Raw genomic sequence first — 112,213 nt, 5'->3', positions numbered from 1 at the left:
ATATTCGCTGGAAAGCGTTTCGGGAAACCGACGACGCCCGCTACATCGGCCTGGTCATGCCGCGCGTGCTGGGTCGTCTGCCGTATGGTCCGGACACCGTGCCGGTGCGCAGCTTCAACTATGTCGAGCAGGTGAAGGGGCCGGACCACGAAAAGTATCTCTGGACCAGCGCGGCGTTCTCTTTCGCCTCCAATATGGTGAAGAGCTTTGTCAATAACGGCTGGTGCGTGCAGATCCGCGGCCCGCAGGCCGGCGGCGCGGTGAAAGATCTGCCCATCCATCTGTACGATCTGGGCACCGGCAATCAGGTGAAGATCCCTTCCGAGGTGATGATCCCGGAAACACGGGAGTTTGAATTCGCCAGCCTGGGCTTCATTCCACTGTCGTACTACAAAAATCGCGATTACGCCTGCTTCTTCTCGGCCAACTCCGCGCAAAAACCGGCGCTGTACGATACCGCCGACGCTACCGCCAACAGCCGCATTAACGCGCGTCTGCCTTATATCTTCCTGCTGTCGCGCATCGCGCACTACCTGAAGATGATCCAGCGCGAGAATATCGGCACCACCAAGGACCGGCGCCTGCTGGAGCTGGAGCTGAACACCTGGGTGCGGAGCCTGGTCACTGAAATGACCGATCCGGGCGACGAGCTGCAGGCCTCCCATCCGCTGCGCGATGCCAGCGTGGTGGTGGAAGATATCGAGGACAACCCGGGCTTCTTCCGCGTGAAGCTGTACGCCGTGCCGCACTTCCAGGTCGAGGGGCTGGACGTCAATCTGTCGCTGGTATCTCAGATGCCCAAAGCAAAAGCATAAGGCAGGACGGGATGAAAATTTATCGTCCACTGTGGAACGAGGGGGCTTTACTATCCCCTCAACAGTTCCAGCAACAGGCTGAATGGGAGTCTTTTCGCAGCGCCGGTGCATCAGCGCTGGCGTCCCCATTCCCCTGGGGCGTGGAAATGATTGAGTTTAATGACAGTCTTCTTTCGTCCGGTCTGATTCAGATTACGCAGTTACGTCTCTGGCTGGAAGACGGTTCATTAATTGATGCGCAAAGGAGCGATCTGCCTCCAGCGCCGCGTGAGTTAGATGCCAGCCAGCTGGCAGGTCGTGATGCGGTAACTGTCGTCATTGCATTGCCGCACATGCAGCCAGGTATGAGCAACGTTGAACAGGAGGGAGTCAGTTCAGAACGGCCGCTTCGCTATCGTGAAGAGTGGGTAACATTGCAGGATGCTTTTGGCTCTGAAGAAGAATCTATAGCAGTTGCCCGGTTTAATTTCATCATCCGGTTTGCCCATGAAAGCAATGATTCCTGGAAAGTGTGTCCGGTCGCAAGACTGATTCGGGATGGACATAATGCGTGGCGACAGGATCCATCTTTTATTCCTCCAGTGGCGTCATTTGGAGCAAGCCCGGTCCTTCACGAACGTCTGGTGCTGCTTAATCGCCAGTTACGCTCCCGACGCCAGCGTCTGATGACGATGCGCCGAGAAAGCAACGAAAGGCTCGCCGATTTTGCCGTCGCCGATGTTTCCCTTTTCTGGTTGCTGAATGCACTGAATTCTCACGCCACAGTGCTGACAGAATACGAACGTTTTCCTTCCCGTCCGCCTGAACAGGTGTGGGCTGAGCTCGCTCGTCTGGCTGGTAGCATGCTGACCTTTTCCCTTGACCATGATCTGGACGCCATACCGGGTTATGACCACGAGGAGCCAGCTAAGGCGTTTCCTCCGCTGTTTGACCTGATAACGGGTTTGCTGGAGGCAAGTCTGCCATCCCGGGTCATTGCTCTGGAAATGACCCGCCCGGACGGACAGACCTGGAAGGCCAACCTCCACGATATCCGACTGCGTGAAGAGGCCGATCTCTATCTCTCTGTACGCTCGGATATCCCGGCCTGGCAGGTTGCCGAGAAATTTCCGGCACTCTGTCAGGCAGGTTCACCTGATGATGTCCGCGAGATCTATGGTGCTGCGCTCAAGGGGATCCCGTTGATACCGGTGAGCAGGGTACCGGCAGCGTTGCCTGTACGCATGGAAAACCAGTACTTCGCACTTGATATAGAAAGCCCCGCTGCGCATGAAATGCTGGAGCAGGGGGTGTGTATGTTCTATGTGCCTGAGTTACTTGGCGATTTGGAACTTGAACTGTTTGCGGTATTGCGCTCATGAGACAGGATATCGATATCGACCAGCTAATGACGGAGACCTGGCTTACCGTCACCATGCTTAAGAAAGGCGCCATCACGCTTAATGGATCTGCGCTTTACAACAGATGCGTTAAACAGGTTGAAAGTGTGCGGGAAGCGCTGGAGCGTGCCGGTTATGACGACGCCAGTGTGGATCATATTTCCTACGCACAATGCGCCCTGCTGGACGAAACGGTGATGAGCCGTAAGCCCGGAGAAAACGAAGGAGGAGAGGAGCCGAAAGTAGACGAAGGCCAGATGGTCTGGCGTAAAGCGCCACTTCAGGCCCGTTTTTTTGGCTCGCTTCGGGCTGGTGAAGCACTATGGGATCGCATTGCAGAGGTTCTGCGTCAGCCCTCACCGAACCCGGCCGTTTTAACCTGCTATCACCGGGTGATAGCGCTGGGCTTTCAGGGGTTATACAGCCTGAAGACGGTCAGCCAGTCACAGCGGGATGAGGTAGTGAAAGCCCTTTCTGAACGGGTTTCTCCGCCTGATGCAGGCCTGTCTCTGGTTGTTCACCGGAGGGGGACACATCGCTGGAGTCTGATGCGCTCAGTCTGGTTCTGGATAGTGCTGGCCGTCATTCTTACCGGCGTTATCTGGTGGGGGGGGCACCTCTGGCTCCAGTCTCTTTTGTCAGCACAAATACCGGAGCTGCATGGCTAATGCGTAGAACAGTCATCATTTCGGTAGCCCTACACACCTTAGCAGCCGTAGCCGCGCTACTGTGGTTGCTGTGGTATTTCATTCCGACAGGCAACGTTTTCAACGGTCTGTCCACTCTGCTGATCCTCGTTCTGGCAGGCTGGTATGTGTTTAAAAACTGTTGGAGCGAAGTGCCCACATTCGACGTTACCCTCCCGGCCGCTGAACTGCCTTTAACCGACGCCCAGGGCCCCGTTGTACTGGTGTGTGGTGACATGCTGGAAGCGTTATTTCAGGGCGGTCCTCTGCGTAAAACAGCCCAGGGATGGTGGCTGCGGGCTGGTGACGTCAACCGGTTAACTGACGTTGTCCGCAGTATCCAGACGCAGTTCCCGCGCCAGGTTGGTCAGCTCTCGGTGATGTACCGCTGTCTGCCAGATCATCATCAGGATGAAGCCGTTCTTCGTTCCACACTGAAAACGCTCCGCCAGCAGTGTAAGCAGATTAAATCCCTGACGGGTTTCACTCTGCCTGTTGTGTTGAGTGCAGAATTTTCCGGGCCTGAAACGCCGTGGATAATCGTTCGGGGTGATAAACCGATTGTCTGTCCGGTTAATGATTCGCCGCAGGATCTCATCGACTGGCAGCAGGCGGAAGACAATCTCCTGGCGCTGCCAGCCGTCAGTGAGGCATTTTCCTTTATCCGTAATACGCTGGCTGATGAGCTGGAAAAGCCTGATCGGTTAACGCCTCCTGAACGAGCATTCTCCGTGGCAATGCGCCTCGGTACCGTCCTTCCCGGGACAGAGTCAGTCTGGGCCGACTGGCTATATACCCGCACCTGTTTACATTTTTTCCGAAAAACAGGGCAGACAGCACCGGCAAGTTTGTTTCCGGATGCGGTTCTGCCGCTGCTGGCACCTTTTGCTTCAACGGTGCAGGGGGGCCAGCGTACCCGTCGCCTGATCCTGCTGATGTGGCTGTGTGCCCTGACCGCATTGGGTATGTCTGCGCTCAATAATCGTGACCTCATCCGTCAGGTGAGTACCGATTTACAGCGCTGGAATGCAATCCCGATGAACCACTATCGCCCTAAGGCAGAGTCACTGGCCGCCCTGAAGCAGGATGCGCTCCTGCTTGAACGCTGGCAGCGCCAGGGTGAGCCTTTGTGTTACAGCCTGGGCTATTACCCGGGCCGACGTCTGTGGCTGGCCTTGCAGCAGGCTATCGATACCTGGACGCCGCCACCCGCCCCTGAACCAAAACCGGTACCGAAAATTGTACGACTTGACAGCATGTCTCTGTTTGACTCCGGCAAATCGGTACTCAAAGACGGCTCCACCAAAATACTCGTCAACGCACTGGTAGGGATTAAAGCCAGACCGGGCTGGCTGATCGTGGTCAGCGGTCATACAGACAATACCGGCAGCGTTCAGCTAAATCAGACCCTGTCTTTGCAAAGAGCTGAGGCCGTCCGTAACTGGATGCGTGATACCGGGGACGTACCGGAAAGTTGCTTTGCCGTGCAGGGTTACGGCGACAGTCGACCAATTGCATCAAACGACACGCCTGATGGCCGTTCGCATAACCGGCGTGTCGAGATTAGTCTGGTACCGCAGGCTGACGCCTGTCGTCTGCCTGGCGCAAAACACGCGTCACAGGATGTACGTGACGTTTCTACTCGAGAAATGGAGAAGTAAGCATGGCAATCCCGGTTTATCTGTGGCTGAAAGACGACGGTGGCGCGGACATTAAAGGTTCCGTGGACGTGAAGGACCGTGAGGGCAGCATTGAGGTGGTGGCGCAGGAGCATAACCTGTACATCCCGACCGATAATAACACCGGCAAGCTGACCGGAACCCGTATCCACACGCCGTTCCTGTTCACCAAAGAAATCGACGCTTCCAGCCCGTACCTGTACAAGGCGGTGACCACCGGCCAGACCCTGAAATCTGCTGAATTCAAGTGGTACAAAATCAACGACGCGGGTCAGGAAGTAGAGTACTTCAACACGAAGCTGGAAAACGTCAAACTGGTGAAAGTTGCACCGAAAATGCACGACATCAAGGATCCTTCTTTCGAGAAACATAACCACCTTGAGCAGATCGAACTGCGCTACGAAAAAATCACCTGGACCTACAAAGACGGCAACATCATTCATTCCGATTCCTGGAACGAACGCACCACAGCATAAGATTCTGGCGGGCAGATCCCTTCTGTCCGCCTTTTTGTTTTGCTCCGCACCGCGCCTGCCAGACAGACGCTTTGCAGAGCAGGCTCACAATTTATCGGCATGAACCTTATGGGCATCGGTTGACGGCCAGGGGCGGTAGCGTGCCTGAACAAGAGGGAACGACATGGAACATCATTCAGCAGTCCTGCTACGACGACTTAACCCTTATTGCGCCAGAGCACAGGAGGGGGCGGCTTCTTTATGTCAGACCCGTGCGCATGCAGAAATCACGCCTGAGCACTGGCTGCTGAAACTGCTGGAGCAGGGGGAAGGTGACCTGACCGTTCTTACCCGGCGCTATACGGAATTACTGAGTCTTGAGCACAACCTGTCAAAACGCGTTGTTGGTCAGCACGCGGCGCTGAGCGCCATTGCCCAGGGCCTGAGGGCGTCAAAAACCGGCCTGACGCCGGAAAACGGACCGCAGGGGGGCTTTTTACTGGTGGGTCCAGGCGGAGTGGGCAAAACAGAAACGGCGCTGGCACTTGCTGACGTTATGTATGGTGGTGAGAAATCGCTCATTACCATCAACCTGTCTGAATACCATGAGCCGCATACGGTCTCGCAGTTGAAAGGCTCCCCTCCCGGGTATGTCGGATATGGTCAGGGCGGCATTCTCACCAAGGCAGTCCGTAAGCGTCCGTACAGCGTGGTGCTGCTCGATGAAGTGGAGAAGGCCCATCGGGATGTGATGAACCTGTTTTATCAGGTCTTTGACCGGGGCTTTATGCGGGACGGGGAAGGACGTGAAATTGATTTTCGCAATACCGTGATCCTGATGACGTCCAACCTGGGCAGTGACCCGCTGATGCAGTTACTGGAAGAGCAACCAGAAGCTACTGAGAGCGATCTTCATGAGTTGTTACGCCCGATCCTGCGCGATCATTTCCATCCAGCGCTGCTGGCCCGCTTCCAGACGGTGATATACCGCCCGCTGGCAATAGATGCCATGCGAACCATCGTCGGCATGAAGCTGGCGCAGGTGAGTACGCGCCTGCAACGCCACTACGGCATTTCCACTCACACTGGTGAAAGCCTCATCGACACCCTGACGACATCCTGTCTGTTGCCGGATACCGGTGCCCGTAACGTCGACAGCCTGCTTAACCAGCAGATCCTGCCGGTTCTGAGTCAGCAGTTATTGAGCCATATGGCGGCAAAACAAAAGCCGTCCTCGCTACAGCTGACCTGGGATCATGAACAGGGCATTGTGCTGGAATTTGATGAACAGGCAGAAGGAGAGGCGTCATGAGCGGAACACTTATCAGGAAGGCCACCGACGCGGTGCAACAGCTGTCAGGGCAGTCACGTTATCGGGTTGATGTACATGAATGCAGTGATTTCCTTGATGTTCTTCGTTACAGCGCGGTGGAATCACTTAGCCAGCCATGGCGTTATGACGTGGCGGTTACCTGCTCCTCTAAAGATATTGTCTGTGAGTCGTTATTGCTGAAACCGGCGTCATTTACTTTCCAGACCCCGATGTTTGACGGGACACCAGCTCTGCCGGTACGGACGGTTTTTGGCGTAGTGGAGTCCTTTCGCCGTGTGTCCACCTCGAATGATGAGACCCGTTATGCACTGACGATCGCTCCCCGTATTGCCCTTCTGGACTATACGAAAGGGAGCGCGATCTACCTCAACCAGTCGGTCACTGAAGTGGTTGAACAGGTGCTGCGTAAACACGGGCTGGAAGGGCCTGATTTCGAGTTCCGGCTCTCCCGGGAATACCCATCCCGGGAGCTCATCACCCAGTGGCGGGAAACCGATCTTGAGTTTATCCAGCGCCTGCTGGCGGAAGTGGGCATTTACTGGCGCTATGAAATGGATGGCCGTCTTGAACAGGACGTGGTGATTTTCCAGGACAGCCAGGAGCAGTATGAGTTTGGCATCACGCTGCCGTTACGCAACCAGGCCGGGATGAGTGACAGCGGGCAGGAGAGCATCTGGGATATTCAGACTGCATACAATGTCGTGAGTGGAAGTGTGGCCACCCGGGACTACAACTACCGTGAAGCGCTACAACCTCAGGACAGTGCCGAGTGCATTTTCATCAAGGAAGGGATCACCGCCGGAGAAACGTACCATTATGCGGAACCCTTCCTGACAGCAGGTGACGCTGATAGCCCGGAGACCGGGGCATACTTCGCCCGCCTGCGTCACGAACGTATGCTGAATGCGCAATATCAGGTCACCGGGCACTCCTCCAGCCCTCATCTGGCTCCGGGTCAGGTACTGGAAACGGACGGAACGCTTCCCGATGCCGTCAGGGAAGGCATCGTCATCACCACGGTGCGCACCAGCGGTTCGCGCAAAAGTAGCTTTACGCTGACGTTTGAGGGTATCCCCTACAGTGAAACCGTCTGTTATCGTCCGGCACTGCTCAATCGCCCGGTGATATCCGGCTCGCTGCCTGCCCGGGTGGAAAGCACACAGAGAGGCGACACCTGTTCCTGGCTCGATCCGGAAGGACGCTACCGGGTAAAACTGGACTTTGACCGCAACAGTTCTGAACAGGGCTATGCCTGTGTGTGGCTGCGGCTGGCGAAACCGTATGCCGGTGATACGTACGGATTCCACTCCCCGCTTATCGACGGAACGGAAGTGGCCGTCGTATTTGACGGCGGAGATCCGGATCGTCCCTACATCGCCTATGCCCTGCATGATTCAGAACATCCGGACCCTGTCACCAGTGACAATCATACGCGGAACGTCTGGCGTACCCCGGCGAACAATAAGCTGCGGATGGAAGACAAGCGGGGCGAGGAGCATATCAAGCTCGCGACGGAGTACGGCAAAACGCAGCTGAACCTGGGACACCTGGTCAACAGCCAGCGTGAAAAACGCGGGGCCGGTTTTGAACTGCGAACGGATGAGCATGGCGCGGTTCGTGCGGCAAAAGGGCTGTTCCTGACGGCCGATGCCCAGGCCAAAGCCCGGGGCCCGGTGCTGGAAATGGCCCCTGCCATCAACCAGATTCACCAGGCCAACAGCCAGATGCAGGCGCTGAACAGCGCAGCTGAAGCCGCCGGAGCCCTGGTCTGCGACATCAATACCCAGATTAGTTTTGTGACCGACAAAATCAAAGACCTCCAGTCTTCGGTCCTGCTGGGTAGTGCTCCGCAGGGAGTGGCACTGACCTCAGGTGAACATCTTCAGCTCAGCAGCACCCGCAATACCATGATCAATGCCGGTCAACATCTTGATATCGGTGCGATGAAGCAGCTGTCTGTGACGGTGGAAAAAGCGTTAGGACTGTTTGTCCATAAAGACGGGGCGAAGCTGGTTGCCAACCAGGGAGATATCGAGATTCAGGCTCAGCACAACACGATGGCCCTGTTTTCTGAAAAGCAACTGACGGTGACCAGCAGTGAAGACGAAATTATTATCAGCACCCCGGAAACCCTGACACTGAACGGTGGCGGGTCTTACCTGAGACTGAGTAAGAACGGCATTGAGCATGGTTCATCTGGTGAGTTTATCATGAAGACGTCTGACTATCTGGTACCAGGATCGGGCGCAAATCTCCCCAACGAAACACCCAATTTCAGGCTGACGGTTATCACTCAGGAAAGCAAAATCAGCAGCAAATCTTTCAATGACTAAGGGCTGATGATGGATCCATTAATTCCTCATATGCGTAATGTGTTTTTATTTGCATTTTTGCTTTGTTTATCAAATTTTACACAGGCATCCGGGCAAACAAGCCCAGAAAGCATCGTGTACAATTTTTATAAATCATATTTGAAATAAGAATCATCGGACAACAGTCGATTTCTCAGCCAATATGTTTCTGATGAATTAATGAAAAGCATTAATGACTCAATGATGTGTAATTATGATTCTGATGATTCAGTGTCGGCAGAAGAACGCGAAGGGAAATGTTCACAAAATCGCGAATGCAAGCAGTTTAAAGGGCGCTATATTTGTAACTGGCATGGTGCTTGGGTTGATACTGATGTTGATTATTTTACAAAATCACAAGATGTTTATCCTTCATGGAAAGTAAGTATAAGTACCTTTGATGTATATCAGAAAAAGAATGACTCTTCAGTTAACGTTATTTTAGGAGCAGATTCCGAGCCTAAAGTTAAATTTAAGGTTGTGCTGGAAAGAATTGATGGGGAGTGGAAAATCACCAGCGTAACGGAACAATAAGAATGTAGTCATTTTCTAAATTTCTCACCTCGACTACTTATACAAATACCAACATATCTACGGAGAGACGTTCATGTTGAAGAAGATTATTTTTGCTTGCTGTTTATTCTGCGTGGCCAATATAGCCTCAGCTTCAGCGAACGATAGTTCAATGCCTCGGGAAATTGTTGCAAATTTTTATCATGATTACCTCGTCGCATCTGAAATGCCTGATATGGAATCAGCTGATAAACTAACTCAAAAAGCTATTTTTGAATATACAACTGAGCATCTCAGAAGTCTGCGGGATAATGATGAATCAGGTGCTGATTATTTTGTCGATGCTCAGGATATTTGTGAAGAATGGAAAGACAGCATTAATGTGGAAACTGTTTCAGAGAATGACCAGGTCGCACAAGTGAAGCTAATATTAGGATATGGTAAGGGCGTATCCCTGTATGCCGTTAACCTGGTTAAAGAAAAAGGGAACTGGTTAATGGATTCTGTTAAGCCCATATCTCATAGTAGTATTTATTGCCCTCGGCAAGCAGAGGGGGAAGAATAAATGCTGGACAAGAAAGTAGCAGTTAGTGTTTTAAACACTCAGGCCCAAGCCAGAGCGAAAATTAACGCTGAAAATTTTAAAAATGGCATAGATAAAAAACTTAAATATGGCGAGTCAAAATGTGCCCGCTATGTTAAAAAAGCATTAATAGCTGGAGGGGTATCTGCAAAAAATTCAGGAATTGAATCAGCTAAAAATTATGGCCCATGGTTGCTTGAAAATAACTTTAAAATTGTGGATAGCGCTACAACAGTGCGTACTGGCGGTGTATTCACAATTTCTGGTCAGCAAGCGGGGGATGTTGTCGTAATCCAGGCAGCACCACATCATGTGCATGGTCATATGGCGATGTTTAATGGTACACACTGGGTATCTGATTTTGTCCAGGAAAGGGGGTTCTATCCTGCCCAGATATATCGTGATCAAAACATACGCTATACACTTTATCGTTATGACGATAATACCACATCAGAGCAGAACGCCACGGCTACCCAAAAAGGAAAAATTAAGATTGTCTGGCCGATCCCTTCTAATAACCGGGGAAGTGAGTTCAATAATCAGGAAGAGATCCTCTCTCATGTCGGGGGGGAATCCACCGGGCAGTATATGATTGGCCGAAGTGGGATGTGGCATGGCGGGATCCATATCACGGAAGCAACGACCCCGTGGTGTGCTCTGAGTGGCAAGTCTCGTCTTGAAGCACTGGATTTCCCGGTCCTCTTTAAAGGCGAGCAGGCTGTGCGATGCATGGCTGACGGCGTAGTGGTTGCTTATCGTGTCTGCAAGGATTATCTGACGCTTGCATGGGAATCCGGCCCACTGAGCTTTTCCGGTTCGTTTGTTCTGGTTAAACACTTTATTCAACTAGGGGAGAAAGAATCCAGCGGGCTGCATTTCTATACCCTGTATATGCACCTTGCCCCCTATTCAGCCTATAGTGTCAATCCGGCGGAAACAAAGTGGACAGTCCAGGATACGCTTACTGCCTACGATCCAGAATGGGTCATGACCGCCAGTACCAACAATAAAAGTACCAGTGAAAGCTATCGCAAGGGCACGATCCCAAAAGGATCTATTGTTGAGTGGGATAAAACAGACAGCGGCCTCCATACTGTTGCATTTAATAAGCGAGAGTATGGCCTTGTTACCTTTGTTAGCCTCTCAGAACAGGCGTTGAAAAAGGGCAAGAAAACATCCCTGAAGCCAGGGCAGCAATACTGGATGCTTGTGGACAAAAACAACCTGTCTCCTGGCACTGATGGGGTGGTACAGCCTTCCTGGTGGCAGAAACTCATGCCGCCAGCAAAAGAAGCGATGAAATTTGACGAGGTAGTATGCCCGACTCCCTTTGCTATCAGTGCAGGTGATCCTGTTGGTCATATGGGATATTATCAGGCACCTAAGGATGGCGGATATGAAGCGCGATACCAGGTTCATATCGAATGCACGAGTATGGATGATAATCTGGAAACGTTCCTGACCAACCCTGAGCAGGTGGGAAAAAAAAAAATCCAATCTGGCTGAAGTACTCTCCGGGCCTTGCGTTGTACAAAAAAGATGTTGCAACAGGAACATTCACAAAGGATACAAGGGTAACAACCAGAGCGGGGACCCTTCCACTGAGTCAGGTGCAAACGGAAGTCGATAAGTCGACCAAACAGGAATACTGGCAGCTGCGACCAGAAAATGCTTACGCCCCCAAAGGCCAGACGGAACCTCAACTTTTGTCGCAGTATGATCTGGCAAAACTGGGCTTCAGAACTGAAACCGCAGAACCTGCCAGCTTTGATTACCTGGATGGAAAAAACCAGCCCACTGGATTCTTCCGCAGCCTAATCAACTCGCTCTATGAGGCTGCGACCGGTGATACACGAACCAGTCATGCTCTCGTGAAGCATAATTATCAGCGCCTGCTGGATAAAATTGATAGCGGAAGTGACCGATATTCGCCAATGGAGTACTGGAGAGCACTTCATAATCCCGACTATCGTGACACCATCCAGAAAACAATCGTAAAACATCCCAGCGATTGGTACTTCAAAAAAGGTGACGCTATTTGGCAACCTTTCCTCAATGCGCTGAAAAAAGAAGCCCCAGAATGGAAGAAATACAGTGAAGATTTTATCGATAAAATGGCATGGATGCAGGATGTTACATCCGAAAAACTAGGACCTTCACTGTGGCACATGCATCCGATTATGTTCTTAGGCTTTATGAAAAAATCATCAGGAACATGGCCGCTTGGGAAAACTTCAGAGCGATATGAATCTGGAGGAAGGGGGCCTGGGGTAATTTCATCTGGAAAAGGAGATCATGGTGGTGTGTCATATGGAATGTATCAATTATCTTCTAAAATGGGAACGGTTAATAAATATATTGCTGTGTCAAAATACCAAGATTTATTCGAAGGTAAAGAACCCGCCACACCTGAATTCAATAAAGTATGGAAAAAAATTGCGGTCGATCACAAAGAAGAATTTGCACAGGATCAGCATCTTTTCATTGAAAAAACACACTATCAAGTACAAATAGACTTGTTAGCATCTAAAGGGCTAAATTTTTCACATTCTCGTGCCGCAATCAATGATATGATTTGGTCGACTTCCGTTCAATATGGCCCTACAACTGGTTTAATTTCGAGAGCGTTGAAAGGAAAGGATTTTGAAACATTAACAGATGCAGATGTGATAACTATTGTTCAGGACTATAAAATAAATCATGTTGAAGATCTTTTCCCATCATCCCCGACTTGGTGGGACGATCTAAAAACACGAGCTCTGACAGAGAAGAAAGATTTATTAAAGTTAAATGAGTTAAATCTGGAGTTAAAAAATGAAGATTAAATTACTTGCATTACTTGTTTTTTTGCCTGTTATTTCTTTTGCAAAGGAACCACAAACTTGCAATTCCTCGATGCAATCTCATCCGGATATGATCGACTGCATACAAACCAGCACAAAAAAAACAGAGGACTCCATTAAAGAGATTATTACCAAATCTGGTAAGGAGTATTCAATTGATATGGCGTTTTATAATAGTCAACGGAAGTCTATTTCTGAACGATGCAGCTTATATAACTCGATGGAAGGTCAACGAACAGATTTGATAGAAAACCAATGCGAATATGATGGTGTAGAGCAACTAAATGATTTTATTAAAACCTATATGAAGACAGTTGATAATTATTAAAATGAACATAAAACTCTCTTTGGCTATGTTAATTTTAATGGCATCGGCAACATATGCTCAATGTTCTCAAACCAAAGATGTTGATATGCTGGTAACGGCAAGTAAGGTGAAAAACTCTGGTTTTGTCGATGGGCAAACAGGTCGCGTTACTACTGACTTAAATGGTGACGGTAAAAAAGATATCATCGAGTATACATTTCTGAGTTCAACACCACCAGGTACTTGCGATCAATCGAACTGTATGTCTAACCTCGACAATTCTCCTACTTTAACATTCAAAATCACAATACATGATGGAAAATCAATAGATGCAGCATATATGTGTACATCCATTGGCATATCCAAAAAATCACACAAAGGGCTAAAAGATATTTTTTGCGGACCCAAATATATCTTGAGATGGAAAGGTGACGAGTATGATACAGAATAAACATTCAAAAGCATTTACATGCCATTGAATCAAGAATGGGTCTTTTTAATTGTAGAACCAGGCACTTATAGGTAAGTTAAATTACTAATGCCGCTACTGGATTTTTCAAATACAATGAAGATTAAGAACAAAGCGCTGACTTTACTTCTAATACTCCCTTGCATTTCACATGCTGTACTAACCGACTATTCCAAGATCGAAACTGATTGTCGCAAACTGAATCAAGATATAAATAACTCTGTTGTAATGGGTTGTGCCGACCAGGCATCAGACGCCGCAAAGAAAGATATGAATATTGTTTACCAGAAAATATACAAAATCATTAAAGCGCGTGAAATATCTGACATTACAAGTAAATTCGAGACGGCGCAAAAAAACTGGATTGCATCACGTGAAAATTGGTGTGATGTTCAAGGGTTTATAATCGGTTCGCCGATGTACAGCGTATGCCGTATGGACATGAATATTTCAAGAGTGAATGAGTTAAATGACTTACTGAAACAGATTCAGGATTAATATATCTGGAGGCTAGTTACTTTAAACTAATGATAATTATTAACTCACAGAGGTCCTTATTAATGCTCCAGATTATCCGCAAAGGCGATAAAACTACCCACGGTGGTTCAGTACTGACCGCCTCAGAAACGATGAAATTCGGCGGTATTGGCGTTGCCCGTAAAGGCGACAAAGTGTCCTGCCCGGTTCAGGGACATGGCCCTACTACTATCGTAGAAGGCAACCCTGATTACCTTGATCATGGTATTCCGGTTGCCTTTCACGGTCACAAATGTGCCTGTGGTTGCACATTGATCAGTTCATTTGCCGCAGCAAAGGTTGCCTGATTATGCCCGTCTGGCTGGATGCCATCCCTGAAAAGGCTCCTAAGGTAGCACGTCCCGGCACCGGTCGTTGGCTGCTATTCCTCGCGTTTGTCATGCTGGGGGGCATAGCGCTCACGCTATGGTGCTGGACGTCAGAGCGAACCGGATTTGTCTTCTGGTTAACCGCTCTGGGTCTTCCATTTTGCACCTGGGGGCTTATTTTCGGCTTACGCCGATTTGCCTATAAAGCAGAACAGGTCGGTGCGGAATCACGCAATGCCGAGCGGGAAGCACTCATCGACAGTGAAATTCTGCGCGGTCAGCGCTGCGCCTGGATCCTCGGTACTTATATTCAGAGTCCGGCCGGAAACAAAGCCGATGACCTGCTGAAGGCAATGAAAGTCGCAGCTCCTGTTATCGAATTCTCTCGCCCAAGAGGATGTGACAAACCGGTCAGATACGCGGCATTACCAGAATATCAGACTGATTTAACGAAGGCCCTGAAAGCAGCGGTTAATAAACTGACCACACGTGTAGAGGGGATAGTTAAGCCGCTTCCGCCCGAGCTGCCATGCTGGCTGGTGCTGGATTGTGATAACGATCTTTATCCCCTGTTTGAAGAGCAGCTTAAAGCCAAGCTCTCACTCAAGACGGGCAGGATTTTTCGCCTGATGGCCGGAAAAGGGCTGGGGGCGTTTGATGCCTGGCTGGACAAGCGATGGGATACTCCGGGCATTTTGGTTGCCATCACGCTGTCGTTACCGGCGTCTCCCCGGGAAGAAGATGCTGATGCTGTCTCAATGGTGGTATTGAGCAACCGCAAAGCCCATGCCTGGGCGGATGCGCTTCGCCTTCATCGCCCCGAAAGGGGAACAGAAACAACGCTCACAAAGACACTTACCCGGGCGCTGATCTGGTCGAAGACCCTGCCCAATGAACTCAAAGGAGGCTGGATCTCCGGTCCCACATTGACGTCGGGCAGCGGCTGGAATAATGCCTGCGAAGAGAGCGGAGTGGAATTTAGCCTTTCAGAAGACAATTCCAGTATCGATCCCGTGCTGGGATATACCGGCCATGCTGCGCCATGGCTGGCCATCACGCTTGCCGATGCGGCTTTTGAACAACGAGGCCCCCAGGTTATCGCCGCCCAACCCGTCGCTGACAAGGACGACATCTGGGTCGCCGTCATCACCAAAGAAGAAGTTCGCAAGGAATCGCCTAAGAATGTCTAAGGTAAAAGTAAAAACTCTCATCGGCTCCGTTGTGACTGTCGCCTTTTTCCTGACAGCCATCGTGGCATTTTTGTTTTATGCCTTTCCGGAAAATGTGGCCTCAGCCACCGGCTTCGGACCGTATAACGGTCAACGAATACTCACATTCTGCGCCATTATGGTTGCTGCGATGTTTTTACTCGGCTGGCTGACAGAGAAGGCTTTCGACTTCGCCGGTAAATCCGGGTTGTATTTCCAGTGGGGGCAGAAAAAGGCTGAGAGTATCACTCCGGTGGCAAACACCATTCTCAGTGAAGAAGATGACGATGAGCTGGTCTTCAGCGAAGACGCCGTGTCTGAACACCTGCGCTTTCGCTATGGACGCCGCTGGCAGCGTAAAGTGCGACTCCTGCTGGTGATGGGCAACCCGGACGACGTCCATAAAGCAGCCCCGGGTCTGTGTCATGACCTCTGGCAGGAAGGCGACGGCAACGTACTGATTTATGGCGGTGATGCGCAGTCACTTCCGGATGAGAACTTCCTTTCAAAACTGAAGCGTCTGCGATCTCGCCAGTCGGTTGATGGCATTATTCAGGTGATGAGTACTTCAGCCCTCCCGACAGATAGCGAACGGGATGCTTTCTTGCGTTGCCGCCAAAAAGCCGATCATCAGCTGGGCTGGCAGGCGCCTGTCTGGCTGTGGCTGACTGACAAAGCCAAAGTTGCTCAGCAGGACGCGGACACGGCTGCGACAGGGGTGATATTCGGACCGGAAGGCACTGTAAAAGAGGCGGATAAGGCATTGACTACGCTGTCTCAGCGCCTGCAAAAAGTCGGTATGGCACAGATACTGAATAATCCGGCTCATAACGGCCTGCTCCAGTTATCTTTCCGCCTGCAACACGAACTGAAAGCCAGTCTGACCGTTTTGCTCAGCGGGTTGATGCAGGGATCTGCGGCCTGGCGATTACGCGGAGTCATGTTCAGCCCTGAGATGGCCGTTGCCGGAACGGTGCCGAACACGCGCCTCGACACGCCGACATGGAAAGCCGTGATTGATGACTGTGATGCCGTCAGCGGCAGGAAGCTGGGCTTCGACTGGCTGAAGATGCTGCGGTTAATTCTGCTTTCCCTGATTGTCCTGTGGGGGACCGGTACCTTGCTGTCCCTGATCGTTAACCGTACCCAGATTTATGAGGCACAGGAAACAGCGAGGCAGGCAGCGGATACCGCAAAACCACTGGCTGAACGCCTGCACAACCAGCTTGTACTACAGCAAGCCATTGCCCGTCGGCAACATCGTGAGGCGACCGGCGCCCCATGGTACACGCGCTTTGGTCTTAATCAGGACAGTGAAACGCTGGCTGCTCTCTGGCCGCTGTATGAGATAAACAACGCACAGCTGATGAGGGATGCCACCGCAGATTATCTCAGGCAGTTGCTGAATGCTTTTGTGCAACTGCCTCCTGCCAGTGATGCCCGTACGCAGGGAACACAGCACACCTATGGCGTGCTCAAAAGTTATCTGATGCTGGCCCGTCCTGACAAAGCAGACGCAGACTGGCTGGCAAAAAACGTACTGGTAGTCTGGCCGAAGCGTCAGAATGTGGCGGATGGCACATGGCAGGACCTGGCACCGAAACTGCTGGGTTTCTACGCACAGAACCTCCCGGCTCATCCGGAATGGAAAATTAAGCCTGACGCGGAATTAATCAGCACGGTCCGTCAGATCCTGCTCAAGCAGATTGGCCAGCGGAACGCTGAGTCCGGGTTATATCAGGACATGCTGAAGCGCGTGGCCAGCAACTGGCCTGATTTAACGCTTGCAGATATGACCGGCGACACTGATGCCTCAACGGTATTCAGCACTGACGAAGTCGTCCCGGGAATGTTTACGCGTCAGGCCTGGGAAGAGCAGGTTCAGGATGCGATTAACGAGGTCGTCAAGACACGCCGCGATGAAATTGACTGGGTACTGACGGATAAGACGCACCAGACAAGGAGCGATATCTCCCCGGAGGCGCTAAAGGCCCGCCTGACTGAACGCTATTTTACCGATTTTGGTAACGCCTGGCTGAACATGTTCAACAGCATTCAGTGGCAGGAAGCTACGTCACTTTCCGAAGCGATTGCCCAGCTCAATCTGATAGGCGATGTCCGCCAGTCACCGCTGGTTGCCCTAATGAACACGCTGGCCTGGCAGGGGAAAACGGGGGGGAAGGGAGAACGACTTGCCGACTCGATAGTGGACTCAGCGAAAAAACTGATCGGTCAGAAAAAAAATGCCAGACAGTTTATTGAACAGGCACAGGGCCCTAAAGGTCCGCTCGATGGCGTGTTTGGACCGCTGATGGGGCTGATGGAAGGTAAAGATGGCACAGGTGCCAACGGTAACCTCAGTTTCCAGTCCTGGCTGGCTCGCGTAACCCAGGTGCGGCTCAAGCTTCAGCAGGTCACCAGCGCCCCGGATCCGCAGGCTATGTCGCAGATGCTGGCCCAGACAGTATTCCAGGGCAAAGCCATCGATCTGACCGATACCCGCGATTACGGCAGTCTGGTTGCGGCGAGTCTGGGTCAGGAGTGGAATGGATTTGGTCAGTCGTTATTTGTGCAACCGCTGGATCTGGCCTGGCGGCAGGTACTTGCCCCGGCTGCAGGTAGCCTCAATGCCCGCTGGCAGACAACTATTGTCGAACAGTGGAATAAGGCCTTTGCGGGACGATACCCCTTTAAAGCCACCGGCAGCGATGCCTCGCTGCCGTTACTGGCTCAGTTCCTGCGTAGCGACTCGGGTCGAATCACTACTTTCCTGAAAACTAATCTTGGCGGGATCATCCACCTGGAGGGGAATCGCTGGATCGTTAACCCTTCCACAAGTCAGGGGATGGTTGTCAGTCCGGATTTCCTCCGGGCGATTAATCAGCTGGCGGAACTGTCAGATATCGTGTTCTCTCAGGGCGATGCGGGTGTTCACTTCGAACTGATGGCGCGACCTACACGGGATGTTGCCAGAGTGCAGTTAATCCTCGATGAGCAGAATCTGGACTTTTTCAACCAGATGGAAAGCTGGCAGAAATTCACCTGGCCGGGGAATACTTACTACCCCGGCGTATCGCTCAGCTGGCGAAGCGTCAACAGCGGTATGCAGCTCTATGCAAACAACCAGGGTAACTGGGGTTTCATTCGCCTGCTGGACAAAGCCCTAATCACGCCTCTTGATGCGAGCCGCATGCAGCTGATGTGGATCACGCCCGATGGGAATCCACTGAAGTTTGTGATGCGCAGCGAGCTGGGCGACGGTCCTCTGGCGTTACTGAAGCTTCAGGGTTTCACGCTGCCTGAAACCATATTTACGGTTGCAGCCAGCGCTGAAGAGGTCGAATAAAGATGAGACAAGGAAAAACATGAGTTCACCCCAGGCACTGTTATCGGCATGTACCACAAATCAGGAAGAGCAGCAGCATCTTATCGGAAAAGCCTCCAGCGCCCTATCATTATGGGATAACTGGCTGCACCCGTTCACCCCGGGGTCTGAAACCGGGGACGATCCCGCATACGATGATAATTTTCTGCTGATGCGTGAAGAAATCAATAAGATATCGGGTACCGATTCAGCGCGGTTGTGCGAGCTGGCCCGAAAGTGTCTTTACGAATGCGCAAAAGACATTCGTGTGGTGACCTGGTATGTGCAGGCCCGACTCAGCCGCGACGGTGAAAAAGGGTTGGCTGAAGGTTTATTGCTGCTTGTCGCAATGCTGACTCGCTACGGGCAGGCATGTCATCCCCAGCGTCCCGCAGCACGTAAAGCTGCGCTGCAGTGGCTGAACAGTGCAAAAGTGATTGATTCACTGCAGTTATGGCCTGAGGTAGACCGCAATGATGCCGGTCTTACGGCGGGCGCCATAAGCCTGCTTGAATCCACAGTGGCGGACTGGCCGGAAGCCGAGAAACCGTCTTTTGCAGGGCTTTGTACCACTCTTGAAAACCGCCTGGCACGTTCGGGGGGGATGGAAGCACTGGTCCCCCAGAACAGCAGTACTCAGGAGCACGGACGCGAACCGGCCCACTCGGATTCACCACAACTGTCAGCGGTAAAATCGGGCCGCGATTTACTCGACCAGGCAAAGTTACTTTCTCGCTGGCTGAGTGAGCAGCCGCAGGGCTGGCTGGCCTCTTACCGGCTGATAAAGACCGTGCGTTGGGACACGGTCGATCAGATCCCTCCGCTGGACAGTAGCGGGCGCACCCGCCTGTTACCGCCGAAGGTCGAGTATCGGGCTCAACTAAAGCGGCTCTGGCTTCAAAAAAACTGGACTGAACTGGTTGAGCAGGCCAGTCAGATGTTTTGCGAGGGCGTGAATCATTTCTGGCTCGATCTTCAATGGTATCTCTGGCAGGGGCTCAGTCATGCCGGTCACCCGTGGGATGCCTGGACAGATTCCGTTCTTCTTGATCTGCGACTGCTACTTCAGCGCCTTCCGGGACTTGAAGGCCTGGCATGGAATGACGGTACTCCCTTCGCTGATGAAGTCACCTCCGCCTGGATCGCTGGAAAAGTGAATGAAGAAGGCCTGCTGTATGGCGATGAACCCGCAACCGTCGTTAATGGCCAGGCTGATGATGTGCTGCTTCTTGAATCCGAAGCTATGGCAAAAGGCGACGCGGAAGGACCCGAGGCGGCGCTTGCCTGGCTCCAGTCCCGACCAGGAATGGACACACCACGCCATCGCTGGCTGATACGCCTGCTGATGGCCCGGGTGGCAGAGCAGTATGGTCGAAACGATATGGCGCTTCACCTGCTTGGCGAACTGACCACCAGTGCACCACAGCTGACGCTGGAAGACTGGGAACCCGCACTGTTGTTTGAAGTCCAGGCTCGTCGCCTGAAGCTGCTGCGCCTGAAAGCCGGTCGCAGCGAATCTGATAAATCCCGTCTGATGCCTGAGATGGATACGCTATTGGCGCGTCTGATCGCCATCGACCCGGCCCGTGCCATGGCGCTCTGTGGCTAATGTACTCTTTAATAATTTTCAGGAATGCCGTTCATGGATGATTTAACCCTGCGCTATTACGAAGCAGAGATGCGCTACCTGCGAGAAGCCGGTAAAGAGTTTGCCCGGGCTCATCCGGACCGAGCAGCAATGCTTAATCTGGATAAACCTGGCGCCCGCGATCCCTATGTGGAACGTCTGTTTGAAGGCTTTGCCTTCCTGATGGGCCGTTTGCGTGAAAAGCTGGATGATGATCTGCCAGAGCTCACCGAAGGGCTGGTGAGTCTGCTGTGGCCGCACTATATGCGCACCATCCCGTCGCTGGCCATCGTTGAGTTCTCCCCTGACTGGCGTAGTCTGCGTCAGGCCGAAATGCTGGCGGAAGGCTTCTCCGTTCTGTCACGTCCTGTCGGGCCGCATAAAACAGCCTGTCAGTACCGGACAACCCGCGATGTGCCGCTACAACCGCTGCACCTTGCTGACGCCCGCCTGCATACGGAAACCGATGGCCGCTCTGCTATCCGTCTGCGCTTCGAATGCCCTGAAAAAGTGGACTGGCGTAAAGCCGGGATCGACAAGGTCGCCATATTCCTCAACGCAGAGAGTCCGGTTAGCTCTGCGCTGCATCTGGCAATGACCCGTCGAGTCCACGCCATGTATGCCCGCCACGCAGGGACATACGCCGAACGTCATCAGTTTGATGGCTGGTGCAAACCCATGGGCTTTGATGACAATGACGGCCTGTGGAAGAAAGCCGATACTGCCTTCAGCGGTTACCAGCTACTGCTGGAGTATTTCAGCTTCCGTCCGAAGTTTATGTTTGTGGAAATGCGCGGCCTCGAGGCCATCGGGCTCACTGCGGCCAGCACCTGGTTTGAAATCGACATCGTGCTCAGTGAAGCCTGGTCATCCGATCTGCCTTTTGAAACGGAAAACTTCCGGCTGCACTGTGCGCCGGTCATCAATCTCTTCACCCTGGAAGCCGACCCGCTGACGCTTAACCCGCTGGAGAACGAATACCTGCTCAGGCCGCTGCGTCTTCAGGATGGTCACACCGAGATTTACAGCGTCGATAACATCCATGGCGCGGTGAAGAATGGCAAACATCCTTATGTGCCGTTCACCAGCTTTCGGCACCGGGGCGGTATGATGCGCCACGATGCTCCTGAGCGTTATTTCCACACTCGCGTGAAACGCGGCCCCTCTGGTCTGTACGACACCTGGTTAATTCTCGGGGGGCGCTCGTTCGAGCTGGAGCAGCTGTCCGATAAACCAGAATCCCTTTCGATGCGAATAACCGGTACCAACGGCCAGCTTCCGCGTAAGGCACTGGAAAGCACTCTGCTGGACAGGGTGGTCAAAACCGGCAAAGTGCCCGTCAGTGTACTGAACGTCACAGCACCGACAATGCCGTTATATCCCCCGGCAAACGATCGTTTTCACTGGCGGGTGATGAGTCACCTCGGATCAAACTTCCTCAGCATGATGGACAATCCGGAAGTGCTGCGGGGCACGCTGGCGCTCTATGACTGGACCGACGATGAAATGAATCGCCGTCGGCTTGAAGCCATCGTCGCTGTGAAGCACACCCTGATCCGCCGTTTTGAGAAGGGCTTTATGCTCAGGGGCGTTGACATTGAGGTCACGCTGAATACGGATAATTTTGCAGGCGAGGGCGATGTAAATCTCTTTGGCGAGATGCTGCACCGATTCTTCGCGCGCTATGCCGATATTCACCTCTTTAACCAGCTCACGCTGGTGCTGCAACCGACAGGGAAACGACTGAGATGGCGCGAGAATCACAGCCAGCACGTACCGGGCTGACGCTGGCCCTTAACAAAGATATCTGGCGGGCCAATTTTTATCGTTTCTGCCAGCTGTTGGAACAGGAAAATCCGGACGCGCCGAAACTGGGCACTACCAGCCATCCGGGCGACGACCCGGTACGATTCAGGCCCTGGCCAGGTATGGGGTTCCCGGTCAGTACCCTGAAAGCGGTGGAGACCGACGAAGACCATCCGACATTGCCCCCAACGGTCCGTACGACATTTCTTGGTGTGTATGGGGTGGACTCCCCTCTGCCGACGTCCTGGCTGGACGATATCGCGCAGCGCCGTGAAGGACACGAGGCGGTCACTTCATTCCTGGACATTTTCAGCCACCGGATCACTACGCAGTATTACCGGATCTGGCGAAAATACGCGTATCCGGCAACCTTCGAGGCCGGTGGGCGAGATGCCACATCACAGTGTCTGCTGGGGCTGGTGGGACTCGGTATACCGGGTACGTCTGAGCAGGTGGCAACGCCGGTGTCCCGCTTTCTGGCCCTGCTGGGCACCATGCGTTTGCCCACGCGTAACGCCGAAGGCATCCGGGCTGTGGTGAGCCTGCTGGCGCCAAATACCCGGGCAATAATCACCGAACCGGATCCGGTTAAGGTTCGTATCGATAACCGCAGTGGGCTGGGGGGCGGAAACCGTATCCGTCTTTCGCAGCGGGCCACGCTGGGTAAAACGGCCAGGGAAGCATGCAGCCGGGTACTGGTGACGCTGGAGACAGCGGATCCGGACGAGGCGGAAGGCTGGTTACCCGGTGGTGTCCTCCATACCGATTTGCTGGTCCTGCTGCGCGTCTATCTCGGCTACCGCAGTGACGCCCGACTGCGTCTCACCGTACCTGTACGATTGCTGCCTGAGCCCCGCCTTGGCAAAGGCAGGCTTATCCAGCTGGGCCGCACCGGCTTGCTGGGCCTGAAAGCTGGCAAGCTCAGCAATAGTCGGGAGAGTCTGACCGTCAGTCTGGGCTGCTATGAAGGGTTGCAATGTTCTGCGTTACCGTCCGCTGAAGACGGGCACTACCGCTTCGAATAATCACGTACTCCCACTCTCAATAAAGGAACTTTTGAATGGCAACAATAACCCGCTGGTGGGCGCTGACGCTTATTGCCTGTAGCCTGCTCGCTGGCTGCGGTCTGACGCAGACCGTCACGGACGGTACGGTCAGCATCACGAAATCCATCTTCTACAGGAAAATTAAAACGCTGCATCTGGATTTTACCCCGCGTACGGCCATTAACGCCGATGGCGCACAGACGCCGCTGGCGACCATGGTGAGAGTCTATCAGCTCAGGGATCGTAAAGCGGTTGATGCCGCCGATTACCAGACGCTACTGCGCAAGGCCGATACGGTACTTAAGGACGATATGCTGGCGTCAAAAGCGCTGCTGGTGATGCCCAACGGCAGCGTGACGCTCAATATGCCCATGGATGAAGATGCTCAGTTCGTGGCGGTGGTGGGACTGTTTAACCGCCCGGATCAGAAGGATAACCGCTGGCGCATGGTGCTGACCCGTGACGACCTCGACCCGGACAAACCCCGCACGATTGAGCTGGCTGATGGCTGGCTCAGCCTTGTGCCGGTGAAGGAGTGACGTGATGGATAACTGGTCAGCGCTTTTTGACGGACAGACCCGCTATGTTCTGGATATTAATGACAGTTCAGTGAAGCCGGATGTTCTGCGTTTTTACGGCAGGGAAGCACTGAGCGAACCATTCAGATGGGACATCGAGTTCACCACGCTGCAGGCGAACATCCCCCCGGAAGAGGTGCTGATGAAATATGCCTCCTTCCGCATGCGTGGCGGCAAAAATATCCACGGCATGGTGACCCGCCTGGAATGGCTGTCCACATCAAAGGATCAATCTCACTACCGGCTTACGCTCAGTTCCCGCCTGGCGCTTCTGGGATACACCCGACAGTGCGCGGTATATCAGAATCAGTCCGTTCCTGAGGTGGTTGAGCAGGTGCTGCGTAAACACGGGCTGGAGGGACCTGATTTTGAATTCAGACTGGAGCGCACCTACCCATCACGTGAAATTATCACCCAGTGGCAGGAAACGGATTTGCAGTTTATCCGGCGCATTCTGTCCGAGGTGGGGATTTACTGGCGCACGATGATGGACGACGTGCGCGGTCTGGATACGTACATTTTTGTCGACAGCCAGCTTAACTACCAGTTTGATGTGCGCCTGCCGTACAGCGAGCCATCGGGGTTGTTCGACGGCGCGGCAGAATCGGTCTGGGATGTGCGGACCTGGCACAATATCGCCACCGGCACCGTCGTCACGCGGGATTACAACTACCGGACAGCCACCACGCCGATGGATACGACGGTCAGCGTGCGGAATGATGCGGTGACCACCGGGGAGCATTACCGCTACGCGGCGCCTTATCGTGAAGCGGGCGATGACGCCAGCCCGGAGCCGGAGACCGAATCCGGCGCGTTCTGGGCCCGGCTTCACCACGAGCGGGAGCTCAACAGCTCGGCACGCATTCACCTGTTCAGCAATGCTTCGCACCTCTCCCCCGGGCAGGTGCTGGAGCCGCAGGGGAATGTCATTACGGCCCTGCAAGAAGGCGTGCTCCTCACGCTGGTGACCTTTCGTGGCGCCCGTGATTCCCGTCTGCATGTGTCGGTATGGGGCATGCCATACACCGAACGTTACTGTTTCCGCCCGGCGGAAATCCCGCGTCCGGAAATCCACGGCACACTTCCGGCCCGGATTGAGAGCCGGGAAAAGAATGATATCTACGCGCACCTGGACGAACAGGGGCGCTACCGGGTGAAGCCGGACTTCGACCGGGAGGGGACGGAACCCGGTTACGGTTACCTGTGGCTGCGGATGGCGAAGCCTTATGCCGGTGAAACGCTGGGCTGGCATACGCCGCTCATCGATGGCACCGAAGTGGCGATTGCGTACAGTAATGGTGATATCGACCTGCCGTACATCGCGTATGCGCTGCACGACTCGGAGCACCCGGACCTTGTGAACCGGGACAATCACACCCGAAACATCCTCCGGACGCCTGCCAACTCAAAATTACGCATGGAAGACAAGCGCGGTCAGGAGCACATTAAACTCGCCACGGAATACGGCAGGACGCAGCTCAACAGCGGGCACCTGGTGGATGCACAGGGGCAACGTCGCGGCACGGGCACCGAGCTGCGCACCGATGAGTGGGGCACGATACGTGCCGGTAAAGGGTTGTTTGTCAGCACGGATGCGCAGGCGAAAGCGCAGGGTGACGCACTGGATATGAGCGCTGCGCTGAAGGAAATCGACAGGCTCAATCAGCAACTGCAGCAGCTGGAAATGGCCGCGGAGCAGGCGCAGGCGCTGAAAGCGGACGTGGACAGCCAGATAGAGATGTTTGAGCAGCGGCTGAAACCGCTCAATGAAGCCGTGCTTTTCTCGGCGCCGGAAGGCATGGCCCTGACCAGCGGGGAAGATATGCAGCTGGCCGCCAGCAAAAACGTCGCCATTAATGCTGGCGGAGATATCAGCACAGGTGCGATGGGCAACCTGACGCTACTTACCGGAGAAAAGCTCGGCCTGTTTGCCCGCACCGGTCAGCTGAGCCTGAAATCCGGCGAAGGGCCAATCGATGTTCAGGCGCAAAACGCCAGCATGCGGTTGTTCGCGGAGAAGAAGCTGACGCTGAGCTCAGCGAGTGATATCTCCCTGGCCGGAAAAAAGCGTATCACCCTAATTGGTGGTGGCAGTTACCTGAAGCTTGAGCCCGGAAAGGTCGAGTATGGCACGACTGCGTCGTATATGCGCAAAGTGAAGCGGACAATGGCTGCGGGAAGTAGTGCCCTGGAACAGGGACCGGCTGAAATGCCCGCCCCATTACCAGATTTGTCATGTGGTCCAAATACCGCGTGTTTCAGGGTCCTGGATTCCTTAACCGGATCTGAAGATATGGAGTTTGCATATCAAGTACAGACATCTACCGGTACAGTGGTAGGAAGAACTGATTCAGCCCTGACGCATGCAGTAAATTCAGATACCGAAGAAAACGTAAACCTGGACTATGTTTTTCAGATCAGAGCGGGGACAAGGTAATGGCAGTTTCATCAACAACCACCACAAAAGAGCAAGAGCAGCAGGAAAAGAAGGTCAGTGTTGATTTCTTCCACATTGACATGATTCCGGATGCCATGGAGAAAATGAAATGGCCTGTGGCTGCAAAGTTAATGAGGCATTGGTTTGATACCAAACCTTCATTTTCATATACGGCGCAATCAAAAAAAAGTGCTCAAGATGCTGACCCGACAACATTACCCGAATCACAAATTAATTGTGACATAATTAAAATGTCTTGGGCAATTCAGTATGAACAGGTTAAAAATGGAATAAACGAACTCTCCCGTATATGGAAAAGTGAAAAAGGCATTAAGCGGTTGAAGTTTCAATTAGGTAAGAAAGGCTCACTTGATAAAGAGGATATTGCGCTGGGTTATTCTGAAAATATCCAAGAGCTTGATGCGAATGCCCAGGTAAACATCTTAGTAATTGGTAGCAAGTTCGATACTGTGAATGAATGGTATGGTGCTATGGGTAACTCTACTCTGAAAGTATGCATTCGTGGAAAAACAAGTAAAAGTGGAAGTGAGAATATATTTACCGTCGATAAATTAGGGTTTTACCTCAAAGACACATATGATTTTGTTGACGAAGGCAAGACTCCAGAACCACTTGGCATTTGGAGTAAAAACAGAATATTAGATAAAACAGAATCCGCATTATATATGTCAACTTATTTATCTGGCGTTTGGGGCGTATTGGCAAGAGATTTTACTGGTTTTGTTCCGGTTTTCAACGCGGACTTTAGAAAATGGCAGACTAAGCATAACACTGGAGGTGATTTTATTGTGCTTTCAGATGTTTTATGGCTGGAGCCCTTACCAAAGGATAAGGTGATTGTTTTATGATGAAGCGAGTTTCTAGTGCGTTATTTATCGTGGTATTAATGGTTGCATGGATCATTCTACCATCAACAATTATTCCCTCTTCATATTCAAAAGCATTTGAGATTAATAGCCCTGACAATGAATATAAAGTAATTGTTTACCATGGAGGAATAATATCCCCTATGTCACTTTATAAGTACTTAAAGGATGAGGATTATTTTTTCATTATTTACAATGCGTCTGGTGAGGTGGTTTTTAAACCATCAGCGTATTATGGCACTTCCAACATGGGAGCATATGACGGTATAGAATTCCAGTACGGTGATAGCCATTCTTTACTTTACCCAGGACCAGAAGGCTATGATTCATACGAATTCACTAAGTGAAAAAAATCCGTAAACATGGAGATAATTAGGGACATTACATGAATTTTTCAATATTAGTTTAAAATAGTAATCAATCATTCCGACTCGTTTCCTGAGGTCAAAATGCCCGATAGAAAATCACCTTCTTTATATGAAATTCTTACTGGCAACTTTACAGGGGATCTTCCCCTTGAAGTTGTTAGCGAAGAAGACCAGGTCATTTTATCCGTACTGGATAACATCCAGCGTATTTTGAACGCCCGGCCGGGACCCTATCCCATCTCCCTGATTATGGTTTGCCGGATATGACCAAAATTCTTCAAGGTATGCCCGCGACAGCCCACGAGCTGTACGATACGCTGGCAGGTGTTCTGCTCAAGTATGGACCCCGTTTGCAGTCCCTCAATGTAACCTTACTCGAACAGCAAGTGCCCGGGAGTTGCGCTACGCCATCGATGCGGAACTAAGAGGTATCGGGCTTGTACGGTATGGGACCGAGTTTATGCCAGAGGGTAAAGTGATGATCAGGCACCTGAAACAACAGCAGCATCTGGAAAACCATCAGTTTATCTAATCCACTCATATCCTCATACGATACGGATTTCACAATGTCCCACACAACTGAATGCCACCTTAAGACCGGGAGTGATCCCCTCACAATGCCCGATTATCGCCTGTAGCCTGCTCGCTGGCTGCGGTCTGACTCAGACCGTTACGGACGGTACGGTCAGCATCACGAAATCTATCTTCTACAGGAAAATTAAAACGCTGCATCTGGATTTTACCCCGCGTACGGCCATTAACGCCGATGGCGCACAGACACCACTGGTGACGATGGTAAGAGTTTACCAGCTCAGGGATCGTAAAGCGGTTGATGCCGCCGATTACCAGAGGCTGCTGTGCAAGGCAGATACGGTACTTAAGGACGACGTACAGGCGTCAAAATCGCTGCTGGTGATGCCCAAAGGCAGCGTGACGACCTCGACCCGGACAAACCCTGCACAATTGTGTAAGCACACCCGTTTTAGTTCCACGCACTTTTTGAGATTCCCGGTTTTTTCTGCCATCAGCCGGTACTCTTCCGGCGTCAGGTTGTTCAGGGATTCATGAGGCCGCTGGTTGTTATATTCCATCAGCCAGCGCTCTGTCATTTTCCGTGCTTCATTCAGTGTTCTGAACAGGTAAAAATCCAGAACTTCCGTCCGGTATGTCCGTTTGAACCGTTAGATGAACGCATTCTGTGTTGGTTTACCCGGCTTGATAAATTCGAGCTATACGCTATGTTCTTCGCCCCATTGTGCCAGCGTAAATGAGACCAGTTCTTGCCCGTTGTCCATCCGCATCTTCAGCGGGTAGCTGCGGTTTATCACGATCCTGTCCAGCACCCGGACGACTCGCTGAGCCGGGATATTAAGGTTGATTTCTATCGCCCGTGCCTCACGGTTAAAAATTATCCACCACATTGAAGGTCCGAAAGCGTCTACCGCACACCAGCGCGTCGTGCATAAAATCGATGGACCAGCTCTGTTTTAACGCTTGCGGCGTCGTCAATGGTGCTGGATTACGTACTGGCAGCCGTTGCTTTCCCTTACGGCGAAAATTCAGTTTCAGCAGGCAGTAAATCCGGTGAACACGTTTATGGTTCCAGGTATGGCCCTGCCTGCGCATCAGCTGGAACAGCTTCTTAGCGTTCAGCCAGTACATGGATCACCGGCTCATCACGCCGGGTATCGGGCTGATAAAAATACACTGTCCTGCTCAGCGATAACGTCCTGCAGGCCTGGCGTAAACTCATGGCAAATAGCGCCGTCAGATAGCTGACGAGTTCACGCTTTATCGCTGGTTTTAAAGCTTTTTTCGATGACGTTTTTTAACGCACGATTTTCCAGACTCAGATCGGCGAACAGTTGTTTGAGACGGCGATTTTCTTCCTCCAGGTTTTTCATCTTTTTGATATCTGAGGCTTCCATACCGCCGTACTTCGCCTTCCAGTTGTAATAGCTGGCTTCAGAAATACTGGCTTCGCGGCAGACATCCCTGACGGTACGTCAGGCTTCAACGGACTTGAGAACGGCGATGATCTGGTGTTCGGTGAATCGTGCTTTACGCGTGGCGAGCTCCTCAAAGGACATCATCAATACGACGGAAGATTTCTAAAAGTGAATGGTTTGGTTCACAGGGATGCTTACAAACGATAGGGAAGGGAGAGTGTAGGTTTATGTTTTCGCACGCAATGGTGATGTAACGCAATGGGGGTTGAGGGAGAAGACTATTGCGCCTGGTTATGGTGTCCCCTGCAGGAATCGAACCTGCAACTAGCCCTTAGGAGGGGCTCGTTATATCCATTTAACTAAGGGGACAAGGCGGCACGAGTATAGCGTTTTTCGCCCGCCTGAGTAAGAGCTATACCGTCTGACTGCTTAAACCCTCGCCATTCTGAGCGCTTTTTTATGCCCGGTCGGCATTTTTGGCTTTTGCAGCGGCCTGCGCGCGGGCTTCCGCTTTTCGCTTGTTGCTCATGTCGTTACGGATCTGCGCATGGCTCAGCAGTGCGAAGATGAAGGTCCCGCCGCAGATATTACCCGCCAGCGTCGGCAGGGCGAAAGGCCAGATGAAGTCGCTCCAGGGCAGGCTTCCATTAAACACCAGATAAAGGATCTCCACCGAGCCCACCACGATATGGGTAGTATCCGCCAGGGCGATAAGCCAGGTCATCAGAATGATCACCACGATCTTGGCGGCGCCGGCGAGGGGAAACATCCAGACCATGGTGGCGACCAGCCAGCCGGAAATAATCGCATTGGCGAACATCTCCGTCGGGCTGTTTTTCATCACATCTTCGGCGATGCTGACGAAGGCCTGGCGGGTCGGCTCATCAAAAACAGGCATATAATTGAAGGCCCATGCGGCCACCGCGGTGCCGATGAGATTGCCCGCCAGCACCACCGACCATAGCCGCATGAGTAAACCGACGTTTCCGGGGGTGGGATTGTGCATCACCGGCAGTACGGCGGTGACCGTATTTTCCGTGAACAGCTGCTGGCGGGCCATAATCACGATAATAAAGCCGAAGGTATACCCGAGGTTCTCGAGTAAAAACCCTCCCGGGATCCCCTCCAGCTTGACGTGAAAAATCCCTTTCGCCAGCAACGAGGCGCCCATCGACAGACCGGCCGCAATCGCAGACCACAGCAGGGCCAGCGCATCGCGCTCCATCTCTTTTTCCCCTTCCTGACGAATATGTTCATGGATCGCCATCGCCCGCGAGGGAAGACGGTCTTCATCCACTTCTATCTCCTCCCCGCGCTGCTTTTCTTCACTTTCGACCTCACGTTCGTCGTCCGCTGGCTTTAATTTGTTATCATCAAGTTCATCCATTTCGTGGCCCTCGCTATCACTCTGTATAGTAATAGCGTAGCGGCTTTACCTGGCGTCTGGCTGGGCATACTCTGAAATCGCAAAAATGGTAACGTCAGATTTTTGTCGCTCCGCTAGAATAGGAGCCCCGCGATCTCGTTATTCCCAGGCTATGATCAAATCAACAACTCGGGTGATATAGACATCGTTCAACGTGCTGTTACAATCGCTCACATCTGTACGGGCGGAAACGTTGTCTTTCCGTCATGGATGGCAACTCGCGATAGCCATAAAAACCAGGGAGACATCTATGAATTATCGCCTGTCGGCGCTTGCGCTTGGCGCCACATTGCTGGTGGGATGTGCCAGTTCCAGCTCTGGCGATCGGCCGCAGGGGCGCTCAGACCCGTTAGAAGGGTTTAACCGCACGATGTTTGACTTCAACTTTAACGTGGTTGATCCTTACGTGCTTCGTCCCGTCGCGGTGGCATGGCGTGACTATGTTCCGCAGCCGGCGCGCAATGGCTTAAGCAACTTCACCAGCAACCTGGAAGAGCCGGCGGTGATGGTGAACTCCTTCCTGCAGGGCGACCCGTATAAAGGTATGGTCCACTTTACCCGCTTCTTCCTGAACACCATCCTCGGGATGGGGGGGCTGATCGATGTCGCCGGGATGGCTAATCCGCAGCTGCAGCGCGTTGAACCGCATCGTTTCGGCAGCACGCTCGGCCACTATGGCGTCGGCTATGGCCCGTATGTGCAACTGCCATTCTACGGCAGCTTTACCCTGCGTGACGAAGGCGGCGATATGGCCGATGGCCTCTATCCGGTGCTCTCCTGGCTGACCTGGCCGATGTCGATCGGCAAATGGGCAGTAGAAGGGATTGAGACACGCGCTCAGCTGCTGGATTCCGACGGCCTGCTGCGTCAGTCTTCCGATCCTTACATTCTGGTGCGTGAGGCTTACTTCCAGCGTCATGACTTTATCGCCAACGGCGGTAAGCTGACCCCGGCGGACAATCCGAACGCCCAGGCCATTCAGGATGAACTGAAAGATATCGATTCACAGTAATCTGCGAATAAAAAAAGGGTGAACATGATGTTCACCCTTTTTTGTTGCGCGCTGCTTATCAGAAGCGGTAGTTGAAGTTGGCGCCGTACAGCCAGGCGGTCCCTTCGGAGCGGAAGGTATACGGGCCTTCCTTGATTTCCACATGCTGCCCGTGCATATAGGAAATCCCGACGTCAACCGACGCATCCTTGTTGAACGCGTAGGTGGTACCCGCGCTCAGCCACAGGCGATCCTGGTCCGGAATGGAAATGGAGCGATTGTTGGCCGGTACCGGGCTGTCGTCGAAGGCGATACCGGTGCGGAAGGTCCAGTTATCGTCGTAATAATAGGTCGTCCCCAGCGCTACGCGGTAGGCGTCCTTAAAGCCTTCCTCTTTATAGAACAGCGTCTGGCCGTTGCTGCCGGTGGCTTTCAGCTCCTGGAACTGGCTCCAGCTGGTGTAGGTCAGACTATAGTGGACCGCCCACTGCGGCGCCACGCGGTTATAGCCCGACAGTTCCCACATTTCCGGCAGGTTAAGGGTCAGTGAACCGCCGGTGGTCTGGCCGTTAGTACCCGCCGGCAGACCGAAGTTGCCAAGGATCTGGTTATAGGCCGCTGGCAGACTGCTGCGATAGTTACCGTCGAAATCGATCTTGACCTCGGAACGGTAGGTTAAACCGTAGCGGTTGTTCTTATCCAGCTCATAGAGGATACCGGCGTTCCAGCCAAAGCCCCACGCATTGCCGTTAAGATGGGCGATCTGCGTGTCGGCTGGGATCTTCGCCACCTGGCCTGCCAGCGCCGGCGGCAGCGCGCCAGAGCCAGCGACAATCTGGCCCAGATCGCCAGCATAGCGCTCGATCTTCGCTTTAGCGTAGACCGCATCGAAACCTAAGCCAAAGCTCCAGTTGCTGTCGAGGCGATAGGCGCCGCTCAGGTTGAAGTTAGCCGTAGTCAGGTCGGTTTTACCGCCCATGCTGCCGGCCGCATAATCATCGTTATACTCTGTTGCCAGGCCGTAGTTGGAGGTGATGGACGCCCCCCAACCGAACTGATCGTTAATCGGCGCGACAAAGTGGAAGTTGGGTACCCACGCCGTCGGGGCGATATTGTCCGCATTCAGGCTTTTGCCGGTGGGGGAAGTGCCGGAGACATTGACGCCTGGGTCGACAAAAACGGCGCCCGCCGACATAGTCGGACGGTCAAACATCATAATTAATGCCGGGTTACGACTGGCATTGCCTGCATCGTCTGCGATAGCCCCTTCACCGGAATAGGCCCGACCCAGCCCTGATGAAGAGAATTCGTTGAGCTGGAAGCCTGCTGACCAGGCCTGGGTGGAAACAAGTGCGACAGCCACTGCAAGGGCAGATTGGGTAAAGCGGGTTTTCTGGCTCATGCCCATAACCTCATTGAGTTATTTTTTTTTAAACTATGTTACATGCCGTAACAGAAGCGCGGAAGTGTAGGGTCTGCGGTACAACAGAGAAATCAGACCAGTGCGCTGAGTATAGGTCTGACCAGATGAGTTGTTGCAAGTTTGTTTATGAAGTTTTTCAATTGTGATAACAGAAACGCGATCCAGCTGGCAAAATTGTCGGGGGGAAGGCGACGGAGAAAAGGTGATTTTTGTTTTAGATCATTTTTAAGTGTGATTTCTGTCACTTAACGCCGTGATAGCGATTCTCGGCTGGAGGCAAACCGGAGGGCGGGCGTAAAATAGGCACATTAATTGTCTGGCACCGCAGGTGCATATCCAGAGGAAATCTACGATGAGTAAATGTAGCGCTGATGAAACCCCGGTTTGCTGCTGTATGGATGTTGGGACCATTGTCGACAACACCGACTGCACCGCCTCATACAGCCGCGTATTCGCCAACCGCGCGGAAGCAGAGCAAATGCTCGCCGCGCTGAGCGAAAAAGCCCGCAGTGTGGAATCTGAACCGTGCAAAATTAATCCCGTCTTCGCCGACGTTGACGGCGGCGTAAAGCTGGATATCGATTTTGTGTTTAGCTGTGAAGCCGAATCCCTCATCTTCCAGCTGGGTCTGCGTTAATCCCTCCGCTTAGCGCCCCGTGAACGGGGCGTTATCTTTTCTGTTCAATGTGTTTTGGCTCGCAATTTTTCGCTTCCCCGATTGGCTTAATGTAAAAAATTAGTTAACAATGCTATCAGGTCAGACCACTTGGTTGTCTTGGTTAACAGGGGAGAGTTATGAGTCAGGCATTACCGCTTATCACCCGTCAGGGCGATCGCATTGCCATTGTCACAGGGTTACGCACGCCGTTTGCGCGTCAGGCGACGGCATTTCATGGCGTTCCTGCCGTTGATTTAGGAAAAATGGTGGTTGGCGAAATGCTGGCGCGCAGCGACATTCCTGTGGAAGCCATTGAACAGCTGGTCTTCGGTCAGGTCGTGCAGATGCCGGAGGCGCCGAATATCGCCCGGGAAATTGTGCTCGGTACCGGAATGAGCGTGCACACCGACGCCTACAGCGTCAGTCGCGCCTGCGCCACCAGCTTCCAGGCCGTGGCGAATGTCGCTGAAAGCCTGATGGCCGGCACCATCCGCGCCGGTATCGCCGGCGGTGCCGATTCCTCCTCTGTGCTGCCTGTCGGCGTCAGCAAAACGCTGGCCCGCGCGCTGGTCGATGCGAACAAAGCCCGCACGCTGAGCCAGAAACTGAAGCTGTTTTCCCGCCTGCGGCCGCGCGACCTGCTACCGGTCCCCCCGGCGGTGGCGGAATATTCAACTGGCTTACGGATGGGCGATACCGCCGAACAGATGGCGAAAAGCTGGGGGATCAGCCGGGAACAACAGGATGCGCTGGCGCATCGTTCACACCAGCTGGCGGCTAAAGCCTGGGAAGAGGGAAAGTTGTCCGCGGAGGTGATGACCGCCTATGCGCCCCCCTTTCGCGAGCCGCTGGAGCAGGACAACAACATCCGTAAAAATTCAACCCTCGCAGATTACCAAAAGTTACGCCCGGCCTTCGACCGTAAACATGGCACCGTTACCGCCGCCAACAGCACGCCGCTGACGGATGGCGCGGCGGCGGTGATCCTGATGACCGAGTCGCGGGCCAAAGAGCTGGGTCTGACGCCGCTGGGTTATCTGCGCAGCTATGCCTTTACCGCCATCGACGTCTGGCAGGATATGCTGCTGGGGCCCGCATGGTCCACGCCGCTGGCGCTGGAGCGCGCTGGCCTGACGCTGGCGGATCTCACGCTTATCGATATGCATGAAGCTTTCGCCGCGCAGACGCTGGCCAATCTTCAGTGTCTGGCAAGCGACCGCTTTGCCCGCGAGGTGCTGGGGCGTGCGCAAGCCACCGGTGAGGTGGATGAGAGTAAATTTAACGTCCTCGGCGGCTCTATCGCCTACGGTCATCCCTTTGCCGCCACCGGCGCGCGGATGATCACCCAGACGCTGCATGAGCTGCGGCGACGGGGAGGGGGATTTGGTCTGGTGACGGCCTGCGCGGCAGGCGGTCTGGGCGCGGCGATGATTGTGGAGGCTGAATAATGGATACGGTTTCCGCTTTTAAGCTTGAGGTCCGTGCGGACAACATCGCGGTGATTACCATCGATGCCCCGGGTGAAAAAATGAATACCCTGAAGGCTGAGTTCGGCAATCAGGTGCGGGGACTGATACGCCAGATACGCGACGATAAGTCGGTGCGCGGCGTGGTATTTATCTCCGCCAAAGCCGATAACTTTATCGCCGGCGCAGATATCAACATGATTGCCCGCTGCCGCAGCGCGCAGGAGGCGGAAGCGCTGGCGCGCCAGGGGCAGCAGATTATGGCCGAGATCCATGGCTTGTCGATTCCGGTCATTGCCGCCATCCATGGCGCTTGTCTGGGCGGCGGACTGGAGCTGGCGCTGGCCTGCCATGGCCGCATTTGTAGCGATGACGAAAAAACCCGACTCGGGTTGCCGGAGGTACAGCTTGGCCTGCTGCCGGGTTCCGGCGGGACGCAGCGTTTACCGCGGCTGATCGGCGTCAGCACGGCGCTGGATATGATGCTCACCGGCAGGCAGTTACGGCCGCGCCAGGCGCTGAAGGCCGGTCTGGTGGACGAGGTGGTGCCGCAGACAATTTTACTGCAGGCGGCGGTGGAGCTGGCGCTGAAGGGGCGCCCGGCCAGCCGCGAGGTGCCTGTTCGCGAACGCGTGCTGGCGGGCCCCCTGGGTCGCCATCTGTTATTCCAGTACGTCGGCAAGCAAACGCAGCGCAAGACCCAGGGCAACTACCCGGCGGTGAAGCGAATTTTGCAGGTCGTCGAGAATGGTCTGGCCCATGGCTGCAGCAGCGGTTACGCCGAAGAGGCCCGCGCGTTTGGCGAACTGGCGATGACCCCGCAGTCGCAGGCGCTGCGATCGATCTTCTTTGCCAGTACCGATCTGAAAAAAGACCGTGGCGCCGAGGCGGAACCCGCTCCGCTGAGAAGCGTTGCCGTCCTGGGCGGCGGCCTGATGGGCGGGGGGATCGCCTATGTGACTGCCTGTAAAGGCGGACTACCGGTGCGAATCAAAGATATTCAGCCGGGCGGGATCAACCACGCCTTAAAGTACAGCTGGGATCTGCTGAACAAACAGGTTCGCCAGCGTCGACTGCGCCCCAGCGAGCGCGATCGTCAACTGGCGCTGATCACAGGCACAACCGACTATCAGGGCTTTACCCATCGCGACGTGGTGATTGAGGCGGTATTCGAGGACCTGGCGCTGAAACAGCGGATGGTCAGTGAAGTGGAGCAAAACGGCGGGCCGCAGACTATCTTTGCCTCGAATACCTCGTCGTTACCGATAAGCGATATAGCCGCCCATGCCAGCCACCCTGAGCGGGTGATCGGCCTGCACTTTTTCAGTCCGGTGGAGAAAATGCCGCTGGTTGAGGTGATCCCGCATAAAGGAACCGATCCGCAGACCATCGCCACGGTGGTGCAACTGGCTAAACGTCAGGGGAAAACGCCGATCGTGGTGGCGGACAAAGCGGGCTTCTATGTAAACCGCATCCTCGAGCCGTATATAAATGAAGCGATGCGCCTGCTGGTGGAGGGAGAACCGGTTGAGGTGATTGATAAGGCGCTGGTGAAATTCGGTTTCCCGGTGGGACCGGTTCAACTGCTGGATGAAGTTGGTATTGATACCGGCACCAAAATTATTCCCGTGCTGGAGAATGCCTTTGGAGAGCGTTTCAGCCCGCCTGCAAACATCATTGACGCGATTTTGAAGGACGATCGCAAAGGTAGAAAAAATAATCGTGGTTTCTATCTTTATGAGACAAAAGGGCGTAAAAGCAAAAAACGGCCCGACCCGGCAGTCTATCCGCTGCTGGGCATCGACCGCCCCCAGTCGCGGTTGTCCGCGCAGCAGGTGGCGGAGCGCTGTGTGATGATGATGCTTAACGAGGCGGCGCGCTGCTTTGATGAGCAGATTATCCGTAGCGCGCGCGATGGTGATATCGGCGCCGTATTTGGTATAGGGTTTCCGCCATTTCTTGGCGGCCCGTTCCGGTATATGGATACTATCGGCGCGGGTGAAGTTGCCGCGATCCTGCAGCGCCTGGCCGCCCAGTACGGCCCACGTTTTACACCCTGTGACACTTTATTACGCATGGCCGAACAGGGGACCACCTTTTGGCCAGCGGATGAACGGATGACCTAAGTTATGGTCAAAGAAGGTAAATCCGGCTGCGGATGACGCTGTTGATTGGCTGTTTTGTAAACAATCATTGACTATACTTACGCCATTGAGGTAAAAAACAGCGTTTCATTCGTTGAATGGATCAGGCACAATGCCCGGCCACCGGGTCACCTGCGTATTGTCTTCGCAGGCCAAACTACGGTGCTTCTGGTTAACAAAAGCGGTGCAATATGCAAGTTTTTATTATGCGTCACGGCGACGCTGCCCTCGATGCAGCCAGCGACTCGGTTCGTCCATTAACCGTATGCGGTTGTGATGAGTCTCGTCAGATGGCAACCTGGCTGAAAGGTCAAAAAGTGGATATTGAGCGCGTTCTTGTCAGTCCCTATCTGCGTGCGGAACAGACGCTGGATATTGTTGGGGAGTGCATGAACCTGCCGAAACATGTCGACGTGATGCCGGAACTCACGCCGTGCGGCGATGTGGGAATGGTGAGCGCCTATCTGCAGGCGCTGGCAAATGAAGGCGTGGCGACGGCGCTGGTCGTCTCCCACCTGCCGCTGGTGGGGTACCTGGTCTCAGAGCTGTGCCCGTGGGAAACGCCCCCGATGTTCACCACCTCGGCTATCGCCTGCGTTAATCTGGACGCCGACGGCAAGGGTGAATACCTCTGGCAGAAAAGCCCCTGCAATCTCAAGATGGCCAACGCCATCTGACGACCCCGGAGCTCGCCGTCAAGGCAGCTCCGGCGGTTGCCACTCCTCGACCTCAATCAGAATCAGCAGTGCGGCGTCACCGCCGTACTCTTTTGGCGCCTGATGAAAAGCCATGATGTGCGGATGCTGCGCCAGCCACAGCGGGGTTTGCTGTTTGAGAATGTGCTTCCCGTGCCCGTGCATCACGCAGGCGCAAAACACATGCTCGCGGCGGCAGGCGGCAATCAGCGCGCCCAGTTCCTGTTTGGCCTGCTGCTGGGTGAGCCCATGCAGATCGAGAAACAGTTCCGGGGAATAATCCCCACGGCGCAGCTTTTTCAGCTCAAAATGGCTGACGTCGGCGCGGACATATTTTGTCGAGCCTTCGGTATTCAGTAACGGCTGAAACTCATCGGAAAAATAGTGGCTGTTGTCGGCCTGCTCCTGCAGCAGACGCTTAGGGGCAACCTCGGTGATTTTCTTGCGCTGCGGGCGGTGAACGATGGTGTCCTGTTTGATCTTCCGCGTGCCGGTCATCAGCTGACGGAACAGCGCCTGATCCTCCTCGCTAAGCGATGTCTTCTTTTTCATTGTCCGCTCTCATTAATACTTTGCGCTAGTTTACCCGACTCAATATCCCTTCGGGCAAGGAAAACCTGTTTTTTCCCCCGCCACCCCACGCAAGAATGCTGATTTATCGCCGTCTTCATGGCACACTAGCCGCCGAATTTATAGCAGAGTGTGCCCTGGAGGATGTCGTGGATAAAATTTTTGTTGATGAGGCAGTCAATGAGCTGCATACCATTCAGGACATGCTGCGCTGGGCGGTAAGCCGTTTCAGCGCTGCTAATATCTGGTACGGTCACGGGACTGACAACCCATGGGACGAGGCGGTACAGCTGGTGCTGCCTTCGCTGTATCTGCCGCTGGATATTCCGGAAGATATGCGCACTGCGCGCCTGACCTCCAGCGAGAAACACCGCATTGTAGAGCGGGTGATTCGCCGCGTGAACGAGCGTATTCCCGTCGCCTATCTGACCAACAAAGCGTGGTTCTGCGGCCATGAGTTTTACGTCGATGAGCGAGTGCTGGTGCCGCGCTCCCCGATCGGCGAACTGATCAATAACCAGTTTGCCGGGCTGATTACCCATAAGCCGCAGCATATCCTTGATATGTGCACCGGCAGCGGCTGCATCGCCATTGCCTGCGCCTATGCCTTCCCGGAAGCCGAAGTCGACGCCGTGGATATCTCCCCGGACGCGCTGGCCGTCGCCGAGCACAATGTGGAATCCCATGGCCTGATCCATCACGTGACGCCGATCCGTTCCGACCTGTTCCGCGACCTGCCGAAGCTACAATACGATCTGATCGTCACTAATCCGCCGTATGTCGATGAAGAGGACATGGCCGATCTGCCGGAAGAGTATGAGCATGAGCCGGTTCTGGGTCTGGCCTCCGGAAGCGATGGCCTGAAGCTGACGCGCCGCATCCTCGGCAATGCGCCGGATTATCTCAGCGACGACGGGATTCTGATTTGTGAAGTCGGTAACAGCATGGTACATCTGATGGAGCAGTATCCGGACGTGCCGTTTACCTGGCTTGAGTTTGATAACGGCGGCGACGGCGTCTTTATGCTGACCAAACAGCAGCTGATTGACGCTCGCGCGCACTTCGGTATTTATAAAGACTAAAAAAAACAACACGCCAACATAACGACAAAGAATGGAGCCGTGATGGCAGGAAATACAATTGGACAACTCTTTCGCGTCACCACTTTCGGCGAGTCGCACGGCCTGGCGCTGGGCTGCATCGTTGACGGCGTGCCGCCGGGCATTCCGCTGACCGAAGCCGATCTGCAGCACGACCTCGATCGTCGTCGCCCGGGTACCTCGCGTTACACCACGCAGCGTCGCGAGCCGGATCAGGTCAAAATCCTCTCCGGCGTCTTCGAAGGCGTCACCACCGGGACCAGTATCGGGCTGCTGATTGAGAACACCGATCAGCGCTCGCAGGATTACGGCGCGATCAAAGATCTGTTCCGTCCTGGCCATGCGGATTACACCTACGAACAAAAGTATGGTCTGCGCGACTATCGCGGCGGCGGTCGCTCCTCCGCCCGCGAAACCGCGATGCGCGTGGCGGCCGGGGCGATTGCCAAAAAATTCCTCGCCGCGAAGTTCGGCATCGTCATTCGCGGCTGCCTGACGCAGATGGGCGACATTCCGCTGGCTATTAAAGACTGGGATCAGGTTGAACAGAATCCTTTCTTCTGCCCGGACCCGGAGAAAATCGACGCTCTCGATGAACTGATGCGCGGTCTGAAAAAAGAGGGCGACTCCATTGGCGCCAAAGTGACCGTCGTCGCCGACGGCGTACCGCCGGGCCTTGGCGAGCCGGTCTTTGACCGCCTTGATGCCGATATTGCCCACGCGCTGATGAGCATCAACGCCGTGAAAGGCGTGGAGATTGGCGACGGTTTCGACGTGGTGAAGCTGCGCGGCAGCGAAAACCGCGATGAGATCACCAAAGCCGGATTCCAGAGCAACCACGCCGGCGGCATTCTTGGCGGCATCAGCAGCGGTCAGCAGATCGTTGCCAACATCGCGCTGAAGCCGACCTCCAGTATTACCGTTCCCGGTCATACCATTAACCGCTTTGGCGAAGAGGTGGAGATGATCACCAAAGGGCGTCACGATCCGTGCGTCGGCATACGCGCCGTACCGATCGCTGAGGCGATGCTGGCGATTGTCTTAATGGATCACTTTATGCGTCAGCGCGCGCAGAATGGCGACGTGACGACGACAATTCCACGCTGGTAACCATGAAAAACACCGTTATCGCCCTGCTGGCGCTGCTGGCCAGCGCCGGCAGCCTGGCCGCCACGCCATGGCAGAAGATATCTCAGCCAATCGGCGGCAGCGCGCAGTCGATTGGCGCGTTCTCCAATGGCTGTATCGTTGGCGCTGAGGCGCTGCCGCTGAACGCCGCCGGCTATCAGGTAATGCGTACCGATCAGCGTCGCTACTTCGGTCATCCGGATCTGGTTCAGTTTATTCAGCGCCTGAGCAATCAGGTGCACAATAAAGGCATGGGGACCGTGCTGATTGGCGACATGGGGATGCCGGCAGGCGGCCGCTTTAACGGCGGCCACGCCAGCCATCAGACGGGCCTCGATGTCGATATCTTCCTCCAGCTGCCGCAGACGCGCTGGACTTCGTCCCAGTTGCTGAAGCCGCAGGCCCTGGATCTGGTCGCCAGCGATGGCAAACGCGTGGTGCCGTCGCTGTGGAGTCCGCAAATCAGCCAGCTGATCAAGCTGGCGGCGGAAGATAGCGAAGTGACCCGCATCTTCGTCAACCCGGCGATTAAACAGCAGCTGTGTCTGGATGCGGGCAACGACCGCCAGTGGCTGCGCAAAGTTCGTCCCTGGTTCCAGCATCGCGCCCATATGCACGTCCGTCTGCGCTGCCCGGCGGGCAGCCTGGAGTGCGAAGATCAGGCGCCGCCGCCGGCCGGCGATGGCTGCGGTGCGGAGCTGCAGAGCTGGTTCGAACCACCTAAACCCGGGTCTACCCCACCTGTGAAGAAGACGCCGCCGCCGTTGCCGCCTTCCTGTCAGGCGCTACTGGATGAGCATGTGCTGTAATGGATAGTTTTATCGAGTTGTTTTCCGTATCGCCGCTGGTGCTGGTGGTGCTTTTCTTTGTCGCCATCCTGGCCGGTTTTATTGACTCACTGGCCGGGGGCGGGGGCTTACTGACCGTGCCGGCGCTAATGGCCGCCGGTATGCCGCCGGCCCAGGCGCTGGCGACCAATAAGCTGCAGGCCTGCGGCGGATCGCTGTCGGCGACCCTCTATTTTGTCCGCCGCAAGGTGGTCAATCTCGCCGATCAGAAGCTGAATATTCTGATGACTTTTATCGGTTCAACCGCCGGCGCGCTGCTGGTCCAGCACGTGCAGTCCGATATTCTTAAGCAGATCCTGCCGTTGCTGGTGATCGGCATCGGTCTCTATTTTCTGCTGATGCCGAAACTGGGCGAAGCGGACCGACAGCGTCGGCTCTACGGCCTGCCGTTTGCGCTGGTCGCCGGCGGCAGCGTCGGGTTTTACGATGGCTTTTTCGGCCCCGGCGCCGGTTCGTTTTATGCGCTGGCGTTTGTCACCCTGGCCGGGTTTAACCTGGCGAAGTCGACGGCCCACGCCAAACTGCTCAACGCCACCTCGAACGTCGGCGGCCTGCTGCTGTTTATTATCGGCGGAAAGGTTATCTGGGCTACCGGCTTTGTGATGATGGCCGGCCAGTTTATTGGCGCCCGCGCCGGCTCCCGGCTGGTGCTGAGCAAAGGGCAATCGCTGATCCGACCGATGATCGTTATCGTTTCGGCGGTGATGAGCGCGAAACTTCTCTACGACAGCCACGGGGCTGAGATTTTGCAGTGGTTGGGAATTCATTAATGCAACAGCAACACCATTATCAGCAGCTTATTGACCTCTTCGACAGCTGCTTTGCCGCAGATTTTAATACTCGCCTGGTGAAAGGCGACGATGAGCCGATCTACCTCCCGGCGGACGATGACACGCCATATCACCGTATCGTCTTCGCGCACGGTTTTTTTGCCAGCGCTCTGCACGAGATCTCCCACTGGTGCATCGCCGGCAAAGCCCGCCGCGAGCTGGTGGATTTTGGCTACTGGTACTGTCCGGACGGCCGCGATGCGATGACCCAAAGCCAGTTTGAGGACGTGGAGGTGAAACCGCAGGCCCTGGAGTGGCTGTTCTGCGTGGCGGCGGGATTTTCGTTTAACGTCAGCTGCGACAATCTGGAAGGTGACGTTGAACCCGATCGCATCGCCTTTCAGCGCCGGGTACATGCCCGGGTGATGACTCTGCTTGAACAAGGGATCCCCGAACGTCCGGCGCGTCTTATTCGCGCATTACAACACTATTATCAAACGCCGCCATTGACGGCAGAACACTTTCCGTGGCCGGAAGACCTGCACTAAGGCCACACATTACATGACAAGAGGTAAGATGATGATCGCGGAGTTTGAATCACGCATTCTGGCGCTGATTGACAACATGGTAGACCACGCCAGTGATGATGAACTGTTTGCCGGCGGTTATCTGCGCGGCCACCTGACGCTGGCGGTGGCTGAGCTGGAAGGTGAGGGCGAACATTCAGCGGAAGCGGTACACAGCAAAGTCAGCCATAGCCTGGAGAAAGCCATCGGCGCTGGCGAACTGTCGCCGCCGGACCAAATTCTGGTGCAGGGCATGTGGGAAAACCTGTATCAGCAGGCGAAAAATCAGGCCTGATCCATAATGTAGGTCGGATAAGCGTAGCGCCATCCGTCACGCTAACGGCGCAACCAGGACTTACCCTGTTTGCGCTGTGCTTCGCCGGGCTACCGCGTTGGTCGCCCGGATGAGGCCGGGAATGTCGCGCTTCCCAGGGATTTTTCTCCCCTTGCGCTGTTACTTCACCGCTTTTCCCTTCAGCAGTTTTCTCACCCATAGCCGATTCGGATTCAGCGCCGCCAGGGTGCCGCTATCCAGCGGCAGCGGTTCTGCGCTCATCTGCGCCGCCAGCAGCTCAGCGCTTAACGGCGCGGTGCAAATGCCTCGCGATCCGAGGGCGCCAAGCATAAACAGGTTATGAAAGACCGGCGCGCTACCGGCGTTATCCTGCCGTTCGTGGAGGCTGGCGTATTGCGTCAATGTCGCCGCATAGTCCGGCACGTTGCCGACCATCGGCAGATGATCGCGGGTGGCGCAGCGCACGCCGCAGCGGGCGTCACTGGCGCTGATATCCACGTCCTGCGGCCACTCCGCGCCCGGGAAGCAGTCGATCAGCCGTTGCCGGTTGTGCTGCTGATCTTCTTCGCTGAAGGTGGTGTCGGTTTTGCCGCGATGGTAGCTGGCGCCAATGCAGTGCTGCTGATTTTGCGGATTCTGCGGCGTCAGGTAGCCGTCGTAGCACAGCACCTGGCGCAGGGCGGAAAGCCGCGGGGTAGTGGGTATATGGCTGACCTGGCCGCCAACGGGGTAGACCGGCAACGGCGCGGTTTGCGCAAAATCCGATATGCGGTGGCCGTTGGCCAGCACGACCGCCTGATGATAGCGCTGCCGGTTGAGCAGCCAGCCATCGCCCTCCGCGCTCAACGTCTCGACCTGATAACCATAATGCACGTGCAGTCCGCGAGTCGCCGCCAGCGCCAGTAGCTCGGCGGTGAGCTGCTGCGGGCACAGCCAACCGCCGGCCGGATAGGTTATGCCGCCGCAGCCGGTCTCGACGCCGGTCAGCTCCGCGGCCTGCTCCGCCGTCACCGCGCAGGCGATATCAGGGGGCAGCTCCAGGGCCAGCATCTGATTGATTTTGTGTGCGCTTTTTTCATCCCAGCCAAGCTGGGTGACCCCGCACCATTGATGATCGAACAGCACCGGCAGCGAGTCGTAGGTGCGGCGGGCGAAGGTAAAGGCGGCCGGGAAAAAGCGCGCCAGCGCCGGATCGTGCTGGCTTAACAGCGGATAGAGCGCACCCTGGCGATTACCGGAGGCGCCCTGCGCCGGGGCGTCGTCCGCACAGTAAAGGGTCACCTGCCAGCCGCGACGTAGCAGCGCCAGGGAGAGCAGGGCGCTGGCGATACCGCCGCCGACGATGGCCGCCTCGCGGGCCTCGCTCCCGGGGCGGGCGAACCAGGGCGCGCGCGCCGGAAAGGTCAGCGTTTGCGCCATCTCGCCGGTCAGCATCTCACGTTTGCGGCCGAAGCCTTTGGTTTTACGCAGGGTGAACCCGGCTTCCTGCAGGCCGCGGCGGACAAAACCGGCGGAGGTAAAAGTGGCCAGCGTCCCGCCGGGACGCGCCAGGCGCGCCATGGCATTGAACAGATCCTGGGTCCACATGTCGGGATTTTTCGCCGGGGCAAAGCCGTCGAGAAACCAGGCGTCCACCTGCTGATTCAGCGAATCATCCAGCTCTCTGGTCAGCTCGTTGATATCGCCAAACCACAGATCGAGCGTGACCCGTCCGCCGTCGAGCAGCAGACGATGGCATCCGGCGAAGGCCGAAGGCCATTGCGCCTGCAGCTGTTCCGCCCATGGCGCCAGCTCTGGCCAGCGCTGGTGCGCCAGGCGGAGATCTTCCGCCTTCAGCGGATATTTCTCAAAACTGATGAAATGTAACCTTTGCAGGGTAACGTCCGGGTTATCGCGAACAAAAACGTCAAACGCCTGCCAGAGGGTGAGGAAATTGAGCCCGGTGCCGAAGCCGCTCTCCGCGACGATCAACAGCGGGCGAGGGTGGCTGGAGAAGCGCTCCGGCAGGCGATTTCCGCCGAGAAAGACGTAGCGTGTCTCTTCCAGACCGTTGTCATTGGAAAAATAAACATCGTCAAAATCTCGGGAAACAGGTGTACCCTCAGCATTGAATTCCAGGTTGGCGGGTTGTATAGCGTTTTGTTTCACGTAAGTTACTCGAATCACAAGGCGTAGCGCGATCTTAGCGATGTGTGCCTGAGGGCGCAAATTTATACACAAAATGTCTGATCGGACTTGTTCGGCGTACAAGTGTACGCTATCGTGCGACACGAAACTTAAAATAGTGCGACTTACAGAGGTATTTAATGAAACGTGCAGTGATTACTGGCTTGGGCATCGTTTCCAGCATCGGTAATAACCAGCAGGAAGTCCTGGCATCTCTGCGTGAAGGACGTTCAGGGATCACTTTCTCTCAGGAGCTGAAAGATTCAGGGATGCGCAGCCACGTATGGGGCAACGTCAAACTGGATACCACTGGCCTCATTGACCGCAAAGTAGTGCGCTTCATGAGCGACGCCTCCATCTATGCTTACCTGTCCATGGAACAGGCCGTTGCCGACGCAGGTCTGGCGCCGGAAGCATACCAGAATAACCCGCGTGTCGGCCTGATCGCAGGCTCCGGCGGCGGCTCCCCGAAATTCCAGGTCTTCGGCGCCGATGCCATGCGCAGCCCGCGTGGTCTGAAAGCCGTGGGTCCGTATGTGGTCACCAAAGCGATGGCTTCCGGCGTTTCCGCCTGCCTCGCCACGCCGTTTAAAATCCACGGCGTTAACTACTCCATCAGCTCCGCCTGCGCCACTTCCGCACACTGCATCGGTAACGCGGTAGAGCAGATCCAGCTGGGCAAACAGGATATCGTCTTTGCCGGCGGCGGCGAAGAGCTGTGCTGGGAAATGGCCTGCGAGTTCGACGCCATGGGCGCGCTGTCCACCAAATACAACGACACGCCGGAAAAAGCCTCCCGCACCTATGACGCCAACCGTGACGGCTTCGTTATCGCCGGCGGCGGCGGTATGGTCGTGGTGGAAGAGCTGGAACACGCCCTGGCGCGCGGCGCGCACATCTATGCGGAAATCGTCGGCTACGGCGCAACCTCCGATGGCGCAGACATGGTAGCCCCATCAGGTGAAGGCGCAGTGCGCTGCATGCAGATGGCGATGCACGGCGTTGATACCCCGATCGACTACCTGAATTCCCACGGTACTTCCACGCCGGTCGGCGACGTGAAAGAGCTGGGCGCGATCCGCGAAGTGTTCGGCGACAACAGCCCGGCTATCTCGGCGACCAAAGCAATGACCGGTCACTCGCTGGGCGCTGCTGGCGTGCAGGAAGCTATCTACTCCCTGCTGATGCTGGAGCACGGCTTTATCGCGCCGAGCATCAACGTCGAAGAGCTGGACGAGCAGGCTGCCGGCCTGAACATCGTCACCAAACCGACTGACGCTAAGCTGACCACCGTGATGTCCAACAGCTTCGGCTTTGGCGGCACCAACGCCACGCTGGTGATGCGTAAATACAACGCCTAATCGGCACGCGATGCACTGAGGGGAGCCACCGGCTCCCCTTTTTTGTCATCTTGACAGGGTAAGAGCCCGCAGGCACACTGCTGGCGGATCCATTAGTCTCTCCACTAATGCGTAAGCGTTTAACGTCAACCAACGCGCCTTAACCCTGATAGTCAGATGGAGGGGGCGTGTCGCTTTGCTCGCCTTACTCTGCGAATCTGGAGTAATGCATGTCCGCAGTCACTGAAACAACATCTCATTCATCCGCGAATTTGTCGCTTTTTCGCATTACGCTCGCCGTCTTTTTGACCTATATGACCGTCGGTTTGCCGCTGCCGGTGATCCCGCTGTTTGTCCATCAGGAGCTGGGATTGGGTAACACCATGGTCGGCGTAGCGGTGGGGATCCAGTTCCTCGCCACCGTTCTTACCCGCGGCTACGCCGGGCGCCTGGCAGACCAGTACGGCGCCAAACGCTCAGTCCTGCAAGGGATGCTGGCCTGCGCCCTGGCCGGCGCGGCCTGGCTGGCCGCTGCGCTGCTGCCGCTGCCGGTGTTCGCGAAGCTGGGCCTGTTGCTGCTGGGCCGCCTGATCCTCGGGTTTGGCGAAAGCCAGCTGCTGACCGGCAACCTGAGCTGGGGGATGGGGCTGGTGGGGCCGGCCCGCTCAGGCAAAGTGATGTCATGGAACGGCATGGCGATGTACGGCTCGCTGGCGGTGGGCGCCCCGCTGGGATTGTTAATTTACAGCCACTTTGGCGTGGCGGTCCTGGCCTGCGTCACCATGGGACTACCGCTTGTCGCCTTACTCATCAACGGCACGGTGCGCAAAGTGGCGGCGCACGGCGGCGAGCGGCCTTCACTGTGGAGCGTCATCGGCATGATCTGGCGGCCGGGTATTGGCCTGGGCCTGCAGGGCGTCGGCTTTGCGGCGATCGGCACCTTCGTCTCTCTCTATTTTGCCAGTCAGAACTGGCCGATGGCCGGATTTACCCTGACGGCGTTTGGCGGCGCCTTTGTGCTGATGCGGGTGCTGTTTGGCTGGATGCCGGATCGGTTTGGCGGCGTTAAAGTGGCGATGGTCTCGCTGCTGATAGAGGCGGTCGGTCTGACGCTGCTGGGGCTGGCGCCCGGCGTCTGGGTGGCGCTGGCCGGCGCGGCGCTGACCGGATGCGGCTGTTCGCTTATATTCCCGTCGCTTGGCGTAGAGGTGGTGAAGCGCGTCCCGGCGCAGGTGCGCGGCACTGCGCTCGGCGGCTATGCGGCCTTTCAGGATATCTCTTATGGCCTGACCGGGCCGCTGACCGGTCTGCTGGCCACTTCGCTGGGCTACTCGTCGGTTTTCCTTGCCGGCGCCCTCTGCGCGGCGCTGGGGATCCTCGTCACCCTCATCTCATTTCGCCGCTAGGTTGTTGTCAGACCAGAAACCGCCGTAGTAAACACTGCGGCGTTTGGCATCAAAGTGTGCCGTGAACGCCGCCAGTGCCTGCTGGGCTACAGCAGGAGCCACAGCACCAGGAGCAGGACAACCGCGCCCAGCGCCAGCTGCCAAGGCTTAGCGGCCCATGTCCGCCGGGTCGCGGGCTCCTCCTGCGGGATCGCCAGCGTCTCCTGGGCGCGGGCTACCCGCAGCACAAACACCTTATTCAGCAGCGCCAGGATCTGCGCCGGGCTCAGCGTGGTCTGCGGCGTGACCTGCCAGTTGCGACGGGCAAAGTCGACAATCTTCTGCCACTCCGCGGCCTCCAGCGGCTGCTTGAGCGCCCCCTGCAGCGAGGTAAGCGTGGGCGCGCTTTGCGCGCTGAGCGTCTGCCGCGCCTGCAGCCAGTACGAAAGCGGCGTGAAGTGCGTCGCCGGGATCAGCTCCCCGGACTTGACGCCGCAAAGTTCCAGCATGGACTGCCAAATCAGTTTGCTTGGTTCGCCGGTGGCGGCCGCCAGCTTAGTCACCAGCTGATTGAGCGTGTTGTGCTCGGCCGGCAGCAGTGGACGAAGGGTCGGCGGGCGCTGCTGCGGCTGCGGGATCGACAGCTGACCACGCTGCAGCAGATGCAGAATGTTCTCCAGTTGCGACTGGCTGAGGGCATGCAGCGCCGTTTGCCCATAATGCTGACGAATATAATCGCTCACCGCCTGGCGGTTATTGCCCTGGCCGAGCAGATCGCTGAGCTGCGCCAGGGTCTGGCGATGATGATGATTGTCCTGCGCGGCGGCCAGGCGCTGGTTGAGACTGGCCTCGGCGGCGCTGAAATGGCGGGCCAGCAGGGGCGTGTCGCCTTTCAGTCCGAGGTCATGTTTGACGCAGGCCCACACTTCCGCATTCTGCTGCGAGGTCAGCGCCACCAGGCGCGTGATCAGTCGCTCCAGGACGGTGCGTTGCTGCATGGAAAGCGAAGGTTCGCCGGTGGCGGCAGTGCCTGATGGGCCTCGCCCTGGAGGACGGTCTGGCATATCTGCAAGGGGGTGCGTCATGATTCATCCTTTCGATATCGCGGTGCTGGAACCAGGTGATGAGTATGCCTGGCGGCCAGATTATGGCACACTTCCCCGGTTAACTCTCGTTCTCAGACAGGTACTGAACTGTGAAAATCCTCGTTGATGAAAATATGCCCTATGCCCGTGAGCTTTTTAGCCGTTTAGGCGACGTGCAGGCGATCCCGGGCCGCCCGGTCCCGGCCGATGCCCTGACCGATGCGGATGCCTTAATGGTGCGCTCGGTCACCCGGGTCAATGAAGCATTGCTTGCCGGCAAGGCCATCAGGTTCGTCGGCACCGCGACCGCAGGCACCGATCATGTCGATCAGGCGTGGCTGCAGCAGGCGGGGATTGGTTTCTCCGCGGCGCCAGGCTGCAACGCCATTGCGGTGGTGGAGTATGTCTTTTCATCGCTGCTGATGCTGGCCGAACGTGACGGCTTCGCACTGCGCGATCGCACCGTCGGGATTGTCGGCGTCGGTAACGTCGGCGGGCGGCTGCAAAAGCGTCTGGAGGCGCTGGGCATCAAAACTCTGCTCTGCGATCCGCCGCGCGCTGACCGCGGCGACGAAGGCGACTTCCGCTCCCTTGACGATCTGGTCCAGCAGGCCGATGTCCTCACCTTCCATACCCCGCTGTATAAAGAAGGACAATATAAAACGTTGCATCTGGCGGATGAGGCGCTGATTAGCCGCCTGAAGCCCGGAACGATTTTGATCAACGCCTGCCGCGGGCCGGTGGTGGATAACGCCGCGTTGCTGAAACGCCTGGAAGCCGGTCAGTCCCTGAGCGTGGTGCTGGACGTTTGGGAGCCGGAGCCGGATCTCAACATAGCGCTTCTCAAGCGGGTGGATATCGGCACGGCGCATATCGCCGGCTACACCCTTGAAGGGAAGGCGCGCGGGACGACGCAGGTATTCGAAGCCTATAGCGCCTTTATCGGTCATCCGCAGCAGGTGGCGCTGGATACCCTGCTGCCGGCCCCGGAGTTTGGCCGCATCACCCTGCATGGCCCGCTCGATCAGCCGACGCTGAAAAGACTGGTTCATTTGGTGTATGATGTGCGCCGCGATGATGCGCCGCTGCGGAAGGTGGCGGGCGTCGCCGGTGAATTCGACAAGCTGCGTAAAAATTATCAGGAACGTCGCGAATGGTCTTCGCTGTACGTGCAGTGCAGCGATGAGCAGGCGGCGACGCTGTTGCGCCAGCTCGGTTTTAACGCCGTGCATCATCCTGTTCGTTAATGTCTTCTTAATGCCCCTGCCGGATACTCCGGCAGGGCCGCTTTTTTTCTGGAGTAAACCACCATGTCTGAAGGCTGGAATATTGCCGTACTGGGCGCAACGGGCGCCGTAGGCGAAGCCCTGCTCGAAACTCTCGCTGAACGCCAGTTCCCGGTGGGGGAGATTTTTGCTCTGGCGCGCAATGAAAGCGCGGGCGAACATCTGCGTTTTGGTGGCAAGTCGGTGATCGTCAAGGACGCCGCCGAGTTTGACTGGACCCAGGCCCAGCTGGCTTTCTTTGCCGCAGGCGTCGAAGCCAGCGCAGCGTATGTCGAAGATGCGACAAACGCCGGATGTCTGGTTATCGATCTCAGCGGCCTGTTTGCGTTGGAGCCGGACGTACCGCTGGTGGTGCCGGACGTGAACCCGTTCGTGTTAGGCGATTACCGCAACCGCAATCTGATTGCGGTGCCCAATAGTCTGACCAGCCAACTGCTGACGGCGCTGAAGCCGCTTATCGATCAGGGTGGACTGTCGCGCATTAGCGTCACTAACCTGCTCTCCGCCTCAGGGCAGGGGAAAAAAGCGGTGGATGCGCTGGCAGGGCAGAGCGCCAAGCTGCTGAACGGCATCCCCATCGATGAAGACGATTTCTTTGGCCGCCAGCTGGCCTTCAACATGCTGCCGCTGCTGCCGGATCGTGAAGGTAGCGTGCGCGAAGAGCGCCGTATCGTCGATGAAGCGCGCAAAATTCTTCAGGATGACGGGCTGATGATCTCCGCCAGCGTCGTCCAGTCGCCGGTCTTCTACGGCCATGCGCAGATGGTGAACTTTGAAGCGATGCGTCCGCTGGCGGCGGAAGAGGCGCGTGACGCCTTTACCCGCGGCGAGGAGATCGAACTTTCTGAAGAGGGCGAATTCCCCACTCAGGTTGGCGACGCCTCCGGCAACGCCCGTCTCTCCATCGGCTGCGTGCATAATGATTACGGTATGCCGGAGCAAGTCCAGTTCTGGTCGGTGGCGGATAACGTCCGCTTCGGCGGCGCGCTGATGGCGGTGAAGATCGCCGAGAAGCTGATTGAGGAGTACCTGTACTGATGTCTGAGATGGAGCAACAGCCGGTCTGTAAAATCGCGCTGGGCATCGAGTACGACGGTAGCAAATATTACGGCTGGCAGCGGCAAAACGAAGTACGCAGCGTGCAGGAGAAGCTGGAAAAGGCGCTCTCGCAGGTGGCGAACGAACCCATTACCGTCTTTTGCGCCGGCCGCACCGACGCCGGTGTCCATGGCACCGGCCAGGTGGTGCATTTCGAAACCCGGGCGCAGCGTAAAGATGCCGCCTGGACGCTGGGGGTAAATGCGAATTTACCTGGTGACATCGCGGTGCGTTGGGTCAAACATGTCCCGGCGGATTTTCACGCCCGGTTCAGCGCCACGGCGCGCCGCTATCGTTACGTCATCTATAATCATCGCCTGCGTCCGGCGGTATTAAGTCAGGGCGTCACGCATTTTCACCAGCCGCTCGACGCCGCGCGCATGCAGCGTGCCGCACAGTGTCTGCTGGGGGAGAATGACTTTACCTCGTTTCGCGCGGTGCAGTGCCAGTCGCGTACCCCGTGGCGCAACGTGATGCACATTAACGTTACCCGCTACGGCGCTTATGTGGTGGTGGATATCAAAGCGAATGCCTTTGTACATCATATGGTCAGGAATATTGTGGGCAGCCTGATGGAAATCGGGGCCGGAAACCAGCCGGAGAGCTGGATGGCAGAACTGCTGGCAGCAAAAGACAGGACGCTCGCTGCGGCAACGGCAAAAGCGGAAGGGTTGTATCTGGTGTCGGTGGATTACCCGGCCCATTATGATTTACCGGTGCTGCCAATGGGCCCGCTGTTTCTGGCGGACTAATAGGGTCATTAAGGGTAAAGACAAACATGGACTTGATTCACTTTTTAATTGATTTCATCCTGCATATTGATGTGCACCTGGCCGAACTGGCCGCCCAGTATGGCGTCTGGGTTTATGCCATTCTGTTTTTGATTCTGTTCTGCGAAACCGGGCTGGTGGTAACGCCGTTCCTGCCGGGGGATTCCCTGCTGTTCGTCGCGGGCGCGCTCTCGGCCCTGCCCACCAACGATCTGAATGTCCACCTGATGGTATTGCTGATGGTCATCGCGGCTATCGTCGGCGATGCGGTCAACTACACCATTGGCCGGCTGTTCGGCGAAAAGCTGTTCAGCAACCCGAACTCGAAGGTTTTCCGTCGCAGCTATCTGGATAAAACCCATAGCTTCTACGAACGTCACGGCGGAAAAACCATTATCCTGGCGCGCTTTGTGCCGATAGTCCGAACCTTCGCGCCGTTTGTGGCGGGAATGGGGCATATGTCCTATCGTCATTTTGCGGCCTATAACGTCGTCGGGGCGCTGCTGTGGGTGCTGCTGTTCACCTACGCCGGCTATCTGTTTGGCGATCTGCCGGTGGTGCAGGAGAACCTGAAGCTGCTGATCGTGGCGATCATCGTGCTTTCCGTCCTGCCGGGCGTGATTGAGATTATTCGCCATAAGCGGGCGGCGGCGAAGCAGGCGAAGTAGTTTAGCCTGCGTTGCGCGTGACGGTGCACGAGCGTCACGCGCAGCGGTTTGACCACTTTTTTATCCCATGTTCCGGGATGATATGATTTAATGTGCAACATTCATGGTCTGTAAGAGGCAAAAATGGCATTATGCGCCCCTTACGACAAAACTGGCATCGACCAGGTTCAGGCAGAAAGGTTATCAATGAGCTGGATTGAACGAATTAAAAGCAACATCACTCCCACCCGCAAGGCGAGCATTCCTGAGGGTGTATGGACCAAGTGCGACAGCTGCGGTCAGGTACTCTACCGCGCCGAGCTGGAGCGCAACCTGGAGGTTTGTCCTAAGTGCGATCACCATATGCGCATGTCGGCGCGTAATCGCCTGCATAGCCTGTTGGATGAAGGTTCCCTGGTGGAACTGGGTAGCGAACTTGAGCCAAAAGATGTGCTGAAGTTCCGCGATTCAAAAAAATACAAAGACCGCCTGGCGTCCGCTCAAAAAGAGACGGGCGAAAAAGACGCGCTGGTGGTGATGAAAGGTACGCTCTACGCGATGCCGGTGGTGGCCGCGGCCTTTGAATTCTCCTTTATGGGGGGATCGATGGGTTCCGTCGTTGGCGCACGCTTTGTGCGCGCGGTGGAGCAGGCGCTGGAAGATAACTGCCCGCTGATCTGCTTCTCCGCCTCCGGTGGCGCCCGTATGCAGGAAGCGCTGATGTCGCTGATGCAGATGGCGAAAACCTCCGCGGCGCTGGCAAAAATGCAGGAGCGCGGATTACCGTACATCTCTGTGCTGACCGACCCGACCATGGGCGGCGTATCGGCGAGCTTTGCGATGCTGGGCGACCTGAACATTGCCGAGCCGAAAGCGCTGATCGGCTTTGCCGGTCCTCGCGTCATTGAGCAGACCGTACGTGAGAAGCTGCCGCCGGGATTCCAGCGCAGTGAGTTCCTGATTGAAAAAGGGGCGATCGATATGATCGTTCGCCGTCCGGAAATGCGTCTCAAGCTGGCCAGCATTCTGGCGAAGCTGATGAACCTGCCGGCGCCGGTTGCCGCTTCGGAAACGCCTCATGAAGGCGTGGTGGTGCCGCCGGCACCGGATCAGGAACCCGAGGCCTGATAAAGCAGAGGGCAGGGCCTGGCGGCGCTGCCCTTTTTTATTCAAACGCGTTAACCGTCAATTCTTGCGGGCATCATGGAAAAAGATCCTATTCCTCAGGCCACGTCGCCCCTGGCTACGTGGCTTTCTTATCTGGAACATCTGCACAGTAAAACCATCGACCTGGGGCTGGCGCGCGTCAGCGAGGTCGCGCGGCAGATGGATATCGTCAAACCGGCGCCGTTCGTCTTTACGGTCGCGGGCACCAATGGCAAAGGCACCACCTGCCGCACGCTGGAAACGGTCCTGATGGCGGCCGGCTATAAAGTGGGGGTCTACAGCTCTCCGCATCTGGTGCGCTACACCGAACGCGTGCGCATTCAGGGAGCGGAACTGCCGGAGGCAGCGCATACGGCCTCGTTTGCGGAGATTGAAGCGGCGCGGGGCAACATCTCGCTGACCTATTTTGAGTACGGCACGCTCTCTGCGCTATGGTTGTTTAAGCAGGCGCAGCTGGACGTGGTGATCCTGGAGGTGGGCCTCGGCGGCCGTCTCGACGCCACCAATATCGTGGATGCCGACGTCGCCGTGGTCACCAGCATCGCCCTCGATCATACCGACTGGCTGGGACCGGATCGCGACAGTATCGGCCGGGAGAAAGCCGGTATCTTCCGTGCCGGTAAACCGGCGGTGGTAGGGGAGCCGGATATGCCGCACACCATTGCTGAAGTGGCGCGCGAGAAGGGCGCGCTGCTCCAGCGCCGCGGCGTCGACTGGCGCTATGAGGTGGAAGGCGAGACATGGTCCTTCCGCGACGCGGGCGGGGCGTTAAGCCGCCTGCCTCTGCCTCAGGTGCCGTTGCCGAATGCCGCCACGGCCGTGGCGGCGCTGCGCGCCAGCGGCCTTGCCGTCGATGACGCTATCCTGCGCGCGGGGATCCGCGACGCGATGCTGCCGGGACGCTTTCAGATAATCAGTGACGCCCCGCGGGTGATCCTCGATGTGGCGCATAACCCGCACGCGGCGGCTTATCTCGCCGGGCGTCTCAAAACGTTAGCGAAAACGGGACGCGTGCTGGCGGTTATTGGTATGCTGCATGATAAGGACATCGCCGGTACGCTGGCCAATCTGACGCCGGAAGTTGACGTCTGGTACTGCGCGCCGCTGGAGGGTCCGCGCGGGGCGACGGCGGAGCAGCTGGTGGAACATTTGCGTGGCGGCACAGTCTATAGCAGCGTGGCGCAGGCATGGCGCGCGGCCATGGCTGACGCTCAAGCGGAAGATACAGTGCTGGTGTGTGGTTCATTTCACACGGTAGCGCAGGTAATGGAAGAGATTGACGCGGGGAGAATCGGTGGCGAGTAAGTTTCAGAACCGTTTAGTCGGGACAATCGTGCTGGTGGCGCTGGGGGTGATTATCCTGCCAGGGCTGCTGGACGGGCAGAAAAAGCATTATCAGGATGAGTTTGCCGCGATCCCGCTGGTGCCGAAACCCGGCGATCGCGATGAACCGGATATGCTGCCGGCGGCGACTCAGGCGCTGCCTTCGCAGCCGCCGGAAGGGGCGGCGGAGGAGGTGCGGGCTGGCGATGCCGCTGCGCCATCGTTAGATCCGTCGCGTATCCCGGTGAACAGCAACAGCTTCGATGACGTTCAGGAGCCGGTGGTTGCCGCGAAACCGCAGCCTAAACCCCAGCCGAAGCCGCAGCCGAAGCCGCAACAGCAGGCTGCGACGCCTACCCCTCCGCCGGCTAAGCCTCAGCAGCAGCAACCACCGCAGCAGCAGGCGGCCCTGCCGGCGCCGACCGGCAAGGCCTATGTGGTCCAGCTGGGCGCGTTGAAGAACGCCGATAAGGTGAACGAGATCGTCGGTAAGCTACGGGCATCGGGCTTCAAAGTCTATACGTCGCCTTCGACGCCGGTACAGGGTAAAATTACCCGTATCCTCGTCGGCCCGGATGCGTCAAAAGACAAGCTGAAGGGCCAGTTGGGCGATCTGCAACAGATCTCCGGGCTCAGCGGGGTGGTGATGGGCTTCACCCCGAACTGATGGTTTTTTTCCGCCATGCGGAGAGAACGCGGCGGGGCTAAACGCCCCGCAAACCCTGTCTCAGCCGCCCTGAAGAGGCGAAAGGCAGTCTGGCGTTGAATGTTTTTTCAGCGCCATTTTTATTTCTGTAGGGCAAGGAAATCCCTACGCAAACGTTTTCTTTTTCTGTTAGAATGCGCCCCGAACTGGACGACAGGGCGTAAAATCGTGGGACGTATATGGTCTGGATTGATTACGCCATTATGGCGGTGCTGGGTCTTTCTTGCCTGGTCAGCCTGATCCGCGGCTTCGTTCGCGAAGCTTTATCGTTAGTCACGTGGGGTTGCGCGTTTTATGTCGCCAGCCACTACTACGCTGACCTGTCTGTCTGGTTTACGGGCTTTGAGGATGAACGGGTTCGAAATGGGATTGCTATTGCGGCGCTGTTTATCGTGACGCTCATCGTTGGCGCTATTGTGAACTATGTGATAGGCCAGCTGGTGGAGAAGACCGGTTTGTCAGGTACCGACAGGGTATTGGGGATCTGCTTCGGCGCGCTACGTGGGGTGCTGATCATCGCCGCTATCCTGTTCTTCCTTGACACCTTTACCGGGATGGCGAAGAGCGATGACTGGCAGCAGTCGCAGTTTATTCCCTATTTTACCCCCGTCATCAGATGGTTTTTTGAATACCTGCAAAGCTCGTCAAGTTTCTTGCCTAAAGTATAGACTTTGGGTCGTTGCTGAACGAGGAAAAGACGTATGTGCGGTATTGTCGGTATCGCCGGTGTTATGCCGGTTAACCAGTCGATTTATGATGCGCTAACGGTGCTCCAGCACCGTGGACAGGATGCCGCTGGCATCATCACCATTGATGCCAACAACTGCTTCCGGTTGCGTAAGGCTAACGGGCTGGTAAGCGACGTATTCGAAGCCCGCCATATGCAGCGTATGCAGGGCAATATGGGGATTGGCCACGTGCGTTACCCCACGGCGGGCAGCTCCAGCGCCTCCGAAGCGCAGCCGTTTTACGTCAACTCGCCGTATGGCATCACGTTGGCGCATAACGGCAACCTGACCAACGCCCATGAGCTGCGTAAAAAGCTGTTTGAAGAAAAACGCCGCCATATCAATACCACCTCAGATTCCGAAATCCTCCTCAATATTTTCGCCAGTGAGCTGGATAACTTCCGTCACTACCCACTGGAAGCGGACAACATCTTTGCCGCGATTGCGGCGACCAACCGCCTGATCCGTGGCGCGTACGCTTGCGTGGCGATGATCATCGGTCATGGCATGGTGGCCTTCCGCGACCCGAACGGCATTCGTCCGCTGGTGCTGGGCAAACGTGACGTAGGCGATGGCCGCACCGAGTATATGGTGGCCTCGGAAAGCGTGGCGCTTGACACCCTTGGCTTTGAATTCCTGCGCGATGTGGCGCCGGGCGAAGCGGTTTATATTACCGAGAAGGGCCAGCTGTTTACCCGCCAGTGCGCCGATAACCCGGTCAGCAACCCGTGCCTGTTCGAGTATGTCTATTTTGCCCGTCCGGACTCGTTTATCGACAAAATTTCCGTCTACAGCGCCCGCGTCAATATGGGGACTAAGCTGGGCGAAAAGATTGCCCGCGAGTGGGAAGATCTGGATATTGACGTCGTTATCCCGATCCCGGAGACCTCCTGCGATATCGCGCTGGAGATCGCCCGCATCCTTGACAAGCCTTATCGTCAGGGCTTCGTGAAGAACCGCTACGTCGGCCGCACATTTATCATGCCGGGTCAGCAGCTGCGTCGTAAGTCTGTGCGCCGCAAGCTCAACGCCAACCGTGCGGAGTTCCGCGATAAGAACGTGCTGCTGGTGGACGATTCCATCGTCCGCGGCACCACCTCGGAGCAGATCATCGAGATGGCGCGCGAAGCAGGGGCGAAAAAAGTGTATCTGGCCTCAGCCGCGCCGGAAATTCGTTTCCCGAACGTGTACGGTATCGATATGCCGACCGCCAACGAACTTATCGCCCATGGCCGCGAAGTGGATGAGATCCGCCAGATCATCGGCGCCGATGGCCTGATTTTCCAGGATCTCAACGATCTGATCGAAGCGGTGCGCGCGGAAAATCCGGATATTCAGCAGTTTGAATGCTCAGTGTTCAACGGCGTATACGTCACCCGGGATGTCGACCAGCAGTACCTCGACTACCTCGATTCCCTGCGTAACGATGATGCCAAAGCGGTCCAGCTGCAGAACGAAGTCGAAAACCTCGAGATGCACAACGAGGGTTAAGCCGTTCGCGCGTCGCGGGCCCGCCGTTTCTGATGGACGGCGGGCCTTTTTTTCGCCCGGCAACCGTGCGTCAATGGTTGCGCCAACGGCTATAATCCGGCAAAGTCTGCGGCACGACGCGCAAGGGGTAACTGAACGTGAAACGACTGATTATTGGCATTTCCGGCGCCAGCGGCGCCATCTATGGCGTGCGGATGCTGCAGGTGCTACGGGATGTGCCGGATATTGAAACCCATTTGATCCTCAGCCAGGCGGCGCGCCAGACGCTGGCGATGGAGACCGACTTTACCGTGCGTGAAGTACAGGCGCTGGCTGATGTGGTGCATGATGCCCGCGACATCGCCGCCAGCATCTCCTCCGGCTCGTTTAAAACCGCCGGGATGGTGATTTTACCCTGCTCAATGAAAACGCTCTCGGGTATTGTCCATAGCTACACGGATGGTCTGCTGACGCGGGCGGCGGATGTGGTGCTGAAGGAGCGTCGTCCGCTTGTGCTCTGCGTGCGGGAGACCCCGTTCCATCTTGGCCATCTGCGCCTGCTGGTGCAGGCCGCGGAGCTGGGGGCGGTGATTATGCCGCCGGTGCCGGCCTTCTACCATCGGCCGCAAAGCCTGGATGATGTTATCAACCAGACCGTCAACCGGGTGCTCGATCAGTTCGACATTAGCCTGGAACAAGAGTTGTTTACTCGCTGGCAAGGGGCACAGGATTGCACCAAATAGGTGCGTGAAATGTACGCTTGCGCTGCGGTGGTGCAAATTTGTCGCCCCGATCAAATCCTCGACATTTATTTCGTCTTTTTGCGCTCAGGCGCTGCGGTTTCGCCAGTAATGCTGGTATCTTCCCTTTTAAGACAATCTTGCAACTTTATTTTAACAAATTTAACCCTGTTCCCGGCACGCACCGGGAAGATGGCACAAAAACTGCAGGATTGCTCGGCAATCACCATAACAAGCAACGCACCACATCACGACACTTAAGGGTACTGTATGAAGAAGACGATTCTGGCTCTCTCTTTACTCGTGGGAATGAGCAGCACGGCCAGCGTGTTCGCTGCTCTGCCGCAGAGCATTCGCATTGGCACTGACGCGACCTATGCGCCGTTTTCGTCGAAAGACGCGAAAGGGGACTTTGTTGGCTTTGATATCGATTTAGGCAATGAACTGTGCTCCCGTATTAAGGTGAAATGTACCTGGGTCGGCAGTGATTTTGACTCCCTGATCCCCTCCCTCAAGGCGAAGAAAATTGACGCCATCATCTCCTCGCTCTCCATCACCGAGAAGCGCCAGCAAGAGATCGCCTTCTCTGACAAGCTTTATGCCGCCGACTCCCGTCTGATCGCGGCCAAAGGCTCGCCGATCCAGCCGACGCTGGAGGCGCTGAAAGGTAAACACGTCGGCGTGCTGCAGGGCTCCACGCAGGAAGCCTATGCTAACGATCGCTGGCGCAGCCAGGGCGTTGACGTGGTGGCCTATCAAAATCAGGACCTGATCTATTCCGACCTCTCCGCAGGTCGTCTGGATGCGGCGCTGCAGGATGAAGTCGCCGCCAGCGAAGGCTTTCTCAAACAGCCCGCCGGGAAAGATTTCGCCTTCGCCGGCCCGTCCGTTAAAGACAAAAAGTACTTTGGCGACGGCACCGGTATCGGCCTGCGTAAGGACGACGCCGAGCTGAAAGCCGCGTTTGATAAAGCGCTGGGCGAGATGCGCAAAGACGGCACCTACGACAAAATGGCGAAGAAATACTTCGATTTTAACGTCTACGGCGACTAAGACTGCCGCAGGCCCGCGCTATCGGGTGGGCCTGCCGCCACGCTCGTGTAAAAGCCCTGAAAAGGTGCATCGCCAGACGCTGTGGATCATTTTAGTGCAAAGGCGGCCGCTTTTGTGGCTAAAAAATGCATAGTTAAGCGTTTGTGATGCAAAAAAATGGCCTTTCTGGTGCATAAATCTTTGCCCTCAAGGGGCGAATAATGGCACGATAACTGGTGTTAATAGTTCTAATAAACCCGTTAGAATGACAGTCTGTCGAGGATAGTTATGAAAAAACTGGCGTTGTCTCTCTCTTTAGCGCTGGCCCTTTCCAGCGTTTCCACGGTCTTTGCCGCTATTCCGCAAAAAATTCGTATCGGTACCGATCCGACTTATGCTCCCTTCGAATCGAAGAATGCGCAGGGGGAATTGGTGGGTTTTGATATCGATCTGGCAAAAGAGCTGTGTAAGCGTATTAATACCCAATGTACCTTTGTGGAAAACCCGCTGGATGCGCTGATCCCCTCTTTAAAAGCGAAGAAAATCGACGCGATTATGTCTTCGCTGTCAATTACCGAAAAGCGTCAGCAGGAAATCGCTTTCACCGACAAACTGTATGCGGCTGATTCGCGTCTGGTGGTGAAAAAGGGCAGCCCCGTGACGCCGGACCTCGCCACCCTGAAGGGTAAGCGCGTGGGCGTGCTGCAGGGCACGACGCAGGAAACTTATGGTAATGAGCACTGGGCGCCGAAAGGTATCGAGATTGTCTCCTATCAGGGACAGGACAATATCTATTCCGACCTGACCGCCGGCCGTATTGATGCCGCTTTCCAGGATGAGGTCGCGGCCAGCGAAGGGTTCCTGAAACAGCCTATCGGTAAAGATTACCAGTTTGGCGGTCCGTCGATTAAAGACGAAAAGCTGTTCGGCGTCGGCACCGGTATGGGGCTGCGTAAGGAAGACAACGAACTGCGTGAAGCGCTGAATAAGGCGTTTGCAGAGATGCGTAAGGACGGCACCTACGACAAGCTGGCGAAAAAATATTTCGATTTTAACGTATACGGCGAATAATTCTCACGCCTCACCACTGCGCGTCCGATTCACGCGCAGTGGTGGATGACAGACAGGGTAGGCAGCATGCTGTATGGGTTTTCACAGGTTATTTTGCAGGGTGCGCTCGTCACCCTGGAGCTTGCGCTCAGCTCGGTCGTTCTCGCCGTCCTGATCGGGCTGGCGGGCGCGGGCGCAAAGCTATCGAGCAACCGTCCTCTGGCGCTGGTGTTTGAAGGCTATACCACACTGATCCGCGGCGTCCCCGACCTGGTGCTGATGCTGTTGATTTTCTACGGCCTGCAGATTGCGCTCAACAGCGTCACCGACGCGTTGGGCATGTCGCAGTTTGATATTGACCCGATGATCGCCGGGATAATTACCCTTGGCTTTATCTATGGCGCCTATTTTACGGAAACCTTCCGCGGCGCCTACCTGGCGGTGCCGAAGGGGCATATCGAAGCGGCTACCGCCTTTGGCTTCAGCGGCGGGCAGACGTTCCGGCGCATCCTGTTCCCGGCGATGATGCGCTACGCGCTGCCGGGGATCGGCAACAACTGGCAGGTTATCCTCAAGGCGACGGCGCTGGTCTCGCTGCTGGGGCTGGAGGATGTGGTCAAAGCCACGCAGCTGGCGGGCAAAAGCACCTGGCAGCCGTTCTACTTCGCCATCGTCTGCGGCCTGATTTATCTGGTGTTTACCACCCTGTCTAATGGCGTACTGCTGCTGCTCGAACGCCGCTATACCGTTGGCGTGAAGAGGGCTGACCTGTGATTGAAATTATTCAGGAGTACTGGAAATCACTGCTGTGGACCGACGGGTATCGCTTTACCGGCGTGGCGATTACCTTATGGTTGCTGATCTCTTCGGTGGTCATGGGGGGCATCCTGGCGGTCTTTCTGGCAATCGGCCGCGTTTCGAGCAATAAGTTCATCCAGTTTCCCATCTGGCTGTTTACTTACATATTTCGCGGCACGCCGCTGTACGTGCAGTTATTGGTCTTTTACTCCGGCATGTACACCCTGGAAATCGTCAAAGGCACTGAACTGCTGAACGCCTTTTTCCGCAGCGGGTTAAACTGTACGGTGCTGGCGCTGACCCTGAACACCTGCGCCTATACCACCGAAATTTTCGCTGGCGCGATCCGCTCGGTACCGGCGGGCGAAATTGAAGCGGCGCGGGCCTACGGCTTCTCTTCGGTCAAACTGTACCGCTGCATCATCCTGCCTTCCGCGCTGCGGATTGCGCTGCCGGCCTACAGTAACGAAGTGATCCTGATGCTGCACTCAACGGCGCTGGCGTTTACCGCCACGGTGCCGGATCTGCTGAAAATCGCCCGCGATATCAACTCGGCCACCTATCAGCCGTTCACCGCCTTCGGCATCGCCGCGGTGCTCTATTTAATTATCTCGTATGTGCTGATTAGCTTGTTCCGCAAAGCGGAAAAGCGCTGGTTGCAGCATATCAAACCTTCTTCAACGCATTGAGAACGCCATGTCCGACAATAAATTAAACGTTATCGATCTGCATAAACGCTATGGGGAACACGAGGTGCTGAAGGGCGTCTCGCTGCAGGCGAAAGCCGGGGACGTTATCAGTATCATCGGTTCATCGGGTTCCGGGAAAAGTACCTTTTTGCGTTGTATTAACTTCCTTGAAAAACCGAGCGAAGGCACGATCGTCGTCAGCGGCCAGAATATTGGCCTGGTACGGGATAAAGACGGCCAGCTGAAGGTAGCCGACAAGAACCAGCTGCGCCTGCTGCGCACCCGGTTGACCATGGTGTTTCAGCATTTCAATCTGTGGAGCCATATGACGGTGCTGGAGAACGTCATGGAGGCGCCGATTCAGGTGCTGGGCTTAAGCAAACAGGAAGCGCGCGAACGGGCGGTAAAATACCTGGCCAAGGTCGGGATAGATGAACGTCAGCAGGCGAAATACCCGGTGCATCTTTCCGGCGGCCAGCAGCAGCGTGTCTCTATTGCCCGCGCGCTGGCGATGGAGCCGGAGGTGCTGCTGTTTGATGAGCCGACCTCCGCGCTGGATCCGGAGCTGGTGGGCGAAGTGTTACGCATTATGCAGCAGCTGGCGGAAGAGGGGAAAACCATGGTGGTGGTGACCCACGAAATGGGCTTTGCCCGCCACGTCTCTTCGCATGTCATTTTCCTGCATCAGGGAAAAATTGAAGAAGAAGGGCATCCGGACGCGCTGTTCGGCGCGCCGAAAAGCCCGCGCCTGCAGCAGTTTCTGAAAGGTTCGCTGAAATAAACGGCTCACCCGGCGTCCGCGGGCGCCGGGTGGGATCCACGCTCCAGCCGGTAGATCCAGTCATCGTAATCGACGCCGTTCAGATGATAGGCTTTCTCCAGCACCTGCGTGCGTACAAAGCCCTGCTTCTCCAGCAGGCGCGATGAGCCACGATTCTCTGCCAAAACCCAGGCATTGATAGCCCGCACCCCCAGCGTGCTGAAACCATAATCGCAGATCGCCCGCAGCGCTTCGCTGGCATACCCTTTTCCCTGAGCCTCGGGCAGCAGCGCATAGCCGACGTCGGCCTCGTGCGGATTTTTAGGGCTGATGCGAAGCCCAATATCGCCCAGCGCATCGCCGCGCTGATTACGCAGAACATACACGCCGGGATCGGCGCAGCGACTGGCGAACACGCTGCGCAACGCCTCCTCGCTTAACATTTCGCCCATAAAACGCATCACCTGCGGATCCTGGCGCAGGCGCAGAAAAAAGGGCCAGTCATCGGTAACAAAGCGGGTAAGCGAAAGGCGAGGCGTGGTGATGGTCGTCATAAAGCAGTCAATACAATGAAGGAAAGGCCTACCTTAGCACTTTACTCCGCCTGGTAACACCGGCGAACCGGCCCGCTGGCGATGAACTCAGGCGCTTCAGGGCGCGGGTTGTCCGGGATAGGGCGACGCTGCAACGCCAGGCTGAGGCCATCCAGGCGTGGGGCATTAGCCAGCAGAATGGAATCAGGGGAGCCAATGCTCCCCCGTGTCAGCCATTAACTCAGCACATCCTTTAGCGCTTCGTCGAGATCGTACCAGCGGAAGGCGAAGCCGGCGGCTTCCAGTCGCTTAGGCAGCGCACGCTGACCGCCGAGCACCAGGACGGCCGATTCGCCCATCAGCAGGCGGATGGCGGCGGCGGGGACGCGGAAAATCGCCGGTCGATTGAGCGCATGACCCAGCGCGTGGGCGAACTGCTCGTTATGCACGGGATAGGGCGAAACCATATTGAACGGGCCGCGCAGATCGTTATCCAGCAGCCACAGAATGCCGTTAACCATATCGTCGATATGGATCCAGGCCAGGTACTGTCTGCCGCTGCCGATAGGCCCGCCGAGGCCGAGCTTAAAGGCTGGGGTCATTTTGCCGAGAATACCGCCCCGCGGCGCCAGTACCACGCCGGTGCGCAGCAGACAGACGCGAGTGCGCTCGCTTTGCGCTTCGCAGGCAATTTGCTCCCAGCGGGCGCAGAGCTTATGGGTAAACTCATTGTGCGGCGGCTCTTCTTCGGTCACCACCACTTCGCCGAGGTCGCCGTAATAGCCGGTGGCTGACCCGCTGATCAGCACGGAGGGAGGGGTGTCGCTGGCGTGGATCAGGCCCACCAACCGCTGAGTGAGATCCCAGCGACTATGGCATAAGCGCTGTTTCTGTTCGGCGGTCCAGCGTTTATCGGCGATGGGCTCGCCCGCCAGATTGATGACGGCATCGATGTCATTGAGGTGGTGATGGCCCTCGAAATCGCGCCACAGCGTGACGCGCGGATCGAGATGGGCGCGGGCGGTATCCGGATGTCGGGTGGAGACCGTGACGCTATGCCCGAGCTCCAGCAATCTGGGTATCAGATGTCGGCCAATCAGGCCGGTACCACCAGTAAGCAGGATCTTCATACCACCTCCCTGACATGGTTAGCGCCGCCAGCTCATGGTCATGGATACCGAGTCGGCATAGCGCAGCGCGTGAAGTTTATCGATCTCCACTTCAGCATATGTGACCCAGTGATGTTCGCATGCGATATTCAGCACATCCTGAGTTAATTTTTCCAGCAGCGAAAAACGACCATTCTCAAGATGGCTGATGATGCGTTTGGTAATGGTGCGGTAGTTCAACGCATCATTAATGTCCTCGCTGTCGCGCGCTTTATCGGCAGGGTAGTGAATGGCCACATTCACCACCACGTCCTGGCGGTTGGCGATCTCTTCCTCTTTAATACCAATAAAAGTACGCAGGCGCAGGTTCTTAATACGAATAATGGCGTCTGGTTGAGACATTGCAGGCTTCCTCCGTGGTGTAAGTCCTGCAATCATACAACAAAGCGCGACGGGCGAGCAGGGGGTTAATAAGACTGAATTTTTAGCATCGCTTCCACTGTCGCCGGCCGCTGCTTAATGCGCTCATACCAGTTATGCACCGCCGGATAGTTCGCCAGATCGATCCGCTGGCGGACATGGCAGTTCACCCAGGGCCAGGCGGCGATGTCGGCGATGCTGTAGTGGTCCCCGCCCAGCCACGGGCTGGATCCCAGGCGGTGATTCAGTACCCCGTAGAGTCGCTGGGTTTCCACCTGAAAACGCTCAATCGCGTAGGGCACGGTTTGCGGCGCTGAGTGGGAAAAATGCTGATTTTGCCCCAGCATCGGTCCCAGGCCGCCGACCTGCCAGAACAGCCACTGCAGGGTGGTATAGCGCGCCCGCAGCTCGCCGCTCAGCAGCTTGCCGCTTTTTTCCGCCAGATAGAGCAGAATGGCGCCGGACTCGAAGACGCTCAACGGCGCGCCGCCGTCGGCAGGCATGTGGTCGACGATAGCCGGAATTTTGTTATTCGGCGAAATCGCCAGAAACTGCGGATGAAACTGCTCCCCTTTACCGATATCGACCCGAATTAGCCGATAGGCCAGCTGCGCCTCTTCGAGAAAGAGGGTGATTTTGTGGCCGTTTGGGGTGGGCGCATAGTAGAGATCGATCATAATATTTCCCGCCGTCGTGGGTCGCAAACTGATCGAGTATAGGTGAAGCTGCGCGACCCGGGAGAAAATCCGCGAGCGGCGCGTCGGTCTGTCGCCAGCCACGCAGCGGGCGAGCAGTGACATCGCCTATAAGACAGGCTATGTTGGTTTATTGCCCTGTCTACCAACCCTGAGGAAGCTATGAGCCAGCCTGTGATTACCCTGTGGTCCGATGCCGATTTTTTCTCACCGTACGTGATGTCTGTCTATGTCGCGCTGCAGGAAAAGAGCCTGCCTTTTAGCCTTAAAACCATCGACCTGAACCGCGGCGAACATCTGCAGGCCGGCTGGACGGGCTATACCGCCACCCGTCGCGTACCGCTGCTGGAGGTTGACGATTTCGCGCTGAGCGAGTCTTCGGCGATTACCGAATATCTGGATGAGCGTTTCGCGCCGCCTGAGTGGGAGCGCCTTTATCCACACGATCTGCAAAAGCGGGCCCGCGCCCGGCAGATCCAGGCCTGGCTGCGCAGCGATCTGGTGCCCATTCGTGAAGAGCGATCCACCGCCGTGGTGTTTGGTGGAGTGAAAATGCCGGCGCTCAGCGAGGCAGGCAAGCGGTCGGCGGAAAAACTGTTTGCCACCGCGACCACACTGCTGGCCCACGGCGGGCAAAATTTATTCGGCGAATGGTCTATTGCCGACGCCGACCTGGCGCTGATGCTCAATCGTCTGGTTCTCAATGGCGATGAGGTGCCGGAGGCGCTGGCGGATTATGCGGCGTTCCAGTGGCAGCGGGCCTCAATCCAGCGTTATGTGGCGCTTTCCGCCAAACGCGGAGGCTGATAACCCGCTGCGCTTCCGCTATCATAGAGGCATCGTAACCAGTGGAGATGGAACCTATGAAGCTGATGTTTGCCTCCGATATTCATGGTTCGCTGCCCGCCACGGAACGCGTGCTTGAACGGTTCGCGCAAAGTGGCGCCAGGTGGCTGATCATCCTCGGCGATGTGCTTAATCACGGACCGCGCAACGCGTTGCCGGAGGGCTATGCGCCGGCGGAGGTGGCCGAGCGGCTGAACAGCGTGGCGGAGCGCATCATTGCCGTCCGCGGTAACTGCGACAGCGAAGTGGATCAAATGCTGCTTCGTTTTCCCATGACCGCACCCTGGCAGCAGGTGCTTGGCGAAGGCTATCGCCTGTTTCTGACCCACGGTCATCTGTATAGCCCGGACAATTTGCCGCCACTTGCCGCTGGCGATGTCCTGGCGTATGGCCATACTCATATTCCGGTTGCTGAAAAACGCGGGGCGATCTCTCTGTTTAATCCAGGCTCAGTGAGTATCCCGAAAGGGGGATATTCCGCCAGCTATGGGCTACTGGATGAGGGGCGTCTGCAGGTTTTAGCACTCAATGATAATCAGGTTATTGCAGAGGTCGCAATTTACCCGTAATTTAGCCCTCAATCATAAAGACGCGCCGCAAGAGCGCTTTTAAAGTAAGGTTTCCTGATGGCGGAACAGAATCATTTGGCAAGCACAGAATGGGTCGATATTGTTAATGAAAACAATGAGGTGATAGCACAGTCCAGCCGCGAGCAGATGCGCGCGCAGTGCCTGCGCCACCGGGCGACCTATATCGTCGTTCACGACGGAATGGGGAAAATTCTGGTGCAGCGACGCACCGAGACAAAAGACTTTCATCCGGGCATGCTGGATGCCACCGCCGGCGGCGTCGTGCAGGCTGATGAGCAATTGCTGGAGTCGGCCCGCCGCGAGGCGGAAGAGGAGTTAGGCATCGCCGGGGTGCCGTTTGCCGATCACGGCCAGTTCTACTACGAAGATAAATTCTGCCGCGTCTGGGGAAGCCTGTTCAGCTGCGTTTCCCACGGGCCGTTTGCCCTGCAGGAAGAAGAGGTAAGCGAGGTGTGCTGGTTAACGCCGGAAGAGATCACCGCCCGCTGCGATGAGTTCACGCCCGACTCCCTGAAAGCGCTGGCGCTGTGGATGACCCGCAACGCCGGTAACGAGTATGATGACGCGGAAGAGAGCGAGCGCGAATAATCGCGCGAACGCGTGGCAGCAAACGCTGTTCGCCTCCTGACAAAAAAAGGCAGCCATCTGGCTGCCTTTTGTTTTTCTCTCAGCGAGCGATTACTTCTGCTGCTGAGCTGACTGGATCGCGGTCAGTGCGATGGTGTAGACGATATCGTCTACCAGCGCGCCACGAGACAGATCGTTGACCGGCTTGCGCATACCCTGCAGCATCGGCCCGATGGAGATCAGGTCGGCAGAGCGCTGTACCGCTTTGTAAGTGGTGTTACCGGTGTTCAGATCCGGGAAGATGAACACGGTCGCGCGGCCAGCTACCGGCGAGTTCGGCGCTTTGGATTTCGCGACGTCAGCCATCACCGCGGCGTCATACTGCAGCGGACCGTCGATCATCAGGTCAGGACGTTTTTCCTGCGCCAGACGGGTCGCTTCGCGGACTTTTTCTACATCGCTACCCGCGCCGGAAGTACCGGTGGAGTAGGAGAGCATCGCCACGCGCGGTTCGATGCCGAAGGCAATCGCGGAGTCAGCGGACTGAATCGCGATTTCCGCCAGCTGCTCTGCGGTCGGATCCGGGTTGATCGCGCAGTCGCCGTAAACGTAAACCTGTTCCGGCAGCAGCATGAAGAACACCGAAGAGACCAGCGAGCTGCCCGGTGCGGTTTTGATCAGCTGCAGCGGCGGACGAATGGTGTTGGCGGTGGTGTGTACCGCGCCGGACACCAGGCCGTCGACTTCGTCTTGTTCCAGCATCAGGGTGCCGAGAACCACGTTATCTTCCAGCTGCTCGCGGGCGACCGCTTCGGTCATGCCCTTGCTCTTACGCAGTTCGACCAGGCGAGCCACGTAGCTTTCGCGTACCACTTCCGGGTCGACGATTTCGATACCGGCGCCCAGCTCAACGCCCTGCGCTGCCGCAACGCGGTTGATCTCATCCGGGTTACCCAGCAGCACACAGGTGGCGATCCCGCGTTCGGCGCAGATAGCGGCGGCTTTCACGGTACGCGGCTCGTCGCCTTCCGGCAGAACCACGCGTTTGCCGGCTTTGCGCGCCAGCTCGGTCAGCTGGTAGCGGAAGGCTGGCGGGGAGAGACGACGGCTGCGCTCGGAGGTCGCGGTCAGCGATTCGATCCAGTCGGCGTTGATGTAGTTGGCGACGTATTCCTGAACTTTCTCAATGCGCTCGTGATCGTCAACCGGTACTTCGAGGTTGAAGCTCTGCAGGCTCAGGGAGGTCTGCCAGGTGTTGGTGTTGACCATGAATACCGGCAGGCCGGTGGCGAAGGCGCGTTCGCACAGCTTGCTGATGCGCGCGTCCATTTCATAGCCGCCGGTCAGCAGGATGGCGCCGATTTCCACGCCGTTCATCGCTGCCAGGCAGGCGGCAACCAGCACGTCAGGACGATCTGCGGAGGTGACCAGCAGCGAGCCCGCGCGGAAGTGCTCCAGCATGTGCGGGATGCTGCGCGCGCAGAAGGTCACGGATTTGACGCGGCGGGTGTTGATGTCGCCTTCGTTGATGATGGTCGCATTCAGGTGATGGGCCATGTCGATCGCGCGGGTGGCGATCAGATCGAAGCTCCACGGTACGGCGCCCAGCACCGGCAGCGCGCTGCCGTTTTGCAGCTGAGCCGGGTCGATCTTCACGACTTTCGCTTTGGATGAGTCGTCGAAGATTTCTGACAGGTCAGGACGGGTACGGCCCTGCTCGTCGACCGGCGCATTCAGTTTGTTGATGATAACGCCGGTGATGCTGGTATTTTTCGCGCCGCCAAAGCTGTTGCGGGTCAGTTCAATACGCTCGTTCAGCTGTTCTGGCGTATCGGTGCCCTGCGACATCACGAAGACGATTTCCGCGTTCAGGGTTTTGGCGATTTCAAAGTTCAGCGCCTGGGCGAACTGATGCTTACGGGTCGGCACCAGGCCTTCCACCAGTACCACTTCCGCGTCCTGAGTGTTCGCGTGGTAGTTGGCGATGATCTCTTCCATCAGCACATCTTTCTGATTGCTGGAGAGCAGAGACTCAACGTGGTTCATCTTCAGCGGTTCAGCAGCGGTGGTGGTGGAGGAGCTGGCGCGAACGATGGTGGTGGTCTGGTCCGGGGCATCGCCGCCGGAGCGCGGCTGGGCGATAGGTTTAAAGACGCTCAGACGAACGCCTTTGCGTTCCATAGCGCGGATCACACCGAGGCTGACGCTGGTCAGGCCTACGCTGGTACCGGTAGGAATTAACATGATAGTACGGGACACGGTATATCCTCTTTCGTTACCGCCAGTATCAGGCGGGATACAAAACAGCACCACCAGCGACCCGTCATACTCCACGTTGCACGTGCGTTGGCTCTACTTGCTCACCCCGGTCGCGTACGCGCTGTACGCGCCGGGGATCTGCTGTGTCGCCGCCTTCCTGCAGCTCGAAGTATTGCGGGTCAGGGCTGGCGGTGTGGAATTATGCGGTCAGACGGCTGGCGTCTTGCGCGATGACCAGCTCTTCGTTGGTCGGGATAACCACGGCAGGACGGGTGCCTTCTTTGTTGATGAAGCCAGACTTGCCGAAGCGGGCAGCCAGGTTACGCTCATGGTCAACTTCAAAGCCCAGTACGCCCAGTTTGCCCAGCGACAGCTCACGCACCATCGCGGCGTTTTCACCGATGCCACCGGTGAAGATCACGGCGTCGAGACGGCCGTCCATCAGCGCGGTGTAGGAGCCGATGTATTTCGCCAGGCGGTGGCAGTAGACGTCCATCGCGCGTTTAGCGTCGGCTTTTTCCTGGTAGTTGTCTTCCACATAGCGGCAGTCGCTGGTGACTTCGGTCAGGCCCAGCAGGCCGGACTCTTTGGTCAGCATTTTGTTGATGGCGTCAACGCTCATGCCCAGGGTGTCGTGCAGATGGAAGATGATGGCCGGATCGATATCGCCGGAGCGGGTACCCATCACCAGGCCTTCCAGCGGGGTCAGACCCATGGAGGTGTCAACGCACTTGCCGTTACGAATAGCGGAAACCGAACCACCGTTGCCGAGGTGGCAGGTGATGATGTTCAGCTCTTCAACCGGCTTGTTCAGGATCTTAGCGGCTTCCTGAGTCACGTAGAAGTGGCTGGTGCCGTGCGCGCCGTAACGACGAACGCCGTGCTCTTTGTACAGGCTGTACGGCAGGGCGTAGAGATAGGATTCTTCCGGCATGGTCTGGTGGAACGCCGTATCGAATACTGCCACGTTTTTGTCTTTCAGGTGCGGGAAGGATTTCAGCGCTTCAGCAATGCCGATCAGGTGTGCCGGGTTGTGCAGCGGGGCGAAGGACGCGGCGTCTTTAATGCCCTGAATCACGGACTCGTCGATGACTACGGAGCTGGTGTATTTTTCGCCGCCGTGGACGATACGGTGGCCGATTGCGGTCAGCTGAGCAGACAGTTCTGGTTTTTGTGCCAGAATAGTGTTAACGATAAAGTTCAGTGCTTCGCTGTGCGCGGCGCCCGCGCCTAATTCGGCTTCATGTTTGCCGCCGTCAATTTTCCATTTGATACGGGCTTCCGGCAGGTGGAAGCATTCCGCTAAACCGGACAGGTATTCGTCGCCGTTCACGGCGTCAAGGATAGCAAATTTCAGAGAGGAGCTACCGCAGTTCAGAACCAGTACTAACTTACTCGACATGGAAGTACCTTTTTATGATACGTGGCTAAAAAAACGTCAGTGTGTCATTAGCGTAGCGCAGGATGACCTCGACATTTATGATTAACATCATGCCTTGTTCTGTTTTCAGGCACGATGAGATAAGTACATTTGATTTTATGCCATTTTGCATAATTTTCAGCCAATGGCAGAATATGCGATAATTTGACTAGCCTGGCAAAAGAGTCTATCCGCCCTTTCAGGCGGGCACAGGATACCTGATTGCGGCATCCTTTGCCAAAATCTTTTGAACGATGTCATGCATAGTTGGTGTTTTGCACGAATTTTTTAAGTTTTATATGTAAAGTTGAGGTAAAGCCATGTCGACCCCTGAGAAACGCCCCGTTAGCTTCTTTAGCTTGTTCAACCGCGGGCAGCACTACGCCAAGACCTGGCCTCTCGACAAGCGCCTCGCGCCGGTATTTATTGAAAACCGTATCATTCGTGCCACCCGCTACGCCATCCGCATCATGCCGCCGATCGCCATTTTCACCCTTTGCTGGCAGATAGCGCTGGGCGGCCAGCTGGGTCCCGCCGTGGCCACCGCGCTGTTTGCATTGAGCCTGCCGATGCAGGGGTTATGGTGGTTGGGTAAACGTTCAGTGACGCCGCTGCCGCCTTCCATTCTTAACTGGTTCTACGAAGTACGCGGCAAACTGCAGGAGGCGGGGCAGGCGCTGGCGCCTGTCGAAGGCAAGCCCGATTATCAGGCGCTGGCTGACACGCTTAAGCGCGCCTTCAAACAACTCGATAAAACTTTCCTTGATGATTTGTAATTCACTACGGAAAACGCATATAAAAGAAGGCGCATGATTTATGCGCCTTCTTTATTTCACGCCCTACCGTGCTACAGGAGTCACAACATGGAAATGACCAATGCGCAGCGTCTGATTTTATCCAATCAGTACAAAATGATGACGATGCTCGACCCGGACAATGCGGAGCGCTACCGTCGTCTGCAAACCATCATTGAGCGTGGGTATGGGCTGCAGATGCGTGAACTGGACCGCGAGTTCGGCCAGTTGACGGAAGAAACCTGCCGTACCGTTATCGACATCATGGAGATGTACCACGCGCTACACGTCTCCTGGACCAACCTGAAAGACGCGGAGGGTATCGACGAGCGTCGGGTCACCTTCCTCGGCTTTGATGCCGCCACCGAAGCGCGTTTTCTCGGCTACGTGCGCTTTATGGTCAATGTTGAAGGCCGTTACAGCCACTTTGACGCCGGCACCCATGGCTTTAACTCGCAGACCCCGATGTGGGAGAAATATCAGCGGATGCTGAGCGTCTGGCACGCCTGCCCGCGCCAGTATCATCTGAGCAGTAACGAAATTAACCAAATCATCAATGCCTGAGGGAGGTGCCCGTGCAGTGTAAAGGTTTCCTGTTCGATTTAGACGGGACGCTGGTGGATTCCTTGCCGGTGGTGGAGCGTTCATGGTGCAAGTGGGGGGATCGTTTCGCCATCGACCATGATGAAATTCTCAGTTTTATTCACGGCAAGCAGGCCATTACCTCCATTCGCCATTTTATGCCGGGTCGCAGCGAGGAGGATATCCAGGCCGAATTCCGTTATCTCGAGCAGATGGAAGCCACTGATATCGAAGGCATCGTTGCCCTGCCGGGGGCGTTAGCCCTGCTGAATTCGCTCAATGAGGCTGGGATCCCGTGGGCGATTGTCACCTCCGGCTCGATTCCGGTTGCGCACGCGCGTCACCGCGCGGCGGGCCTGCCGATGCCGGAGGTGTTTGTCACCGCAGAGCAAGTGAAGCACGGCAAGCCGGCGCCGGACGCCTATCTGCTGGGCGCCGAGCGGTTGGGGCTGCCTGCCGGGGAGTGCGCGGTGGTGGAAGATGCGCCGGCGGGGCTGCTCTCCGGGCTGACGGCAGGCTGTCGCACCATCGCGGTCAAGGTGCCTGCCGATGCCCCCCGTCTGGATGAAGCCGACCTCGTGCTGAGCAGCCTGGAAGATCTGCTGGTTGAACGCCAGGCCGACGGCGTGGTGAATGTGCGTCTTAAAGCGTAAACCCATGATTTCGCCCCGCGTCGTCGGGGCTTTTTTATGCCACTATGTCGACTCCCACTTGTGACAAGGAAACGTTGTGAACGGTGAATTGATTTGGGTTTTATCCCTCCTGGCCATCGCGGTTGTGCTGTTTGCTACCGGCAAGGTGCGCATGGATGCTATCGCCCTGATGGTCATTGTCGCCTTTGTCCTCAGCGGCACGCTGACGCTGACCGAAGCTTTTTCCGGGTTCAGCGATCCTAATGTGATCCTGATTGCCGCCCTGTTTATTATCGGCGACGGCCTCGTGCGTACCGGGGTAGCCACCAAGATGGGCGCCTGGCTGGTGAGCGTAGCAGGCAACAGCGAAACCAAAATGCTGATCTACCTGATGCTCACCGTCGCCGGGCTGGGCGCGTTTATGAGCTCCACCGGCGTGGTCGCCATTTTCATTCCGGTGGTCCTTAGCGTCTCGGCGCGGATGAATACCTCCCCCTCGCGGCTGATGATGCCGCTGAGCTTCGCCGGGCTTATCAGCGGGATGATGACCCTGGTGGCGACGCCGCCCAACCTGGTGGTCAACAGCGAACTGCTGCGCGAAGGGCTGCACGGCTTCAGTTTTTTCAGCGTCACGCCGATTGGCCTGGTGGTGCTGATCCTGGGCATCGTCTATATGCTGGCGGTGCGCTTTATGCTGAAGACGGATAATGGCGAATCCGCGCGCGATGGACGAAAAAGAAGCACCTTCCGCGATTTGATTCGCGAATATCACCTCACCGGCCGCGCCCGCCGACTGGCGATCCGACCCGGTTCGCCGATGATCGGTCAGCGGCTGGATGATTTAAAGCTGCGTGAGCGCTACTGTGCCAACGTTATCGGCGTTGAGCGCTGGCGGCGGTTCCGTCGGGTGATTGTTAACGTCAACGGGGTATCGGAATTTCGCGCCCGCGACGTCCTGCTGATCGATATGTCCGCCTCCGATGTCGACCTGCGCCAGTTCTGCGGCGAGCAAATGCTCGAGCCGATGGTGCTGCGCGGCGAGTATTTTGCCGATCAGGCGCTGGATGTGGGGATGGCGGAGGTGGCGCTGATCCCGGATTCAGAGATGATAGGCAAAACGGTGCGTGAGATAGCCTTCCGCACCCGGTTTGGTCTCAATATCGTCGGCATGAAGCGCGATGGCAAAGCGATGGATGGTTCCGTGGTCGATGAGCCGCTGCAGCTCGGCGATATCCTGCTGGTGGTCGGCAACTGGCGGCAAATTGCCCTGCTGGCGAAGCGCGGTCGGGATTTCGTGGTGCTCAATATGCCGGTTGAGGTCGATGACGCTTCGCCGGCCCACAGCCAGGCTCCGCACGCGATTTTCTGTCTGGTGCTGATGGTGGCCCTGATGCTGACGGATGAAATCCCCAACCCCATCGCCGCGATCATCGCCTGTCTGCTGATGGGCAAATTCCGCTGCATCAACGCCGAAAGCGCCTACAAGGCGATCCACTGGCCGAGCATTATTCTGATTGTCGGGATGATGCCGTTTGCCCTGGCCTTGCAGAAAACCGGTGGGGTGGATCTGGTGGTCAAGGGACTGATGGACGTTGCCGGAGGCGAGGGGCCTTATCTGATGCTCGGCTGCCTGTTTGTGATGTGCGCGGCGATAGGCCTGTTTATCTCTAACACGGCCACCGCAGTGCTGATGGCGCCTATTGCCTTAGCGGCGGCGAAGTCGATGGGCGTGTCGCCCTATCCCTTTGCCATGGTGGTGGCGATGGCGGCTTCGGCGGCGTTTATGACCCCGGTCTCCTCGCCGGTCAACACCCTGGTGCTTGGCCCGGGTAAGTATTCCTTCAGCGACTTTGTAAAGATTGGCGTGCCCTTTACCGTGCTGGTAATGGTGGTCTGCGTCCTGCTGATCCCGGTGCTCTTCCCGTTTTAAGGTATGCAGGCCGGGTAGGGGGCGACCGCTGCCCGGCCTGAAAAATTACAGCGGCGAATCCTGGCTGATTTCATCCAGCGACAGCTGGAAGCTCGGGACAAACACCTGCATAAAGTAATCCATCTCCGCGCTGCGCCGCGACGCCAGCGTTTTTTCCAGACGGCCTTTGGCCAGCAGAAATTCGTTGTTGCCCGCCGACAGCTCTTCGAGGCATTTCAGGTAGGCGCAGAGGGCGTCAGCCTGTTTGACGATCGACTGCTCTTCCTCACTGTAGTGATGCTCGTCAATCAGCGGTTCGAAAATATCGCGCAGCTCGTCAGGCACCATATCCACCAGCTTCTGCTGGGCGATTTTCTCAATCGCCTTATATTCCTGGGCAATCTGCGAATTGAAATATTTCACCGGAGTAGGGAGATCGCCAGTTAAGACCTCCGAGGCGTCATGGTACATCGCTAACAAGGCGATACGCTCGGCGTTGACCTGGCCGCCGAATTTGCGGTTTTTGATCGCCGCCAGCGCGTGGGCGACCATCGCCACCTGCAGGCTGTGCTCGGAGACATTTTCAGTGCGCACGTTGCGCATTAGCGGCCAGCGGTTAATCAGTTTCAGACGGGAGAGGTGGGCAAAGAAATGACTCTGACTCATAGGAACCCTTAATCAGTGACAACATCGGGTTCCATTGTGCGCAGGGATCGCCGCCGGATGCAAATGCCGGCGGCGGCACGATTACAGCTGATGGTAGCCGGAGAGGAAGCGGCCGAAGCGGGAGATCGCCATCTCCAGGTCGTCTTCGCGAGGCAGGGTCACAATGCGTACGTGATCCGGCCACGGCCAGTTAAAGGCAGTACCCTGCACCAGCAGCACTTTCTCCTGCAGCAGGAAATCGAGCACCATTTTCTGGTCATCGTGAATATTGAAGCGTTTGGCGTCGATTTTCGGGAACATGTACAGCGCGCCTTTTGGCTTCATGCAGGAGACGCCCGGAATATCGTTGATCAACTCCCAGGCGCGGTTGCGTTGTTCATACAGACGCCCGCCGGGAATGATGAATTCGCTGATACTCTGGTAGCCGCCCAGCGCCGTCTGGATAGCATGCTGGGCCGGCACGTTGGCGCACAGACGCATCGACGCCAGCATTTCCAGTCCTTCGATATAGCCTTTCGCATGTTTTTTCGGGCCATTCAGCACCATCCAGCCCTGACGGAAGCCGGCGACGCGGTAAGTTTTCGACAGTCCGTTGAAGGTCACCGTCAGCAGATCGGGCGCCAGAGCGGCGATCGAGTGATGCTGGGCTTCATCGTAGAGGATCTTGTCGTAGATCTCATCGGCGAAAATAATCAGGTTGTGCTGGCGGGCGATCTCCACGATCTCCTGCAGCAGCTCTTTGGAATAAACCGCGCCGGTGGGGTTGTTGGGGTTGATGATCACGATCCCGCGGGTGCGAGGCGTAATTTTAGCGCGGATATCGTCAAGATCCGGGAACCAGTCAGAGGATTCGTCACACAGATAGTGCACCGCTTTACCGCTGGAAAGGGACACCGCCGCCGTCCACAGCGGGTAGTCCGGGGCGGGAACCAGCATCTCATCGCCGCTGTTTAACAGCGCCTGCATCGCCTGGACAATCAGTTCGGACACGCCGTTGCCGATGTAAATATCTTCCACGGTGACATCGCGCATTCCCCGCGCCTGGTAATGCTGCATGATGGCTTTACGCGCCGAGTACAATCCTTTCGAATCGCAGTAACCCTGGGCGGTAGGCAGATTGCGGATGACGTCGACGAGGATCTCGTCAGGGGCTTCGAAGCCGAAGGGCGCCGGGTTGCCGATGTTCAGTTTCAGAACCTTATTGCCTTCTTCTTCAAGACGTTTCGCTTCTTTCAGAACCGGGCCGCGGATGTCATAACAGACGTTCTCTAACTTGCTGGATTTTTCGATGGGGGACATGAATCTTGACCTTTTAGCTGTTATCGCCACTCCCTGCCGTGGAAGTCAGCACGGAACAATGTACTCCGCCTCCCCGCTGTTTTGAAGGCTTTGCAGGAGAAGATTTTGCTAACGCAGGATTTTAAGCGTAATTGATTTATCTGCGGCTTGCTGATTTTTCCTGTGGTTTATGCCTTTTCATGGCATTTTTTCGGTCGTCTATGTTGAGGTAGTGCCTTTTTTACCATCATTTATCTGGTTTGTTTGTCGGGTAAACGGAGGGGCTGAAGAATGGATGGCCGCAAAAAAACGCTATCCTTAATGTAATAGCGGTTGATTTGTAATCTTGATGTTAAGTAATTTTAATAAAAAACTGTGCGCAAGCGCATTATTATTATTTTTGACAGGTAATAATCTGAGGTTTGTTAATTTATATAAAATGTTGAAAAAAATTTAAAATTAACTCAGTTAATCCTTATTAAGGCTTATAAAAAGGATGGGAATCGGTTAGAATATCGCCGTTAATATCAGTGGTAGTCGGTATGATTTACGGCTGAATTGGTATCTAATATATTGTTATTACAGAATTTTATTGTTCGTTTTTCGCCAAAAAAGACGTCCGGCGAAAGAGAGGCTTTCTCACCACCACTGTGCGATTTCCCGGGGCGACGTATGACGCCTTGCTGGCCGTGGTAATTAATAATAATGAGGAATACGAACAATATATTACTCCGGTGTTCTGCGCATTTGCTCAGATGAGTACTTTGGCATGTAATAACGTTCGTCCAGTTGTTTATCCGCCATCTGACGGTGAGCACAAGGCTCAGGGAATAGCCGGAAACCTGGCGTAAAGCATCAACAAGGCAGGTCAGCGTTAGCCACCTGTAAGTGAAGAAAGATGATTAATACAACACGTCCGATACTCAACCTCGATCTCGATCTGCTGCGCACCTTTGTAGCCGTCGCTGATTTGAACACCTTCGCCGCCGCCGCCGCCGCAGTGTGCCGTACCCAGTCCGCGGTCAGCCAGCAAATGCAACGCCTGGAGCAGCTGGTTGGCAAGGAGCTTTTCGCTCGTCACGGACGCAATAAACTGCTGACCGAGCAGGGCATCCAGCTGCTGGGCTATGCCCGCAAAATCCTGCGCTTTAACGATGAAGCCTGCATGTCGCTGATGTATGGCAGTCTGCAGGGGGGACTGACCATCGGCGCGTCGGAAGAAACCGCTGATACTATCCTGCCGTTTCTGTTAAACCGCATCGGCTGCTTCTATCCCAGAATGACGCTGGAGATTAAAGTCCATCCCCACGCCGTCATCATGGCGATGCTGAGCGGGGGAGAGGTCGATCTGGCATTAACCACCCATCAGCTTCCCGGTTTTACCGCTTTCACGCTGAGAACGTCGCCTACCCTCTGGTACTGTGCGGCGGACTACGTGCTGGCGAAAGGGGAATCGATCCCCCTGATCCTGCTCGAAGAGCCTGGCCCGTTCCGTGAGGACATCATCGCCGCGCTGGAGGCTGCCCGCGTCTCCTGGCATCTGGCCCACGGCGCCTCGTCGCTCTCCGGGGTGAAAGCGGCAGTGAAAGCCGGGCTGGGGGTCACCGCGCGTCCGGTCGAAATGATGAGCCCGGATTTGCGCGTGGCCGGCATTAGCGATGGCCTGCCGGTCCTGCCGGATACCCGCTACGTCGTCAGCTGCAATCCGCAGACGGTGAGCGAACTACCGCAGGCGATTTTTCAGTCCCTGAGCCAGGAGAGCGATCCCTGGCGCGCGGGGCCGGCACTTACTCCGGAAGAGGGAGGAAGCACCTTCATTTTGTGAGGTTATTTTGCTAACAAAGATCACAAAAACTGGTAACAGAATGTAAGTGTCCAAAAAGAGCCTCAGGGGTGGGTTTCTCGTCTGGTGGCTCTTTTTTTTGCACTCTTATTGATGTTTTGAATCTTTTTTTTATTTCTTTGCAGAAAAATCAGCATATTGGCGTGACCGGGCGCTCAGCTTGCCGACTTTTTCCTGCACTTTCAACACTTCCTGCTAATGTTAAAAAACCGGATGGATTGTTGCCGATTTCCTGAGGTAATTAACAAAACCGTGTCGCAGATCAAGAAAATACCCCTCTTTGGGGGGAGGAATCGAGGCTAAATCCTGTCAAAATAGCAGGGATTTTTGATTTACGACGGAAACGGACACGATTCAACAACACTAAAACCGAACAGTATGCAAGGTTATTTCGCATAAAAGGGCATTTAATGTTAATGAAAAGATTCCAATGTAAATTAATGTTATGAAAACTTTTGTTAAAGTTGACAAAAGGTTAAAGAAAGGGGTAAAAAGCCACGGCATCTGGGCTTCTCACATCTTCCAGGGACGCTTTTTTGCACGGTTATTTTTTATTCCTCCCGTGAAACGCTGTGGCGTTCATCTGCCAGTAAGAGCAGAGGGTTTTGGCGCTACACTTTTTTGGTTAAGCAATGCGTATGTCAACATCCACTGAAGTCATCGCTCATCACTGGGCATTCGCTATATTTCTCATCATCGCTATCGGTCTGTGCTGCCTGATGCTCGTCGGCGGCTGGTACCTTGGCGGTCGCGCGCGCGCGCGTAGCAAAAACACGCCGTTTGAATCGGGGATCGACTCCGTTGGTTCGGCCCGCTTACGTCTTTCTGCGAAGTTTTATCTGGTTGCCATGTTCTTCGTGATCTTCGACGTGGAAGCCCTGTATCTCTACGCATGGTCGACCTCCATCCGCGAGAGCGGCTGGGTCGGCTTTGTGGAAGCCGCAATTTTCATTTTAGTGCTACTGGCTGGTCTGGTTTATCTCGTTCGCATCGGCGCACTGGACTGGACGCCTGCGCGTTCCCGTCGCACGCTGGTTAACCCGGAAACAGACAGTCCCACTAACCGTCATATGCAGTAAAAGCGAGGCAATAAGATGGATTATACGCTCACCCGCATAGATCCTAACGGTGAGAACGACCGTTACCCCCTGCAGAAACAGGAGATCGTTACCGACCCCCTGGAGCAGGAAGTCAACAAAAGCGTGTATATGGGGAAACTCGAACACGCGCTGCATGACATGGTGAACTGGGGCCGTAAGAACTCAATTTGGCCGTATAACTTCGGCCTTTCTTGCTGTTATGTGGAAATGGTGACGTCATTCACTGCGGTGCATGACGTTGCGCGCTTTGGGGCCGAAGTTCTGCGCGCCTCTCCGCGTCAGGCGGACCTGATGGTGGTCGCCGGAACCTGCTTCACCAAAATGGCGCCGGTTATTCAGCGTCTCTATGATCAGATGCTGGAGCCGAAGTGGGTGATCTCCATGGGCGCCTGCGCGAACTCCGGCGGCATGTACGACATCTATTCCGTCGTCCAGGGCGTGGATAAATTCATTCCGGTCGATGTGTACATCCCGGGCTGCCCGCCGCGTCCGGAGGCCTATATGCAGGCGCTGATGCTGCTGCAGGAGTCCATTGGTAAAGAACGTCGTCCGCTCTCATGGGTGGTTGGCGATCAGGGCGTCTATCGCGCCAATATGCAGTCGGAACGCGAGCGTAAACGCGGCGAACGTATTGCAGTGACCAATCTGCGGACGCCGGACGAGATTTAATTTGCGCCTGCGGGCGGGAGAACCACTTCGCAAATCAATCTACAACAGCGCGAAGTCTCGCCCGGCAGTCACCACGGACCTTTTGCAATGGTGAACAATATGACCGATTTAACCGCGCATGACGCCGCACCAGCCTGGCAAACCCGCGATCACCTTGATGACCCGGTGATCGGCGAACTGCGCAACCGCTTTGGGCCGGATGCCTTTACTGTTCAGCCAACCCGTACCGGCGTACCGGTGGTATGGGTCAAGCGCGAGCAGCTGCTTGAGGTGGGTGATTTCCTGAAGAAATTGCCGAAGCCTTACGTGATGCTGTTTGACCTGCACGGCATGGACGAACGTCTGCGCACGCACCGCGATGGCCTGCCCGCCGCGGATTTTTCCGTTTTCTATCACCTGATTTCCATCGACCGCAACCGCGACATCATGCTCAAGGTGGCGCTGTCTGAAAACGATCTGCATCTGCCGACCTTCACCAAACTGTTCCCCAACGCCAACTGGTATGAGCGTGAAACCTGGGAAATGTTTGGTATTACCTTCGATGGCCACCCGAATCTGCGTCGCATCATGATGCCGCCGACCTGGGAAGGTCACCCGCTGCGTAAAGACTACCCGGCGCGCGCCACCGAATTCGATCCGTTTGAGCTGACCAAAGCCAAGCAGGATCTGGAGATGGAAGCGCTGACTTTCAAACCGGAAGAGTGGGGCATGAAGCGCGGCACCGACAACGAGGACTTCATGTTCCTCAACCTCGGTCCGAACCACCCCTCCGCGCACGGTGCGTTCCGCATTATTCTGCAGCTGGATGGCGAAGAGATCGTCGACTGCGTGCCGGACATCGGTTACCACCACCGCGGCGCCGAGAAGATGGGCGAGCGCCAGTCCTGGCACAGCTACATCCCGTACACCGACCGTATCGAATACCTTGGCGGCTGCGTCAACGAGATGCCGTACGTGCTGGCCGTGGAAAAACTGGCCGGGATCACCGTGCCGGATCGCGTCAACGTGATCCGCGTAATGCTCTCCGAACTGTTCCGCATCAACAGCCACCTGCTGTATATCTCTACCTTTATTCAGGACGTCGGCGCGATGACCCCGGTCTTCTTCGCCTTTACCGATCGGCAGAAAATCTACGATCTGGTGGAAGCGATCACCGGTTTCCGTATGCACCCGGCGTGGTTCCGCATCGGCGGCGTCGCGCACGATCTGCCGCGCGGCTGGGATCGTCTGCTGCGTGAGTTCCTCGAGTGGATGCCGAAGCGTCTGGACTCCTATGAAAAAGCCGCCCTGCGCAACACCATTCTGAAGGGCCGTTCCGTCGGCGTGGCAGCCTATACCGCTAAAGAGGCGCTGGAGTGGGGCACCACCGGCGCAGGCCTGCGCGCCACCGGTATCGGCTTCGACGTGCGTAAATGGCGTCCTTATTCTGGCTATGAAAACTTCGACTTCGAAGTCCCGACCGGGGGCGGCGTCTCTGACTGCTACACCCGCGTGATGCTGAAAGTCGAAGAGCTGCGCCAGAGCCTGCGCATTCTTCAGCAGTGCCTCGACAATATGCCGGAAGGGCCGTTCAAAGCGGATCACCCGCTGACAACGCCGCCGCCGAAAGAGCGCACGCTGCAGCATATCGAAACCCTGATCACCCACTTCCTGCAGGTATCGTGGGGCCCGGTCATGCCGGCCAACGAATCCTTCCAGATGATTGAGGCGACCAAGGGGATTAACAGTTACTACCTGACCAGCGACGGCAGCACCATGAGCTACCGTACCCGCGTCCGCACGCCGAGCTTTGCGCACCTGCAGCAGATCCCGTCGGCGATCCGCGGCAGCCTGGTATCCGACCTGATCGTCTATCTGGGTAGTATCGATTTTGTTATGTCAGACGTGGACCGCTAATTATGCACGAGAATCAACAACCACAAACCGAGGCTTTTGAGCTGAGTGCGGCAGAGCGTGAGGCTATTGAGCACGAGAAGCACCACTACGAAGACCCGCGTGCGGCGTCCATCGAAGCGCTGAAAATCGTTCAGAAACAGCGCGGCTGGGTGCCGGATGGCGCGATCTACGCCATTGCCGATGTGCTGGGCATCCCGGCCAGCGACGTCGAAGGCGTGGCGACGTTCTACAGCCAGATTTTCCGCCAGCCGGTTGGCCGTCACGTGATCCGCTACTGCGACAGCGTGGTGTGCCACATTACCGGCTATCAGGGAATTCAGGCCGCCATCGAGAAGAAGCTGAACATCAAGCCAGGGCAGACCACCTTTGATGGCCGCTTTACCCTGCTGCCGACCTGCTGCCTGGGCAACTGCGACAAGGGACCGACCATGATGATTGATGAGGACACTCACAGCCATCTGACGCCGGAGGCAATTCCTGACCTGCTGGAGCAGTACAAATGAAAACCGTAATTCGTACTGCGGAAACGCATCCGCTCACCTGGCGCCTGCGCGACGACAAGCAGCCGGTCTGGCTGGACGAGTATCGCAGCAAAAATGGCTATGAAGGGGCGCGAAAAGCGCTGACCGGCATGGCGCCGGACGAGATCGTCACGGCGGTAAAAGACGCTGGCCTGAAAGGGCGCGGCGGCGCGGGCTTCTCCACCGGTCTGAAGTGGAGCCTGATGCCGAAAGACGAATCCATGAACATCCGTTACCTGCTGTGTAACGCCGATGAAATGGAGCCGGGCACCTATAAAGACCGCCTGCTGATGGAGCAGCTGCCGCACCTGCTGGTGGAAGGCATGCTGATCTCCGCGTTTGCGCTGAAGGCCTACCGCGGCTACATCTTCCTGCGCGGAGAGTATATCGAAGCGGCCCAGCATCTGCGCCGCGCGATTGCCGAAGCCACCGAGGCGGGCCTGCTGGGGAAAAACATCCTCGGCACCGGTTTTGACTTCGAGCTGTTTGTCCACACCGGGGCAGGGCGCTATATCTGCGGCGAAGAGACGGCGCTGATTAACTCCCTGGAAGGTCGCCGCGCTAACCCGCGCTCCAAGCCGCCGTTCCCGGCGAGCTCCGGCGTGTGGGGTAAGCCGACCTGCGTCAACAACGTGGAAACCCTGTGCAACGTGCCGGCGATTTTGGCCAACGGCGTTGAGTGGTACCAGAACATCTCCACCAGTAAAGATGCCGGCACCAAGCTGATGGGCTTCTCCGGCCGCGTGAAGAACCCGGGCGTCTGGGAGCTGCCGTTCGGCACCACTGCCCGCGAGATCCTGGAAGATTACGCCGGCGGCATGCGCGATGGCCTGAAGTTTAAAGCCTGGCAGCCGGGTGGGGCAGGGACCGACTTCCTCACCGAAGCGCACCTCGATCTGCCGATGGAGTTCGAAAGCATTGGTAAAGCGGGCAGCCGTCTGGGCACCTCGCTGGCGATGGCCGTTGACCACGAGATCAACATGGTCTCGCTGGTGCGCAACCTCGAAGAGTTCTTCGCCCGCGAGTCCTGCGGCTGGTGTACGCCGTGCCGCGATGGGCTGCCGTGGAGCGTGAAGATCCTGCGCGCCCTGGAGCGCGGCGAAGGCCAGCCTGGCGATATCGAAACCCTTGAGCAACTGTGTCGATTCCTGGGCCCGGGTAAAACCTTCTGCGCGCACGCGCCGGGCGCGGTTGAGCCGCTGCAGAGCGCGATTAAATATTTCCGCGAAGAATTCGAGGCTGGCATTAAGCAGCAGTTCAGCAATACCCATGCAATCAACGGGATTCAGCCGAACCTGCTTAAGACGCGCTGGTAATCTAAAGGTTTTTTTATTTTTGGAAGCACGCTAATGGCTACGATTCATGTAGACGGCAAAGAATACGAGGTCAACGGAGCGGACAACCTGCTGGAGGCTTGTCTCTCTCTTGGGCTTGATATTCCCTACTTTTGCTGGCACCCGGCGCTAGGGAGCGTCGGTGCTTGCCGCCAGTGTGCGGTGAAGCAATATCAGAACGCGGAAGACACGCGTGGTCGCCTGGTGATGTCCTGTATGACTCCGGCATCCGACGGCACCTTTATTTCTATCGACGATGGCGAAGCGAAGCAGTTCCGCGAAAGCGTGGTGGAGTGGCTGATGACCAACCACCCGCACGACTGCCCGGTCTGCGAAGAGGGCGGCAACTGCCACCTGCAGGATATGACGGTGATGACCGGCCATAGCTTCCGCCGCTATCGTTTTACCAAGCGTACCCACCGCAATCAGGATCTGGGGCCGTTTATTTCTCACGAAATGAACCGCTGCATCGCCTGCTACCGCTGCGTGCGCTACTACAAAGATTATGCCGACGGCACCGATCTGGGCGTCTATGGCGCCCACGACAACGTCTACTTCGGCCGCCCGGAAGATGGCACCCTGGAGAGTGAATTCTCCGGCAACCTGGTGGAAGTCTGCCCGACCGGCGTCTTCACCGATAAAACCCACTCCGAGCGCTATAACCGTAAATGGGACATGCAGTTTGCGCCGAGCATCTGCCAGCAGTGTTCCATCGGCTGTAACATCAGTCCGGGCGAACGCTATGGCGAACTGCGTCGTATCGAAAACCGTTATAACGGGACCGTTAACCGCTACTTCCTCTGCGACCGCGGTCGTTTCGGCTATGGCTACGTGAACCTGAAAGACCGTCCGCGTCAGCCGGTTCAGCGCCGCGGCGACGATCTGATTACCCTCAACGCCGAGCAGGCGATGCAGGGCGCGGCGGATATTCTGCGCCAGTCGAAGAAAGTGATCGGCATCGGCTCCCCGCGCGCCAGCATTGAAAGCAACTTCGCGCTGCGCGAACTGGTGGGCGCCGACAACTTCTATACCGGCATCGCCAAAGGCGAACAAGCGCGCCTGCAGATGATGCTGAAAGTGCTGCGCGAAGGTGGGATCCACACCCCAAGCCTGCGCGATATCGAATCCTACGACGCGGTACTGGTGCTGGGCGAAGACATTACCCAGACCGGCGCGCGCGTCGCGCTGGCGGTGCGTCAGGCGGTGAAAGGGAAAGCACGCGAAATGGCGGCGGCGCAGAAAGTGGCCGACTGGCAGATTGCGGCGATCCTCAACATCGGCCAGCGTGCCAAACACCCGCTATTCGTCACCAACATCGATGACACCCGCCTGGATGACATCGCCGCGTGGACCTACCGCGCGCCGGTGGAAGATCAGGCGCGTCTCGGCTTCGCCATCGCCCATGCGCTGGACGACAGCGCGCCGGCGGTTGACGGCCTGAGCCGCGAACTGCAGGGGAAAGTCGATGTCATCGTCCAGGCGCTGGCCGGGGCGAAAAAACCACTGATTATTTCCGGAACCAACGCCGGCAGCATGGAGATCATCCAGGCCGCCGCTAACGTGGCGAAAGCCCTGAAAGGCCGCGGCGCCGACGTCGGCGTGACGATGGTTGCCCGCGCGGTGAACAGCGTCGGTCTGGGTATGATCGGCGGCGGCTCGCTTGAAGAGGCGCTGGACGAACTGGAAAGCGGCGCCGCAGACGCGGTTATCGTGCTGGAAAACGACCTTCACCGTCATGCTTCCGCCGCCCGCGTCGACGCAGCGCTCTCCAAAGCGCCGCTGGTGATGGTGGTTGACCATCAGCGCACGGCGATTATGGACAAAGCGCACCTGGTGCTCTCCGCGGCAAGCTTTGCGGAAAGCGACGGTACCGTGGTCAACAACGAAGGCCGCGCTCAGCGCTTCTTCCAGGTCTACGACCCGGCCTACTACGACGCGAAAACCGTCATGCTGGAAAGCTGGCGCTGGCTGCATTCCCTGCACAGCACCGTTAACAACCGTCAGGTTGACTGGACGCAGCTGGACCACGTCATCGATGCCGCGATTGCCGCCCTGCCGCAGCTGGCGGGCATTAAAGACGCCGCGCCGGATGCGACCTTCCGCATTCGCGGTCAGAAGCTGGCGCGTGAACCGCACCGCTACAGCGGCCGCACAGCGATGCGCGCCAACATCAGCGTCCACGAACCGCGTCAGCCGCAGGATAAAGACACCATGTTCGCCTTCTCCATGGAAGGGAACAACCAGCCGTCCGCCCCGCGTTCGCAGATCCCGTTCGCCTGGGCCCCGGGCTGGAACTCCCCGCAGGCATGGAACAAGTTCCAGGATGAAGTGGGCGGGAAACTGCGCCACGGCGATCCGGGCGTCCGTCTGTTTGAAGCGTCCGCCAGCGGGCTGGAATACTTCGCGGCGGTGCCGGCCAGCTTCCAGGCGGAAGACGGGAAATGGCGTATCGCGCCGTACTACCACCTGTTTGGCAGCGATGAGCTGTCACAGCGCGCGCCGGTGTTCCAGAGCCGGATGCCTGAGCCGTACATCAAGCTGAACCCGGCGGATGCCGCGAAGCTTGGCGTCAACGCCGGGGCGATGCTCTCCTTTAGCGTGGAAGGCCAGACCCTGCGTCTGCCGCTGGTTATCTCTGAAGGTCTGACCGCAGGACAGGTTGGCTTACCGATGGGCATGCCGGGCATTGCGCCGGTACTGACCGGATCGCGTATTGATTCACTGCAGGAGGCGAAAGCATGAGCTGGTTAACGCCGGATCTTATCGACATTCTGTTAAGCATCCTGAAGGCCGTGGTCATTCTGCTGGTGGTGGTCACCTGCGGCGCGTTCATGAGCTTCGGCGAGCGTCGTCTGCTCGGTCTGTTCCAGAACCGCTACGGGCCAAACCGGGTGGGCTGGGGCGGTTCGCTGCAGCTGGTCGCCGACATGATCAAAATGTTCTTTAAAGAGGACTGGGTTCCGCGCTTCTCGGATCGTGTGATCTTTACTCTGGCGCCGGTGATCGCCTTTACTTCGCTGCTGCTGGCCTTCGCCATTGTGCCGGTCAGCCCGACGTGGGTGGTGGCCGATCTGAACATCGGGATCCTGTTCTTCCTGATGATGGCAGGCCTGGCGGTATACGCGGTGCTGTTCGCCGGTTGGTCGAGCAACAACAAATACTCCCTGCTGGGGGCGATGCGTGCTTCCGCGCAGACCCTGAGCTACGAAGTGTTCCTCGGCCTCTCCCTGATGGGCGTGGTGGCGCAGGCGGGGTCATTCAACATGACCGATATCGTCAACAACCAGGCGCATCTGTGGAACGTTATTCCGCAGTTCTTCGGCTTCGTGACGTTCGCCATCGCCGGCGTGGCGGTGTGTCACCGTCACCCGTTCGACCAGCCGGAAGCGGAGCAGGAGCTGGCCGATGGTTACCACATTGAATATTCCGGCATGAAGTTCGGTCTGTTCTTCGTCGGTGAATACATCGGTATCGTCACCGTTTCAGCGCTGATCGTCACGCTGTTCTTCGGCGGCTGGAATGGCCCGTGGTTACCTCCTTTCATCTGGTTCGCGCTGAAAACCGCGTTCTTCATGATGATGTTCATTTTGATCCGCGCATCATTACCGCGTCCGCGCTATGACCAGGTAATGTCCTTTGGCTGGAAGGTATGCCTGCCGTTAACGCTGGTCAACTTGTTGGTAACGGCGGCTGTCATTCTCTGGCAGGCGCAATAAGGGGTGAATTGAACATGACCTTAAAAGAATTATTGGTGGGGTTCGGCACCCAGGTCCGGAGTATCTGGATGATTGGCCTGCATGCCTTCGCCAAACGTGAAACCCGGATGTACCCGGAAGAGCCGGTCTATCTGCCGCCGCGCTATCGCGGCCGGATCGTGCTGACGCGCGATCCGGACGGTGCAGAGCGCTGCGTCGCCTGTAACCTGTGTGCGGTAGCCTGCCCGGTGGGCTGTATTTCGCTGCAGAAAGCAGAGACGGTAGACGGCCGCTGGTACCCTGAGTTCTTCCGCATCAACTTCTCACGCTGCATCTTCTGCGGTCTGTGTGAAGAAGCGTGCCCGACCACGGCGATCCAGTTGACCCCGGACTTTGAGCTGGGTGAATACAAGCGTCAGGATCTGGTGTACGAAAAAGAGGATCTGCTGATTTCCGGTCCGGGCAAATACCCGGAATATAACTTCTACCGGATGGCGGGTATGGCAATCGACGGCAAAGATAAGGGCGAAGCGGAAAACGAAGCTAAGCCGATCGACGTCAAGAGCCTGTTACCGTAAGGAGAGGGCAATGGAATTCGCTTTTTATATCTGTGGCCTGATCGCCATCCTCGCAACCTTGCGGGTCGTCACCCACACCAATCCGGTGCATGCGCTGCTGTACCTGATCATTTCGCTGTTAGCGATTGCCGGGGTGTTCTTCTCGCTGGGCGCTTACTTCGCCGGGGCGCTGGAGATTATCGTCTACGCCGGGGCCATTATGGTGCTGTTCGTCTTCGTGGTGATGATGCTCAACCTGGGCGGCAGCGAAATCGAACAGGAACGCAAATGGCTGCAGCCGGGGATCTGGATTGGCCCGGCCATCCTCTCCGCGGTGCTGCTGGTGGTTATCGTTTACGCCATCCTGGGGATTAACGACCAGGGTATCGACGGCGCGGCGATCAACGCCAAAGAAGTGGGTATTTCGCTGTTTGGGCCGTACGTCCTGGCGGTGGAGCTGGCCTCCATGCTGCTGCTGGCGGGCCTGGTGGTCGCCTTCCATATCGGCCGCGAAGAGCGCGCCGGCGAGGTGCTGAGCAACCGCGTGAACGACAGCGACAAAAGAAAAACGGAGGAACACGCATGATCCCCTTAACACATGGACTGATCCTCGCGGCCATCCTGTTTGTGCTTGGTCTGACGGGGCTGGTGATCCGCCGCAATCTGCTGTTTATGTTGATCAGCCTGGAAATCATGATTAACGCCGCCGCGCTGGCCTTTGTGGTGGCGGGCAGCTACTGGGGCCAGACTGATGGTCAGATTATGTATATCCTCGCTATCAGCCTCGCGGCTGCGGAAGCGAGTATCGGTCTGGCGCTGCTGCTGCAGCTCCATCGTCGCCGCCAGAACCTGAACATCGATTCAGTAAGTGAGTTGCGTGGATGAACATGCTTGCCTTAACCATTCTTTTGCCATTGATTGGCTTTGTGCTGCTGGCCTTTTCCCGCGGGCGCTGGTCGGAAAACCTTTCCGCCACCGTTGGCATGGGCTCGGTAGGCCTGGCGGCGCTGGTCACCGCCTACGTCGGCGTTGACTTTTTCGCTAACGGCAAACAGGCGGTCAGCGTGCCGCTGTGGACCTGGATGTCGGTTGGGGATTTCAACATCGGCTTCAACCTGGTGCTGGACGGCCTGTCGCTGACCATGCTCTCCGTGGTGACCGGCGTCGGCTTCCTGATCCATATGTTCGCCTCCTGGTATATGCGCGGTGAAGAGGGCTATTCCCGCTTCTTCGCCTACACCAACCTGTTTATCGCCAGCATGGTGGTTCTGGTACTGGCCGATAACCTGCTGCTGATGTACCTGGGTTGGGAAGGGGTGGGTCTCTGCTCTTACCTGCTGATCGGTTTCTACTACACCGATCCGAAGAACGGCGCCGCAGCGATGAAAGCGTTTGTGGTGACCCGCGTCGGCGACGTGTTCCTCGCCTTCGCGCTGTTCATTCTTTATAACGAACTGGGTACCCTCAACTTCCGCGAAATGGTTGAGCTGGCGCCGCAGCACTTCGCTAACGGCAGCACCACGCTGCAGTGGGCGACGCTGATGCTGCTCGGCGGCGCGGTCGGTAAATCCGCCCAGCTGCCGCTGCAAACGTGGCTTGCCGATGCGATGGCGGGTCCGACGCCAGTCTCCGCGCTGATCCACGCCGCCACCATGGTTACCGCGGGCGTCTACCTGATCGCCCGTACCCACGGTCTGTTCCTGATGACGCCGGAAGTGCTGCATCTGGTCGGGATCGTCGGGGCGGTAACGCTGGTGCTGGCGGGCTTCGCCGCGCTGGTGCAGACCGACATCAAACGCGTTCTCGCTTACTCCACCATGAGCCAGATTGGCTACATGTTCCTCGCGCTGGGCGTGCAGGCATGGGATGCGGCGATTTTCCATCTGATGACCCACGCGTTCTTTAAAGCGCTGCTGTTCCTGTCGTCGGGTTCGGTGATCCTCGCCTGCCATCACGAACAGAACATCTTTAAGATGGGCGGCCTGCGCAAATCTATTCCGCTGGTGTACGTCTGCTTCCTGGTGGGGGGCGCGGCGCTGTCCGCTCTGCCGCTCATTACCGCAGGCTTCTTCAGTAAGGATGAGATTCTGGCGGGGGCGATGGCCAACGGCCATATCAACCTGATGGTGGCGGGCCTGGTCGGCGCCTTTATGACCTCGCTGTACACCTTCCGCATGATTTTCATCGTGTTCCACGGTAAAGAGCAAATTCACGCGCACGCAGGGAAGGGGATCACCCATCATCTGCCGCTGATTGTGCTGCTGGTGCTGTCCACCTTCGTTGGCGCGCTGATCGTGCCGCCGCTGGAAGGCGTCCTGCCGCAGACCACTGAACTGGCGCACGGCAACGTGATGACGCTGGAGATTGCCTCCGGGATCATCGCCATTGCCGGCATCCTGATCGCCGCATGGCTGTGGCTGGGCAAACGCACCCTGGTGACCTCTATCGCCAACAGCGCGCCTGGCCGCTTCTTCGGTACCTGGTGGTTCCATGCCTGGGGCTTCGACTGGTTATACGACAAAGTCTTCGTTAAGCCATTCCTCGGCATTGCCTGGCTGCTGAAGAGCGATCCGCTGAACGCATTGATGAACATCCCGGCGATCCTCTCCCGCTTCGCAGGTAAAGGCCTGCTGGTGAGCGAGAACGGCTATCTGCGCTGGTATGTGGCGTCAATGAGCATCGGCGCGGTGGTGGTGCTGGCGCTGCTGATGGTATTGCGTTGAGTTTGAGAACCATTGTGTTGCCCGGCGGCGCGCTGCTTGCCGGGCCTACGGGACCGTAGGTCGGGTAAGCGTTAGCGCCACCCGACAAAACAAGCCTCAAACCGAAGTGAATTTTCTGTGAGAATTCGTTGAAAATCAGGTCGTAAAGGACAGGCATTATCGGCGAAGTCAACGTGGACGCCGCCTGCGCGGAGCAACCGGAGCGTATTAAAGTACGTGAGGATTGTGAGCACAGCCGGAGTTCGCTATGACGAGTAAGATAGCCTGAACCGGACTTAAATAAGGAATAAAAATCACCATGTTATTGCCTTGGTTGATATTAATCCCCTTTATCGGCGGCTTCCTGTGCTGGCAGACCGAACGCTTTGGCGTGAAAGTGCCGCGCTGGATCGCGCTGATTACTATGGGACTGACGCTGGCGCTTGGCCTGCAGCTGTGGATGCAGGGCGGCTATTCTCTGACGCAATCCGCGGGTATTCCGCAGTGGCAGTCTGAGTTCGTGCTGCCGTGGATCCCACGCTTCGGCATTAGCATTCATCTGGCGATCGACGGCCTGTCGCTGCTGATGGTGGTGCTGACCGGCCTGCTCGGCGTGCTGGCGGTGCTCTGTTCCTGGCGCGAAATCGAAAAATACCAGGGATTCTTCCACCTCAACCTGATGTGGATCCTGGGCGGCGTCATCGGCGTGTTCCTCGCCATCGACATGTTCCTGTTCTTCTTCTTCTGGGAAATGATGTTGGTGCCGATGTACTTCCTGATCGCGCTGTGGGGCCACAAAGCCTCTGACGGTAAAACGCGTATCACGGCGGCCACCAAGTTCTTCATCTACACCCAGGCGAGCGGCCTGGTGATGCTGATCGCCATTCTGGCGCTGGCATTCGTCCACTTCAACGCCACCGGTGTGTGGACTTTCAACTATGAAGAGCTGTTGAAAACCCCGATGTCCCACGGCGTGGAATACCTGCTGATGCTCGGCTTCTTCATCGCCTTCGCGGTGAAAATGCCGGTGGTGCCGCTGCACGGCTGGCTGCCGGACGCCCACTCCCAGGCGCCGACCGCCGGTTCCGTCGACCTCGCGGGGATCCTGCTGAAAACCGCGGCCTACGGTCTGCTGCGCTTTGCGCTGCCGCTGTTCCCGAACGCCTCCGCCGAGTTTGCGCCCATCGCGATGTGGCTGGGCGTGATCGGGATCTTCTACGGCGCGTGGATGGCCTTTGCGCAGACGGATATCAAACGACTTATCGCCTACACCTCCGTGTCCCACATGGGTTTCGTGCTGATTGCTATCTACACCGGCAGCCAGCTGGCGTATCAGGGGGCGGTGATCCAGATGATTGCTCACGGTCTCTCCGCGGCGGGTCTGTTTATTCTCTGCGGCCAGCTGTACGAACGTCTGCATACCCGTGACATGCGTCAGATGGGCGGTCTGTGGAGCAAAATCAAATGGCTGCCGGCGATGTCGATGTTCTTCGCCGTCGCCACCCTGGGGATGCCGGGCACGGGTAACTTCGTCGGCGAATTTATGATCCTGTTCGGCAGCTATAAAGTGGTGCCGGTGATCACCGTGATCTCGACCTTTGGTCTGGTATTCGCGTCCGTTTACTCGCTGTCGATGCTGCATCGCGCTTATTTCGGTAAAGCGAAAAGCGAAATCGCGGCGAAAGCGCTGCCGGGGATGTCCCTGCGTGAACTGTCTATCATCCTGCTGCTGGTGGTGCTGCTGGTGCTGTTGGGCTTCTTCCCGCAGCCGATCCTCGACACCTCGCATGCTGCGATGAGCAACATTCAGCAGTGGTTTGTTAATTCTGTTTCTACTACAAGGCCGTAATTCGCCATGACAATAACTCCACAACAACTGATCGCACTGCTACCGCTGCTGATCGTCGGCTTGACGGTGGTGGTTGTGATGCTCTCCATTGCGTGGCGACGCAATCATTTTCTCAATGCCACGCTGTCGGTTCTCGGACTTAACGCCGCGCTGGTCTCGCTCTGGTTCGTCGGCCAGAACGGGGCGATGGACGTCACGCCGCTGATCCGCGTTGACGGCTACGCCATGCTCTATACCGGGCTGGTGCTGCTGGCGAGCCTCGCGACCTGTACTTTCGCCTACCCGTGGCTTGAGGGTTACAAGGACAACAAAGAAGAGTTCTACCTGCTGGTGTTGATTGCCGCCCTGGGCGGCATTCTGCTGGCCGGTGCGAATCATCTGGCGGCGCTGTTCCTCGGCATCGAGTTAATCTCCTTGCCGCTGTTCGGCCTGGTCGGCTACGCCTTCCGCCAGAAGCGTTCGCTGGAAGCGAGCATCAAATACACCATCCTCTCCGCGGCAGCCTCCTCTTTCCTGCTGTTCGGTATGGCGCTGGTGTATGCGAACTCCGGCAACCTGTCCTTCCTTGCGCTGGGCAAGAGCCTGGCGGACAACACCCTGCACGAGCCGCTGCTGCTGGCGGGGCTCGGCCTGATGATCGTCGGTCTTGGCTTTAAGCTGTCGCTGGTGCCGTTCCACCTGTGGACGCCGGACGTTTACCAGGGGGCGCCTGCGCCGGTCTCCACCTTCCTGGCGACCGCCAGCAAGATTGCTATCTTCGGCGTGGTGATGCGTCTGTTCCTGTACATGCCGGTGGGCAACAGCGAAGCGGTGCGCGTGGTGCTGGGGCTGATCGCCTTCGCCTCTATCATCTTCGGTAACCTGATGGCGCTGAGCCAGACCAATATCAAACGTCTGCTCGGTTACTCTTCTATCTCCCACCTCGGCTATCTGCTGGTGGCGCTGATCGCCCTGCAAAGCGGCGAAATGTCGATGGAAGCCGTTGGCGTCTACCTGGCCGGCTACCTGTTCAGCAGCCTCGGCGCGTTCGGCGTGGTCAGCCTGATGTCCAGCCCATACCGTGGCCCGGACGCGGACTCGCTGTTCTCCTACCGCGGTCTGTTCTGGCACCGTCCGATCCTGTCGGCGGTGATGACGGTGATGATGCTCTCCCTGGCCGGTATCCCAATGACGCTCGGCTTTATCGGTAAGTTCTACGTGCTGGCCGTCGGTGTTCACGCCCATCTGTGGTGGCTGGTTGCCGCGGTGGTTGTCGGCTCGGCGATCGGTCTCTACTACTACCTGCGCGTGGCGGTGAGTTTGTACCTGAGCGCGCCGGAGCAGCTGAACCGTGATGCGCCGTCGAACTGGCAGTACAGCGCGGGCGGTATCGTGGTGCTGATCTCTGCCCTGCTGGTGCTGGTGCTCGGTATCTGGCCGCAGCCGTTGATTAGCATCGTGCAGCTGGCGACGCCGCTGATGTAAGTTGATTGCCTCAATAAAAAAACCGCCGGAATGGCGGTTTTTTTATGCCCGGAATGTTACGCCACCCTGTAGACCATAAAGTCTTCCGCCAGCAGGGTGTCCGGGAAAATCTCCCGGCATTCCGCCAGCATCCGCAGGCAGCCTTCGGCATCGTAGCGTGAGCTAAAGTGGGTGGCGATTAGCGTGCCGACCCCCGCTTCTTTGGCAAGCGCTGCGGTCTGCTGACTGGAAGAGTGGCCGCGGCTATTGGCTTTCTCCGCCATCGCCTGCTCCAGCGTGGTTTCGTGCACCATCACATCCGCCCCGCGCGCCATTTCCAGCGCCTGCGGGCAGGGGGCGGTATCGCCGAAGATGGCCAGCGTTTTACCCGGCGTAGCGGGCCCCAGGTAGCGGCTGCCGTCGATCGTCCGGCCATCCGCCAGCGTGACCTGTTCACCGCGCTTAAGCCGGTGAAACAGCGGTCCGGGGGGTACGCCGTCGGCAATCAGCTGGGCGGCGTCGAGGGCGCCGGGCTTGTCATGCTGCTCAATGCGATACCCGTAGCACTCCACTGGATGGCTGAGCGGGAACGCGGTGACCCGATAGCCCTCTTCGTCGAACACCAGACCGGGGCCGACTTCGATGATGGTCAGGGGATAATCGGTCCACGAACCGCTGAGGCGCAGCGCGGTGTCAATGAATTCCTTTATTCCTTTTGGTCCGTAGACCGTCAGCGGCAGCGAATTTCCCTGCATCGAGCGGCTGCACAGCAGGCCGGGCAGGCCGAACAGATGGTCGCCGTGCAGATGGGTAATAAAGATCTTATTCAGTTTGCCTGGATGATGGGGCGTATGCAGAAATTGATGCTGGGTCCCTTCGCCGCAGTCAAACAACCACATTTCGGCGCGGGTTGGCTGTTGCAAATTGAGTATTATCGACGTCATATTACGCGTGCGGGTCGGCACCCCGGCGGATGTCCCCAAAAAAGTTAATTCCATCGTCCAGTGTCCTCAGGGCGAGTCGCAAAGTATCAGTATATCAATAAGGAGCAGCAGATGATGACCTGGCAGGATCTCCATCATAGTGAACTTACCGTTCCCCAGCTGTATGCGCTGCTGAAGCTGCGCAGCGAAGTCTTTGTCGTGGAGCAGCAGTGCGCCTATCAGGATGTCGACGGCGATGATTTGGTCGGGGAAAATCGCCATCTGCTCGGCTGGCGCGATGGCGAACTGGTGGCCTATGCGCGGATCCTTAAAAGCGAAGAGATGTACGATCCGGTGGTGATTGGCCGGGTTATCGTCAGCCCCGCCGCGCGCGGCGAAAAGCTCGGCCATCAACTGATGGCGCAGGCGCTGGCCAGCTGTCAGCGGCACTGGCCGCAAAAGGCGATTTACCTCGGGGCGCAGGCGCATCTGCAAGCCTTTTACGCCCACTTCGGTTTTACGCCGGTGACTGAGGTCTATGATGAGGATGGCATTCCGCACATCGGCATGGCGCGGGAAAGCCGCGCTGGCTGACCCCTGAACATTCGCGTTCCAACCTTGTTCCGGGCCGGCGAGCGGGTGAGTTAAAACCCGCTCCCTCGTCATGGGTACTGCTATTCCGCCGTTGAACCCCTTATAATGTGGGGTTTTACTACCGTGGAGGTTTGCGTGCTGTCTGTTTCCACTGCGCTGGCCCGTTTATGTGACGGCCTGAGTGAGCCCTTTCCTGACTCACCCGGCACGCGAATTATCGATATTGACTTTCCGCTGAATGATGCCTTCGATCCGCTGCTATGGTGCGGCCAGCAGCCGCAGTGGCCGCAGTTCTACTGGCAGCAGCGCAATGGCGACGAGGAGCTGGCGGCGCTGGGGGCGGTAAAAAGCTTTCCCTCGCTCGACGCCGCAAACCGCTTTTTACACCAGGCCGGGCGGCAGGATCTGCGCATCTGCGGCCTGAATGCGTTTGCCCCGCAGCAGGGCCGGCTGGTGCTGCCGCGTCTGGAGTGGCGTCGGTGCGGCGGCAGGGCCGTGATGCGGCTGGTGCTGCACAGCGACCTCTCCCTGCGCGACGATGCCGTGACGGCGGGTGATTTTCTCGCCAGTCTGACCACCGCCCAGGCGACCCCTGGCGGCGTGCCGCCGCTGCTGAGCGAGCGCCACTCCTCCGATTATCCCCAGTGGCAGGCAATGATAGACCAGGCGACGCAGGCCATCGCCGCCGGCGACATGGATAAAGTGGTGCTGGCGCGGGCAACCGACCTGCAGTTTGCCGCCCCGCTGGATGCCGTGAGTATCATGGCCGCCAGCCGCAGCCGCAATCTTAACTGTTTTCATTTCCTGATGGCGTTCAATGCCCGGCAGGCGTTTTTCGGCTCCACGCCGGAGCGGCTGTGGCGCCGGCGCGGCGCGCTGCTGCGCACCGAAGCGCTGGCGGGCACCGTCGCTAATCATCAGGATGACGCGAAGGCGCAGCAGCTGGCCGACTGGTTGATGAAAGACGACAAAAATCAGCGGGAAAACATGCTGGTGGTGGAGGATATCTGCCAGCGCCTGCAGAGTGAGGCCTCGACGCTGGACGTTCTGCCGCCGCAGGTGGTGAGGCTGCGCAAGGTGCAGCATCTCCGACGCTGCATCTGGACCGAGCTGGCGGAGCCTGACGACAGCCGCTGCCTGCTGCAGCTCCAGCCCACCGCCGCGGTGGCCGGCCAGCCGCGGCGGGCGGCGCTGGCATTCATTCAGCGCCATGAACCTTTTTCCCGTGAATGGTACGCCGGCTCCGCCGGGTATCTGTCGCTGGCGCAAAGCGAGTTTTGCGTGGCGCTGCGTTCGGCGAAAGTGGACAACGACACTCTGCGACTGTATGCCGGGGCGGGGATCGTCAGCGGCTCCGATGCGCAGCAGGAGTGGCAGGAGATTGACAACAAAGCGGCCGGGCTGCGCTCGCTGCTGTGTCCATAAGACGGGAATGACGATGCATATCAAAACGCCGTCACTTTGCCTTATCTATACTTAGCATCAATATTTGATACCGGACAATTTCATGTCAGTAAGCGCATTTAACCGACGCTGGGCGGCGGTGATCCTGGAAGCTTTAACGCGCCACGGCGTGCAGCATATCTGCATTGCGCCGGGCTCGCGCTCGACACCCTTAACCCTGGCGGCGGCGGAAAACCGCGCCTTTATCCATCATACCCATTTTGACGAACGCGGCCTTGGCCACCTGGCGCTCGGTCTGGCGAAAGCCAGTCGTCAGCCGGTGGCGGTTATTGTGACCTCCGGGACCGCCACCGCGAACCTATATCCGGCGCTGATTGAGGCGGGGCTTACCGGGGAAAAGCTGATTCTCCTGACCGCTGACCGTCCGCCGGAGCTGATCGACTGCGGCGCCAATCAGGCGATTCGTCAGCCGGGGATGTTCGCCTCCCATCCGTCGCAGACGATTTCTCTGCCGCGTCCCTCGCAGGATATTTCCGCCCGCTGGCTGGTCTCGACCCTCGACCAGGCCTTGGGCGAGCTGCACGCCGGCGGGGTGCATATCAACTGCCCGTTCGCCGAACCGCTGTATGGCGATATGGATGATACCGGCGTGGAGTGGCAGCAGCAGCTCGGCAACTGGTGGCAGAGCGATAAACCCTGGTTACGTCAGGCGCTGAAGATGGAAAGTGAGAAACAGCGCGACTGGTTCTTCTGGCGGCAAAAGCGCGGCGTGGTCGTGGCGGGCAGAATGAGCGCCGCCGAAGGGAAAAAAGTGGCTGAGTGGGCGCAAACCCTCGGCTGGCCGCTGATCGGCGATGTCCTGTCGCAGACCGGGCAGCCGCTGCCGTGCGCTGACCTGTGGCTGGGCAACGGCAAAGCGGTGAGCGAGCTGGCGCAGGCGCAGATCGTGGTTCAGCTCGGCAGCAGCCTGACCGGCAAGCGGGTCCTGCAGTGGCAGGCCACCTGCGAGCCTGATGAATACTGGCTGGTGGATAATCTGCCCGGCCGTCTCGATCCGGCGCAGCACCGCGGCCGTCGTCTGCTCGCCAGCATTGACCGCTGGCTTGAGCTTCACCCGGCGGAGAAACGCCAGCCGTGGGCGACGGCTATTCCTGAACTGGCCCGACAGGCGTGGGAGGCGGCGGTCGCCAGCAACGAACCCTTTGGCGAAGCGCAGCTGGCGCAGCGAATTCGGCGCTATCTGCCGGAACAGGGGCAACTGTTTGTCGGCAACAGCCTGGTGGTGCGCCTGATCGACGCCCTGGCGCAGCTGCCGGCTGGCTACCCGGTTTACAGCAACCGCGGCGCCAGCGGCATTGATGGCTTGATCGCCACCGCCGCCGGCGTCCAGCGCGCCAGCGCCCGGCCAACCCTGGCTATCGTCGGCGATCTTTCGGCGCTGTACGATCTCAACTCGCTGGCCCTGCTGCGCCAGGCGTCGGCGCCGTTGGTGCTGATCGTGGTGAACAACAACGGCGGGCAGATTTTCTCCATGCTGCCGACGCCGCAGGACGAGCGGCGCCAGTTCTACTTAATGCCGCAGGACGTTGATTTCAGCCACGCGGCGGCGATGTTCGGCCTGGCCTATCATCGCCCGGCTGACTGGCAGGCGCTGGATGAGGCGCTGGCCGGCGCCTGGCGCAGGGCAGGGGCGACGGTGATTGAGCTGGCGGTCAATGAGACCGACGGCACGCAGACCCTCCAGCAGCTGCTGGCGCAGGTAAGTCGCCTGTGACCCTCAGCGCTGCAGTCGAACATGGCCAGCCGGGTTATCCCTGGCTGGTCTTTCTGCACGGTTTTTCCGGCGACCGCCATGAGTGGCGGGAAGTAGGCGACGCGTTTCGCGCCTGGCCGCGGCTGTATCTCGATCTGCCGGGCCACGGCGGCTCGGCGGATATCGCGGTGCAGGACTTTGCCGGGGTCAATATTCTACTGCAGGCTACGCTTAATAGTTACAACATACTTAACTACTGGCTGATCGGTTACTCGCTGGGGGGCCGGGTGGCGATGAACTTCGCCTGCCAGCCGCGCGCGGGCCTGCGCGGCCTCGTCGTTGAGGGCGGCCATCCGGGGCTGCAGGATGCCGAAGCGCGGCAGGCGCGGCGCAGCAACGACAGCGCCTGGGCGGAACGTTTTCGCAATCAGCCGTTGGCGCAGGTCTTTGCCGACTGGTATCAGCAGCCGGTCTTCGCTTCACTGGATGCCGGGCAGCGCGCGGCGCTGGTCGCCTTACGCAGCCGGAACAACGGCGCGACGCTGGCCGAGATGCTGCAGGCGACCTCCCTTGCCGGGCAGGCCGATCTGCGCGCGTCCCTGCAGGCGCGCGATTTCCCCTTTCACTACCTGTGCGGCGAGCGCGATGCGAAATTTCGCGCCATCGCGCAGGCGCTCGCGGCGGATCTCCATCTTATTCACCATGCCGGACACAACGCGCACCGGGACAACCCGGCGGCGGTGATTGCCTGTCTGGCGCAGATTCTGGCAAGTTAACTGAAGGACATTCTATGATCTCTCTTGATGAAGCAATGCTCTATGCCCCTGTTGAATGGCACGATTGTTCCGAAGGCTATACCGATATTCGCTATCACAAATCGGCCGACGGCATTGCCAAAATCACAATCAATCGCCCGCAGGTGCGCAACGCCTTCCGCCCGCTGACCGTCAAAGAGATGATCCAGGCGCTGGCGGATGCCCGTTATGACGACAATATCGGGGTGATTGTCCTGACCGGGGAAGGTGAGAAAGCCTTTTGCGCCGGCGGCGATCAGAAAGTCCGCGGCGATTACGGCGGCTATCAGGACGACTCCGGCGTGCATCATCTCAACGTACTCGACTTTCAGCGCCAGATCCGCACCTGCCCGAAACCGGTGGTAGCGATGGTGGCCGGCTACTCTATCGGCGGCGGCCACGTGCTGCACATGATGTGCGATCTGACCATCGCGGCGGAAAACGCCATCTTCGGTCAGACCGGGCCGAAAGTCGGCTCCTTCGACGGCGGCTGGGGCGCCTCCTATATGGCGCGCATCGTCGGGCAGAAAAAAGCGCGCGAAATCTGGTTCCTCTGCCGTCAGTATGACGCGCAGCAGGCGCTGGACATGGGGCTGGTGAACACCGTGGTGCCGCTGGCGGATCTGGAAAAAGAGACGGTGCGCTGGTGTCGTGAAATGCTGCAGAACAGCCCAATGGCGCTGCGCTGCCTGAAAGCGGCGCTGAACGCCGACTGCGACGGCCAGGCCGGTCTGCAGGAGCTGGCGGGCAACGCCACCATGCTGTTCTACATGACGGAAGAGGGACAGGAAGGCCGCAATGCCTTCAACCAGAAACGTCAGCCGGACTTCAGCAAATTTAAACGGAATCCCTAATGCGCGTTTCGCAGGTTTACCGCTGGCAGATACCGATGGACGCGGGCGTGGTGCTGCGAGAACGGCGGTTAAAAACCCGCGACGGGCTGTTCATCCACCTGCGGGAGGGTGAGCGGGAGGGCTGGGGGGAAATTTCTCCCCTGCCGGGATTCAGCGCAGAGACTCTGGCGGAGGCGCAGGCGGCGCTGCTGCCCTGGGCTCAGGCCTGGCGCGACGGCGCGGAGCCGGCGCTTCCTGCGCTGCCCTCTGTCGCGTTTGGCATCAGCTGCGCGCAGGCGGAGCTCAGCGGCGAGCTGCCGCAGGCCGCGGATTATCGCGCGGCGCCGCTCTGCTCCGGCGATCCGGATGAGCTGTTCGCCAGACTGGCGGCGATGCCCGGCGAGAAAGTCGCTAAGGTGAAAGTGGGGCTCTGGGAGGCGGTCCGCGACGGCATGGTGGTTAATCTGCTGCTGGAAGCCATCCCCGACCTGCAGCTGCGTCTGGATGCCAACCGGGCCTGGACGCCGCTGAAAGCGCAGCAGTTTGCGAAATATGTCGATCCGGCGTATCGCCAGCGCATTGCCTTTCTTGAGGAACCTTGTAAAACGCGGGAGGACTCGCGGGCCTTTAGTCGCGAAACCGGGATCGCTATCGCCTGGGATGAAAGCCTGCGCGAGGCGGATTTTCGCTTCGTCGCCGAGCCGGGCGTGCGCGCGGTGGTGATCAAGCCGACGCTAACCGGCAGTTTACACCGGGTTCAGCAGCAGGTCGCCGCGGCCCATGCGCTGGGGCTGAGCGCGGTGATCAGCTCGTCGATCGAGTCCAGCCTCGGGTTAACCCAGCTGGCGCGGGTTGCCGCCTGGCTGACGCCGCAGACCATCCCCGGACTGGACACCCTGTCGCTGATGGGCGCCCAGCTGGTGCGGGCGTGGCCGGAAAGCACCCTGCCGATGCTCAGCATCGATACGCTGGAGCCGCTGCTGTGACCTTTCGCGACTGGCCCTGGCGGCACTGGCGCCAGCGGCGCGGAGAGGCGCAGGCGCTGCGCCTGAATGACCAGCCGCTGACCTGGCGCGACCTGTGCGCCCGCGTTGACGCGCTGGCGGCCGGGTTTGCCGCGCAGGGCGTAACCGAAGGTCACGGGGTGGCGCTGCAGGCTTTTAACCAGCCGTCGACGCTGCTGGCCTGGCTGGCGCTGCTGCAGTGCGGCGCGCGGGTGCTGCCGCTGAATCCGCAGCTGCCGACGGCGTTGCTGCAGGAACTGCTGCCAGCGTTGACCGTCCAGCATCAGCTGGTGCTTAACGGCGATGCGCTGCCGGGGGATTTACCGGCGTTAACCCTGCAGGCGACAGCGGGAACCCATGCTGTGCCGTGGCGTGAGGATCGTTTCGCCTCAATGACGCTGACCTCGGGGTCGACCGGTTTGCCGAAGGCGGCGGTGCATCATGCCAGCGCCCATCTGGCCAGCGCCGCCGGCGTGCTGGCGCTGATGCCGTTTGCCGCAGAAGATGACTGGCTGCTGTCGCTGCCGCTGTTTCATGTCTCCGGCCAGGGGATTATGTGGCGCTGGCTGCTGGCCGGCGCGCGGCTGACGGTGCGCGATAAACAGCCGCTGGCGCAGATGCTGCAGGGCTGTACCCATGCTTCGCTGGTGCCGACTCAGCTGTGGCGCCTGCTGAATGACGATGCTGCGCTTTCCCTCAAGGCGGTGCTGCTCGGCGGCGCGGCGATCCCGGTCGAATTGACCGAGCGGGCGCGGGGGCAGGGGGTACGCACCTACTGCGGCTATGGCCTGACCGAATTCGCTTCCACCGTCTGCGCTAAAGAGGCCGACGGCGCGGCGGATGTGGGCGCGGCGTTGCCGGGGCGGGAGATGAAAATCGTTGCCGGCGAGGTCTGGCTGCGGGCGGCGAGCATGGCCGCGGGCTACTGGCGCGACGGTCAATTGTTGCCATTGACCAACGACGAAGGGTGGTTTGCCACCCGCGATCGCGGCGAGATCATCGATGGACGGCTTACTCTCCTCGGGCGCCTGGATAATCTCTTTTTCAGCGGTGGAGAAGGGATCCAGCCGGAGGAGGTGGAACGGATCATCGGGGCGCATCCGCAGATACAGCAGGCGTTTGTCGTGCCGCTGGACGATGCGGAATATGGCCAGCGTCCGGTAGCGGTGGTGGAATGCGATGACGGCTGCGAAATGAGCGTGCTGGCGGCATGGAGCGCGGAACGGCTGGCGCGTTTCCAGCAGCCGGTGCGTTGGCTGCGGCTGCCGGAAACGTTAAAGAACGGTGGGATTAAGATCTCGCGCCGGGCGCTGCGCGAATGGGTCAATTCGCCGGCTTAGCCGATATTGGCTTCGGCGCGACGCTGGCGCTGTTTACGCCGCAGACGCAGCAGCGGCGGCACCACCAGCACGGCGATAGCCAGCACCAGCAGCGTTTTGGTCACCCCGCTTTGCCACAGGATCGCCAGATTGCCGTTGCTGATCGACAGCGCGCGACGCAGGTTCTGCTCCAGCATCTCCCCCAGCACGAAGCCAAGGATCAGCGGCGACATCGGGAAGTGCATTTTGCGCATGATGTAGCCGAGCACCCCAAGCCCCACCATCAGCAGCAGGTCAAAAGTGGTGCTGTGTACCGCGTAGACGCCGACGGCGGAGACCGCGGCGATGGCCGGGACCAGAAACCACAGCGGAATGGTCAGCATACGGGTGAACAGGCCGATCAGCGGAATGTTCATGATAAGCAGCATCACGTTGGCGATCAGCAGGGCGGCAATCAGCCCCCAGACGATATCCGGCTGCTCGGTGAACATTGCCGGGCCGGGGGTGATGTTATACAGCGTCAGCGCGCCCATCATCACCGCGGTGGTGCCGGACCCCGGCACGCCGAGCGTCAGCATGGGAATAAAGGAACCGCAGGCGGAGGCGTTATTGGCCGCTTCCGGCGCCGCCACGCCGCGAATATCGCCCTTGCCGAAGTTATCGCTGTTACCGCTGAGTTTTTTCTCCGTCATGTAGGTAATGGCGCTGGCGATGGTCGCCCCGGCGCCGGGCAGAATGCCGACGAAGAAACCCACCACCGAAGAGCGCAGGGTCGCGCCGACGCACTGCGCGGCCTCTTTGGTGTTAAACAGCATCCGTCCGGTTTTCCGCACCAGCGTTTGTCCGCCGCTGGTGCTCTCCAGCATCAACAGGATCTCTGAAACCGAGAACAGGCCGATCACCACCACAATAAACTGTACGCCGTCCGAGAGATGGACGCTGTCGAAGGTGAAGCGGTAAACCCCGGTATTGGCGTCCACCCCTACCGTCGCCAGACCCAGGCCGATTAACGCCGCGAGGAACGACTTCAGCGGGTTCTGCGCCATCATGCTGCCAAGACAGGCGATGGCGAAGACCATCAGCGCGAAGTACTCCGCCGGACCGAACGCCAGCGACCACTGGGCGAGCAGCGGCGCGAACAAAATAATACCGCCGATGGCGATCATTGAGCCAAAGAAGGAACTGACGGCGGAAATCGACAACGCAACGCCGCCGCGACCCTGCTGGGCCATCGGATAGCCGTCGAGGGCGGTCATAATGGCGGCGGCATCGCCGGGCACGTTCAACAGAATTGATGAAATACGCCCGCCGTATTCGCAACCGATATAAACCGTCGCCAGCAGGATCAGCGCCGACTCCGCGGGTAAATGCAGGGCGAAAGCCAGCGGCAGCAGAATCGCCACGCCGTTGATAGGCCCCAGCCCCGGCAGGAGGCCGACGATAGTCCCGACAAAGCAGCCGATCAGGGCGATGAGCAGGTTCTCCGGCGTCATGGCGACGGCGAAGCCCTGCGAGAGATAGATCCAGGTATCCATAAACGCCTCCGTTAATTAAACCAGATGCCAAGGGGCAGGGTGACATCGAGCAGGGTGTCGAAGGCGTACCATAACGACACGCCCATCGCGACGCCGGCAATGCCCGCCGCCGGCAGCGTCGCGCCGAACAGCAGACCAATGATCGCCGTCAGCAGCGCGGTGGCCAGCGGAAAACCGAGCCATTCAAACCCCCAGGCGTAGACCACCAGCACCACGACCATGGTCAGCAGACGCTGCAGCACATGCCGTCCCGGCCACTCGACGGCGTCCGGGCGACGTAGCAACATTAACGCCGAGCACAGCAGCATCAGGCCGATGATCCCGAGCGGGAAGGGACGCGGGCCGACGGGTTCATAGGCGTATTCGCTGTGGATCTGCCAGGCGATAAACAGACCGCCAATACATAACAACAGCCACACTCCGGCAAAAATACGATCGCTCATTAGCGCCTCCGCGGATTATTTTGCCAGGCCAAAGGCTTTCGCCTGTTCACGATAGTCGTTGACCTGCTGCTTAACGTAGGTATCGAGCTCCTTGCCGTTCATGTTGAATTCAAACAGGCCGCGCAGTTCACGTTGCTTTTTGAACGCTTCGGTTTGCTGCAGTTTAGTGAATTCATCGACCCACCACTGGTACTCGGCGTCGCTGACTTTCGGGCCCATAAAGAAGCCGCGAATAATCGGCCAGACCAGGTCGTAGCCCTGCTCTTTAGCGGTGGGGACATCGGCGAGCGCGCCCGGCAGTCGTTCACTGGAGAAGACCGCCAGCACGCGGATTTTATTGCCCTGCAGATAGGGCACCATCTCGCTGAGATCGCCGGAGACCGCCTGCACATGGTTACCGAGCAGCGCGGTCACCGGCTCGCCGCCGCCCTCAAAGGCGACGTAGCGCATTTTATGCGGGTCGACGTTGGCTTTTTGCGCCAGCAGCGCCGCTTTCATCCAGTCCTGGCTGCCGATGGAGGCCCCGGCGCCAATCACGATACTGGAGGGATTTTTCTCCATCGCGGTCATAAACGACTTCAGATCTTTCCATGGCGAATCGGCGCGCACGGCGATCATGCCGTAGTCGGTGCCGACGCTCGCCAGCCAGCGCACGTCATCGACGCTGTAACGGCCGAATTTACCCTGCGACAGGTTCAGCAGCGAGCCGCCGGAGAAGGCGACGACGGTCCCCGGCTCTGCAGGGCGCTGGGCGACAATGGCGTTGTAGGCTACCGCGCCCACGCCGCCGGGCATATAGGTGACGCGCATCGGTTTCTCGATAGCGCCGGTTTCCATCAGGCTCACCTGAATCAGCTTACAGGTCAGGTCAAAGCCGCCGCCGGGTTTAGCGGGCGCGATACATTCGGTGCGGGACGGGGCCTCTGCGGCGAAGGCGGATGTGGTGCAAAGGCACAGCGCGATGGCGCTCAGATGGCGGAAAAATGGCGTTTTCATAGGCTTCCTCAGCAGGTACAGGGCAGGTTTTTTTGATTATGTGAACCGACATATGGCGATTCGGTTGCATGATTGTTAAAACAGTTACCTTTCATTTCCCTTTCAATGCAGCAGCAACGTTACAGGATGTGATATGCGTCTCTTATTAGCCGAGGATAATCGTGAGCTGGCTCACTGGCTGGAAAAAGCGCTGGTGCAGGGCGGTTTTGCCGTAGATTGCGTCGCTGACGGGCGTGCGGCCGACCATCTGCTGCAAAGCGAGCAATATGCGCTGGCGGTGCTGGATATCGGTATGCCGGGGTTCGATGGCCTTGAAGTGGTGCAGCGGCTGCGCAAGCGCGGGCAGACCCTGCCGGTGCTGTTGCTGACCGCCCGCAGCGCGGTAGCGGACCGGGTGAAGGGCTTAAATGCCGGCGCGGATGACTATTTACCTAAGCCCTTTGAGCTGGAAGAGCTCGACGCCCGCCTGCGGGCGCTGCTCCGGCGCAGCGAAGGGCAGGTGCATGAGGTGCAGCAGCTTGGCGAGCTGGCGTATTGTGACGAAGGCTATTTTTTACTCCGCGGCCAGATGTTGTCTCTGACGCCGCGCGAGCTGGCGCTATTGAAGGTGCTGATGTTTCGCCGCACTCGCCCGGTTTCCCGTCAGCAGCTGTTCGAACAGGTGTTCAGCCTCAGCGATGACGTCAGTCCGGAAAGCATCGAACTCTACATTCACCGTCTGCGCAAGAAACTTCAGGCGAGCAATGTGCGTATAACCACCCTGCGCGGTTTAGGCTATCTGCTTGAGTGCGAGCGCCATGAGATGGAGTAAGCCGCAATCGCTCTATGCCCAACTGTTGCTGTTTCTCGGCCTGCCGCTGGTCCTGCTGTGGGGACTCTCCGCGTTTAACAGCTACGTCAGCGCGCTGCAGGCGGCGACGCAAGCCTACGATCGTACCCTGCTGTCGTCGGCGCGGACGGTGGCCGAGCAGCTGGTGGTTCGCCGAGGGCAACTGGAGGTGAATGTGCCCTGGGTGGTGCTGGACAGCTTCGAGCTCAATATGAACGATCGTCTCTATTACAAGGTGCTCGACCCGCAGGGGAAGGTCATTTCCGGCTATGACGATCTGCCCGCGATGCCGCCCTCCACCTCGCGAACTCAGCTCTATCCGGCGCTGGCGTGGTTTTATCACACCGAATATCGCGGTCAGGCAATCCGCGTGGCGCGCCTGCTGCAGCCCATCAACGAAGGCGGCATCGTTGGCATGGCGGAGATATATATTGCCGAAACGCTGCAGTCCCGCCGCTGGCTGGCCGGACAATTACTCTTCTCATCCTGGGTGTCGCAGGGGTTACTGGTCCTGTTGACGCTGGTGCTGGCAGCCTGGCTGCTGCGCCGCGTGCTGCGGCCCATGCGTCAGCTCTCCGCGCTGATGGTGCGCCGTGAACCCGGTCTGCTGACGCCGCTGCCGGAGCTGCTGCCCTGGTCGGAAACGCGGCTGCTGATTGTCGCGTTCAACCGCTACATCGACCGTCTGCGGGTGATGATCTCCCGCCAGGAGCGCTTCAGCGCCGATGCGTCCCATCAGCTGAAAACACCGCTGGCGGTGCTGAAAACGCAGGCTTCGGTAGCCCTGGCCAGCGACGATCCGCAACTGTGGCGCGAAAGTCTGCAGGCGATGCGCGCCACGCTGGACGATACGGTCTTGTTAACGGAGCGGTTGCTGCAGCTGGCGACGGTAAAACAGCGGGAGCAGGCGTTTGCGGTGATTAACTTGCCGGAGATTGTGCGCAACAGCTGCTTTTCACGTATCGCGCAAGCGCGGAGCAAACATATCGATCTTGGCTACGAGGGCGAGCAGTCGGCGGTATATGTGGCAGGCGATAGCGTTCTGCTGGGGGAGCTGTGCGCTAACCTGCTCGACAATGCCATTCGCTATACCCCGGAATATGGAACGGTCACGCTTAGCCTGCATCGCGATGGCGACGCCGTGTTGCTCAGCGTGGAAGACAGCGGTCCGGGAATTGACGACCACCAGGTACACCAGGCGCTGATGCCGTTTCGCCGCCTCGATAACGCGGGCGCGATTCCCGGCGCCGGGCTGGGCCTGGCGCTGGTTAACGATATTGCACGTTTGCATCGTAGCCACCTGCAGCTTTCGCGCAGCGAAAGCCTGGGCGGACTGAAGGCGACGCTGCGCCTGCTGACCGTGGCGTCAGAGTAGCCCCTTCATGCTCAGGGTGAGGCGGGTGGCGGCATTGAGATCGTAGTTTTTAAGCTCATCCGCTTTCACCCAGGCGTAATCGTCAAACTCCTCGTTGATCGTTACGTCGCGATTGGCGCTAACGCAGTCGAAGATCAGATAGATCATATAGATCGTTTCCTGGCGACCATCGGGATAGGTTTTCACGCGGGTATCATCGCGGAAGCTCCATGGCGTGATACGGGTCAACTGCAGTTTTTCGCCAAGCTCCTCGCGGACTTCGCGTCGCAGCGCCTCTTCAATACTTTCCCCCGGCTCCACGCCGCCGCCGGCCAGCGCCCACTGTCCGGGAAAAACCCCGCGGTCGGCAGCCATCTTGCACAACAGGTAATGGCCATCATTTTGGATTAGCGGGCAAACAATCGTCCTTTGACGCATGATTTTTCTCCTTCGCAGTAAGTCGGGCCGGGTATCGAGGAAACAGTTTGCGAGGCGCCTCGGCAAACCGCAAGGGAAATACGGCGCTGGCTTTACAGAGTGATAAGTTAAGCGAAAATTATCGTATGGAGAGCCACCATGGAAAGGACCACCCATTCCCCACATGACGCCGTGTTTAAACACCTCCTGTCGCATCGGGCGACGGCGCGGGATTTTCTGGACATTCACCTTCCTGAACATTTGCGAGAATTATGCAATCTGCAAACGCTGCAGTTGGAGTCCGGAAGTTTTATCGATGAAGACCTGCGCGCCAGCCATTCCGATATTCTTTACTCGCTGCAAACCCAGGCGGGGGACGGATATATCTATCTGCTTATCGAACATCAAAGCTCTGCGGACCGTCATATGGCATTTCGCCTGATGCGTTATGCGATAGCAGCGATGCAGCGCCATCTCGATAAAGGACATACGCAACTGCCATTGGTGATCCCGCTGCTTTTTTATCATGGGCAAGTCTCGCCCTGGCCGTATCCCATGTGCTGGCTGGAAGGATTTGCTCATCCGCAAACCGCGCGGCAAGTATACAATCAGGATTTTCACTTAATCGATATCACGGTGCTTCCTGACGATACAATAATGCAGCACCGACGGGTCGCGATGCTTGAGTTGCTGCAAAAGCATATCCGGCAACGCGATATGATGGAACTGCAGGAGCAACTAGCCAGCCTGTTGGCGCTGGGATACACTAGCCGCAGACAGCTCAGGACGCTGCTTCACTATTTATTGCAGGCAGGAAATGCCGCCGATCCGGTCGCCTTTTTACGTAATCTTGCGCAAAATGTCCCCAGACGGCTGCATAAGGAGACGCTAATGAACATTGCCCAGTTTCTGGAACAACGCGGCCATCAGCAGGGCCTTGAGCAGGGCCTGCAGCAAGGTCTTGAACAGGGAGAACAATTGGCTGCGCAACGTATTGCCCAGGCGATGCTGGAAAACGGGCTTGATCTGGCGCTGGTGGCGAAGCTGACGGGGCTTGCGCCGGAGCGCCTGGCCCTGCTCGCCCATTAATTTTTCTGCTTCCTTCAAACAGCCTGCGCAATGGCGATTGCGCAGGTAAATATAGATTTATTCAATCAATACAACCTAATTAAATATAATTCTACTGAATATGAATGCGGTGAAATTTACATTCTTTCGCAAATGCGCGGCGGTATTGCTGTAAAAAGACGCAACTGGTTACACTCTTGTGAAAAATCATTTCGCCAGGTCATTGATTCCTGACGAGTGCGCAGTAGAATTTTCAGGTTTTTTCGGGACTTCTTTGATTTTAATTTTCTGGATAGAGTAAATAATGAAAAAAAGCATTTTTATGGCGCTGGCTGGCGTCATGCTGGTCTCTTCGGCGGCCCATGCGATCAGCGTTACCGGCGAAGCAGGCGAGCATTACACCAACCTTGGGGTCGGCTTCGGCACCGAGTCCACCGGTCTGGCTGTTTCGGGTAACTGGCTGCACAGCGATAACGACGGCGACGCCGCGGGTTTAGGCCTGGGCCTGAATATTCCGCTGGGGCCGTTCCTGGCGACCGTGGGCGGTAAAGGGGTATACACCAACCCGAAACAGGGTGATGAAGGTTATGCGGCCGCGGTCGGCGGCGGCCTGCAGTGGAAAATCGGCGACAGCTTCCGTCTGTATGGCGACTACTACTACTCTCCAGATTCCCTCTCCAGCGGCATTGACAGCTATCAGGAAGCCAACGTCGGCGCCAGCTGGACCATTATGCGTCCGCTCAGCATCCAGGCAGGCTATCGCTATCTGAACCTGGCGGGCAAAGATGGCAACCGCGATAACACCATCGCCGACGGCCCGTACATCGGCGCCAGCGCCAGCTTCTAATCTCCTCCGGCGCGGTCTCCTCTTGCCGCGCCAGATTTTCCTCCTCGTCAGCCTCCCGCTTTGCGTTATAGTATTTGCCACCTGGCAGGCAAGGAGTGAGCAATGTTGAATGTGGAAATGCTGTCCACTGGCGATGAAGTGTTGCATGGTCAAATCGTTGACACCAATGCAGCATGGCTGGCGGATTTCTTTTTTAATCAGGGTTTACCATTAACGCGCCGTAATACCGTCGGCGACGATCTCGATGCGCTGGTGGCGATTCTGCGCGAACGCAGCGAACAGGCGGATGTGCTGATCGTCAATGGCGGCCTCGGCCCAACCAGCGACGACCTGAGCGCGCTGG

At 57.2% G+C, this 112,213-nt stretch carries 102 protein-coding genes, 1 tRNA gene and 5 pseudogenes (1 of these 108 only partly in view); 87 read left to right on the top strand and 21 right to left on the bottom strand.

Annotation, left to right across the window (positions count from 1 at the left end; genetic code table 11):
* The 25 genes and pseudogenes from tssC to tssJ (ABLU95_RS07200) form a co-directional block, all read left to right on the top strand.
* Positions 1–815 (top strand): type VI secretion system contractile sheath large subunit (tssC, locus tag ABLU95_RS07320; RefSeq protein WP_348879135.1); only part of this gene is annotated, 815 nt, incomplete at its 5' end.
* Positions 816–826: 11 nt separating this feature from the next.
* Complete coding sequence (gene tssK, locus ABLU95_RS07315) at positions 827–2,176, top strand: type VI secretion system baseplate subunit TssK (protein ID WP_101978646.1); 1,350 nt, start codon at positions 827–829, stop codon at positions 2,174–2,176.
* Positions 2,173–2,862, top strand: coding sequence for a type VI secretion system protein TssL, short form (gene tssL / locus ABLU95_RS07310; protein WP_023290570.1), 690 nt, complete (start codon positions 2,173–2,175; stop codon positions 2,860–2,862). The genes tssK and tssL overlap by 4 nt, the downstream gene beginning before the upstream one ends.
* Complete coding sequence (locus ABLU95_RS07305) at positions 2,862–4,541, top strand: OmpA family protein (RefSeq protein WP_135719537.1); 1,680 nt, start codon at positions 2,862–2,864, stop codon at positions 4,539–4,541. Before tssL ends, ABLU95_RS07305 begins: the two co-directional genes overlap by 1 nt.
* Positions 4,542–4,543: 2 nt before the next feature.
* Positions 4,544–5,035, top strand: a complete 492-nt coding sequence (locus tag ABLU95_RS07300) for an Hcp family type VI secretion system effector (RefSeq protein WP_023290568.1) — start codon at positions 4,544–4,546, stop codon at positions 5,033–5,035.
* Positions 5,036–5,375: 340 nt separating this feature from the next.
* Positions 5,376–6,326, top strand: a pseudogene (locus ABLU95_RS07295) (AAA family ATPase); the annotation flags it as partial.
* Complete coding sequence (gene vgrG, locus ABLU95_RS07290) at positions 6,323–8,680, top strand: type VI secretion system Vgr family protein (RefSeq protein ID WP_101978644.1); 2,358 nt, start codon at positions 6,323–6,325, stop codon at positions 8,678–8,680. The pseudogene ABLU95_RS07295 and the gene vgrG (ABLU95_RS07290), both read left to right, overlap by 4 nt.
* A 198-nt stretch (positions 8,681–8,878) precedes the next feature.
* Entirely contained in the window at positions 8,879–9,232 is a 354-nt protein-coding gene (locus ABLU95_RS07285; RefSeq protein ID WP_228742348.1) for a DUF3828 domain-containing protein, read from the top strand.
* A gap of 73 nt (positions 9,233–9,305) precedes the next feature.
* Positions 9,306–9,776: a DUF3828 domain-containing protein gene (locus ABLU95_RS07280; protein ID WP_032428952.1), complete on the top strand. Its 471-nt coding sequence runs from the start codon at positions 9,306–9,308 to the stop codon at positions 9,774–9,776.
* Positions 9,777–10,118: 342 nt separating this feature from the next.
* A pseudogene (locus tag ABLU95_RS07275) lies at positions 10,119–12,619 on the top strand (hypothetical protein).
* On the top strand, positions 12,609–12,965 hold the full coding sequence (locus ABLU95_RS07270; protein WP_101978642.1) for a hypothetical protein: 357 nt from the start codon (positions 12,609–12,611) through the stop codon (positions 12,963–12,965). The pseudogene ABLU95_RS07275 and the gene ABLU95_RS07270 overlap by 11 nt, the downstream one beginning before the upstream one ends.
* 1 nt (position 12,966) lies before the next feature.
* Positions 12,967–13,395 carry a hypothetical protein gene (locus ABLU95_RS07265; protein ID WP_142375728.1) on the top strand — a complete coding sequence of 143 codons (429 nt, stop codon included), beginning with the start codon at positions 12,967–12,969 and terminating at the stop codon, positions 13,393–13,395.
* Between the two features lie 114 nt (positions 13,396–13,509).
* A complete protein-coding gene (locus ABLU95_RS07260) occupies positions 13,510–13,911 on the top strand; it encodes a lysozyme inhibitor LprI family protein (protein WP_228742350.1) in 402 nt (133 codons plus the stop codon).
* A gap of 62 nt (positions 13,912–13,973) precedes the next feature.
* Positions 13,974–14,237 carry a PAAR domain-containing protein gene (locus tag ABLU95_RS07255; protein WP_101978647.1) on the top strand — a complete coding sequence of 88 codons (264 nt, stop codon included), beginning with the start codon at positions 13,974–13,976 and terminating at the stop codon, positions 14,235–14,237.
* 2 nt (positions 14,238–14,239) lie between these two features.
* The gene (locus tag ABLU95_RS07250) at positions 14,240–15,448 is read left to right on the top strand and encodes a hypothetical protein (protein WP_348879130.1); all 1,209 of its coding nucleotides are present in this window, start codon (positions 14,240–14,242) and stop codon (positions 15,446–15,448) included.
* Positions 15,441–18,812 carry an ImcF-related family protein gene (locus ABLU95_RS07245; protein WP_348879129.1) on the top strand — a complete coding sequence of 1,124 codons (3,372 nt, stop codon included), beginning with the start codon at positions 15,441–15,443 and terminating at the stop codon, positions 18,810–18,812. The genes ABLU95_RS07250 and ABLU95_RS07245 overlap by 8 nt, the downstream gene beginning before the upstream one ends.
* A 19-nt stretch (positions 18,813–18,831) precedes the next feature.
* Positions 18,832–20,439, top strand: a complete 1,608-nt coding sequence (gene tssA / locus ABLU95_RS07240; RefSeq protein ID WP_348879127.1) for a type VI secretion system protein TssA — start codon at positions 18,832–18,834, stop codon at positions 20,437–20,439.
* Positions 20,440–20,472: 33 nt separating this feature from the next.
* Entirely contained in the window at positions 20,473–22,242 is a 1,770-nt protein-coding gene (tssF, locus tag ABLU95_RS07235) for a type VI secretion system baseplate subunit TssF (protein WP_348879125.1), read from the top strand.
* Positions 22,206–23,288, top strand: coding sequence for a type VI secretion system baseplate subunit TssG (tssG, locus tag ABLU95_RS07230; protein ID WP_101978636.1), 1,083 nt, complete (start codon positions 22,206–22,208; stop codon positions 23,286–23,288). Before tssF ends, tssG begins: the two co-directional genes overlap by 37 nt.
* A gap of 35 nt (positions 23,289–23,323) precedes the next feature.
* Positions 23,324–23,848, top strand: a complete 525-nt coding sequence (gene tssJ / locus ABLU95_RS07225) for a type VI secretion system lipoprotein TssJ (RefSeq protein WP_348879122.1) — start codon at positions 23,324–23,326, stop codon at positions 23,846–23,848.
* A 4-nt stretch (positions 23,849–23,852) separates the two neighbouring features.
* On the top strand, positions 23,853–26,324 hold the full coding sequence (vgrG, locus tag ABLU95_RS07220; RefSeq protein ID WP_348879121.1) for a type VI secretion system tip protein VgrG: 2,472 nt from the start codon (positions 23,853–23,855) through the stop codon (positions 26,322–26,324).
* Positions 26,324–27,193 (top strand): DUF6402 family protein, encoded by an 870-nt coding sequence (locus ABLU95_RS07215; protein ID WP_023290551.1) that lies wholly within the window; start codon positions 26,324–26,326, stop codon positions 27,191–27,193. The genes vgrG (ABLU95_RS07220) and ABLU95_RS07215 overlap by 1 nt, the downstream gene beginning before the upstream one ends.
* Positions 27,190–27,558 (top strand): DUF6201 family protein, encoded by a 369-nt coding sequence (locus ABLU95_RS07210; RefSeq protein WP_348879119.1) that lies wholly within the window; start codon positions 27,190–27,192, stop codon positions 27,556–27,558. The genes ABLU95_RS07215 and ABLU95_RS07210 overlap by 4 nt, the downstream gene beginning before the upstream one ends.
* A gap of 102 nt (positions 27,559–27,660) precedes the next feature.
* Positions 27,661–28,111 (top strand): annotated as a pseudogene (gene tssE, locus ABLU95_RS07205) (type VI secretion system baseplate subunit TssE).
* Positions 28,112–28,182: 71 nt separating this feature from the next.
* Positions 28,183–28,521: pseudogene (gene tssJ / locus ABLU95_RS07200) on the top strand (type VI secretion system lipoprotein TssJ); the annotation flags it as partial.
* Positions 28,522–28,561: 40 nt separating this feature from the next.
* Here the strand turns inward: tssJ (ABLU95_RS07200) and ABLU95_RS07195 are convergent.
* From ABLU95_RS07195 to ABLU95_RS07185, 3 genes and pseudogenes are all read right to left on the bottom strand, one after another.
* Positions 28,562–29,669: pseudogene (locus ABLU95_RS07195) on the bottom strand (IS3 family transposase).
* 153 nt (positions 29,670–29,822) lie between these two features.
* Positions 29,823–29,897 (bottom strand) — tRNA-Arg (locus ABLU95_RS07190).
* Positions 29,898–29,985: 88 nt separating this feature from the next.
* Positions 29,986–30,915, bottom strand: a complete 930-nt coding sequence (locus ABLU95_RS07185) for a formate/nitrite transporter family protein (RefSeq protein ID WP_023290545.1) — start codon at positions 30,913–30,915, stop codon at positions 29,986–29,988.
* Between the two features lie 289 nt (positions 30,916–31,204).
* On the opposite strand from ABLU95_RS07185, the gene mlaA reads away from it, so the two are divergent.
* Positions 31,205–31,966, top strand: coding sequence for a phospholipid-binding lipoprotein MlaA (gene mlaA / locus ABLU95_RS07180; RefSeq protein ID WP_032453618.1), 762 nt, complete (start codon positions 31,205–31,207; stop codon positions 31,964–31,966).
* A gap of 58 nt (positions 31,967–32,024) precedes the next feature.
* Here mlaA and fadL read toward each other — a convergent pair whose 3' ends face one another.
* On the bottom strand, positions 32,025–33,347 hold the full coding sequence (gene fadL / locus ABLU95_RS07175; protein ID WP_023290543.1) for a long-chain fatty acid transporter FadL: 1,323 nt from the start codon (positions 33,345–33,347) through the stop codon (positions 32,025–32,027).
* Between the two features lie 373 nt (positions 33,348–33,720).
* Here fadL and ABLU95_RS07170 point away from each other — a divergent pair, with 373 nt between their 5' ends.
* From ABLU95_RS07170 to sixA, 4 genes are all read left to right on the top strand, one after another.
* The gene (locus ABLU95_RS07170) at positions 33,721–34,005 is read left to right on the top strand and encodes a YfcZ/YiiS family protein (RefSeq protein WP_023290542.1); all 285 of its coding nucleotides are present in this window, start codon (positions 33,721–33,723) and stop codon (positions 34,003–34,005) included.
* Between the two features lie 158 nt (positions 34,006–34,163).
* Positions 34,164–35,474, top strand: coding sequence for an acetyl-CoA C-acyltransferase FadI (fadI, locus tag ABLU95_RS07165; protein ID WP_044524283.1), 1,311 nt, complete (start codon positions 34,164–34,166; stop codon positions 35,472–35,474).
* Positions 35,474–37,618: a fatty acid oxidation complex subunit alpha FadJ gene (gene fadJ / locus ABLU95_RS07160; protein WP_348879117.1), complete on the top strand. Its 2,145-nt coding sequence runs from the start codon at positions 35,474–35,476 to the stop codon at positions 37,616–37,618. The genes fadI and fadJ overlap by 1 nt, the downstream gene beginning before the upstream one ends.
* A gap of 209 nt (positions 37,619–37,827) precedes the next feature.
* Positions 37,828–38,313 carry a phosphohistidine phosphatase SixA gene (gene sixA, locus ABLU95_RS07155; protein ID WP_348879116.1) on the top strand — a complete coding sequence of 162 codons (486 nt, stop codon included), beginning with the start codon at positions 37,828–37,830 and terminating at the stop codon, positions 38,311–38,313.
* Positions 38,314–38,331: 18 nt separating this feature from the next.
* On the opposite strand, the gene smrB is transcribed toward sixA, so the two are convergent.
* Complete coding sequence (gene smrB, locus ABLU95_RS07150) at positions 38,332–38,883, bottom strand: endonuclease SmrB (protein WP_004201792.1); 552 nt, start codon at positions 38,881–38,883, stop codon at positions 38,332–38,334.
* Between the two features lie 167 nt (positions 38,884–39,050).
* Here smrB and prmB point away from each other — a divergent pair, with 167 nt between their 5' ends.
* From prmB to ABLU95_RS07120, 6 genes are read left to right on the top strand one after another with little or no spacing between them, the layout of a single operon-like run.
* Positions 39,051–39,983, top strand: coding sequence for a 50S ribosomal protein L3 N(5)-glutamine methyltransferase (prmB, locus tag ABLU95_RS07145; protein WP_023290538.1), 933 nt, complete (start codon positions 39,051–39,053; stop codon positions 39,981–39,983).
* A 42-nt stretch (positions 39,984–40,025) separates the two neighbouring features.
* The gene (gene aroC / locus ABLU95_RS07140; protein ID WP_044524280.1) at positions 40,026–41,111 is read left to right on the top strand and encodes a chorismate synthase; all 1,086 of its coding nucleotides are present in this window, start codon (positions 40,026–40,028) and stop codon (positions 41,109–41,111) included.
* A 2-nt stretch (positions 41,112–41,113) separates the two neighbouring features.
* The gene (gene mepA / locus ABLU95_RS07135; protein WP_023290536.1) at positions 41,114–41,938 is read left to right on the top strand and encodes a penicillin-insensitive murein endopeptidase; all 825 of its coding nucleotides are present in this window, start codon (positions 41,114–41,116) and stop codon (positions 41,936–41,938) included.
* Positions 41,938–42,747, top strand: coding sequence for a sulfite exporter TauE/SafE family protein (locus ABLU95_RS07130; protein ID WP_004201787.1), 810 nt, complete (start codon positions 41,938–41,940; stop codon positions 42,745–42,747). Before mepA ends, ABLU95_RS07130 begins: the two co-directional genes overlap by 1 nt.
* Positions 42,747–43,295, top strand: coding sequence for an elongation factor P hydroxylase (locus tag ABLU95_RS07125; protein WP_241516585.1), 549 nt, complete (start codon positions 42,747–42,749; stop codon positions 43,293–43,295). The genes ABLU95_RS07130 and ABLU95_RS07125 overlap by 1 nt, the downstream gene beginning before the upstream one ends.
* Positions 43,296–43,326: 31 nt before the next feature.
* A complete protein-coding gene (locus ABLU95_RS07120) occupies positions 43,327–43,608 on the top strand; it encodes a YfcL family protein (protein WP_023290534.1) in 282 nt (93 codons plus the stop codon).
* 159 nt (positions 43,609–43,767) lie between these two features.
* Here the strand turns inward: ABLU95_RS07120 and mnmC are convergent, their stop codons facing one another.
* Positions 43,768–45,756, bottom strand: coding sequence for a bifunctional tRNA (5-methylaminomethyl-2-thiouridine)(34)-methyltransferase MnmD/FAD-dependent 5-carboxymethylaminomethyl-2-thiouridine(34) oxidoreductase MnmC (gene mnmC / locus ABLU95_RS07115; protein ID WP_087777329.1), 1,989 nt, complete (start codon positions 45,754–45,756; stop codon positions 43,768–43,770).
* A 158-nt stretch (positions 45,757–45,914) separates the two neighbouring features.
* Here mnmC and fabB point away from each other — a divergent pair, with 158 nt between their 5' ends.
* Together fabB and ABLU95_RS07105 are read left to right on the top strand one after the other, a co-directional pair.
* Entirely contained in the window at positions 45,915–47,135 is a 1,221-nt protein-coding gene (fabB, locus tag ABLU95_RS07110; protein WP_002913291.1) for a beta-ketoacyl-ACP synthase I, read from the top strand.
* Positions 47,136–47,344: 209 nt separating this feature from the next.
* Positions 47,345–48,520 carry an MFS transporter gene (locus ABLU95_RS07105; protein ID WP_048297943.1) on the top strand — a complete coding sequence of 392 codons (1,176 nt, stop codon included), beginning with the start codon at positions 47,345–47,347 and terminating at the stop codon, positions 48,518–48,520.
* 86 nt (positions 48,521–48,606) lie between these two features.
* Here the strand turns inward: ABLU95_RS07105 and flk are convergent, their stop codons facing one another.
* Positions 48,607–49,584 (bottom strand): flagella biosynthesis regulator Flk, encoded by a 978-nt coding sequence (gene flk / locus ABLU95_RS07100; RefSeq protein ID WP_048336253.1) that lies wholly within the window; start codon positions 49,582–49,584, stop codon positions 48,607–48,609.
* Between the two features lie 110 nt (positions 49,585–49,694).
* Here flk and pdxB point away from each other — a divergent pair, with 110 nt between their 5' ends.
* The 10 genes from pdxB to ABLU95_RS07050 all read left to right on the top strand — a co-directional run bounded on the left by pdxB (position 49,695) and on the right by ABLU95_RS07050 (position 59,522).
* Positions 49,695–50,831 (top strand): 4-phosphoerythronate dehydrogenase PdxB, encoded by a 1,137-nt coding sequence (gene pdxB / locus ABLU95_RS07095; protein ID WP_032453607.1) that lies wholly within the window; start codon positions 49,695–49,697, stop codon positions 50,829–50,831.
* A gap of 63 nt (positions 50,832–50,894) precedes the next feature.
* Complete coding sequence (locus ABLU95_RS07090) at positions 50,895–51,908, top strand: aspartate-semialdehyde dehydrogenase (protein ID WP_023290529.1); 1,014 nt, start codon at positions 50,895–50,897, stop codon at positions 51,906–51,908.
* The gene (gene truA, locus ABLU95_RS07085; RefSeq protein WP_032453605.1) at positions 51,908–52,720 is read left to right on the top strand and encodes a tRNA pseudouridine(38-40) synthase TruA; all 813 of its coding nucleotides are present in this window, start codon (positions 51,908–51,910) and stop codon (positions 52,718–52,720) included. The genes ABLU95_RS07090 and truA overlap by 1 nt, the downstream gene beginning before the upstream one ends.
* 26 nt (positions 52,721–52,746) lie before the next feature.
* The gene (locus ABLU95_RS07080) at positions 52,747–53,406 is read left to right on the top strand and encodes a DedA family protein (protein WP_348879114.1); all 660 of its coding nucleotides are present in this window, start codon (positions 52,747–52,749) and stop codon (positions 53,404–53,406) included.
* 186 nt (positions 53,407–53,592) lie between these two features.
* Positions 53,593–54,513: an acetyl-CoA carboxylase, carboxyltransferase subunit beta gene (accD, locus tag ABLU95_RS07075; protein WP_004201773.1), complete on the top strand. Its 921-nt coding sequence runs from the start codon at positions 53,593–53,595 to the stop codon at positions 54,511–54,513.
* A 75-nt stretch (positions 54,514–54,588) separates the two neighbouring features.
* On the top strand, positions 54,589–55,857 hold the full coding sequence (gene folC, locus ABLU95_RS07070; protein WP_262962593.1) for a bifunctional tetrahydrofolate synthase/dihydrofolate synthase: 1,269 nt from the start codon (positions 54,589–54,591) through the stop codon (positions 55,855–55,857).
* A complete protein-coding gene (gene dedD, locus ABLU95_RS07065) occupies positions 55,847–56,542 on the top strand; it encodes a cell division protein DedD (protein ID WP_023290524.1) in 696 nt (231 codons plus the stop codon). Before folC ends, dedD begins: the two co-directional genes overlap by 11 nt.
* A 218-nt stretch (positions 56,543–56,760) precedes the next feature.
* Complete coding sequence (cvpA, locus tag ABLU95_RS07060; RefSeq protein ID WP_023290523.1) at positions 56,761–57,249, top strand: colicin V production protein; 489 nt, start codon at positions 56,761–56,763, stop codon at positions 57,247–57,249.
* A 33-nt stretch (positions 57,250–57,282) separates the two neighbouring features.
* Complete coding sequence (gene purF, locus ABLU95_RS07055; protein WP_004180758.1) at positions 57,283–58,800, top strand: amidophosphoribosyltransferase; 1,518 nt, start codon at positions 57,283–57,285, stop codon at positions 58,798–58,800.
* Between the two features lie 137 nt (positions 58,801–58,937).
* Complete coding sequence (locus ABLU95_RS07050; protein ID WP_080901560.1) at positions 58,938–59,522, top strand: UbiX family flavin prenyltransferase; 585 nt, start codon at positions 58,938–58,940, stop codon at positions 59,520–59,522.
* A gap of 65 nt (positions 59,523–59,587) precedes the next feature.
* Here ABLU95_RS07050 and ABLU95_RS07045 read toward each other — a convergent pair whose 3' ends face one another.
* A complete protein-coding gene (locus ABLU95_RS07045; RefSeq protein WP_032424512.1) occupies positions 59,588–59,749 on the bottom strand; it encodes a hypothetical protein in 162 nt (53 codons plus the stop codon).
* A gap of 40 nt (positions 59,750–59,789) precedes the next feature.
* On the opposite strand from ABLU95_RS07045, the gene argT reads away from it, so the two are divergent.
* The 5 genes from argT to hisP all read left to right on the top strand — a co-directional run bounded on the left by argT (position 59,790) and on the right by hisP (position 63,869).
* The gene (gene argT, locus ABLU95_RS07040; RefSeq protein ID WP_004180753.1) at positions 59,790–60,572 is read left to right on the top strand and encodes a lysine/arginine/ornithine ABC transporter substrate-binding protein ArgT; all 783 of its coding nucleotides are present in this window, start codon (positions 59,790–59,792) and stop codon (positions 60,570–60,572) included.
* A gap of 267 nt (positions 60,573–60,839) precedes the next feature.
* Positions 60,840–61,622 (top strand): histidine ABC transporter substrate-binding protein HisJ, encoded by a 783-nt coding sequence (gene hisJ / locus ABLU95_RS07035; protein WP_002913209.1) that lies wholly within the window; start codon positions 60,840–60,842, stop codon positions 61,620–61,622.
* 66 nt (positions 61,623–61,688) lie between these two features.
* A complete protein-coding gene (locus tag ABLU95_RS07030) occupies positions 61,689–62,375 on the top strand; it encodes a histidine ABC transporter permease HisQ (protein ID WP_023290521.1) in 687 nt (228 codons plus the stop codon).
* Positions 62,372–63,088 (top strand): histidine ABC transporter permease HisM, encoded by a 717-nt coding sequence (gene hisM, locus ABLU95_RS07025; RefSeq protein WP_002913207.1) that lies wholly within the window; start codon positions 62,372–62,374, stop codon positions 63,086–63,088. Before ABLU95_RS07030 ends, hisM begins: the two co-directional genes overlap by 4 nt.
* A 7-nt stretch (positions 63,089–63,095) precedes the next feature.
* Positions 63,096–63,869, top strand: a complete 774-nt coding sequence (hisP, locus tag ABLU95_RS07020; RefSeq protein WP_002913206.1) for a histidine ABC transporter ATP-binding protein HisP — start codon at positions 63,096–63,098, stop codon at positions 63,867–63,869.
* A gap of 5 nt (positions 63,870–63,874) precedes the next feature.
* Here hisP and ABLU95_RS07015 read toward each other — a convergent pair whose 3' ends face one another.
* Positions 63,875–64,402, bottom strand: a complete 528-nt coding sequence (locus ABLU95_RS07015; RefSeq protein WP_065804893.1) for a GNAT family N-acetyltransferase — start codon at positions 64,400–64,402, stop codon at positions 63,875–63,877.
* A 128-nt stretch (positions 64,403–64,530) separates the two neighbouring features.
* Between ABLU95_RS07015 and ABLU95_RS07010 the strand changes: the two genes are divergently transcribed.
* Positions 64,531–64,638, top strand: coding sequence for a hypothetical protein (locus tag ABLU95_RS07010; protein WP_262962604.1), 108 nt, complete (start codon positions 64,531–64,533; stop codon positions 64,636–64,638).
* Here ABLU95_RS07010 and ABLU95_RS07005 read toward each other — a convergent pair.
* The 3 genes from ABLU95_RS07005 to yfcG form a co-directional block, all read right to left on the bottom strand.
* Positions 64,618–65,511, bottom strand: coding sequence for a TIGR01777 family oxidoreductase (locus ABLU95_RS07005; RefSeq protein ID WP_218810704.1), 894 nt, complete (start codon positions 65,509–65,511; stop codon positions 64,618–64,620). The two genes, ABLU95_RS07010 and ABLU95_RS07005, sit on opposite strands and share 21 nt — an antisense overlap.
* An 18-nt stretch (positions 65,512–65,529) precedes the next feature.
* The gene (folX, locus tag ABLU95_RS07000) at positions 65,530–65,892 is read right to left on the bottom strand and encodes a dihydroneopterin triphosphate 2'-epimerase (RefSeq protein ID WP_002913200.1); all 363 of its coding nucleotides are present in this window, start codon (positions 65,890–65,892) and stop codon (positions 65,530–65,532) included.
* A 65-nt stretch (positions 65,893–65,957) separates the two neighbouring features.
* On the bottom strand, positions 65,958–66,587 hold the full coding sequence (gene yfcG, locus ABLU95_RS06995) for a GSH-dependent disulfide bond oxidoreductase (protein WP_023290519.1): 630 nt from the start codon (positions 66,585–66,587) through the stop codon (positions 65,958–65,960).
* A 180-nt stretch (positions 66,588–66,767) separates the two neighbouring features.
* Here yfcG and yfcF point away from each other — a divergent pair, with 180 nt between their 5' ends.
* The 3 genes from yfcF to yfcD are packed head-to-tail and all read left to right on the top strand — an operon-like array spanning position 66,768 to position 68,629.
* Positions 66,768–67,412, top strand: coding sequence for a glutathione transferase (yfcF, locus tag ABLU95_RS06990; protein ID WP_048336248.1), 645 nt, complete (start codon positions 66,768–66,770; stop codon positions 67,410–67,412).
* 56 nt (positions 67,413–67,468) lie between these two features.
* Positions 67,469–68,020: a phosphodiesterase gene (gene yfcE / locus ABLU95_RS06985; RefSeq protein WP_023290517.1), complete on the top strand. Its 552-nt coding sequence runs from the start codon at positions 67,469–67,471 to the stop codon at positions 68,018–68,020.
* 57 nt (positions 68,021–68,077) lie between these two features.
* Positions 68,078–68,629, top strand: coding sequence for an NUDIX hydrolase YfcD (gene yfcD, locus ABLU95_RS06980; RefSeq protein WP_002913197.1), 552 nt, complete (start codon positions 68,078–68,080; stop codon positions 68,627–68,629).
* 90 nt (positions 68,630–68,719) lie between these two features.
* Here the strand turns inward: yfcD and pta are convergent, their stop codons facing one another.
* Together pta and ackA are read right to left on the bottom strand one after the other, a co-directional pair.
* Positions 68,720–70,867 carry a phosphate acetyltransferase gene (gene pta, locus ABLU95_RS06975; RefSeq protein ID WP_032453599.1) on the bottom strand — a complete coding sequence of 716 codons (2,148 nt, stop codon included), beginning with the start codon at positions 70,865–70,867 and terminating at the stop codon, positions 68,720–68,722.
* Positions 70,868–71,066: 199 nt separating this feature from the next.
* Complete coding sequence (gene ackA / locus ABLU95_RS06970) at positions 71,067–72,269, bottom strand: acetate kinase (protein ID WP_086075475.1); 1,203 nt, start codon at positions 72,267–72,269, stop codon at positions 71,067–71,069.
* A gap of 338 nt (positions 72,270–72,607) precedes the next feature.
* On the opposite strand from ackA, the gene yfbV reads away from it, so the two are divergent.
* From yfbV to ABLU95_RS06950, 4 genes are all read left to right on the top strand, one after another.
* Positions 72,608–73,063 carry a terminus macrodomain insulation protein YfbV gene (yfbV, locus tag ABLU95_RS06965; RefSeq protein ID WP_002913194.1) on the top strand — a complete coding sequence of 152 codons (456 nt, stop codon included), beginning with the start codon at positions 72,608–72,610 and terminating at the stop codon, positions 73,061–73,063.
* Positions 73,064–73,150: 87 nt separating this feature from the next.
* Positions 73,151–73,645, top strand: a complete 495-nt coding sequence (locus ABLU95_RS06960) for a YfbU family protein (protein ID WP_023290515.1) — start codon at positions 73,151–73,153, stop codon at positions 73,643–73,645.
* Positions 73,646–73,656: 11 nt separating this feature from the next.
* Positions 73,657–74,316 carry a sugar phosphatase gene (locus ABLU95_RS06955; protein WP_023290514.1) on the top strand — a complete coding sequence of 220 codons (660 nt, stop codon included), beginning with the start codon at positions 73,657–73,659 and terminating at the stop codon, positions 74,314–74,316.
* A gap of 76 nt (positions 74,317–74,392) precedes the next feature.
* Positions 74,393–76,225 (top strand): SLC13 family permease, encoded by a 1,833-nt coding sequence (locus tag ABLU95_RS06950; protein ID WP_044524269.1) that lies wholly within the window; start codon positions 74,393–74,395, stop codon positions 76,223–76,225.
* A 45-nt stretch (positions 76,226–76,270) separates the two neighbouring features.
* Here the strand turns inward: ABLU95_RS06950 and yfbR are convergent, their stop codons facing one another.
* Entirely contained in the window at positions 76,271–76,870 is a 600-nt protein-coding gene (yfbR, locus tag ABLU95_RS06945; RefSeq protein WP_002913188.1) for a 5'-deoxynucleotidase, read from the bottom strand.
* 81 nt (positions 76,871–76,951) lie between these two features.
* Complete coding sequence (gene alaA / locus ABLU95_RS06940) at positions 76,952–78,169, bottom strand: alanine transaminase AlaA (protein ID WP_004201748.1); 1,218 nt, start codon at positions 78,167–78,169, stop codon at positions 76,952–76,954.
* A gap of 877 nt (positions 78,170–79,046) precedes the next feature.
* On the opposite strand from alaA, the gene ABLU95_RS06935 reads away from it, so the two are divergent.
* The 14 genes from ABLU95_RS06935 (at position 79,047) to nuoN (ending at position 95,778) form a co-directional block, all read left to right on the top strand.
* On the top strand, positions 79,047–79,973 hold the full coding sequence (locus tag ABLU95_RS06935; protein ID WP_032453594.1) for a LysR family transcriptional regulator: 927 nt from the start codon (positions 79,047–79,049) through the stop codon (positions 79,971–79,973).
* 650 nt (positions 79,974–80,623) lie between these two features.
* The gene (gene nuoA, locus ABLU95_RS06930) at positions 80,624–81,070 is read left to right on the top strand and encodes an NADH-quinone oxidoreductase subunit NuoA (protein ID WP_002913181.1); all 447 of its coding nucleotides are present in this window, start codon (positions 80,624–80,626) and stop codon (positions 81,068–81,070) included.
* Between the two features lie 15 nt (positions 81,071–81,085).
* Positions 81,086–81,760 carry an NADH-quinone oxidoreductase subunit NuoB gene (gene nuoB / locus ABLU95_RS06925; RefSeq protein ID WP_002913178.1) on the top strand — a complete coding sequence of 225 codons (675 nt, stop codon included), beginning with the start codon at positions 81,086–81,088 and terminating at the stop codon, positions 81,758–81,760.
* Between the two features lie 87 nt (positions 81,761–81,847).
* Complete coding sequence (gene nuoC, locus ABLU95_RS06920) at positions 81,848–83,656, top strand: NADH-quinone oxidoreductase subunit C/D (protein WP_004201746.1); 1,809 nt, start codon at positions 81,848–81,850, stop codon at positions 83,654–83,656.
* 2 nt (positions 83,657–83,658) lie between these two features.
* Positions 83,659–84,159, top strand: a complete 501-nt coding sequence (nuoE, locus tag ABLU95_RS06915) for an NADH-quinone oxidoreductase subunit NuoE (protein ID WP_002913160.1) — start codon at positions 83,659–83,661, stop codon at positions 84,157–84,159.
* On the top strand, positions 84,156–85,493 hold the full coding sequence (gene nuoF, locus ABLU95_RS06910) for an NADH-quinone oxidoreductase subunit NuoF (protein WP_002913158.1): 1,338 nt from the start codon (positions 84,156–84,158) through the stop codon (positions 85,491–85,493). The genes nuoE and nuoF overlap by 4 nt, the downstream gene beginning before the upstream one ends.
* Positions 85,494–85,526: 33 nt before the next feature.
* Positions 85,527–88,253, top strand: coding sequence for an NADH-quinone oxidoreductase subunit NuoG (gene nuoG, locus ABLU95_RS06905; RefSeq protein ID WP_087849539.1), 2,727 nt, complete (start codon positions 85,527–85,529; stop codon positions 88,251–88,253).
* Positions 88,250–89,227: an NADH-quinone oxidoreductase subunit NuoH gene (gene nuoH, locus ABLU95_RS06900; RefSeq protein ID WP_023290510.1), complete on the top strand. Its 978-nt coding sequence runs from the start codon at positions 88,250–88,252 to the stop codon at positions 89,225–89,227. Before nuoG ends, nuoH begins: the two co-directional genes overlap by 4 nt.
* A gap of 14 nt (positions 89,228–89,241) precedes the next feature.
* Positions 89,242–89,784 carry an NADH-quinone oxidoreductase subunit NuoI gene (gene nuoI, locus ABLU95_RS06895; protein WP_002913152.1) on the top strand — a complete coding sequence of 181 codons (543 nt, stop codon included), beginning with the start codon at positions 89,242–89,244 and terminating at the stop codon, positions 89,782–89,784.
* Positions 89,785–89,794: 10 nt separating this feature from the next.
* Positions 89,795–90,349, top strand: a complete 555-nt coding sequence (gene nuoJ, locus ABLU95_RS06890) for an NADH-quinone oxidoreductase subunit J (protein WP_348879110.1) — start codon at positions 89,795–89,797, stop codon at positions 90,347–90,349.
* Entirely contained in the window at positions 90,346–90,648 is a 303-nt protein-coding gene (gene nuoK / locus ABLU95_RS06885) for an NADH-quinone oxidoreductase subunit NuoK (RefSeq protein ID WP_004865088.1), read from the top strand. The genes nuoJ and nuoK overlap by 4 nt, the downstream gene beginning before the upstream one ends.
* The gene (gene nuoL, locus ABLU95_RS06880; protein WP_032453592.1) at positions 90,645–92,486 is read left to right on the top strand and encodes an NADH-quinone oxidoreductase subunit L; all 1,842 of its coding nucleotides are present in this window, start codon (positions 90,645–90,647) and stop codon (positions 92,484–92,486) included. The genes nuoK and nuoL overlap by 4 nt, the downstream gene beginning before the upstream one ends.
* A gap of 298 nt (positions 92,487–92,784) precedes the next feature.
* Positions 92,785–94,314: an NADH-quinone oxidoreductase subunit M gene (gene nuoM, locus ABLU95_RS06875; protein ID WP_048297929.1), complete on the top strand. Its 1,530-nt coding sequence runs from the start codon at positions 92,785–92,787 to the stop codon at positions 94,312–94,314.
* A 6-nt stretch (positions 94,315–94,320) separates the two neighbouring features.
* Positions 94,321–95,778 (top strand): NADH-quinone oxidoreductase subunit NuoN, encoded by a 1,458-nt coding sequence (gene nuoN / locus ABLU95_RS06870; protein WP_004201737.1) that lies wholly within the window; start codon positions 94,321–94,323, stop codon positions 95,776–95,778.
* A gap of 56 nt (positions 95,779–95,834) precedes the next feature.
* Here nuoN and rnz read toward each other — a convergent pair whose 3' ends face one another.
* A complete protein-coding gene (gene rnz, locus ABLU95_RS06865; protein ID WP_032453590.1) occupies positions 95,835–96,755 on the bottom strand; it encodes a ribonuclease Z in 921 nt (306 codons plus the stop codon).
* 57 nt (positions 96,756–96,812) lie between these two features.
* Between rnz and ABLU95_RS06860 the strand changes: the two genes are divergently transcribed.
* The 7 genes from ABLU95_RS06860 to menE all read left to right on the top strand — a co-directional run bounded on the left by ABLU95_RS06860 (position 96,813) and on the right by menE (position 104,402).
* Positions 96,813–97,274, top strand: coding sequence for a GNAT family N-acetyltransferase (locus ABLU95_RS06860; RefSeq protein ID WP_086075471.1), 462 nt, complete (start codon positions 96,813–96,815; stop codon positions 97,272–97,274).
* A gap of 135 nt (positions 97,275–97,409) precedes the next feature.
* On the top strand, positions 97,410–98,699 hold the full coding sequence (menF, locus tag ABLU95_RS06855; RefSeq protein ID WP_348879107.1) for an isochorismate synthase MenF: 1,290 nt from the start codon (positions 97,410–97,412) through the stop codon (positions 98,697–98,699).
* An 82-nt stretch (positions 98,700–98,781) separates the two neighbouring features.
* Positions 98,782–100,452 carry a 2-succinyl-5-enolpyruvyl-6-hydroxy-3-cyclohexene-1-carboxylic-acid synthase gene (gene menD, locus ABLU95_RS06850; RefSeq protein WP_348879105.1) on the top strand — a complete coding sequence of 557 codons (1,671 nt, stop codon included), beginning with the start codon at positions 98,782–98,784 and terminating at the stop codon, positions 100,450–100,452.
* A complete protein-coding gene (menH, locus tag ABLU95_RS06845) occupies positions 100,449–101,207 on the top strand; it encodes a 2-succinyl-6-hydroxy-2,4-cyclohexadiene-1-carboxylate synthase (RefSeq protein WP_086075468.1) in 759 nt (252 codons plus the stop codon). The genes menD and menH overlap by 4 nt, the downstream gene beginning before the upstream one ends.
* 14 nt (positions 101,208–101,221) lie before the next feature.
* On the top strand, positions 101,222–102,079 hold the full coding sequence (gene menB, locus ABLU95_RS06840) for a 1,4-dihydroxy-2-naphthoyl-CoA synthase (RefSeq protein ID WP_004201730.1): 858 nt from the start codon (positions 101,222–101,224) through the stop codon (positions 102,077–102,079).
* Positions 102,079–103,044 (top strand): o-succinylbenzoate synthase, encoded by a 966-nt coding sequence (gene menC, locus ABLU95_RS06835; protein ID WP_044524259.1) that lies wholly within the window; start codon positions 102,079–102,081, stop codon positions 103,042–103,044. The genes menB and menC overlap by 1 nt, the downstream gene beginning before the upstream one ends.
* Positions 103,041–104,402 (top strand): o-succinylbenzoate--CoA ligase, encoded by a 1,362-nt coding sequence (gene menE, locus ABLU95_RS06830; protein WP_080901568.1) that lies wholly within the window; start codon positions 103,041–103,043, stop codon positions 104,400–104,402. The genes menC and menE overlap by 4 nt, the downstream gene beginning before the upstream one ends.
* Here the strand turns inward: menE and ABLU95_RS06825 are convergent.
* Genes ABLU95_RS06825 through ABLU95_RS06815 form a run of 3 tightly spaced genes read right to left on the bottom strand, consistent with a single transcriptional unit; the run spans position 104,399 to position 107,355 of the window.
* A complete protein-coding gene (locus ABLU95_RS06825) occupies positions 104,399–105,916 on the bottom strand; it encodes a tripartite tricarboxylate transporter permease (RefSeq protein ID WP_023290502.1) in 1,518 nt (505 codons plus the stop codon). The genes menE and ABLU95_RS06825 overlap by 4 nt on opposite strands.
* Positions 105,917–105,927: 11 nt before the next feature.
* Positions 105,928–106,359 (bottom strand): tripartite tricarboxylate transporter TctB family protein, encoded by a 432-nt coding sequence (locus ABLU95_RS06820; protein ID WP_023290501.1) that lies wholly within the window; start codon positions 106,357–106,359, stop codon positions 105,928–105,930.
* A 15-nt stretch (positions 106,360–106,374) separates the two neighbouring features.
* Complete coding sequence (locus ABLU95_RS06815) at positions 106,375–107,355, bottom strand: tripartite tricarboxylate transporter substrate binding protein (protein ID WP_023290500.1); 981 nt, start codon at positions 107,353–107,355, stop codon at positions 106,375–106,377.
* Between the two features lie 133 nt (positions 107,356–107,488).
* Here ABLU95_RS06815 and tctD point away from each other — a divergent pair, with 133 nt between their 5' ends.
* Positions 107,489–108,166, top strand: coding sequence for a transcriptional regulator TctD (gene tctD, locus ABLU95_RS06810; RefSeq protein ID WP_032453566.1), 678 nt, complete (start codon positions 107,489–107,491; stop codon positions 108,164–108,166).
* The gene (locus ABLU95_RS06805) at positions 108,153–109,559 is read left to right on the top strand and encodes a sensor histidine kinase (protein ID WP_348879103.1); all 1,407 of its coding nucleotides are present in this window, start codon (positions 108,153–108,155) and stop codon (positions 109,557–109,559) included. Before tctD ends, ABLU95_RS06805 begins: the two co-directional genes overlap by 14 nt.
* Here ABLU95_RS06805 and nudI read toward each other — a convergent pair.
* Positions 109,551–109,976 carry a nucleoside triphosphatase NudI gene (gene nudI / locus ABLU95_RS06800; protein ID WP_032453564.1) on the bottom strand — a complete coding sequence of 142 codons (426 nt, stop codon included), beginning with the start codon at positions 109,974–109,976 and terminating at the stop codon, positions 109,551–109,553. The two genes, ABLU95_RS06805 and nudI, sit on opposite strands and share 9 nt — an antisense overlap.
* A 138-nt stretch (positions 109,977–110,114) precedes the next feature.
* Here nudI and ABLU95_RS06795 point away from each other — a divergent pair, with 138 nt between their 5' ends.
* The 3 genes from ABLU95_RS06795 to ABLU95_RS06785 all read left to right on the top strand — a co-directional run.
* Positions 110,115–111,044 (top strand): Rpn family recombination-promoting nuclease/putative transposase, encoded by a 930-nt coding sequence (locus tag ABLU95_RS06795; RefSeq protein WP_032453563.1) that lies wholly within the window; start codon positions 110,115–110,117, stop codon positions 111,042–111,044.
* A 283-nt stretch (positions 111,045–111,327) separates the two neighbouring features.
* Positions 111,328–111,870 (top strand): YfaZ family outer membrane protein, encoded by a 543-nt coding sequence (locus ABLU95_RS06790; protein ID WP_004201712.1) that lies wholly within the window; start codon positions 111,328–111,330, stop codon positions 111,868–111,870.
* Positions 111,871–111,972: 102 nt separating this feature from the next.
* Positions 111,973–112,213, top strand: the start of a protein-coding gene (locus ABLU95_RS06785) for a nicotinamide mononucleotide deamidase-related protein YfaY (protein ID WP_044524253.1). The gene runs 956 nt beyond the window's last position; 241 of the gene's 1,197 nt are visible here — the first part of the coding sequence; it begins with the start codon at positions 111,973–111,975; its stop codon lies beyond the right edge, outside the window.

The sequence above is a fragment of the Klebsiella sp. GG_Kp146 genome, assembly GCF_040061975.1.
Classification (GTDB): Bacteria; Pseudomonadota; Gammaproteobacteria; order Enterobacterales; family Enterobacteriaceae; genus Klebsiella; species Klebsiella quasipneumoniae.
Note: the sequence above shows the minus strand (reverse complement) of the source record. Positions and strands in the feature narration are given on the sequence as shown.

Excerpts from the sequence above, each read along its gene's own strand:
- ABLU95_RS07080 (WP_348879114.1), top strand. The coding sequence starts at position 52,747 with ATGGACTTGATTCACTTTTTAATTGATTTCATCCTGCATATTGATGTG.
- ABLU95_RS06820 (WP_023290501.1), bottom strand. The coding sequence starts at position 106,359 with ATGAGCGATCGTATTTTTGCCGGAGTGTGGCTGTTGTTATGTATTGGC.
- fadJ (WP_348879117.1), top strand. The coding sequence starts at position 35,474 with ATGGATACGGTTTCCGCTTTTAAGCTTGAGGTCCGTGCGGACAACATC.
- ABLU95_RS07185 (WP_023290545.1), bottom strand. The coding sequence starts at position 30,915 with ATGGATGAACTTGATGATAACAAATTAAAGCCAGCGGACGACGAACGT.
- ABLU95_RS07170 (WP_023290542.1), top strand. The coding sequence starts at position 33,721 with ATGAGTAAATGTAGCGCTGATGAAACCCCGGTTTGCTGCTGTATGGAT.
- hisP (WP_002913206.1), top strand. The coding sequence starts at position 63,096 with ATGTCCGACAATAAATTAAACGTTATCGATCTGCATAAACGCTATGGG.
- ABLU95_RS07260 (WP_228742350.1), top strand. The coding sequence starts at position 13,510 with ATGAAGATTAAGAACAAAGCGCTGACTTTACTTCTAATACTCCCTTGC.
- nuoG (WP_087849539.1), top strand. The coding sequence starts at position 85,527 with ATGGCTACGATTCATGTAGACGGCAAAGAATACGAGGTCAACGGAGCG.
- ABLU95_RS07280 (WP_032428952.1), top strand. The coding sequence starts at position 9,306 with ATGTTGAAGAAGATTATTTTTGCTTGCTGTTTATTCTGCGTGGCCAAT.
- ABLU95_RS07030 (WP_023290521.1), top strand. The coding sequence starts at position 61,689 with ATGCTGTATGGGTTTTCACAGGTTATTTTGCAGGGTGCGCTCGTCACC.
- ABLU95_RS07120 (WP_023290534.1), top strand. The coding sequence starts at position 43,327 with ATGATCGCGGAGTTTGAATCACGCATTCTGGCGCTGATTGACAACATG.
- ABLU95_RS07130 (WP_004201787.1), top strand. The coding sequence starts at position 41,938 with ATGGATAGTTTTATCGAGTTGTTTTCCGTATCGCCGCTGGTGCTGGTG.
- accD (WP_004201773.1), top strand. The coding sequence starts at position 53,593 with ATGAGCTGGATTGAACGAATTAAAAGCAACATCACTCCCACCCGCAAG.
- argT (WP_004180753.1), top strand. The coding sequence starts at position 59,790 with ATGAAGAAGACGATTCTGGCTCTCTCTTTACTCGTGGGAATGAGCAGC.
- yfcE (WP_023290517.1), top strand. The coding sequence starts at position 67,469 with ATGAAGCTGATGTTTGCCTCCGATATTCATGGTTCGCTGCCCGCCACG.
- yfbV (WP_002913194.1), top strand. The coding sequence starts at position 72,608 with ATGTCGACCCCTGAGAAACGCCCCGTTAGCTTCTTTAGCTTGTTCAAC.
- ABLU95_RS06815 (WP_023290500.1), bottom strand. The coding sequence starts at position 107,355 with ATGAAAACGCCATTTTTCCGCCATCTGAGCGCCATCGCGCTGTGCCTT.
- sixA (WP_348879116.1), top strand. The coding sequence starts at position 37,828 with ATGCAAGTTTTTATTATGCGTCACGGCGACGCTGCCCTCGATGCAGCC.
- menD (WP_348879105.1), top strand. The coding sequence starts at position 98,782 with ATGTCAGTAAGCGCATTTAACCGACGCTGGGCGGCGGTGATCCTGGAA.
- ABLU95_RS07210 (WP_348879119.1), top strand. The coding sequence starts at position 27,190 with ATGATGAAGCGAGTTTCTAGTGCGTTATTTATCGTGGTATTAATGGTT.
- nuoA (WP_002913181.1), top strand. The coding sequence starts at position 80,624 with ATGCGTATGTCAACATCCACTGAAGTCATCGCTCATCACTGGGCATTC.
- nuoI (WP_002913152.1), top strand. The coding sequence starts at position 89,242 with ATGACCTTAAAAGAATTATTGGTGGGGTTCGGCACCCAGGTCCGGAGT.
- ABLU95_RS06790 (WP_004201712.1), top strand. The coding sequence starts at position 111,328 with ATGAAAAAAAGCATTTTTATGGCGCTGGCTGGCGTCATGCTGGTCTCT.
- yfbR (WP_002913188.1), bottom strand. The coding sequence starts at position 76,870 with ATGAGTCAGAGTCATTTCTTTGCCCACCTCTCCCGTCTGAAACTGATT.
- nuoE (WP_002913160.1), top strand. The coding sequence starts at position 83,659 with ATGCACGAGAATCAACAACCACAAACCGAGGCTTTTGAGCTGAGTGCG.
- ABLU95_RS07265 (WP_142375728.1), top strand. The coding sequence starts at position 12,967 with ATGAACATAAAACTCTCTTTGGCTATGTTAATTTTAATGGCATCGGCA.
- ABLU95_RS07105 (WP_048297943.1), top strand. The coding sequence starts at position 47,345 with ATGTCCGCAGTCACTGAAACAACATCTCATTCATCCGCGAATTTGTCG.
- ABLU95_RS06860 (WP_086075471.1), top strand. The coding sequence starts at position 96,813 with ATGATGACCTGGCAGGATCTCCATCATAGTGAACTTACCGTTCCCCAG.
- nuoK (WP_004865088.1), top strand. The coding sequence starts at position 90,346 with ATGATCCCCTTAACACATGGACTGATCCTCGCGGCCATCCTGTTTGTG.
- mlaA (WP_032453618.1), top strand. The coding sequence starts at position 31,205 with ATGAATTATCGCCTGTCGGCGCTTGCGCTTGGCGCCACATTGCTGGTG.
- tctD (WP_032453566.1), top strand. The coding sequence starts at position 107,489 with ATGCGTCTCTTATTAGCCGAGGATAATCGTGAGCTGGCTCACTGGCTG.
- tssG (WP_101978636.1), top strand. The coding sequence starts at position 22,206 with ATGGCGCGAGAATCACAGCCAGCACGTACCGGGCTGACGCTGGCCCTT.
- ABLU95_RS06805 (WP_348879103.1), top strand. The coding sequence starts at position 108,153 with ATGAGATGGAGTAAGCCGCAATCGCTCTATGCCCAACTGTTGCTGTTT.
- ABLU95_RS07045 (WP_032424512.1), bottom strand. The coding sequence starts at position 59,749 with ATGGTGATTGCCGAGCAATCCTGCAGTTTTTGTGCCATCTTCCCGGTG.
- ABLU95_RS07005 (WP_218810704.1), bottom strand. The coding sequence starts at position 65,511 with ATGAAGATCCTGCTTACTGGTGGTACCGGCCTGATTGGCCGACATCTG.
- ABLU95_RS07305 (WP_135719537.1), top strand. The coding sequence starts at position 2,862 with ATGCGTAGAACAGTCATCATTTCGGTAGCCCTACACACCTTAGCAGCC.
- nuoC (WP_004201746.1), top strand. The coding sequence starts at position 81,848 with ATGGTGAACAATATGACCGATTTAACCGCGCATGACGCCGCACCAGCC.
- ABLU95_RS07255 (WP_101978647.1), top strand. The coding sequence starts at position 13,974 with ATGCTCCAGATTATCCGCAAAGGCGATAAAACTACCCACGGTGGTTCA.
- tssJ (WP_348879122.1), top strand. The coding sequence starts at position 23,324 with ATGGCAACAATAACCCGCTGGTGGGCGCTGACGCTTATTGCCTGTAGC.
- ABLU95_RS07090 (WP_023290529.1), top strand. The coding sequence starts at position 50,895 with ATGTCTGAAGGCTGGAATATTGCCGTACTGGGCGCAACGGGCGCCGTA.
- hisJ (WP_002913209.1), top strand. The coding sequence starts at position 60,840 with ATGAAAAAACTGGCGTTGTCTCTCTCTTTAGCGCTGGCCCTTTCCAGC.
- menC (WP_044524259.1), top strand. The coding sequence starts at position 102,079 with ATGCGCGTTTCGCAGGTTTACCGCTGGCAGATACCGATGGACGCGGGC.
- rnz (WP_032453590.1), bottom strand. The coding sequence starts at position 96,755 with ATGGAATTAACTTTTTTGGGGACATCCGCCGGGGTGCCGACCCGCACG.
- yfcG (WP_023290519.1), bottom strand. The coding sequence starts at position 66,587 with ATGATCGATCTCTACTATGCGCCCACCCCAAACGGCCACAAAATCACC.
- ABLU95_RS06795 (WP_032453563.1), top strand. The coding sequence starts at position 110,115 with ATGGAAAGGACCACCCATTCCCCACATGACGCCGTGTTTAAACACCTC.
- smrB (WP_004201792.1), bottom strand. The coding sequence starts at position 38,883 with ATGAAAAAGAAGACATCGCTTAGCGAGGAGGATCAGGCGCTGTTCCGT.
- ABLU95_RS06935 (WP_032453594.1), top strand. The coding sequence starts at position 79,047 with ATGATTAATACAACACGTCCGATACTCAACCTCGATCTCGATCTGCTG.
- ABLU95_RS07245 (WP_348879129.1), top strand. The coding sequence starts at position 15,441 with ATGTCTAAGGTAAAAGTAAAAACTCTCATCGGCTCCGTTGTGACTGTC.
- nuoB (WP_002913178.1), top strand. The coding sequence starts at position 81,086 with ATGGATTATACGCTCACCCGCATAGATCCTAACGGTGAGAACGACCGT.
- ackA (WP_086075475.1), bottom strand. The coding sequence starts at position 72,269 with ATGTCGAGTAAGTTAGTACTGGTTCTGAACTGCGGTAGCTCCTCTCTG.
- nuoL (WP_032453592.1), top strand. The coding sequence starts at position 90,645 with ATGAACATGCTTGCCTTAACCATTCTTTTGCCATTGATTGGCTTTGTG.
- flk (WP_048336253.1), bottom strand. The coding sequence starts at position 49,584 with ATGACGCACCCCCTTGCAGATATGCCAGACCGTCCTCCAGGGCGAGGC.
- nudI (WP_032453564.1), bottom strand. The coding sequence starts at position 109,976 with ATGCGTCAAAGGACGATTGTTTGCCCGCTAATCCAAAATGATGGCCAT.
- tssL (WP_023290570.1), top strand. The coding sequence starts at position 2,173 with ATGAGACAGGATATCGATATCGACCAGCTAATGACGGAGACCTGGCTT.
- mepA (WP_023290536.1), top strand. The coding sequence starts at position 41,114 with ATGAAAAACACCGTTATCGCCCTGCTGGCGCTGCTGGCCAGCGCCGGC.
- ABLU95_RS06825 (WP_023290502.1), bottom strand. The coding sequence starts at position 105,916 with ATGGATACCTGGATCTATCTCTCGCAGGGCTTCGCCGTCGCCATGACG.
- ABLU95_RS07300 (WP_023290568.1), top strand. The coding sequence starts at position 4,544 with ATGGCAATCCCGGTTTATCTGTGGCTGAAAGACGACGGTGGCGCGGAC.
- ABLU95_RS07125 (WP_241516585.1), top strand. The coding sequence starts at position 42,747 with ATGCAACAGCAACACCATTATCAGCAGCTTATTGACCTCTTCGACAGC.
- vgrG (WP_101978644.1), top strand. The coding sequence starts at position 6,323 with ATGAGCGGAACACTTATCAGGAAGGCCACCGACGCGGTGCAACAGCTG.
- tssK (WP_101978646.1), top strand. The coding sequence starts at position 827 with ATGAAAATTTATCGTCCACTGTGGAACGAGGGGGCTTTACTATCCCCT.
- aroC (WP_044524280.1), top strand. The coding sequence starts at position 40,026 with ATGGCAGGAAATACAATTGGACAACTCTTTCGCGTCACCACTTTCGGC.
- tssA (WP_348879127.1), top strand. The coding sequence starts at position 18,832 with ATGAGTTCACCCCAGGCACTGTTATCGGCATGTACCACAAATCAGGAA.
- nuoN (WP_004201737.1), top strand. The coding sequence starts at position 94,321 with ATGACAATAACTCCACAACAACTGATCGCACTGCTACCGCTGCTGATC.
- fabB (WP_002913291.1), top strand. The coding sequence starts at position 45,915 with ATGAAACGTGCAGTGATTACTGGCTTGGGCATCGTTTCCAGCATCGGT.
- folC (WP_262962593.1), top strand. The coding sequence starts at position 54,589 with ATGGAAAAAGATCCTATTCCTCAGGCCACGTCGCCCCTGGCTACGTGG.
- vgrG (WP_348879121.1), top strand. The coding sequence starts at position 23,853 with ATGGATAACTGGTCAGCGCTTTTTGACGGACAGACCCGCTATGTTCTG.
- folX (WP_002913200.1), bottom strand. The coding sequence starts at position 65,892 with ATGTCTCAACCAGACGCCATTATTCGTATTAAGAACCTGCGCCTGCGT.
- ABLU95_RS07015 (WP_065804893.1), bottom strand. The coding sequence starts at position 64,402 with ATGACGACCATCACCACGCCTCGCCTTTCGCTTACCCGCTTTGTTACC.
- ABLU95_RS06960 (WP_023290515.1), top strand. The coding sequence starts at position 73,151 with ATGGAAATGACCAATGCGCAGCGTCTGATTTTATCCAATCAGTACAAA.
- tssF (WP_348879125.1), top strand. The coding sequence starts at position 20,473 with ATGGATGATTTAACCCTGCGCTATTACGAAGCAGAGATGCGCTACCTG.
- cvpA (WP_023290523.1), top strand. The coding sequence starts at position 56,761 with ATGGTCTGGATTGATTACGCCATTATGGCGGTGCTGGGTCTTTCTTGC.
- ABLU95_RS07250 (WP_348879130.1), top strand. The coding sequence starts at position 14,240 with ATGCCCGTCTGGCTGGATGCCATCCCTGAAAAGGCTCCTAAGGTAGCA.
- fadI (WP_044524283.1), top strand. The coding sequence starts at position 34,164 with ATGAGTCAGGCATTACCGCTTATCACCCGTCAGGGCGATCGCATTGCC.
- menB (WP_004201730.1), top strand. The coding sequence starts at position 101,222 with ATGATCTCTCTTGATGAAGCAATGCTCTATGCCCCTGTTGAATGGCAC.
- ABLU95_RS07215 (WP_023290551.1), top strand. The coding sequence starts at position 26,324 with ATGGCAGTTTCATCAACAACCACCACAAAAGAGCAAGAGCAGCAGGAA.
- alaA (WP_004201748.1), bottom strand. The coding sequence starts at position 78,169 with ATGTCCCCCATCGAAAAATCCAGCAAGTTAGAGAACGTCTGTTATGAC.
- yfcD (WP_002913197.1), top strand. The coding sequence starts at position 68,078 with ATGGCGGAACAGAATCATTTGGCAAGCACAGAATGGGTCGATATTGTT.
- ABLU95_RS07285 (WP_228742348.1), top strand. The coding sequence starts at position 8,879 with ATGAAAAGCATTAATGACTCAATGATGTGTAATTATGATTCTGATGAT.
- purF (WP_004180758.1), top strand. The coding sequence starts at position 57,283 with ATGTGCGGTATTGTCGGTATCGCCGGTGTTATGCCGGTTAACCAGTCG.
- nuoH (WP_023290510.1), top strand. The coding sequence starts at position 88,250 with ATGAGCTGGTTAACGCCGGATCTTATCGACATTCTGTTAAGCATCCTG.
- truA (WP_032453605.1), top strand. The coding sequence starts at position 51,908 with ATGTCTGAGATGGAGCAACAGCCGGTCTGTAAAATCGCGCTGGGCATC.
- fadL (WP_023290543.1), bottom strand. The coding sequence starts at position 33,347 with ATGAGCCAGAAAACCCGCTTTACCCAATCTGCCCTTGCAGTGGCTGTC.
- nuoF (WP_002913158.1), top strand. The coding sequence starts at position 84,156 with ATGAAAACCGTAATTCGTACTGCGGAAACGCATCCGCTCACCTGGCGC.
- yfcF (WP_048336248.1), top strand. The coding sequence starts at position 66,768 with ATGAGCCAGCCTGTGATTACCCTGTGGTCCGATGCCGATTTTTTCTCA.
- ABLU95_RS07270 (WP_101978642.1), top strand. The coding sequence starts at position 12,609 with ATGAAGATTAAATTACTTGCATTACTTGTTTTTTTGCCTGTTATTTCT.
- nuoM (WP_048297929.1), top strand. The coding sequence starts at position 92,785 with ATGTTATTGCCTTGGTTGATATTAATCCCCTTTATCGGCGGCTTCCTG.
- nuoJ (WP_348879110.1), top strand. The coding sequence starts at position 89,795 with ATGGAATTCGCTTTTTATATCTGTGGCCTGATCGCCATCCTCGCAACC.